This is a genomic window from Rhodococcus sp. ACS1 (assembly GCF_002300155.1).
Classification (GTDB): Bacteria; Actinomycetota; Actinomycetes; order Mycobacteriales; family Mycobacteriaceae; genus Rhodococcus_F; species Rhodococcus_F koreensis.
In genome coordinates, this window is record NZ_NSDZ01000003.1 from 115,343 (window position 1) to 230,685 (window position 115,343).

The following is a 115,343-nucleotide window of genomic DNA, read 5'->3' on the forward strand; positions in this document are numbered from 1 at the left end:
TTCGCGGTGGCATTCGTGCTTGTGAAATTCCTCGGCGCCAACGCCGTCGAAACTCAGGAAGCCCAGCGAAAGGGCCCGAAGCCGTGACCCATCGCGCCCCGGAGCTCGAACTCCCGAGCAAACCCCCCGTCCGCAACCGTCCGAAGCGGCTCGCGTTCAAGAACTCCCGCATCTACATCGGCGTCGCGATCATCCTGGTCTGGGGACTCGCGCCGTTCTACTGGATGATGGTGACGGCGTTCCGCGACCCGGACTACACGTTCGACACCACACCGTGGCCCACGCACGTCACGCTCGAGAACTTCCAGAACGCACTGTCGACGAGCAGCGGCAACAACTTCACCCGCGCCGTCGTCAACAGCATGATCATCGGCGGAATCACCACCGTCATCGCGCTCGCCGTCGGCATCTTCACCGCCTACGCGCTGGCCCGCATCGAGTTCCGGTTCAAGTACGTGGTGGTCGGCATCGTGCTCGGCGCGTCGATGTTCCCGGTCGTCGCCCTGGTCACCCCGCTGTTCCAGCTGTTCACGAACATCGGCTGGATCGGCACGTACCAGGCGATGATCATCCCGAACATCTCGTTCGTCCTGCCGCTCACCATCTACACGCTGACGTCGTTCTTCAAGGAACTTCCCTGGGAACTCGAGGAGGCGGCCCGCATCGACGGCGCCAGCCGCGGTCAGGCGTTCCGGCTGGTGATGCTGCCGCTCGCGGCGCCGGCCCTGTTCACCACGGCCATCCTCGCGTTCATCGCGACCGTCAACGAGTACCTGTTGGCCAGCCAGCTCTCCAGCGACGCCACCGAACCGGTCACGGTCGCGATCGCCCGGTTCTCCGGCAACGACCCACACGTCGTGCCGTACGCGGCGATCATGGCGGCGGGCACGATCGTCACCATTCCGCTGGTGATCATGGTGCTGCTGTTCCAGCGTCGCATCGTGTCGGGCCTGACGGCCGGCGGCGTGAAGAGTTAGGCGGGGTCGGTCGTGCATCCGGTGGCGAAGCGGCAGCGGCTCGAGGTCCTGATCGGTATCCTCGGGTTCTTCACGGTGATGGCGTTCGTCGCCGCGGTCGTCGAGGTGTTCCGCGGCGACCCCGGCGTCACCCCTGCGCTGGTATTGCTCGGGTGCCTGGTGCTGTCGGGGCTGGCGATCACCGCCCGGAAGCGTGTGCGCTGAAACCGTCCGGCCGGTACGGATAGTTGCTGAGCGATAGCGCGCCGCACGCCACGCCTCCAGTCGTTCACATAACATACGTACGGGTGGGTGCGACGATCATCCGTGACCGGATAACTGACCGGGAGTGTGTAAGTGAGTTCAGGCAACGACGCGACGGACAATCGTGCCTCCGATCCCGGAGACACACCGCCCGCAGACGACGGTTCGGCCGAGACGACCACCCCACCACCGGACGGGACGAAGAAGCGCACCCGGTGGCGCACGGTCCGCCGGGTGAGCCTGGTCGTGATCGCGTTGCTGCTGGTCATCCCGCTCGTCGTCTTCCTGGTCAGTTACATCCGCGCCGAGGTCCCGCGGCCGTCGGACATGAAGACCAACCAGGTGGCGACCGTTTTCGCCGCCGACGGCACCACCGAGCTGACCAAGGTGATCCCGCCGGAGGGTAACCGCACCGAGATCGCGCTCGACGCCATTCCCCAGCACGTCCGCGACGCCGTCCTGTCGGCGGAGGACCGCAACTTCTACTCCAACCCGGGGTTCTCCGTCACCGGGTTCATGCGTGCCGCCCGCGACAACGTCCTCGGCAAGGAAAGCGCGGGCGGCGGGTCGACGATCACGCAGCAGTACGTCAAGAACGTGCTGGTCGGCGCGGACCGCAACGTGTACCGGAAGATGCGGGAACTCGTGATCTCCACCAAGATGGCCCGCGAGTGGTCGAAGGACGAGATCCTCGCCGCCTACCTGAACACCATCTACTTCGGTCGCGGCGCATACGGCATCGAGGCGGCGTCGCGCGCGTACTTCGACAAGCCGGTCGGCGACCTCACCGTCGCCGAGGGCGCGGTGCTCGCCTCGGTGATCCAGAGCCCGTCCTACCTCGACCCGGAAGCGAATCTCGACCAGTTGCAGGCGCGGTGGAACTACGTGCTCGACGGCATGGTCTCGATGGGTGTGTTGAGCCAGCAGGACCGCAGTGCCGCGGAGTTCCCGGTCACGGCGCCGTCCAACCGGCCCACCGACGCCAACTCCGCGCCCGGCCCCGACGGCCTGATCCGCAACCAGGTGCTGCGCGAGTTGTCGGATGCGGGGATCTCCGAGCAGACCCTCAACACGGAGGGCCTGCAGATCACCACCACGATCGACCCGCGGGCGCAGCAGTCCGCGATCGACGCCGTCCACGACAACCTCGAAGGTGAGGATCCGGTGCTGCGGACCGCGGTCGTGTCCATCGACCCGCGCACCGGCGGTGTGCGCGCATATTACGGCGGCGAGGACGGCGCCGGCTTCGACTACGCGCAGGCGCCGCTGCAGACGGGGTCGTCGTTCAAGGTCTTCGGCCTGGCCGCCGCACTGGATCAGGGCATCCCGCTCTCGGCCCGGTTCAGCAGTGCTCCCCTTACTGTCGGCAGTGTGCAGATCGGCAACGTCGAGGGCGAGTCCTGCGGCACGTGCACCATCGCGGAGGCGACGAAGCGGTCGCTGAACACGAGCTTCTACCGGTTGATGATGTCGATGGACAACGGCCCGCAGGCCATCGCCGACGCCGCGCACAAGGCGGGCATCCCGGACTTCATTCCCGGCGTGCAGGGCAAGACGCTCAGTGAGAACGGCGGCGAACCGGAGGGCGGCATCGTCCTCGGCCAGTACCTGTCGCGGCCGATCGACATGGCGTCCGCGTACGCGACGCTCGCGGCGTCCGGGGTGTATCACCAGCCGTACTTCGTGCAGCGTGTCGTGACCGCCGACGGTATCGTGCTCCTCGACCGGGCGCCCAGCCCCGGCGAGCAGCGACTCGACGCGGCCGTCGCCGACAACATCAGCCAGGCCCTGATGCCGATCGCCTCGTACTCGCGGGGCCACGCGCTGGCGGGGGGACGCCCGTCCGCGGCGAAGACCGGCACGGCGCAACTCGGCGACACCGGTGAGAACAAGGACGCCTGGATGGTCGGCTACACGCCGTCGCTGTCGACGGCGGTGTGGATCGGTAAGGCCGACGCCACCGCCATCAACAACACCTGGGGCGGGCTGATCTACGGTTCGGGTCTGCCGTCGGACATCTGGAAGGACACGATGGACGGCGCGCTCGACGACACCGACTGGGAAGACTTCCCGTGGCCCGACCCGATCGGCGGCCAGGCCGGCGTGCCGACGTGGAGCGGTCAGACCGGCGGCGACGGAACGGCTCCCGGCACCAGCGGGGCCGTCCCACCACCCGGCGCGCCCACGCCCGCACCGGTCGAGGTTCCACCGCCGGCCACCGTCCCGGTGCCGCCCGTCCCACCGGTGCCCGCACCCGTCCCGGCGCCGACCCAGATCGAAATCCTGCCGGGCGTCATCATCCCGCTGCCGGGTTAGCCGAGGTTCTGGAACCCGCCGCGCGGCGGAGTTCGGTGCGGCAGCACCACAACTCGCAGCGCGGCGCGGAGGCTTTCCTTCGTCTTGGCCCAGGCCCGCGCCTCGTCCTCGCACATGTCGGCCTCTTTGGCGTCCTCTTCGCGGGCGAGTTCGCCGTTGTGCCGCCACTCGATCTCCTGCTCGGAGCAGAGGCGGAGGAATTCCAGGATGGTGTCGCGGTCGCGTCCGCAGATTTCCGCGACGTCGTCGGGGTCGAGACCGCTCTCGGAGTCGAGGTGGATCAGGGTCACGAGGGCGGCGGGGAACTCGTCCGCACATTCGTGCTCGGCGGACGAGGCGGTGGCCTCGGGTGTGGAATTGATCTTGCCGCCAAGCTTTTCGGCGAACGCGTCGTCGACGGTGTCCACGAAATGCTCGAACATCCGGAACACCGACACCAGATGATCGGCGACGAACGGTGACCCGTCGACACGCATGACGGCGACCACGTTGTCGACGATGAGCAGGAACTTGATGTCGGGCCACTGGCGGTTGAGGTCGGCCAGCGCCTCCGCCGTGCGCGTGCGGTCGCTGATCGTGTGGACCACGCGGGCGAACACCTCGACGCGGGCGTCCTCCTCGAACACCCGCACATATGTGGGGAGGTCGCCGACCCACACGAGGATGTCGCCGTCCGCGTCCTTGCCCGGTTCCTGCTCGAGCATGGCCTCGACCGCGGCGTCGACACGGTCGCGCAACCCGGTGCCGTCGCGGAGCTGGGCGGGGACGTCGGCGGTACCGAACTCGGCGGTCTCGTCCCGGCCGCCGGTGATCGCCTTCAGGAACGAGGGGTGCAGAAGGTCCCAGATCTCGCGGAACACGGTGACCGTCATCGACGCCAGCAGGTGGGCGTCGTCCCGGTCGGCGTCGAGGTAGTACGACGCGGAGCCGTTGCCCTCGTCGACGTGCTCGCACAGGTCGGGGCGGTTCCAGCCGAGTTCGATCAGCCGTTCGTGCTCCTCCGCGGTGAGCGCCCGCGCCGGGTGCAGGAAGCGGTTGGACGGCACCTCGCACCGCACCCTGTCGCCGGCCCACGCGAAGAACCGCACACACGCGGCGGTCTCGACGAGGCCCTCGTCGACGCTGTCGTACTGCGACTGCAGCACCAGTTCGTCGTCGTCCTCCATCGCGTGCACATAGCCGGTCAGACGGTCCTGGAGCTCGGTCCAGGCGTCGTCGATCTCGCGATCGAAAGTGTTGTCGGACATCACGCCTCCCTCGATGAATCCTGGGTGTCACCGTAGAGGGAGGGTCTGACAAGAAGTCGAACACAAAGGCGAATGCACCTTTCGTCGCCGTGAAGACGACGAAAGGTGCATTCGCCCGTAAAGCTGTGTGGATTACTCCGCGTCGATGATGAACGCCTCGAGCTCGATGCGAGCCTTGTCGTCCGCCATCTGGACCGGCGGGGACTTCATCAGGTACGCGGACGCCGGGTAGACGGGTCCGCCGATGCCGCGGTCCTTGGCGATCTTGGCTGCGCGGACGGCGTCGATGATGATGCCCGCCGAGTTCGGGGAGTCCCAGACCTCGAGCTTGTACTCCAGGTTCAGCGGAACGTCACCGAACGCGCGGCCCTCGAGGCGGACGTACGCCCACTTGCGGTCGTCGAGCCAGCCGACGTGATCGGACGGGCCGATGTGCACGTTGCCCGGACCGAGGTCGCGGGTCAGGTTCGACGTCACGGCCTGCGTCTTGGAGATCTTCTTCGACTCCAGGCGGTCGCGTTCGAGCATGTTCTTGAAGTCCATGTTGCCGCCGACGTTCAGCTGCATCGTGCGGTCGAGCTGCACGCCGCGGTCTTCGAAGAGCTTCGCCATCACGCGGTGGGTGATGGTGGCGCCGACCTGCGACTTGATGTCGTCGCCGACGATCGGGACGCCGGCGTCCTTGAACTTCGCGGCCCACTCGGGGTCGGACGCGATGAAGACGGGCAGGGCGTTGACGAACGCGACACCCGCGTCGATGGCGCACTGGGCGTAGAACTTGTCGGCGTCCTCGGAACCCACGGGCAGGTACGAGACCAGCACGTCGACCTTGGCGTCCTTCAGAGCCTTGACGACGTCGACCGGCTCGGCCTCGGAGATCTCGATGGTCTCGGCGTAGTACTTACCGATGCCGTCGAGGGTGGGGCCGCGGAGCACCGGAACGTCGGCCGGCGGGACGTCGGCGATCTTGATGGTGTTGTTCTCGCTGGCGAAGATGGCCTCGGACAGGTCGAATCCGACCTTCTTGGCGTCGACGTCGAACGCGGCGACGAACTGCACGTCGCGCACGTGGTACTTGCCGAACTTGACGTGCATGAGGCCGGGAACGGTCGCCGTCTCGTCGGCGTCCTTGTAGTACTGCACGCCCTGAACCAAGGACGAGGCACAGTTCCCCACGCCCACAATGGCTACGCGCACCGCGGTGCTGTTCTCACCCATGGTCGGGTTCTCCTTTTTTCTTAGGTGTTGCTGTCGATTGCTCGGCGGCGATCAGCTCGTTGAGCCAGCGCACTTCACGCTCGCTGGACTCGAGACCGAGCTGGTGGAGCTGCTTGGTGTAGCGATCCAGCGTGCCGCTCGCTTTTCCGATCGCGTCGCGGAGTGCCTCCCGGCGCTCCTCGACCTGGCGTCGTCTGCCTTCGAGAATCCGCATCCGCGCCTCTGCGGGTGTGCGGCTGAAGAAGGCGAGATGAACGCCGAATCCATCGTCGGTGTAGTTCTGCGGACCCGTGTCGGCGACCAGTTCCTTGAACCGCTCCTTGCCGATCGGCGTGAGCTGGTAGACGCGGCGGGCGCGACGCTTGACGGTCCCCGGAGGACCTGCGTCCTCGGCGATCAATCCGTCCGCCTGCATGCGTCGGAGCGTCGGGTAGAGGGAACCGTACGAAAAGGCGCGGAATGCACCCAGGAGTCCCGTCAACCGCTTGCGTAGCTCGTATCCGTGCATGGGTGACTCGTGGAGCAGCCCGAGAATTGCCAATTCGAGCATGTCCACCCCCTGAGTCGCCCGACCTAACCGTGTGATGCGATTCAAAACTATATCGCACCGATATATACGACGATACGCCCGCTCGATACATGAGACAAGCCGTCACAGGTTGTCAACCCTGGTCCGGGCGCACGCAAGCGCCGACGATGTTTCAGGGGGGCGGGACAGCCGCCCGGACGCTCAGCCCTCGTACGGGTAGATGTCGAACGGCTCGCCGTCGAATCCGACGACCATGTGCCCGCTGTCGCCGTCGGCGTTCTTCACGTGGATGGAGATGGTCGGCGGTCCGTCGTCGGAGCCGGGTTCGTAGCCGAAGGACACGATCTCCACCGCACCGTCGGGGACGCGCAGGGTTTCGGGTGCCCCGGCGAGCAGTCCGGCGATCGCGACCTGGTCGACGGTGCCGAGGTCGAAGGACCTCTCGTCGGCGGCGCGGCTCGAGGAACTGCCCCAGTCGTCGAACTCGCCGTCGTAGAGGTAGGAATCGGACTGCCTCGCGGTGCCGGCGGCCGGCCGGTCGACGACGGCGTGTTCCGGGTAGAGGCCGACGTCGTCGGCGACGGTGTCGCCGTACTCGGCGCGGTACTCGTCGAGGAAGAAGTGCAGGCCTGCGCCGGTGGTCAGGTTCGGCACCGATTTCGACGGGCCGAGGTCGCTGTTCGCGACGACTCCGGCGATGCCGCCGACGGCGGCCGCGGCGAAAACGAGGATCGCTGCGTACACCCATCGCCGGGGCGATCGGCGGCGGCGCGGCGACACGACGGGGCTGGCCGCGAGCCGGCTGGGGATCTGCAGGTCCCCGATCAGGCGTCCGAGTTCGTCGAACGTCTTCGCCCGCATCGCCGTGGACGTGCGGGAGGCGTGTTCCGAGGCGGACAGTTGACCGTCGGCGAGGGCGGCGTCGAGCAGCCCGCACGCGTCGGCGCGGTCGGAGTCGCGGGCGCGGATACCGGCGAGTGTGGTCCTGGGCATCTGCGTCCTATCGGCCGAAGGGGCGGACGCTCAGTGGTTCACCGGACGGGGTGAGTTCCATGTATCCGCTCTCGCTGAACTCGTTGTTCACGTAGACCGACACGGTGGGGCCGGCGCTGTCGGTCTGGAACGAGATGTGACTGACTTTTCCGTCGGGGACATTCAGGCTCACCGGGGCGCCCGCGACCGTTCCGCCGATCCTGTCCAGGTTCAGCGTCGTCAGGTCGAACACGGGGGTGTCGACCTTCCGGGTGGTCGGGGTGCCGGACGGCGTGAACCCGCCGCGGTAGTCGTAGCTCACCATCCGGTTCGGTTCGAGTGGGAGCGCGCGTTCGAGGCTGGCGTGGCCGCCCTCGTAGAGGGTGAGGTCGTCGACGATCAGGTCGCCGAACTTGGCGCGGTACCGGTCGAGGAACACCTTCATGCCCTCGGGGGACACAGGGTTCGGGGTCGCGACGACCAGCGGTTCGACGGCATCGAAATCGATCTGCTGCGCGACGGGCGTCACGGTGGCCTCTGCGTCGTCGCCGTCGGCGAGGGTGAAGGCGCCGACCGCCGCCGCGACCGCGACCGCGGCGACGGCGAGCGGGAACCAGGGCCTGGCGGTGTCGCGCGGGGGCCGGGCGTCCGGCGGTGCGTCGGCGGGCCGCTGCAGGTCGCCGACCAGAACGTCGAGGTCGGCCAGGGTGCGGGCCTCCGAGGCGAGTTCGGACATCGCGCGGTGCTCGGCCTTGTTGATCTGGCCGTCGCCGAATGCGGCATCGAGCAGTGCGGACGTGTTGGCTCGATCGATGTCACGTGCCCGCGTGTTCGGCGGGTATCGGCTGGCCACCCGAGGATCTTAGAGCGCAAACCCCTAGTTCGCGGGGTTCACCTGCCAGACGTCGCCGCCGAGGGTCGCTCGCAGGTAGCCGCCGCCGGTCTGGGCCTTGTCGTAGACGTACACGTTGATGGTGGGTCCCTTGCCGCCGTCGGCGAGGAGGACGTGCCCGATGCTGCCGTCCGGGACGCCGACCAGCCGCGGTGCGTCGGCGACGAGCGCGACGAGTGCGGGGACGTCGACCTGGGCGAGGTCGACCTCGCCGGTTCCGGGAAGGCGCTGCGTGCGGGTGCCCGAGCTCTTGAAACCGCCGCGGAAGTCGTACCGGTCGACCTTCTCGGGGGCGTCCGGGGCGGTCCGCGACAGGATCGCGTACTGGTCGTACAACCCCAGTTCGTGGACGGTGAGGTCGCCGAACTTCTGCCGGTACTGCTCGAAGAGGGCGTAGATCCCGTCCTGGGTGAGGGGCTGCGCCGCTCCCACGATGATCGGCTCGACGGCGGGCACCGCGACCTCCGGCTGGGCCAGGGGCTTCTCGACCTGCGCCGGGACCGGCGTGACGACGGGGTCCGGGCCGTCCTGCTCGGTGAGGGCGAGACCGATCGCGCCGACCGCGATCACCGCCCCGCACGCGACCGCGATCCGCAGCGCCCGCCGGGGTGATCCCGGGGTCCGGACGGGTGCCTGTTCCGTGACCGCCGAGGGCAGCTGCAGGTCGCTGATCAGCAGGTTCAGCTCGGCCAGGGTCTTCGCGGACATGGCCTGGGCGGACCGGTCGTGGTACTCGCCGGCACCGAGCTGGCCGTCGGCGTACGCGGCGTCGAGTTGGCTGCATGCGTTGACCCGGTCGAGGTCACGTGCGCGAGTCTGCGAGGACGGTCCTGAGGCCACATCGGCATCGTAGTGCGGTAACCGTGTTTGACCAGCGTCACTCGACCGACCCCTTCTCTCCGAACGCGACGCACGTACTCTGGTCTCCGTGCGGATACAGCGGCAGGTGGTGGACTATGCGCTTCAGCGCCGGTCTCTCCTGGCCGAGGTCTACTCGGGCAGGACGGGTGTCAAGGAGGTCTGCGACGCCAGCCCCTACCTGCTTCGTGCCGCAAAGTTCCACGGCAAGGGCAGTGACGTGGTGTGCCCGATCTGCCGTAAGGAGCAGTTGACTCTGGTTTCCTGGGTCTTCGGCGACAAGTTGGGCCCGGTGTCGGGTTCGGCTCGTACGGCCGAGGAGTTGGTGCGTCTTGCGTCCACTCAGGAGGAGTTCTCGGTTCACGTGGTCGAGGTGTGCCGGACATGCAGCTGGAACCATTTGGTTCAGTCCTATGTTCTCGGTACCGTGCCCGCACCGAAACGGCCCAGGCGGTCGTCGCCACGGCCTCGGCCTCCGAGCCGTCGCACCGCGAGCGAGTAGACACGCCCGAACACGGACGCGGGCCGAAGAATGCCCACAGACGTAACGCAGGACTGAAGCCGGTCCACAACCACTGGAGATTTGTACGTGAGTTCCCCCCGCAGCAACGCCCCGGGTGATCGACCGAACGGACCGAGACGACCGAGTGGCCCCCCGCCACAGGGGCGCCCCGGAGGTCCACCACCCCGCGGCGGACAGCCTGCGGGTGGTCCCCCGCCGCGCCGGATGCCGCCTCCGCCCCCGCAGGGTGGTGGCCGTCCCCCCGGCCCGCCGCCGCGTCGTCCCGGTCCGCCGCCGCAGGGTGGTGGCCGTCCCCCCGGTCCGCCGCCGCGTCGTCCCGGTCCCCCGCCCGGACGTCCCGCGGGTGCGCCCCCGGTGGCGCGTAACCAGTCGGGCCCCGGTGGGCGCCCGCCGGGACCGCCGCCGTCGAACGGCCGCAAGACCGGTGGCGGCCGCGGTGGTGAACCGCCGAAGGGTGGAAAGAAGACGGCTGTGAAGAAGTCGCGGTGGAAGATCGTGCGCCGGACGGCGTTCGCGTGTGTCGCGCTGGGTCTGATCATCCCGATCCTGCTGTTCATGGCGGCCTACGTCGTCCAGGACGTTCCGCGTCCCGGCGACCTCAAGACCAACCAGGTCGCCACGATCTACGCGTCCGACGGCACGTCGGTGCTGAGCAAGGTGGTGCCGCCGGAGGGCAACCGCACCGAGGTGACGCTCGACCAGATCCCGAAGCACACCCGTGACGCGGTGCTCGCTGCCGAGGACCGGGACTTCTACTCGAACCCCGGCTTCTCGATCGGTGGTTTCGCGCGTGCCGCCCGCGACAACGTCCTGGGCAAGGACAGCGCCGGTGGTGGCTCGACCATCACGCAGCAGTACGTGAAGAAGACGATGGTCGGTTCCGAGCGTTCGCTGACGCGAAAGATGAAGGAACTCGTCATCTCGTCGAAGATGGCCCGTGAGTGGTCCAAGGACGACATCCTCGCCGCGTACCTGAACACCATCTACTTCGGGCGTGGTGCGTACGGCATCGCGGCCGCGTCGAAGGCGTACTTCAACAAGCCCGTCGACCAGTTGACGGTCGAGGAGAGCGCGGTGCTGGCGTCGTCGATCCAGCTGCCGTCGCTGCTCGACCCGGAGACCAACCCGGAGGGCGCGCAGGCGCGCTGGAACTACGTGCTCGACGGCATGGTGTCGGCGGGGACGCTGCAGCAGTCGGCCCGGTCGGTGATGCAGTATCCGCCGTACGTGCCGATCGCTCAGGTCGACAACGGCAACCAGGATTCCGGACCGGAGGGTCTGATCAAGAACCAGGTTCTGCGGGAGCTGGGTGAGGCGGGGATCAGCGAGCAGCTGCTCAACACCGAGGGCCTCGAGATCACCACCACCATCGACCCGGTCGCCCAGGCGGCGGCCGTGGATTCGGTCCGCTCGAACATGGAGGGTGAGCCGGAGAACCTGCGCACCGGTGTGGTGTCGGTCGACCCGAAGACGGGCGCGGTGCGGGCGTACTACGGCGGCGAGGACGGCGGCGGCTACGACTTCGCGAACGCCGGCCTGCAGACCGGTTCGTCGTTCAAGGTGTTCGGTCTCGCCGCGGCCCTCGACCAGGGCATCCCGCTGTCGCAGATGTACGACAGCTCGGAGCTGACGGTCAACGGCATCACCATCAGCAACGTCGAGGGCGAGGGTTGCGGCACCTGCACCATCGCCGAGGCGTTGAAGCGGTCGCTGAACACCAGCTTCTACCGTCAGGAACTCGAACTCGACGGCGGACCGCAGGCGATCGCCGACATGGCCCACAAGGCGGGCATCCCGCAGGAGATCCCCGGCGTCGGGCCTTCGCTGACCGAGCCGGACGGCAGTGGTCCGAACAACGGCATCGTGCTAGGCCAGTACCAGTCGCGGGTCCTCGACATGGCGTCGTCCTACGCCACACTGGCCGCGTCGGGCACGTACCGTGCCCCGCACTTCGTGCAGAAGGTCGTGAGCGCGGACGGGACGGTGCTGCTCGACCGCGGCGGCGACACCGGTGAGGACCGCATCGACAAGGACGTCGCCGACAACGTGACGTCGGCGATGGAGCCGATCGCCGGGTACTCGCGTGGCCACAACCTGGCAGGCGGACGCCCGTCGGCCGCGAAGACCGGTACCGCGCAGCTCGGCGACACCGGGAAGAACAAGGACGCCTGGATGGTCGGGTACACCCCGTCGCTGTCCACGGCGGTGTGGGTCGGCACCACCGACGGTCAGGCGCTGGAGAACAGCGGCGGCGCCATGATCTACGGTTCCGGTCTGCCTTCCGACATCTGGAAGGACACGATGGACGGCGCCCTCGAGGGCACCGACGTCGAGAAGTTCCCGAAGCCGGGTGCGATCGGTGGTCAGTCGGGTGTCCCGGCCTATTCGGCGCCCGCACCGACCAAGACGTCGGCGCCGCCGTCGAGCACGTTCCAGTTGCCGACGGAACTCGTGCCGCCGGTGGTCGTGACGCCTTCGCCGGTGGAGATCCTGCCCGGCATCACCATCCCGATCCCGGGACTGGCACCGCGGCAGACCACCCCGGCCCCGGCCGTTCCGGCGGAACCGGAGACGACGACACCGCCGAACGCCGGTAACGGCAACGGCCAGCAGCAGGTTCCGACCCGTTAACGGCGACCGGTAGCCTCGCGGAGTGGCCGACAACCGTGACGCGCACGCCGTCCGAGACGCGGGCGAGACGGATTTCGTCTCGCCCGCGCCGCTGGCGAAAGACCGGCGTTCCGCGGATTGGCGGGACCTTCCGGGCCGCACCGACCCTCTGACCGCCGATCTGTCCGGCGTGATCGGCGGTCCGGTCGGACGGCACGCGGTCGTCGGGCGCAGCCGGTTCTTCACGCCGATGCGCGCCATTCTGTTGCTGGCGATCGTGTTTCTCGCGCTCGGCTGGTTCGCGAAGGCGCCGTGCATCCAGCAGGCTCCCGTCGGTGAGAACGGTGCGCTCGGGCTCGACTGGAGCGGCAGCAGGCAGTACGTCGCGATGTGTTACTCGGACACGGTGCCCCTGTACGGGGCGGAACGGTTGAACGAGGGCGCGTTCCCCTACAAGAAGTGGTGGGAAGAAAGCGCAGGCAACGGCCAGATCCAGCGTCGCTACATGGAATACCCGGTGATCTCCGGGCTCTACCAGTACGGCGCGATGACGATCGCGAAGTCGTGGGATGCGGTGCACTGGTTGCCCGGTGCCCTGCAGGTCGCGATCTATTTCAACGTCGTCGCACTCGGTCTGGCACTGGTCTGGCTGGTCACCGTCTGGGCGAGCGCGCTGCTGGCCGGACGCCGGATCTGGGACGCCGCGCTGATCGCCGCGTCCCCGCTCGTGATCGTGCACGCGTTCACGAATTTCGATCCCCTCGCAACGGCTTTCGCCGCGGGCGGGCTGCTGGCGTGGTCGCGGAAACGGCCGGTGCTCGCCGGGATCCTGCTCGGGCTCGGCGGCGCCGCCAAGCTGTATCCGCTGCTCCTCCTCGGACCCCTGCTGGTGCTGTGTCTGCGCACGGGCCGGGTGCGGGACTGGTCGGTTACCGCACTGACCGGGGTCGGCGCGTGGATCGCGGTGAATCTGCCGATCGCCGTGCTGTTCCCGCGCGGCTGGGCCGAGTTCTTCCGGCTCAATTCCGAACGCGGCGCCGACCCCGACTCCGTCTACAACGTCATCTCCTCGTTCACGGGCTGGACCGGATTCGACGGCATCCTGGCGGCCGGTCAGGCGCCCACCGTGCTCAACGCGGTGTCGTTCCTGCTGTTCGCGCTCGTGTGCGTCGGGATCGGGTATGTCGCGCTGACGGCGCCGAGACGGCCGCGGCTCACCCAACTGTGCTTCCTGCTGGTCGCGGGTTTCCTCCTCACCAACAAGGTGTGGAGCCCGCAGTATTCGCTGTGGCTCGTGCCGCTGGCCGTGCTCGCGTTCCCGCACCGGCGGATCCTGCTGGCCTGGATGACGATCGACGCACTCGTGTGGGTGCCGCGCATGTTCTACTACCTCGGCGTCTCCAACAAGGGGCTCCCCGAGCAGTGGTTCACCGCCGCGGTGGTGGTCCGCGACGTCGCGGTCGTGGTCATCTGTGCGCTGATACTCCGCCAGATCTACCGGCCCGACGAGGACCTCGTGCGGTACGGCTTCATCGACGATCCGGTAGGCGGGGTGCTCGACCAGGCGCCCGATGCGCAGCCGCGGTGGCTGCCTGCCTGGCTACGCCCGCGGCCACCCGTAGAAGCGTCTCCCGCTCACGGTGTTTCGCCAGGCTAGGGCTTCGACAGCACCAGCACAGCCCCGACCGCGAACACGGCGATCGAGACACCGAGGGCGATCGCGCGGATCGACCACTGGCGGGCGTCGGCGGCGGCGCGCACCGACAGGTCGTACTCGCCGCGCTCCCACAACCGGTGGACGGTGCGCGCACGCAGCAGCGCGACGATACCGAACGGCACGAACGCGACAATCGCAAGTACGGCGAGCGGCAGACTGCTGGCCGGCGGCGGTGCCAGCGGCCCGCGGTAGTCCGCCCCGGTGTCCTGCTGCTGCGACGTCATGCGTTGCCTCCCCGTGGTGGTGCCCACGACCGTGGGCGACGACGTGGAGTATAGACCGTCGAGATCTCCGACTGTGCAGTGCCTTTCGCGTGGCCGGCGGCTACGGCCCGGCTACCGGCCGGTCTCCACGGCGGGCGGATGCGCCCGGGCCGCGACCCACGCCGCCACCTGGGTGCGGGAGCTGACGGCCAGCTTGTCGAAGATGTGCTCGACGTGCCCGTCGACGGTGCGCCGCGAGATCACCAGCCTTTCGGCTATCTGCCGATTACTGAGACCCTGCGCGAGCAGTTCGGCGATCTCCTGTTCCCGTTTCGTCAGAGGCGACGCCTCGGCGACGGGCGCCGCCGCGTCCTCGGTCCGGGTGCCGAGCGCGAGATCGACCGCCTGCTCGATGGTGAGCCGGATCGCGGGCGTTGCGAGTTGGGCGAATTCGCCGGGCCCCACCATGCGGGCGGCGTCCCGCTCGGACGACTGCGAGTCGTCGGTGATCTGGGGGCCGAACGCCGCGACCGACGTGCCGAGCCGATGCCACACCCCCTTCGCGGCGCCGCACAGGGTCGCCGCCGCGTTCGCGTCGCCGCTCGACGTCGCCACCCACGACAGCACCTCGATCGACAGGGCCGTGCAGATCTTGTCCTTGAAGTCGCGTTGGATCCGCAGCGCCTGCTGGGCGGCGTCGACGGCGTCGTCGGCCCGGCCCAGGTGGAAGTACGCGACGCTCGAAACCCAGAGGGCGTAGGCCTTGTTCCACTTCTCGCCGTGCCTGTCCGCCACCGCGATCACGTCGCGGCACGTCTCCAGTGCGTCGTCGAGGCGGCCGTCGTAGGTCTGCGCCATGCCCAGTTCGAACGACGCCGTCAGAGCCGAGGCCGTGTCGCCGACGGCGCGGTGGACGGCGATCGCGTCACGGAACAGCAGGATCGCGTCGGCGGGGCGGCCGGAGAACACCGCGTGGATCCCCGCCCAGTGATCGGCGTGCGCGCGCAGTCGCTCGTCGCCGAGTGCCGTCGCGATCGCGGTGCATTCGTCGAGGTGTTCCCGCGCGGCGTCGCGGTCGCCCTGGATCAGCGCGGTCCACGCGGTCACCCACAGCACGTCGCCCCGCTCCCGGGTCGGTTCGGTGAGCCGCTGCAGGATCCGCTCGAGCCGGATCCGCCCGTCGGACAGGTTGCCGCCGGCGATCCAGTGATACCGCAGGGCGACGGCCAGTTCGGCGGCCGCGGCCCGCTGCGAGTCGTCGTGCAGGGCCCAGTCCAGGGCGGCGACGAGGTTGGGGTGGTCGATCCGCAGTCCCGCGAGGGTCTCGGATTGTCCTGGCCCGCACCAGTCGAGCGACGACCGGCGGGCGCGCTCCGAATAGTGCTCGAGGTGTCGCCGGTACATCTCGTCGCGCTCCCCGCTCAGCTCGAGGAGCTCGTGCCCGTACTCCCGAACCGTCATCAGTTGCGAGTAGCGGAGTCGCTCGGTCGAACGGTCGACGGTGACAAGGCATTTCCCGACGAGCCGATCGAGGACGTCGATGACCGGTGAGTCCGACAGCGCACCGAACCCGCTGATCGCCTCCGCGGCGTCGAGATCGAAGCTTCCGGGGAACACGGCGAGCCGGGACCACAGCAACCGCTCGGTGTCCGAGCACAGTTCGTAACTCCAGTCGATGAGGGCGCGCAGCGTCTGCTGACGGGGCAGTGCCGCCCGGTCGCCGCCGGTGAGGAGCGCGAAACGCTGGTCGAGGCGTTCGACGAGTTGCGACGCGGACAGCGACCGCATCCGGGCCGCGGCGAGTTCGATGGCGAGCGGGATCCCGTCGAGCTGGTTGCACAACTGCGCGATGGCGGGGGCGTTCGCGTCGGTGAGGCGGAAGTCGGCGACGACGCCCTGCGCGCGCTCGACGAGCAACGACACCGATTCGAACGGGGCGATGTCCGCTGCGCGGCAGCCCTCGATATCACCCGGAGTGCTCAGCGGCGGAAGGAGGTACGTGAATTCGCCGGCGATTCCGAGCGGTTCGCGACTCGTGGTGAGGATCCGGACCTCCGGTGCCGAGGCGAGGACGGTGCCGACGAATTCGCTTGCGGCGGACAATAGGTGCTCACAGTTGTCGAGGACGATCAGCAGGTGCCGGGACTGCAGTTGGTCGATCACCTTGTCCATCACCGCACGGCTCGACTGGTCGGTGACGCCGAGGGCGGCCGCGGCGGCGGAAGGCAGTGCGTCGGGATCGCGGACGGGCGCGAGGTCGATCCACCGGACCGAGTCGCGGAAGGCGCGCGCCGAGCGGACCGCGAGTTCCTCGGCCAACCGCGTCTTGCCCACGCCGCCCGCGCCGAGCAGCGACACCAGCCGGGACTGTTGGAGTCGGGCGCGGGCTTCCTCGATCTCGCGCCGCCGGCCGATGAAGCTGGTCATCGACCTGGTGAGTTCTCTCGAGCGAGTCAGTGGATGTCTCCCGTGTCCGGTCGGCCAGGTGTGGCACGAACCTACTCCCACCTGCTGTGACGGACAACACAGGTAATCAAGGGGGTGTTTTACCCCGTGTGGGGGTGCTGTGACGTGGGTCATTGTCGTTGGCATACCCCGGTTGCCCGCTCGACTCCAGCCGGAACCCATCGCCCCGAGGAGCCCAACACATGTCAAAGACCAATTCTTCCGCCGACGTCGATGTCGTCGTCGTGGGTGCCGGGTTCGCCGGCCTCTACGCGCTCCGCAAATTGCGCGACACGATGAAGCTGTCGACGCGGGTGTTCGAGGCCGGTTCGGACGTGGGCGGCACCTGGTTCTGGAATCGGTACCCGGGAGCGCGCTGCGACATCGAGAGCGTCCACTACTCGTACTCGTTCGACGAGGATCTGCAGCAGGACTGGCAGTGGAGTGAGAGGTTCGCCGGCCAACCGGAGATCCTCCGCTACCTCGAACACGTCGCCGACCGCTTCGACCTGCGGAAGGACATCACGTTCGACACCCGGGTGGTCGGCGTGCACTGGGACGACGAGGACTCGGTGTGGACGGTCCGCACCGACGACGGCGGCGTCGTCCGCAGCCGGTACTTCATCTCCGGGGCGGGCAATCTGTCGGTGCCGAAGACGCCGGAGTTCGGTGGCATCGACAACTTCCGCGGGGAGGTGCTGCTCACCGGCAACTGGCCGCGTGAGGGCGCCGACTTCACCGGCAAGCGGGTTGCCGTGATCGGGACCGGGGCCAGCGGCATCCAGGCCATCCCGTTCATCGCCGACGACGCGGCCGAACTGGTCGTCTTCCAGCGCACCCCCAACTTCGCGACCCCCCTCGGCAACGGCCCGATCGACCCGGACGAAGTCGCGGACATCAAGAGCAACTACGCGGACGTGCGGACCGCGGCGCGCAACCACTTCCTCGGCGTCCCGTTCACTCAGGTGCAGCCGTCCGCGCTCGCCGTCGACGCCGAGGAGCGCCGCCGCACGTTCGACGAGCGCTGGAACGCCGGAGGGTTCCGACTGTTCATCGACTCCTACCAGGACATCCTGTTCGACAAGGAAGCCAACGACACGATCGCCGACTACATCCGCGACCGGATCCACGAGCGGGTCCAGGACCCGGCGAAGGCGGCGACACTGGCCCCGACCGGCTACGCGTACGGCACCAAGCGTCCCCCGCTCGAGACCAACTATTACGAGGCGTTCAACCGCGACTCGGTGAGCGTCGTCGACGTGAAGACCACGCCGATCGACGAGATCACGCCGACCGGAGTCCGGGTCGGTGACCGCGTCTACGAGGTCGACACCATCGTGCTCGCAACCGGATTCGACGCCATGACCGGCCCGCTGATGGCGATGGACATCCGCGGTCGGGGTGGTCTGCCGTTGGCCGAGAAGTGGGAGCACGGACCCAGGACGTACCTCGGCATCATGGTCAACGAGTTCCCGAACCTGTTCGTCATCACCGGGCCGCAGTCGCCGTCGGTGCTCTACAACATGCCACTCGCCATCGAGGACCACGTCGACTTCGCCACCGATGCGATCGACTACCTGGACCGGCGTGGCCTCGACGTCATCGAGCCCACTGCACAGTCCGAAAGCGAGTGGGGTGCTTTGACCAACGACATCGCGAACCAGACCCTGCTGCCGGAGACGAACTCGTGGTACATGGGCGCGAACATTCCCGGCAAGCCTCGTGCCTGCATGGTCTACCTCGGCGGCGCCCCCACCTACCGGGCGACGTGCGACGAGGTGGTGGCGGGCGGCTACTCCGGCTTCGCACTCACCCGGGCGGGGGCGCGCGTCGCCTCCGCCGCCGGGCAGCGTGTCCGCCGGGCTTCCACAGTGTCCTGACCCCGAACCCCGACAGAGGAGACCGACATGGCACTCGATTCACACGCAGCCGACCTGATCGCCGGACTACAGGCGCAGGGGCTGAAGGCGTTCGAGCACAGCACCGTGGAGGAGGTGCGGGCGGTGGTGGCGACGTTCACCGGACTGCAGGCGCCGCCCGAACCCGTCGCCCGCGTGGTGGACGCGCACTACGAGAGCGGCGGAGCGCAGATCGCGCTGCGGGTCTACATCCCCGAGGGGCAGGCGCCGCACCCGGTGGTCCTGTACTTCCACGGCGGCGGATTCGTCGCCGGCGACCTCGACGTCGTCGACGAACCCGCACGCGCGGTCGCGAACGGCGCAGGCGCGATCGTCGTCGCCGCGACGTACCGGCGCGCCCCGGAACACCGGTTCCCGGCCGCCGCCGACGACGCGGCGGCCGCCCTGCAGTGGGTGGCGGCCAACGTCGGGACGTACGGCGGTGACCCCGGCAACGTCGTCGTCATGGGTGACAGCGCCGGCGGCAACCTGGCGGCGGTCACCGCGCTGCGCGCACGCGACGAGGACGGGCCGCGGCTGCGAGGGCAGGTGCTGATCTATCCGGTGATCGACCCGAACGCGGAGTTCCCCTCCCGGCGGGAGTTCGCCGAGGGATACGTGATCGGTGCGGGAGACCTCGACTGGTTCTGGGGCAACTACCTGTCGTCGCCCGAGGACGCGACTCATCCGTACGCCGTCCCGAGCCGCGCCGCGAGCCTCGAGGGACTTCCGCCCGCGCTCGTGCTCACCACCGAGAACGAGGTGGCCCGCGACGAGGCCGAGGCGTACGCCGGGGCGCTGCGGCAGGCGGGTGTCGACACGGAGGCGATCCGCTTCGACGGACTCCTCCACGGCGCGTTCTGGATGTCCGGGGCGGTTCCGCGCAGCAGCGAAATGCGCTCGGCCGTCGTCGAGTTCGTGAAGCGGGTGACGGCCACCGCGCCCGTCCTGTGACGTGACCCGCCCGCGTCAGCCCTCGACTCGCGCCTCGAGTCGGGGGCAGAGGCGCGGCCATTCCTCGTCGACCATCGAGAACAGGGCGGTGTTGCGCCACGATCCGTCGCGGCGGCGCCGGTGTTTGCGCAGGATGCCCTCGAACTCGGCACCCAGCTTGGCGATGGCGCCGCGGGAGTGGGCGTTGCGCTCGTCGGTGTGCCATTCGACGCGGACGGCGCCGAGGTCCTCGAACGCCCGCCGCAGCAACAGCAGTTTCGATTCCGGATTGATCAGCGTTCCCTGCGCGGAACGCGACAACCAGGTGTGCCCGATCGCGAGACTGCGGTTCTTCGGGTCGATCAGATACAGCGACGTCGAACCGACGATCCGCCCGGCGGCAACGTCGATCTGCGCGTACGCCAACCGGGTCGGATCCTCGTCGGCGCCGCGGACGAACGCCGCGGCGTCGTCACGGTCGGCGATGGCGACGGACGTCCAGTGGAAGATGCGCGGGTCGTCGACCGCGTCCAGCAGGCCGTCGACGTGGTTCTCGCCCAGTGGTTCGAGGCGTACGTGCCGTCCGGTGAGAGTGGGATGCGCGAACCAGGATTCGCTCATCGCGCCGGCTCGGGAGATTTCAGCATCGGCCGCCTGCCGGACCCCGGACCGGTGCGCCCGCGGACGGGCGGATGCCGCAGAGTCGCGCGCAGAAACACGAAGAACAGCACCACCAGCAGTCCCGCCCGACCCCACACCCCGAACTTCACCAGCACCTCGAACGTCGACGCGTCCGTCTGGGCGGCGAGGGCGCCGAAGTACTTGAAGACGCCGATCCCCATCGACAGGTCGGCCACGAGATACGCGGCGACGAGCCCCCACGGGACGCGCAGCAGCACGAAGAACGGGATCAGCCACAGCGTGTACTGCGGCGAATGCACCTTGTGTAGCAGCAGGAATCCGCACAGCATGGCGGCGCTGACGGCGATCCACGGGTACACGCCGTCGCGGTGGAATCGCAACCAGCCGAGCCGCAGGGCGATCGCGAACGCGGCGCACACGAGGAGCGGCGACAGCAGGCTCACCGTCTGGTCGTACGCGGGCAGCGGAACGTCGTCGGCGACCGGTCCGAACAGCGGACGCAGCCCCCAGTACCAGATGGAGTTGGTGGTGAGATCGGCCTGACGGTTCTCCTGGAACGTGAACGACGCCCGCCACCCGCTGTAGGAGATGAGGGCGAACGGCAGGTTCACCGCCACCACCGTGGTGATCGCGGCGACCGCGACCAGCACTGCGCCGCGCACGTCGTAGCGTCGCTCCGCGGTGCCGTTCCGGGTGAGGACGTACGCGATCAGCGGCAGCACGAACGCACCCGGATACAGCTTCAGGCAGAACCCGACGGCGAGGAGCACCGCCGCGAGGACAGCGCGGGTGCGGAGCGGGATCCGTTCGAGTGTCATGACGAAGATCGCGGCCACCGACGTCGCGACCACCGGCAGTTCCCAGTTGTGGAAGGCGTACAGCACCAGCGGCGGCGTCGCCGACCACAGCAGCGCCCACCAGCCGGCCAGCCGTCCCAGCATCCACGCCGTGAGCAGGCCGAACGGCGCGAGGATCAGCGCCGAGTGCAGCAGGAAGTCGGCGTCGGTGTGCGAACCGATGCCGCCGAGCCACATCAGCACGCCACTCAGCACCGGGTACTCGACGGTGCCGCCGGTGAGGACGCCGTCGGCGTTGATCCCCCCGGTGATGTACGGGAAAACGTGCAGGTTGACGTCGCGGCCGAGCCACAGGAACTGGATGTCGGAATAGCAGACCTGCGTGTCCTTGATGCGGTCGAAGATCAGGCTGCGCCCGACGCCGTCGAACGGCGCCCCCGCGCACCGCGCCTTCTGCAGGTAGCCGGCGAGCATGGCGAGGCCCGCCAACCCGACGACGACCGCCGTGATCGGCGACCGCTGCCGAGCTCCGATATGCATGAATCCACACTAGGGCGCTCCGCGCCCTGTGCGCCTTTCTGGTAGCCACAACTACCAAAAAGGCGCACAGGGCATTGCCCAATTTCGCTGGTCAGGGGCTCGTCGTGTACCCTGCAAAGGTTGCTGACGCAACGACCCTCCTGCCACGGACAGTCCGTGGCCGTTTTCACTAGTCCATAGGAGGTGATGAGGTCTTATGCGTCATTACGAATTGATGGTCATCCTTGACCCCAGCCTGGACGAGCGCACTGTTGCTCCTTCGCTGGATACGTTCCTCAATGTTGTTCGCCAGGACGGCGGCAAGATCGACAAGGTCGATGTCTGGGGTAAGCGTCGTCTCGCCTACGAGATCCTGAAGCACAGCGAAGGCATCTACGCGGTGATCGACATCAGCGCTACGCCCGCCACCGTCGCGGAGCTCGATCGTCAGCTCGGTCTGAACGAGTCGGTGCTGCGTACGAAGGTTCTGCGCCACAACAAGTGATTTCTGTCGGTCACCAGCCCTAGGCTCGTGCCCAACCGAACTCCACATTCTGCAGGAGGAACCATATGGCAGGCGACACCGTCATCACCGTCATCGGAAACTTGACGGCTGATCCGGAGCTTCGATTCACCCCCGCGGGTGCCGCGGTCGCGAACTTCACTGTCGCGTCCACGCCCCGCACCTTCGACCGTCAGACCAATGAATGGAAAGACGGCGAAGCACTGTTTCTGCGTTGCAACATCTGGCGCGAGGCAGCCGAGAACGTCGCGGAGAGTTTGACCCGTGGCTCGCGAGTGATCGTGAGCGGCCGGCTCAAGCAGCGCTCCTACGAAACTCGTGAAGGTGAAAAGCGCACTGTCGTCGAGCTCGAGGTCGACGAGATCGGCCCCTCGCTGAGGTACGCCACGGCCAAGGTCAACAAGGCCAACCGTGGTGGCGGCGGCGGTGGAGGCTTCGGTTCCTCCGGCGGATCGGGCGGCGGACGTCCGCAATCCAATACCGGCGGAGATGATCCGTGGGGCAGCGCGCCGCAGGCGTCCGGCTCCTTCGGAGGCTCTGGTGGTGGGAGCGACGAACCCCCGTTCTGATCCGTACCTGATCGGAACATCCAGAAAAGAGCAAACAAATGCCGAAGCCGCCCTTGCGCGACAAGGTAATGAAGAAGAAGATCTGCATCTTCTGCAAAGAGAAGAACACGCAGATCAACTACAAGGACACGACGCTGCTGCGTAAGTACGTCAGCGACCGCGGCAAGATCCGTGCGCGCCGTGTCACCGGCAACTGCGTCCAGCACCAGCGCGACGTTGCCATTGCCGTCAAGAACTCACGTGAGGTGGCGTTGCTGCCTTACGCCACCGTGGCTCGCTAAGGAAAGGGAGGAAAGACATGAAGCTCATCCTCACCGCTGACGTGGACAACCTCGGTGCGCCTGGCGACACCGTCGAGGTCAAGGACGGCTACGGCCGCAACTACCTGCTGCCCCGCGGCCTGGCCATCGTCGCCACCCGTGGCGCCGAGAAGCAGGTCGAAGGCATCCGTCGTGCGCAGGAAGCCCGCGCCGTGCGCGGTCTCGACCACGCCAAGGAGCTCAAGGCCGCCATCGAGGGCATCGAGAACATCTCGCTGACGGTCAAGACCGCCGGTGACTCGGGCAAGCTCTTCGGTTCGGTTACCGCCGCCGACGTCGCCGCTGCCATCAAGGCTGCCGGTGGACCCGTCGTCGACAAGCGCAGCCTGGAGCTGCCGAAGGCTCACATCAAGGCGACCGGCAAGCACGCCGTCGTCGTGAACCTGCACCCCGACGTGGTTGCGAAGTTCCACCTGAACGTCGTCGGCGCCTAGTCGACCCGTTCACACACAGGCCCCCCGGACGCCTTGGCGTGCGGGGGGCCTGCGCTTGTCGATTCCGGCTCTCAGCCGCCCTCTCCGGCCCGTTTTCGCGGGTGTGAAGCATGCAGAGGAGCGGCTTCCAGGTGTGTCTGGAAGTTAGCCGCCCGCGCCGGAGATCTGTGAGGTGAATCATATTGCCACCCGGGGGCGACCAACTCAACACGCCCGAGTCGTCAACGCGAAAGACACGCCGAACGGGTTTTCATCCACAGTTGTGAGAATCCAAAAAACGGCTCTGAGCTGGGTACTTGGGATTGTGATATGCACTTATCCTCAGGTTGTCCCCATGGGGTTAACAAACGTACCCAGCGGTTTACACAATTTGTCCCCAGCTGTGTACACAGGCTGGTTTGAACACCGGGTAGCTAATCCCTAACGTCGTCCCGGCGTGTCTCGCGATCACGACGCCGGCTGCCAGGAAGAGCCTGCGAAGGTTGTCGGTGGGGGCGAGTACAAAGAGTTCGTAGCACCAACACCGGGAAGCTTTTCCCGGGGCGGCGCAACAGTGATGGGGAAGGTCGGTCGAGTGGCTGTAGTAGACGATCGGGGCCATTCCGAATACCCGGGTCCGCCCGACGCGGAGCCCGGTGAAGAGTTCGGTCGGCAGCCCCCGCAGGACATGGCGGCGGAGCAGTCGGTGCTCGGCGGCATGCTCCTCAGCAAGGACGCCATCGCAGACGTGCTCGAGGTGCTCCGTCCCGGCGACTTCTACCGTCCCGCGCATCAGTCGGTGTACGACGTGATCCTGGACCTCTACAGTCGCGGTGAGCCCGCCGACCCGGTGACGGTGTCCGCGGAACTGGATCGCCGCGGTGAGCTCCGTCGCATCGGCGGCGCGCCCTACCTGGTGACGCTCACCCAGACGGTGCCCACCGCCGCCAACGCCGGCTACTACGCCGAGATCGTGGCGGAGAAGGCCATCCTGCGTCGCCTCGTCGACGCAGGCACCCGCATCGTCCAGTACGGCTACACCGGAGCCGACGGACAGGACGTCGCCGAGGTCGTCGACCGTGCGCAGGCCGAGATCTTCGAGGTCACCGAACGCCGCACCACCGAGGACTTCGTCCCCCTCGAGGAGCTCCTGCAGCCCACGATGGACGAGATCGACTCCATCGCCAGCCGCGGCGGCATCTCCCTCGGCGTGCCCACCGGCTTCGTCGAACTCGACGAGATCACCAACGGCCTCCACCCCGGGCAGATGATCATCGTCGCGGCGCGGCCCGGTGTAGGTAAGGCGCTCGCCCTCGACACTCCCCTGGCCACGCCCACCGGCTGGACCACCATGGGTGACGTCCAGGTCGGCGACCACCTCATCGACGCCGACGGCAAGCCCACCCGCGTCGTTGCCGCCACCGACGTCATGGTCGGCCGGCCCTGCTACGAGGTGGAGTTCTCCGACGGCACCGTCCTCGTCGCCGACGAGCAGCATCAGTGGTTGACGGGCGTCGACGGGCGGGGCGCCGTGCGCACCACCGCTCAGATCGCCGGATCGATCGACCTCGGGCACAAGGTCGCGCACACACGCGCGTTGCAGCTGCCGACGTCGACCGTGCACGTCGACCCCTACGCCCTGGGCGCCTCGCTCACTGTCGGGGGCAAGCGAATCCCGGCGGAACTGTTGCGTGGGTCGGAATCGGAGCGTCGCGAGTTGCTGGCCGGCCTGCTCGATGCCGCAGGGTCGGTCGCCGACGACGGCGCGGTGCGGTTCCAGACCGGGAATCCCCCGTTGTCGCAGGATCTCGCCGAACTCGTCGTCAGCCTGGGATACGACTGCCGTCCGATCGACGGCGGGGTCACGTTCTACGCCGACGACGAGGTGTTCCAGCTTCATCGGAAGGCCATCCAGCACAAGGAACTTCGCGGCGAGGTGAGTGGTTTCCGCCGCATCGTCGCGGTACGTCCGATCGACAGTGTCGCAGTGCGGTGCGTCGAGGTCGACAATGCCGACCATCTGTATCTGGCGGGTCGTTCGATGGTGCCCACCCACAACTCCACGCTCGGCATGGACTTCCTGCGTTCCTGCTCGGTGAAGCACGGCATGGCCAGCGTCATGTTCTCCCTCGAGATGAGCAAGACCGAGATCGTCATGCGTCTGCTGTCGGCGGAGGCGAAGATCAAACTCGGCGACATGCGCTCCGGCAAGATGACCGACGACGACTGGACGAAACTCGCTCGCCGTATGAGTGAGATCAGTGAGGCGCCGCTGTTCATCGACGACTCCCCCAACCTGACCATGATGGAGATCCGTGCAAAAGCGCGGCGGCTCAAGCAGAAACACGACATCAAACTGATCGTCATCGACTACCTGCAGCTGATGAGCTCGGGTAAGAAGGTTGAGTCGCGTCAGCAGGAAGTCTCCGAATTCTCCCGAAGCCTCAAGCTCTTGGCGAAGGAACTCGAAGTTCCCGTGGTCGCGATCTGCCAGCTGAACCGTGGTCCCGAGCAGCGGCAAGATAAGCGCCCGCAGGTTGCTGACCTGCGTGAATCGGGATCGCTCGAGCAGGATGCCGACATGGTGATCCTCCTTTACCGCCCCGACGCGACCGAACGCGACGACCCCCGCGGCGGCGAGGCCGACCTCATCCTCGGCAAGCACCGAAACGGCCCGACCGCGACGATCACTGTGGCGCACCAGCTTCACCTGTCCAAGTTCGTGGACATGGCGAGAGGTTAGGCAGCAGCCATCTGAGGCGCCGCCCTCCGCTGCAGACGCCGCCCTCCGCTGCACAGAGGATGAGGGCGGTCCACTGCGCTGAACCGGTAATCCGCGACATCGCCCCCGTGGTCCAGCCCTCTGCATTTTCGACATGGTCGATGACGAGCGATTCGGCTCGACGGCGGGCGGGGGTGCGCGCGGAGTCGTGCTCACGGGCGGGGGGTCGATCTGTCCGACTTCGGTGCAGCGACTGCCTGTGGCCCTGTGAGAAGTCGGCCACATCTGTTCCGGGTAGTCGAAAACGAGGTCGTGCGGTACCCCCGGAACCGCCACCCAGGGGTGATCTTCCACCCCCTGCCGGGTCGCCGATCACCCCCTCGGGGGTGTTATCGAACGGCGGCTTCCGGCGAAAACTAGTGGTCGTCCGAGAACCACCCCCGAACTTCAGGAGCCACAGAATGTCCTCGATCACAACACGCACCGCAGCCTCAGCAGCGATCGGCGTCGCCCTCGGCTTCGGTGCCGTGCTGGCCCAGGGCGCCACCGCCGCCGCCGCACCCGCGGATGGCGCCGCCCCGCAGGTCCCGTACGCCGTCCAGGTGCGCGACCGCATCGGATGCGCCAACGCGTGGCCCATGGTCGCCTGCGATGCCCCCGACGAGGACGTTCCCGAGCAGGTCGAACTCTACGAACCGGGCACCACACTCACCGAGCCGGGCGGCGTCGACCTCTTCGGGTCCTCCAGCGCCCCGTACCACGCCGCGAACTACCCCCTCGAACCCGACGACGGCGTGATCTCCCATTCCCTCGACCCCGACATGCCCTGGATGTGACCCCGCCGGCTCCGGCGCCGAGTTCCCCCCGCCGCCGGAGCCCATCTGTGACGCGACGCCGAGAGTGTCCGCCGGTACGTCAACCCGGGGTGACCGGGGTCGCCATCCTCAGGGTTCGCCGCTCCGTTACCGGGAATTCTTCTCGGCGACCGCGGTCGCCGGGTGCACGGCGATCAGGCCGAGACCTTCGCGTCGCTTGCACAGCCGCGCCAACTCCCGATACGCGGCCTCACCGAGCAACTCGGTGAGCTCCGGCGCATACGACTCCCACACCGCCTTGGCGCCGACATGCGCATCCGGCGAGCCGGAGCAGTACCAGTCCAGATCCGCGCCGCCCTCACCCCAACCGCGGCGGTCGTACTCGGTGATCGTCGTCTTCAGGACCTGCTCACCGTCGGGTCGCTCCACCCATTCGTGGGTCCGCCGGATCGGCAGCTGCCAGCACACGTCCGGCTTCACCTCGAGCGGCTCGATCCCACGCCGCAGCGCCATCGAATGCAACGCGCACCCGATCCCACCCTCGAAGCCGGGACGGTTGAGGAAGATGCACGCGCCCTTGTAGCGGCGGGTACGCAGCGCCGGCTCGTCCTCGAGCTCATCCTCCTCGATGTACCCCGTCTCCCCGAGACCCTCCTTCCTGAACTGCCAATCCTCAGGTCTGAGCAGCTTCACCGACTCGTGCAACCTCTCGACATCCTCCTCGTCGGTCAAGAACGCGCCGTGCGAGCAGCAGCCGTCGTCGGGTCGGCCCGCGATGATGCCCTGGCAGGCCGGGGTGCCGAACACACAGGTCCAGCGTGAGAGCAGCCACGTCATGTCCGCGGCGATGAGATGCTCGGCGTCGTCGGGATCGAGGAACTCGACCCATTCCCGAGCGAAGTCGAGCGCAACCTCGGGGCTGGGCGCCATCTTGTGCGCACGCCGCGCACTACCTGCTGTCACAAACCCCCACGCTAGCCAACCCACATAACAGCCAAGGACTGATCCGATCCCCGTCCGGGATCAAACAATGCCGCCACGAATCGCGCCGATACGCCAGGGAGACCACCGCTGCGATAGACGACCGATCAACCCCAGCACCATTGCCGCACAACGGACAACCGTTGACGGGCACAGCCCACAACGTCTGGCGCCCGCGCCCCGTGGAGCGTCGGCCGTTGCCTCAACAGATGAACCCACCTCTGAAGCCGCCATTAGCGGTCACCGTCGGCAACGCACGCGCGACAATAGGTCAATGACCGAGCTGCAGATCCGCGAGGCGACGCCGGACGATGCCCAGATGTGTGGGCGAATCATGTTCGACGCCTTCGAGGCGCTCGCCACGCGCCATCACTTTCCGATCGAAGCGGGCACACCCGAACTCGCCGACTTCCAGATCAAGGCGATGCTGGACACCGACGGCATCTACGGCCTGGTTGCCGAGCGTGACGGCCACATCGTCGGCAGTGCCCTACAGGACGAGCGCGGAAAGATCGTCGGCATCGGACCCGTCAGTGTCGACCCGGTGGCATCGGACGCGGGGGCGGGCCGTGCGCTGATGAATGCTCTGCTCGAGCGATCGCGAGAGCGTGAGGTCGCGGGCGTGCGGCTGGTACAGACGACGTACAACTATCGGTCCTTCTCCCTGTACGCCAAGCTCGGCTTTGCCGTCCGTGAGCTGTTGTCCGTCTTCCAGGGAACAGCACATGGGTCCGCGATACCCGGCGCAGTCGTACGTGCAGCGACACCGGACGACATCGCCGCCTGCGACGAGATCTGTCGGCAGGTGCACGGCCACGACCGCCACGGCGAGCTGCAGCAGTGGGTCGGTGCCGGAACCGCCCGCGTGGTCGAGCGTGGCGGCCGGATCACCGGCTATGCGACGGGTTTCGGCTACATCTGGCATGCGGTTGGCCAGGCCGACGACGACGTCATCGCACTGCTGGCCGGCGCCGACGAGTTCACCGGACTCGGGTTCCTCGTGCCCTCACGCAATACCCGCCTCATGGCCTGGTGCTTCGATGCCGGGCTGCAGCTCGTCCAGCAGTCGACGCTGATGACGACCGGGCTCTACAACGAGCCGCAAGGCGCGTGGCTGCCGTCGATCGGCTACTAGATGGTTGATTCCTTGAAGCGTGTCGCGGAGGAGGAGTAGGCGGAGGGTTTCCAAGATCAAAGCGTGACCAAAGAACTGGAAACCCTCCTGACCGAACTGTATGTGCTCATCGACGATCATGTCGTCGAACCTCGCTCCGGTCGGGGTCGGCGGCCCGTGCTCAGCGATGCCGAACTGCTCACCCTGGCCGTGGCACAGATGCTGCTCGGGTTCGATTGTGAACGCCGGTGGATCCGGCACGCCCACCACAGCGTCGAGTTGCGTGCCCTGTTTCCCTACATTCCCGGACAGTCGGACTACAACAAACGTGTCAGGGCGGCACGAGGGTTGCTGTGCAAGGCAATTCAGACGCTGGCGCGGATCTCACCATCCTGGTTCGACGATTTGTGGATCACCGACGCCACCCCGGTGCCCTGCGGGATGTCTCGTGAAACGGTGAAACGGTCGGACCTGGCCGGACACGCCGGCTACGGCTATTGCGCTTCCCATTCGCGCTTCTACTGGGGGCTGAAGCTGTATCTGGTCTGTGCGGGCGACGGGATGCCGATCATGTGGTGCCTGGCGAATCCGAAGCTCGGTGAGCGTGAGGTGGTGACCGCGCTGCTCGAACGCGATCATCACCTGATTCGGTCGGGGCAGATCTTGCTCGCCGACAAAGGCTTTTCCGGCGCACAGTTCGCCGCCACCACCGCCGCGATGGGCCTGCAGCTGCTACGCCCGGACCGTAAGGACGAAACGTACAAGAACGGCAATCTCGGCGGGGTACGGCAGTGGATCGAATCGGTCAACCACACGTTGAAAGGGCAGCTTGGCCTGGAGGAACACGGTGGCCGTACCACGCACGGGGTGTTCGCCCGCGTCGCCCAGCGTGTGCTGGCGATGGCCGCCGGCATCTGGCACAACTGGAACATCGGCGCCACTGCCAAGCGATCATTGATCGCCTACGACCACTGATCCGTTCAAGGAATCAATCATCTAGTGGCCCAGGAGTCGACCGGGGCGGCCGTTCCAGTCGTATCGAAATGCGCGAATCCCCGCGGGCCGCGCGACAGCTCAAAAGATATGATGGGAATGGACTCGCAATCGGGCTGCCTTGGAGCGCCACACTGAGCGGGCATCCGGGGCAACCGAGGCGGTCACGTACAACAGCAGCGCGACACGGCACGATGCTGGCTCACGATCAACGCGCGAACGGCGTCACTCGCGGGGTGCCGTATCCGACGGCTTCAATTCATGCCGATGGAGCACCGACAATGAACACAACCACGAAGGCACGCACGAAAAGCCTTCTGATCAGGCTAGCGGTGGCCGGATCGATCGTCACGTTACCGGCGGGACTCGCCGCCGCACCCGCGGTGGCCTCGGTCGCCGCACCCGCGGTGGCGTCCGCCGCCGCATCGACCGCCCCGCCGGGGCAGGACCCGTGCGATCCCAACAACAACTGGCTGCTGCCGCCGGACCAAATTCAGCAGCAGATGAACATGTGCGGCAACAATGGCGGCCAAATGCAACGGGATCGGAACCGCGAGCAAAATAACCCGCCGGCACCCTTCAGGATGTCTCCGCCGCCGATGTTCGGCTCCTCCTGACGCGGACACCCACCCCGCGGTTCCGGCGCGACCCGGCCCACGAACGCCTGCGGCTCGCGGGCAGCGGACTCTCGCGCGCGAAACGCGGGGTCTCACGCCAAGGCACAGGAGGGCGTCCCGGCGGGCTGACAGTTGATCCCCCGCCTGCGGACAGCTGATCTCCCTGTCCGCGATCAGGTGATCTCCATCGAGGCGCGTCCGACGCGCGCCAGCCCATCCTCGAGATCTGAGGCGATGCACCAAGCCCGCGGACCGACTAGAGGCGAGCGGCGGCGAACTGTGCAGCCGCAATGGTCATCCCGTTCACGGGATACAACGCGTGCACGGCATTGGGGCGCCCCAGAGGGGCACCATCGCAGATGTTGTCGCCGGGAGCGCACAAATCGATTGCCTTAGGACCGTACAGCGGCCCGACAACGATCGGCGGACTGCCTGCATCACGCATAAACCGCTCCGACGGTTTTCCGAAGAAGACGACCGCGGCAACGTGGCTCGCCACATCCGGCGATAACGGCCCGGGTAGGCCTAACTCCGTGGGTAATCCGGCTGGATTTCCGTCTGCGGTGACAAACCCTGCCACAGCCGCACCTTGAGAGTAACCGCCCACTACCATCCTCGTGCCGGGGCAATTTGTCGCCATGAACTGAATCCGAGAATGCATGTCCCGCATCCCGTCGACGAAGGTGCGGACGAACGCTTGCCGATCATCAAAATTGCTACCGGCAGGGTAGTTGACGGCGTACACCCCGATCGACCGCGCGCCCGCGAACAAGCGCAGCGATTCGACGAATGAAAGTCCTGTGATGCCCACGCCGTCCGGTTGATCCGTACCACGGGCGAACGCCACCTCGACGTCGGGACATGGCTGGGCGGACGCGAGCGGGGGTTCGACGGGTACGACAAGCAGCGCCGCAAACGCCAGCATCGCCGTACACAGGAATCGAGCGAGCGTGCGTGTCGCCATGAGGTAAACACTACATTCAGTCCCGACCCGATCAAGCTTCCTTTGCCGACTCGGGAACCGTTCGCCACCGACCGGTCGATTACCACACGTCCAGTGCACACCCGGTCCCCCGAGCCCGGCCCCACCCTCGGCGACAATCCCGCAGTGCCACCCGGTCAGGCGGTGAAGAATTCGCTCAGGCCCATGCTGTGGAGTGCGCGGCGGTAGGCGCCGGAGCTGCGGTCGGCGGGGATAGTGACCTCCAGTCTCGGGTCGAGGGAAAGTCTTCGGGTTCTCTCTCCGATGACCCGCCGACCAACCGACGGGCGGGTGGTGTGCGTCGACGAATTCGGGCCGCTGAACCTGCAACCCCGCAAGGGCGGGTGTTGGCGGCCGGCGACGCATCCGCTCCGCTTGCGGGCGACGTATCACCGTTACGACGGAGTGATGCACATGCTCGCTGCCCTCGATTTGGGCAGCGGCAGAATGTATTACCGGATCAGGCCGCGTAAGCAATCGGGCGAGTTCCTCGAGTTTCCGAAGTCTCTTCGCGCCCGTTGGACCCTCGATAACTTCTCCCCGCACCGACATCCGGCCGTGCGTCGGTGGCCGGCAACGATGTCGAACTCGTGTTCTTACCGACCTACGGGTCGTGGTTGAACTGGATCGAGTCTTCGGTTCACGGCGTTGCGGTACTTCGCGGTGAACGGCACCGATCACCGCAGTCATGCAGGGCCGAACGCAGCGATCGGGGCGTACATGCGGGGCGCAATGCTCGTGCCGAACCGAAAACTCGGTTTGCTCCTGATCCGGTCGTGAGTCACCGATCCGGTCGTGGACCGAGTACCGACTTTGTCGGGCCCCGATTGCTTGACGAACCACCAGATCGGGAACCTACAGCAGCAAGCAGTCGGCAGCTTGCCTGCTTGCTGCCGCCGCACTCCCCTCCTCCTACACTCGGCCTGTTGCCTGCCGGCGTCTCGTCCCACCGGACGTTTCGGCGACCGGCTTGTCGGCCCGACGAAACGCTTCCATATGATGTGTGCGTCGGGCGCGCCGGTGTCCGCGAGCCGCGAAACCGGGTCCGGTGATCCAGGTCACCGCTGGTGGAGCGGTTGCGCTCGCCGGCATCCGACGCAAGGACACGCCACATGAGCCGGGAAGGCAGACAAGCGCAGTGAGCACAGTGGAACTGGCCCAGTGGAACTCCGAGGAAGCTCTCGCGGAGGCAATGATCCCGATCATCGGCGGTCTACACCGTAGACACTCGGTGACCATTCTGCTTCACAGTCGCTCCCTGGTGAACAAATCGGTCATCAGTATCCTGCGAACCCATCGTTTCGCCCGGCAGATCAGCGGCGATGAACTGTCGGTCGAGGAGACGTTCCCCTTCCTCGAAGCGCTCACTCACCTCGATCTTCGGCCCTCGAAGATCGACCTCGGACTGCTGGTGATGGCCTATCGCGCCCACGGTGACGGAGCATCGGTCCCAGAGTTCGTTGCACGGAGCCTCGCCGACCTGGTCGGCGGCGCCCAGACGAGCCCCGCGCAGCCGCAGGACGTGGTCCTGTACGGATTCGGGCGTATCGGTCGCCTCGTCGCTCGACTGCTCATCGAGAAGGCCGGCTCGGGCAATGGGCTGAACCTGCGTGCCGTGGTGGTCCGCAAGGGTGGCAGCGACGATCTGACCAAGCGCGCATCGCTGCTGCGCCGTGACTCGGTCCACGGGCAGTTCAACGGCACGATCAAGGTCGACACCGACAACAACACGCTGATCGCCAACGGCAACGTCATCAAGTTCATTTACAGCAACGACCCGGAGAGCCTCGACTACACCGAGCACGGCATCGACAACGCCATCCTGATCGACAACACCGGAATCTGGCGCGACCGCGACGGACTGTCGAAGCACCTCCGCCCCGGTGTCGCGAAGGTGGTGCTCACCGCGCCCGGCAAGGGCGACGTCCCGAACATCGTGCACGGCGTCAATCACCGCGACCTCGACCCGAACGAGCAGATCGTGTCGTGCGCGTCCTGCACCACCAATGCCATCGTCCCGCCGCTGAAGACCATGGACGACGAGTTCGGTGTGTCGCGAGGCCACGTCGAGACCGTGCACTCGTTCACCAACGACCAGAACCTCTTGGACAACTACCACAAGGCCGACCGTCGTGGTCGTTCGGCGCCGTTCAACCTCGTGCTCACCGAGACCGGCGCCGCGTCGGCGGTCGCCAAGGCGCTCCCCGAGCTGAAGGCCAAGATCACTGGTAACTCGATCCGCGTTCCCACTCCGGACGTGTCCGTCGCCATCCTCCACCTTCAGCTGAGTCGGGAGACCACCAAGGAGGAGGTGCTCGAGCATCTCAGCCAGGAGTCGCTCACCGGAGCGCTGAGCCGGAACCTCGACTACACCGCTGCAACCGATGCCGTGTCCAGTGACTTCATCGGTTCGCGCGCCGCGTGCATCGTCGACGCGAACGCGACGATCGTCGACGGCGACACCGCCATCCTCTACGTCTGGTATGACAACGAGTTCGGATACTCGTGCCAGGTGGTGCGCACTGTCCAGTACCTGTCCGGTGTGGAGTACCCCATCTACCCCGCGGTCGACGCTGCTGACGCGATGTCCGTGGGCTGACCGGCGACACCGTAGGTTCGCGACGCCCGGGAGAGCAGTGGCTGCTCTCCCGGGCGTCGTCGCGTATTCGGTGGGCCTCGCCGCTGAAGGCTCATCGTTCGTATGGTTCTCGACGTTGAAATTTCCGGCACCGAGGCCCGTCGATCCCGAAACCCGCAGCAGCAAGTCAAGCACCAGTAGCCGAAGCCGTAGTTCGAGCGGCGGCGCCATTGCTCTTGGGGTGGCGCCGCCGCTGTGATTGCGAGCGCTTCAGCACGTGGCGAACTCGCGTGGGAATTCGGAGTGCGTCGTCGGTTCTGTACTCGGAGTTTCCTTTTTCGCAGCGTTGTAAATCGTCTCGCCACCGTGTGGCCGCTGAATCGCGAAACATGTTGTAGCAACAAGCAATTAATCGACTCAGGATGCTTGTCATGGACGACCATCGCGGCGTCGACGAGCCGTCGCCTGGTCGACGATGTCGCGATGCTACTGCTGCGGCTCGGTGTTCACGGCCGGATCAAACGGGTCCGTAAGAAGGGCTATCGTGATTGCTGGCACCTGACCATTGCCGGCTCCCAGAACCAGACGCAGTTTCTCTCCGTGGCGGGTGTTCATGGCGCGAGGGGCGAAGCTGCGCGAAGGGTGCGGCCAGCCCGCCATCTGCAATCTGCGGGAGGGGTTCGGTAATCCTGCGCCGCGAGACCGCTTCCTATCGGGATAGTTGCGTCGAGTCGGTTCTGCGGGGTTCGTCCTGCCTGATGGTCGAGATCCATGGTCGGGACGAGCATCGCGGCGGGTCAGCCGACGAGACCGGGCTATGGCTGCCGGGAACCTCACCCGAGCGCGCTTCTCACGCCAACCGTTTCGACGCCGTGGACCGATGGGTGGGCTGGGCGACGCTCTGATACCCACTGATAACCGGGTCGTGCACCGCGGCCGACGGGTGTTGCCATGCCGGCGTCGGCATAGGGGAACTGCCCGATTTGGGCGGAACCGGACAGTTCTGTCGACAGGCGCTCGGGCTACTGCGCAACCGGGGAATGTGGCACCGCACGGCGATTGTCATCATGTCGGGCCCTCGGCTGGAGCGAATTTTCCCAGTTCAAGGGATCTTTTCAAGATGATCTTGCAGCAAAACGTTGACGTGGCCGCCATCACAGTGAAAGATGCTCATATGAAACTTTAATTCGAATCTTTTATTGGCGGATGAGGAACGCATCCGTTCCTCATGGCTCCCCTCGGTAGAACTCCCCGTGGATCGCGCTTCGGAATCCACGACAATCACCCACTGCGGAAGGCAAGTTTCATGACCCAGACTGTCGCGTCGACCCCCACCCAGGTCCGTCGCGGTGACGGCACCTCACTCGTGTCGGCCGAAGACTTTGCACCTCGCAGGCACTTCATCGCAGGCGAGTTTGTCACCGGCGCTAGCGGTGCATCCATCGACGTCGTCAACCCGGCTGACGGCTCGGTGCTCACCACGGTTCTCGAAGGCACCGCCGACGACGTCGACAAGGCGGTCGACGCAGCCCTTGCCGCGAAAGCCGGCTGGGCGCGGCTGGTCCCGAAGGAACGCGCCGAGATCCTGCACAAGATCGCCGATCGCCTCGCCGGCAACGCAGACCTCCTCGCCCGGCTCGAATCGGCGAACACCGGTAAGCCGCTGATGGTTTCGCAGGACGATGTCTCCGGATCGATCGATACGTTCCGGTTCATGGCGGGGGCGTCCCGGGCCATCACCTCCCAGGCTGCCGCGGACTATGCCGAAGGGCACCTGTCGGTCATCCTCCGTGAACCCCTGGGTGTCGTCGGTGTCGTCACGCCCTGGAACTACCCGCTGCTGATGGCGGCGTGGAAGATCGCCCCCATCCTCGCCGCCGGCAACACTATGGTCATCAAGCCGTCCGAGCAGACGCCGCTGACCACCCTCAAGTTCGCCGAACTGGTCGCGGACCTGCTTCCCGCCGGTGTGTTCAACGTCGTCACCGGCTACGGTCCCGTCGTCGGAAACCGGCTGTCCGGGCATCCCCAGATCGACATGATCGCCCTGACCGGATCCGTCGGCAGTGGAAAGGCGGTGGCGCAGAAGGCAGCCGAATCCCTCAAACGCGTGCACCTCGAACTCGGCGGCAAGGCGCCGGTCATAGTCTTCGACGACGCCAACCTCGAGGAGGCCGCGACATCCCTGCGCGCGGCCGGCTACTGGAACTCCGGCCAGGAATGTGGCGCGGGATGCCGGGTGCTGGTGCACGAATCGGTTGCCGAAGAATTCACCGAGCACCTGGTCCGCGAGGTCGGATCACTGGTCGTCGGCGAGCCCGGCGCCGGTGACGACATCGAGATCGGCCCCCTGGTTTCGAAGGCGCACTTCGATCGGGTTTCCGGATTCCTCACGCGGGCAAGCGAACAGGGTATCCGTGCCGCACTCGGCGGCGCCCCGATCGACGGCCCCGGCTACTTCGTGCCGCCCACCGTCCTGGTCGACGTTCCCGACGGAGCCGAATGCTCCCGGGAAGAGATCTTCGGCCCCGTCGTCACCGTCGAAACCTTCACCGACGAGAACAACGCCATCGACCGCGCCAACGACGTGCCCTACGGTCTCGCCGCCTCGGTGTGGACCGAAAACGCCCGCCGCAGTCACGACCTGCCCGCCAGACTCGACTTCGGGACGGTCTGGGTCAACTCCCACCTCGTCCTGGCCAACGAAGTGCCGTGGGGCGGTTTCAAGGGGTCCGGCTACGGCCGCGACCTGTCGATCTACGCACTCGACGACTACTCCCGCACCAAGCACGTGATGCACAACCACAACCGCTGACCATCCCCGATAGTCCACCCACACCTCTCGAGTAAAGGTTCACACAGACATGCCTACCAAGCTCTACGCCACCCCGCCGATCCCGTACGTCACCGAGAAGCCGTGGACGAACTGGGGCGGCAACCAGGCCTGTACGCCCGCATTCACGGTCCGCCCGAAGAACGAGCAGGAGGTCCTCGACGTCGTCCGCTTCGCAATCCGTGAGGGTTTGCCCGTCCGCGCCGTCGGCGCCGGCCACTCCTTTACCCCGATCGTGCAGACCGGCGGTGTGCTCATCGACACCGAACTGCTTACCGGCGTGACCGGAACCGACACCACCAAGAACCGTGCCCGCGTCCTCGGCGGCACCCGTATCAGCGACATGGGCGCACCCCTGTGGGACGCCGGGCTGTCCCTGTCGAACCAGGGCGATATCGACAAGCAGTCGATCTCCGGTGCCATCGCGACCGCCACCCACGGCTCCGGCATCAACCTGGGCAGTTTCTCCTCCCGTCTCCGCTGGGCCCGAATCATCAACGGCCACGGCGAGGTTGTCGAAGTAGACGAGAACGATCTGAACACCCTGCGCGCCGCCCAGGTCGCGATCGGCACTCTCGGCATCATGACCGAGGTCGAACTCGAGGTGTCGCCGCGCTACCACATCAAGGAAGAGATCACCTTCCCGACGTGGGACGAGACCAAAGCCGGGTGGGACCAGAACATCGCCGACTACCGGCACTACTCGTTCATCTGGTGCCAGGCCGACGACTCGGCCGCTCTGTACGAACTGCCCACCCCGGCCGGTGAATCGATGGTCAACCGCACCTACACCAAGAAGTACGTCGCCGCGAACCTCGACGAGGCCGGCGAGATCGTCACCACCGAGAACCGTCGCGCCGACCGGGCATACAAGATCTACGCCGGCGGGTACATGATCCCCTTCCACGAACTCGAGTACTACGTACCCGCCGAAAAGGGCTTGGCCGCAGTCGAAGCCGTGCAGAACCTGTTGACGACCAAGCACACCGCCGAGCGCTACCCGATCGAGGTCCGCTGGGTCCAGGGCGACGACGCCTACTTGTCCCCGTTCTACAAGCGCGACACGACCGTGCTGTCGGTCTCCGGCGCCCCCGGCACGGACTACTGGCCCTACCTACGCGACCTCGACGCGCTTCTCGAGGACTTCGATGCCCGCCCGCACTGGGGCAAGATCCACTTCCTCACCCGCGACCGCATCGAGAAGATGTACCCCGAATACGACAAGTTCGTCGCCGTGCGCCGAGAGTTCGACCCCGACGGCGTCTTCCTCAACGACAATCTGCGTTCCCTCGTAGGCTAACCGGACGGATGACTACGTCATGACCACTACGCAACCGTCACACCATGGTTCCGACGAGGGCGGCGTCGACGAGTACGGCTACAACCAGAAGCTCGACCGAAGCATCGGCAAGTTCGCCAGCTTTGCCGCCGGCGTCAGCTACATCTCGATCCTGACCGGTGTCTTCGGGCTCTTCTACGTCGGCTTCGGCACCGGCGGCCCGGCCTACGCCTGGTCGTGGCCGATGGTCTTCGTCGGCCAGCTCATGGTCGCGCTCTGTTTCGCCGAGCTCGCCAGCCGCTACCCGGTCGCCGGGTCGGTCTACAACTGGGCGAAAAAGCTTGCCTCACCGACCACATCGTGGATGGCGGGCTGGCTGCTACTGACCTCCTCGATCGTGACCGTCGGCGCGGTCGCGCTGGCGTACCAGATCACGCTCCCGCAGATCTGGTCCGGTTTCCAGATCGTCGGCGACGGCACCGGCGAACACGACTTCTCCCTCAACGGTGTGCTGCTGGCCGGGGCGCTGATCGTGTTCACCACCCTGGTGAACGCGTTCGGAGTCAAGTTGACCGCGCTGATCAACAGCGTGGGTGTGTTCGTCGAGCTGATCGCGGCGGTGCTGCTGGTGATCATCCTCGGTGTGCACGTCGTCCGGGGACCCGGTGTACTCCTCGAGACACACGGACTGGGAGAAGGCCACTCGCTCGGCTACTTCGGGGTATTCCTGGTCGCGTCCCTCGCCTCGGCGTGGGTCATGTACGGATTCGACACGGCGAGCTCGCTCGGCGAAGAGACCAAAGACCCGAAGAAGACCGCGCCCCGCGCGATCATCCGGGCCATCACCGCCTCGTTCCTGCTCGGTGGCGCCATCTTGTTCTTCGGCATCCTCGCCGCACCCGATCTGAGCGATCCGCAGCTGGGATCGCCGTCCGGTGGTCTGCAGTACGTGATCCTCTCGCTGCTCGGTGGGACCCTGGGCAAGCTGTTCCTGATCTGCATTGCGGTGGCAATCACAGTGTGCACGTTGGCTATTCAAGCTGCCGCGGTGCGCATGGTGTTCGCCATGGCGCGGGACAACAATCTGCCGTGCGGTCGCTGGCTCGCTCACGTGCACCCCGAGCGTAAGACGCCGGCGAATGCGTCGATCACCGTCGGTGTGCTGGCAATTGCGATCTTGGTGCTGATGATCACCCAGCCGCAGATCTACGTCGTGCTCTCGGCGATCGGCATCGTCCTGATCTACGCGGCGTACCTGCTGGTCACCGGTCCGATGCTGCGGAACCGGTTGCGGGGCCGGTGGCCGCTGCCGGGCGCACCCGCACAGGACGAGTTCTCGCTCGGACGGCCCCTCGGCCTGGTGGTCAACGCCATCGCTGTGGTCTGGGGTGCCGCCATGATCGTGAATCTGGTCTGGCCTCGCGCCGAGGTCTACAACCCCGCCGCGCCGTTCCACTGGTACCTGCAGTGGTCGGGAGTTCTGATTCCGGCGCTGCTCACCGTGGGTGGCCTGGTGCTCTACCGGGTACGGATCCGGCACCGGACCGGGATTCTGGCAGAGCACGCCGCGGTCGTCACGCCCGCCTCGAGCGGGCCGGCCTCGCAGGCACCGTTAGAAACGGACCTGTCCGAGCCCAGCGACGTCGACCCGGTCGAACCCGTGCAGCGGGTCTGAGTCACGGCGCCGTGCGGGAGCGGAACGTGGGGGTCGCGGTGCCATCGGTCGGTGGCACCGCCGCCTCCGCGATCGAAGCAAGTCGACATGGGTGTGCAGGTACATTCCCCGTGTACAGGATCGGCGATGATGGTGGCGGGAGCGCAGACGTGAACGACGAGGAGCTGAACGCACTGCTCGAAACGACCGCTGCCGCGATCGGCAAGAGGATCGACGGCCTCTTCCAGTTCGTCGCCGAAGTACGTGCCCGGGTCGACGACGTCGCCGCCCGCGCGGCCGAGCACCGCAAGCCACTCGACCGCACTGCACTCGCCACCATCCGCCCGCTGGTGCAGAACATCCTCCAGCGCGACGAACCGCTCCTCGAAGGGATTGGGGTGGCCGTCGGGCGAGAAGCCCTCGTCGACACCCCGCGATGGCTCGAATGGTGGCGACGAGACACTGCGGACAGCAGTCACTTCGTCCGGCACATTCTCAACCCCGACGCGGTCGGATTCTACGACTACCAGTCACGAGAATGGTTCGTCCACCCGATCGAACAGCAACGCCCCCTGGCTATCGGACCGTACGTCGATGCCGGCGGCATCGAGGTCTGCACGGTTACCTTGACGATGCCTCTGCCGCTCGCCACGGGTGACGTGAGCGTGGTGGGCGGAGACCTGTCCATACCGGCGATGGAACATCTCCTGCTCGAGAGCCTGGGAACCCTGCGCCCGCCGATCGCCTTGGTCGCGGCGAACGACCGTGTCATCGTTTCCAACAGTGCGCGATACGTCACCGGATCCCGCCTGCGGCCCAACACGACAGTGGTGCGCACCGTCCCCGTTCCCTCCCCGGACCCCGAGCGGCTGCGCTGGCGACTACTGGTGCTGGACAACTCATGACTGACCAGGTGTGACTCAGATGCTTCCGGGTTTGTCCTATTCTGAATCAGTGACCGGTCTCGAGCATCTCGACACTCGAGCCCCCTTTGCTCTGGTAGCGCTTCTGCGGACCAGTGAATTCGACGGTGCGAGCAGACCGGATCAGGTCATGCATCAGCTCGAGACCGCAATCGCCGTCGGACTCATCGGGGTCGGCGAACGACTGCCCCCCGAGCGGGAACTTGCTGCGCAGCTCGGCGTGACCATGCTGCAGATCCGCCACGCCCTGGCCACGTTGCGCGACCGCGGTCTGATCGAAACGCGACGCGGACGCGGCGGCGGCAGCATCGTCTGCGATACCTCCGCTGTCAGCCGTGAGGAAGTAGAACGCCGACTGCGTGAACGTAGCACCGAGGAACTGCGCGACCTCGGGGATCTGTCCGGATCGCTGGCCGGAGCGGCGGCCCGGTTCGCTGCCGCCCGGGCCGACGGCCCCGAGATCGACCGTCTCGAGCTGCTCGCCTCTCAGTTCCGCGAAGCCGAGAGCGTACAGGATCTGCGCCGAGCCGACAGCCGTTTCCATATCGGACTGGCGATCGCCGCCCAGTCGCGGCGCCTGGCCACCGCGACGGTGCAGATCCAAGGCGAGCTCGCACCGCTACTGTGGGCGCCTTCGGACGTGGGGGTCGACACCACCGATGCCGCCACCGCCCACGCCGCCATTCTCGAAGCCATCACCGACGGCGACGAATTCCGCGCCCAGGAAACGGCCATAGCTCACGGCGCACACGAGACCGAATTGCTCATCGAGGCTCGCCTCGAACTGATGATGAATCGGGCACTCGACGGTCGCTGAAGTCTGCCGGTCGCTCATCGCGGGCCCGGATGAACAGGTACTTTATGGCGGCGCTACTGGAATCCCTTTGAGGGGAGCGGGCGTTTGAACGTTTCGGGTATGCGATTGTCCTTCGGCTCCGGTCATCCGACGCGGGTGATCAAGCTGTCGTGGTTCGCGTCGATTATCGCAGTGTCGCGATGGTGGTTCGGACCCTGGCGCGCCGTTGCAGTTCTCGCGGCACGATCAGCCAGTACTTGCGCAGTACGGTGACCTCCTCGGGCAGTATCCGCACCAGCGTCGGGTCCGGGTCGCCGACGTAGAGGGGGAGGGCGGAGACGCCGAGGCCGGCGGCGGTGGCGGTCCACTGGCCGGTGATGTTGTTGGTCTGGATGCGTGTGCGGTGCCCGGGCAGGACTTCGTCGAGGATGCGCAGCGCCGGAACGTCGAGCAGGGAGTCGACGTACCCGATCAGCGGATGGTCGTGCAGGTCGAGGACGTGAGCTGAAGGGTGAGTTCTCCGAGAATGTCGGCCGAGCCGTCGACGGGGTCACCTTCTGCCAACCGCTCGGCGTCGTCGCCGGGATCTCCCCGTTCAACTTCCCCGCCATGGTCCCGATGTGGATGTTCCCCGTCGCCCTCGCCTGCGGGAACACGTTCGTGATGAAGCCGTCCGAGAAGGACCCCACCCTCAGTGTCGAACTTGCCCGGCTGCTCACCGAGGCCGGCCTGCCGGACGGGGTGTTCAACGTCGTGCACGGCGACAAGATCGCCGTCGACGTGCTCGCCCACCAGCAGGTGGAGGCGGTCAGCTTCGTTGGCTCCACCCCGATCGACGAGTCCATCCACAGCACCGCCGCCGCGCAGGGCAAACGCGTTCAGGCCCTCGGCGGGGCGAAGAACCACATGGTGATCATGCCCGACGCCGACCTCGACCAGGCCGTGTCCGCGCTGATGGGGGCCGCCTACGGTTCCGCCGGGGAACGGTGCATGGCGATCTCCGTCGCCGTGCCGGTCGGGGAGGGCACCGCGAACGCGCTGCGCGCGGTTGATCGCCGCCCTGGCCGATCTGAAGGTCGGGCCCGGCACCGACCCCGAGGTGGAGATGGGTCCGCTGGTGACGGGGGTGCGCCGCGACAAGGTTGCCTCCTACATCGACATCGGGGTCGAGGAGGGCGCCGAGCTGGTCGTCGATGGGCGGAAGAGTATTCCGGCGGCCGGTGGGGAGGGGTTCTTCCTCGGCGGCACCCTGTTCGACCACGTCACCCCGACCATGCGGATCTACCTCGAGGAGATCTTCGGGCCGGTGTTGTCCGTCGTGCGCGCCCAATCCTTCGAGGAGGCAATGCAGTTGGTCAACGACCACGAATTCGGCAACGGCCGCCATTTTCACCGCCGACGGTAACACCGCCCGCACCTACCTCGCGCAGTTCAAGGCCGGCATGGTCGGTATCAACGTCCCGATCCCGGTGCCGATGGCGTTCCACTCCTTCGGCGGCTGGAAGCGGTCGCTGTTCGGTGACCACCACATCCACGGCCCCGAGGGCGTCCGGTTCTACACCCGCAACAAGACCGCCACCACCCGCTGGCCCAACGACTCCCAGGTCCGCGCCGACTTTTCCATGCCCACCCATGAGTGACGGAGCGACCGTGACCACCGCCGCTCTCGCCGACACCGTCCGCGCCGAACGGCGCGGCGACATCGGCGTCATCACCCTCGACCGGGTCACGGCCCTCAACGCCCTGAACACCGAGATGGTGGACACCCTCGACATGGTGCTGGCCGAGTGGGAGAACGCCGGCCTTCGGGCCGTGGTGCTCGACAGCGCCAGCCCGAAGGCGTTCTGCGCGGGCGGTGACATCCGCGCCGTTCGGCAGAACAGCCTGGCCGGCGACCCGGAGGCGAGCGAGCGGTTCTTCGCCACCGAGTACCGCCTCAACGCCCGCATCGCCGACTACCCGGTCCCGTTCATTTCGCTCATCGACGGCATCTGCATGGGCGGCGGGATGGGCCTGTCGATTCACGGGACCTTCCGATCGACGAGACCCCCCAATATCGACATCTCGGCGATCCTCAACGGCGCCACCACACCCGAGCAGGAGCGAGCCGTTGCTTTCGCCAGAGACGTGCGATGCGGACTGGCCGACGGTGAATTGCGAACAGGCGAGTAGCACCGCTTCCATCGGGCGTCTCGACTCCCACCGCAACATCGGCCGAATATCGACATTCCAGGATCTTCCGAGGCCGAATATAATCAAGGCTTATGGACAGGCGGCACCTCGTGCATTTCCTCGCCGTCGTGGACGAGGGGTCCATCTCGGCTGCCGCTCGCAGATTGGGTTTGAGTCAGCCCTCGGTGTCGCAGACGATCCACGAACTCGAGCGGGAGCTGGAGTGCACGCTGTTCACCCGCGGCCGCGGGATGAGCGCGACGTCGAATGGGCGCGCGCTGATCGGACCGGCGCGGTCGGCGCTACGTGCTCTGGACACGGCGCGTTGGGCGATCGAGGACGTCTCGGAGTTGAAGTCCGGCGAACTCGACATCGGCAGTGTCGTCAATCTCGCGGTCGACCCGCTCGTCGATCTGGTGAAGCGATACCGGGCCCGCCATCCGGGAGTGACGATCCACATTCGCCGGGTGCACGTCGGTGCGCGTGGGTTCGACGATCTGGCCCGCGGTCACGTCGAACTGCTCCTGACGGAGTATCCACCGGCGGCGACCGGCTATCAGGAGGTTCCATTCGGGGAGCGCCCGCTCGTCGCCGTGTTCCCGCCGGGCACGCCACTCGCCGATCGTCCGATGAGGATCGAGGAACTGGCCGATCGGGACGTCATCTCCGCACCCTTTCCCGGTGCCATCGGACGCGCGCACATGAACCGGCTGCTGGCTGCCCGCGGATTGGGCAACTTGGTCCCTGTGCTGGAGACCGCGCATCGGCACGCGGTGATACCGCTCATCCTGGCTGGGGTGGGCGGCACGATTCTGCACGGGACCGAGGCGGATCTCGCGGCGCGGCTCGGCGCCGTCGTTCGGCCGCTGGATGTGAGTCTCCCGACCGGTCATGCGCTGTACTACCGCTCCGACGAACTGTCGCCGGCTGCGCGTGCGTTCGTCGCGCTGGTGCGGGAGTCGACGGTGGCGTGACTCAGCCGGGGCAAGGCATAAGTGGTACCTATGTTTTGTATCGGGTGATTGCGTCTATACCTCTGTGTGGATCGATCGTAGGGTCGAAGGTGCATGGAGGGATGGCCGCGTACCGCGGATGGTCCCCAATGTGCTGCGGGATCGGTGTTCTCACACCGCCGTGCATGCATCTGACCTGAACCCTGCTCGCGATCGGACCCGCTGATGATTCACCGCCCACTCGAAGGAATCCGCGTTGTCGACTTCGGCCAATTCGTCGCTGCGCCCGGCGCATCACAATCTCTCGTCGATCTCGGCGCCGAGGTAATCAAGGTCGAACCGCCGGAGGGTGACTGGGTTCGCTCGGGCACATCGTTCGGTGAATCCATCCTGCGCGCGTACAACCGAGGAAAACGATCGATTGCACTCGATCTCAAAGACTCTCGTGGCCTGGAGGTGGCCGAGCGCCTGGTTTCCGACGCCGACGTCGTCATCCAGAATATGCGTCCAGGTGCGATGGAGGCGCTGGGGCTCGGCCCGGACCGGGTCCGGGAGTTGAACCCGCATGCCATCTACGCGACGGTCAGCGGCTTCGGTCTCCACGGACCTTCGCGCCACCGGCCCGGACTCGATATCGCGGCGCAGGCCGAAAGCGGGTTGATGGCCATCACCGGTGAGCTCGGCGGGCGGCCGTTGCGGGTGGGAACGACCATCGTGGATGCGGCCACGGCGCACGTACTGACCGAAGCCGTCCTCGCGGCGCTGCTCGAGCGTGAGCGTTTCGGGCGGGTTGCAGCTGTCGAGGTCTCCCTGCTCGAGGTTGCTCTGCACCTACAGTCGGCGGACTGGACCGGCTACTCGATCACCGGGTCGACGCCGTGTCGCCGTGGCAACGGTCAGCCAGGAGTCGCGCCGGCGGCCGATCTGATCGAAACGTCCGATGGGTACATCGTGCTGTCCGGTTACTCGGCGCAGCATTGGCCGCGACTGTGTGAGGTTCTCGGGCGTGCAGATCTCGCCACCGATCCACGCTTCGCCGACAACGAAGCGCGCGTGGCCAATCGCGAAAAACTCCTGAGCGAGCTGGCGGTCGCTCTCGGTGGCCGCACCAGCGAGGAATGCGTTCAACTGCTGGCGAGCAATGGCCTCGTCGTCGGGGCTGTCCGTAGCTACGATCAGGTGCGCGAATCCGACGATGTCATCGCCGGTGAGATGTTCACCCGTGGAGAGCACTTCGACGGATCAGCATTCGACGTCGTCCGAGTTCCGTTTCGCCTGGGTGGTGAATGCGAGCGAACGATGCGACGCGTGCCTTCCCTCGGCGAGCACTCCGCTGAAATTATCACCGGAATCGGTTACAGCGCAGAAGAGTTGGACGCACTGTTGCAGGCGGGCGTTCTCTCGTGCAAGGAGTCGAGTGCGGTCGGGACACCGGCATGACAGTGAGACCCAGGACGAACTCGTTGGCCGGTCTTCGCCAGGGCGTCGACCCCGACCCGCGATTCACGTTGGCGAACGAGCGAACCTATCTCGCCTGGATCCGGACTGCGCTGGCACTCATTGCGGCCGCATTGGCGCTCGAAGCGTTCGGGGGAACCGTCGTGCCGACGACGATTCGTCTACCCGCAGCAATCACGATACTGATCGGTGCTGTCCTGGTTGTCGGGTTGGCATTGTGGCGTTGGCTCCGCATCGAGATTGCCCTTCGCCGTCGGCAGAGCTTGCCGCTACCGGGATCGATTGTCGTGGTGGCCCTTCTGGTTGCCGGTGCCGGCGCCGCCGCGATTGTGGTGCTGATCGGGTGACGACCGGACGCGCGACGGACGGCGTGGGTGTGTGATCACCCACGACGACCCGGGACTGCAACCTGAGCGGACCGCGCTCTCGTGGATCCGGACAACCGCGGCGCTGGCCGTACCCACACTGCTGCTGTTGCGGTTGGGTCCCCCCGTCGTCACGGTGCCGGCCGCCGCGACGGTGATCATCTTCTGCTCGGCCACACTTATCCGTTCTCGCGCGGCGTATTCCTGCCGGATCCGGCAACTTCAGCTCGGCGCAGGAACTCCGAGTGTGACGGAGTGCGTGGTTCTCGGGGGATGTGCGATTCTCGTGGCGGTGGCCGGCATCGCGTCGATCGCGGTGTAGTGCGTGTCCTGCGGGCCCGTGTGATCTGTCCAAACCCATAAGCCGATCCGATCGCAGAATGCGCATTCGCGTCTTTGTGTGACGTGCATGGCGCTGATTGATTTGAGTGTGAGTTGAACAAGGGCGCAAAGGAGCCACACATGCGGGACGCAGTCATCGTCGATGCGGTACGGACACCGATCGGAAAACGCAACGGATCGCTGGCGGAGATTCATCCAGCGGATCTGTCCGCACACGTGTTGAACGCTCTCGTCGAGCGAACGAATATCGATCCGGGTGTCGTCGACGACGTCGTGTGGGGATGCGTGGGTCAGGTCGGGGATCAGGCGAACAACATCGGCAGGAGCGGCGTACTCGCTGCAGGTTGGCCGACATCGGTTCCGGCGACCACAGTGGACCGCCAGTGCGGGTCCAGCCAACAGGCGCTGCACTTCGCCGCGGCGGGCGTGATTGCCGGTCAGTACGACGTTGCGGTCGCCGGTGGAGTGGAGTCGATGTCGCGGGTTCCCATGGGGACCAGTCGCCACACGGGACAGCCGTTTGGACAGACCGTGCTGGACCGATTCGGAGTCGAGGCGTTCAACCAGGGCATCGGCGCCGAGATGATTGCCGAAAAATGGGCGCTCTCGCGCCGGCGACTCGACGAGTTCGCCGCAGACTCGCACGAGAAAGCCGCCGCTGCGACCGATTCGGGCGCGTTCACCGGCCAGGTCGCCGCTCTGCCCGGCGTGTTGGACTCGGACGAGGGCATACGGCGCGGTACCACCGCCGACACACTTGCCGGACTGAAGACGTCCTTCAAAGCGGACGGAGCGATCCACGCCGGCAACGCCTCGCAGATCTCGGACGGTGCCGGAGCCCTGCTGGTGACCACGACCGAGAAGGCACGTCAGCTCGGTCTGACACCGATCGCCCGAATCCACACCGCCGTGACAGTGGGTGACGATCCGGTGATCATGCTGACCGGACCGATCCCGGCGACCGCGAAGGTCCTCGAGCGCTCCGGATTGTCGATCGCCGACATCGGCGCATTCGAGGTCAACGAAGCATTCGCCTCGGTGCCTCTGGCCTGGCTCGCGGAGACGGGAGCCGACCCGGCCCTGGTGAACCCGCTGGGCGGCGCGATCGCCGTCGGCCATCCTCTCGGCGGCTCCGGTGCCGTTCTGATGACGAGGCTGGTGCATCACATGCGAGACAACAACATTCGATATGGCTTGCAAACGATGTGTGAGGGCGGCGGCATGGCCAACGCCACGATCGTCGAATTGCTCTGACCACCCGACAGAAGGTGTCTGATTGATATGAAGAGAACCGTATTCAACGAGGACCACGAGACATTCCGCAAAGTGGTCCAGGACTTCCTGGCTCGCGACGTCCAACCGCACTATGAGGCGTGGACCGAGGCGGGCAGGGTCGACAAGACTGTCTTTCACAAAGCCGGCGAGATCGGCATTCCCGGCCTCCAGATACCCGAAGAGTACGGCGGCGCGGGTATCGAGAGCTTCAAATTCAACGCCGTCGTCGCCGAGGAGCTGGCTCGATCCGGCGTCACTCTGGGTGGTCTCGCACTGCAGACCAATGTGCTGCTCCCCTACTTCCTCGAGTACGCAACCGAGGAGCAGCGGCGGCGCTGGCTGCCCGGCATGGCCAGCGGCCAGATCGTCGGCGCGATCGCGATGACGGAGCCCGGCACGGGCTCGGACCTGGCGGGCATGGCCACGACCGCACGGCGGGTCGGCGACAATTATGTTCTCAACGGCGCCAAGACCTTCATCACGGGTGGTATCAACTGCGACCTTGTCGTCGTGGTGGCCCGGACCGACAAGGGGGCCGACCGTCGAGACGGGCTGTCCCTGCTGATCGTCGAGGACGGCATGCCCGGGTACGAGCGGGGCCGGAACCTGACGAAGCTGGGCCTGAAGGCGCAGGACACCGCGGAGTTGTCGTTCACCGACGTGCGGGTTCCGGTGGAGAATCTGCTCGGTGAGGAGGGCAAGGCCTTCGGGTACCTCGGGTTCAACCTCCCGCAGGAGCGGCTGTCCACTGCGATCAATGCTCAGGCCAGTGCGGAAACGGCTTTGGATCTGACCGTCGAGTACGTCAAGGAGCGCAAGGCCTTCGGGACAACCATCGGCAGCTTCCAGAACACCAAGTTCGAACTGGCGTCGTGCGCGATCGAAATCGAGGCGGGTCGCGCGATGGTGGACAGGGCGCTCGACGAACTCGACGAGGGCACGCTCACCGCGGCGGACGCGGCGAAGGCCAAGGTCTATTGCACCGAGCTGCAGTCCCGGGTGATCGACCGCTGCCTGCAGTTGCACGGCGGCTACGGGTTCATGATGGAGTACCCGATCGCCCGGATGTATGCGGATGCCCGGGTGACGCGAATCTTCGCCGGTACCACCGAAGTGTGTAAGTCGATTGTCAGCAAGTCGCTGGGTCTGTAGGGGTAGGGAATTCATGCTGAGTACACGATTTACGGAGCTGTTCGGGATCACCCACCCGGTGGTGCAGGGTGGCATGCAGTGGGTCGGGCGCGCCGAACTCGTCGCGGCGGTGGCGAACTCGGGAGCGCTCGGGTTCATCACCGCGTTGACCCAACCCACTCCGGACGCGCTGGCCGCGGAGATCGCCCGCTGTCGCGAGATGACGGACATGCCTTTCGGTGTGAATCTGACGATGCTTCCCTCGATCACTCCGCCGCCGTACGCGGAGTATCGCGACGTGATCATCGACTCCGGTGTGAAGATCGTCGAGACCGCGGGGAACAGTCCGGCAGAGCACATGCCGGCGTTCCTGGCCGCTGGAGTGAAGGTGCTGCACAAGTGCACCAGCGTGCGACATGCAGTGAAGGCCGAGGCGCTGGGCGTCCATGCGCTGAGCATCGACGGGTTCGAATGCGCCGGACATCCCGGTGAGGACGACGTTCCGGGTCTCATCCTGATTCCCGCCGCAGCGCGGGCATTGCGGGTTCCTGTCATCGCGTCGGGCGGCTTCGCGGACGGGCGGGGGCTGGCGGCCGCGTTGGCGCTCGGCGCCGAGGGTGTCAACATGGGCACCCGGTTCATGTGCACGGCGGAGTCGCCGATCCATCGGACGATCAAACAGCAGATTGTCGACGCCACGGAACTCGACACCGAGTTGATCTTCCGGTCGCTGCGGAACACGGCCCGCGTCGCGAGCAACACCGTCAGCCGGGAAGTGGTCAGTGCGCTCGCTGGCGGGGGTGCGTTCGACGATATCCGGCACCTCGTGTCCGGTGCGCGCGGCAGAACGGTGTACGAACTCGGCGACCCCGAGGCAGGCATTTGGTCGGCAGGTCTGTCGCAGGGCCTGATTCACGACATCCCCACGGTTGACGAGCTTGTCACGCGGATCGTCGCAGAGGCGGCAGACCTGATCCAGGGTCGGCTCGCCGGTCTCTGTGATCGCAATGCGGCCGTCCTCGTCGACTCCTGATGGTGAGAGCCGGCCCGAACGGCAAACCTGTCGCTCGCGATTCTGGAAGGAATGCCGTGAATACATCTTCTCTACTGGGCTGCAACGCAAATCGGGTCATCGGGAGTGCGTTGTGAGTCACCCGGAGACCGATTCGGTGCTCCTCCGGTACCATCCGAGCGGGCGGTTGGACATCGAAATGAACCGCCCCGAGCGGAAGAACGCCTTGACTGTCCCGATGGTGATCCAACTAGCGGACGCCCTCGCGGACGCCCGAGGCGACGACACCGTGACGGCAGTGTTGCTGCACGGGGCAGGCGGCTGCTTCAGCTCCGGATTGGACCTCGCCGAGGTGCGCCCGGGGGACCCGGAGATTTCCTCCGCAATCGCCGAACTGCACACATGCCTCGCCGCCCTCGGCAAGCCGTTGATAGGTGCCCTGCAGCGGGCCGCTGTCAACGGCGCTGCGGCGATCGCGCTGGCCTGCGACCTGCTCGTGGTGGGGCAGACGTCGTTCCTGATGGTCGGCGAGGCGGAGATGGGAGTGGCGGCCCCGAACAACCTACGTTGGTTGCTCGCGAAGTACGACGTGAACCAGGCACTGCAACTCACATTGGGATGTGAACGCCACTACGGGCCGGCGCTGCTGCGCCGAAACTTCGCCTACGACATGGTGCCGGACGACCGGGTTCTGGCCCGGGCAACCGAACTCGCCGAGAAAGTGGCCGCCTACCCCCATGGCGGGGGAATCGCGATGAAACAAGCGATCATCGCGCTCGAGGGAATCGCGAAGGAGACAATCGAATGGGAATAGCGACAACCGCGGAACACCGCGCACTTCGCGAGGCGGTTCGGGACTTTCTCGCCGACACCAGCGGGCCGACCGAAATCCTGCTTGTTCAGGACTCGGAACTCGGCTACCGCCCCGAGATGTGGGCGACGATGGCGGAACAACTCGAACTGCAGGGAATGCTCGTCGACGAAAAGCACGGCGGTTCCGGCGCGGGGATCCGTGACCTCGTCGTCGTCGCCGAGGAATTCGGGCGCTCCGCGGCGTGCAGTCCGTTCTTCTCGAGTTCCGTGCTGACCACGCTCGCGATCGCGGACTGCGCCCAGGAAGCGTGGAGCACCGAGTTGCTGCCGGGTCTCGCTGCGGGCACACGTCTCGGGTGCCTCGCGTTTGCCGATGCCGACGGGTGGTGGCAGCCGGGGGCGGAGGCGGTGCGTGCACACCCGGACGGCGACAGCTGGCGGCTCGACGGTCGGGCCCACCACGTGCTCTTCGGTCACTGCGCCGACACCGTCGTCGTCGCCGCCCGCACCGAAGAGGGGACCGGACTCTTTCTGGTGGATCCTTCGGATCCGAATGTTCGGCGGGTCCGGCGCCCGGCGTTGGACCTTACTCGACCACTGACGACCTTCACCTTCGTCGGCGCAGTGGCGCAACGGATCAGTGGTGGGGTCGACATCTCCGAGGAGCTGTCGAGGGCGCTCGACAAGTCGCTCGTCGTGCAGGCTGCGGAGAGGGTAGGCGGATCTCGCCGGTGCCTGTATCTGACAACCGAATACGCGAAGACCCGAAACCAGTTCGGGGGCCCGGTCGGTGCCAACCAGGCCGTCAAGCACGGACTCGCCGATCTGATCCGCGTGCTGGAACCGGTCGCCGCTGCGGTCGACGTTGCCGCTCACGCCGCGGATGCCGGTTCCCCGGAACTGCCGACGCTGGTGAGCCTGTTGTGCGTCGCGGGGCCGGAACGGTACCTGCAAGTCGCCGGAGAAGCCATTCAACTGCACGGCGCGATCGGCTTCACCTGGGAGCACTGGGCTCACATCCATCTCAAGAGGGCGAAGACTGATCAACTGTTGTTCGGATCGTCGACGTGGCACCGGGAGCGCCTACTCGCCGGAGCCCTCTCCGCCGCCACGGTCGAGGGCCATGTGCGGACCGACGAACCCGCGCCGCTGGCGGAACTGCGCTCCGAGGTCCGCGGGTGGCTGGTCGAGCATGGCGCGGAGGGGATGCCACTCGAGTACGCGCAGGAGCCGTTCGGGCACGAAGACACCGACACCGAGAAGCGCTGGATCGACCTGCTGCGTCAGGGGCGATGGTTGTGCCTGTCGTGGCCGGAGGAACACGGTGGGCGGGGCCTGGGTCCGGTCGAAACGCTTGTGGTGGAGGAGGAGTTCGCCCGCGCGGGACTGCGTCGCCCGCAACTCGGCATGGGCGAGATCCTCCTGGCGCCCGCCCTGTTGGCACATGGAAGCGAGGATCAGAAGCAGCGATTCCTGCCGCGCATCCTGTCGGGCGAAGACACCTGGTGCCAAGGATTTTCCGAACCCGAGACCGGATCCGACCTCGCCTCCCTGCGAACCACCGGAACCGTGGACGGCGACGAGTTGCGGATCACCGGCGACAAGATCTGGACCAGCCACGGCGATCAGGCCGACATGATGTTCCTGTTGTGCCGCACCGACCGCGACGCGCCGAAACACCGCGGCATCTCGTTCGTGCTCGTTCCCATGACGGACAACGGCGTTTCCGTCGATCCGATCCGGATGGCGTCGGGCGCCGGCGGGTTTGCGCAGGAACACATTACCGACGCCCGAACGCCTCTGAGCAATGTGGTGGGTGGGCTCGGCAACGGTTGGGCGGTCGCGATGACCACGCTCGGCGCCGAGAGGGCCGGCAAGGCTGCCACGCAGTACGTCGGCTATCGCCACGAGTGGGACGTCCTGGTAGCGCGGCTGGACAAGAACGGGCGACTCGACGACGCGATCGTGCGCCGGCAGTTGGCGGAACTCGTGATCGAGGTCGAACTGATGCGCGCCGTCGGGTCTGTGATCAGCGCCCGGATCGCCGAGGGGCAGTCCGTGGACGAGTTGCTCGCGATCGACAAGATCAACTGGTCGGAGTATCACTGCCACTTCGGTTCGACCAGCCTCGAACTTCTCGGTGCTTCGGCTCTGAACCGGCCCGAGGGGGGCGGCTATCGACTCGACCCCCTGCAGCGGGTGTTCCTGGAAAGCCGGGGACGCCGGATCGCACGTGGCTCGAATCAGATTCAGCGCACGATCATCGGTGAGCGGATCCTGGGCCTGCCGAAGTAGGGGACCGATCGGTCGCTCCAATTTTGAATTGACTTCACTGAATACAATCACAACTGTTGAGGCGGAGGCCCACCTATGACTGTCGCGAACGGCCCACATCGTGCTGACAATTCCGCGGGGACGATGCCCGAGGCCATGACGCCTGTGGGCGCGCGGACCGCACGCACCGCCTGGAGCATCACCTTTCTCGTGATGATTCTGCAAACGGTGAACTTCGCCGACAAAGCCGTGTTGGGGATTGTCGCCCGACCCTTGTCGGAGGATCTCGGCCTGTCCAACGCCGACATCGGTCTGTTGGGCAGCGTCTTCTACGTTTTGTTCGTCGTGACCGGGCTCCTGGGTGGATTCATCGCCGACCGCGTGAAGATCGTCTGGATGCTGTTGGTGATGGCACTGCTCTGGTCGCTGGTGCAGATCCCGATCCTGTTGGTCGGAACATTCGGGGCATTACTCGTCAGCAGGGTTCTCCTCGGCGCCGCCGAGGGCCCGGCTGCATCGCTCGTGAACGTCGCGGTGTTCGGCTGGTTCCCCAAGAGTAAACGTGGGCTGCCCTCCGCCGTGGTCTCGTCCGGCTCCTCTCTGGCCAAGATTCTGATGGCGCCCGCGCTGACCCTCATCGTGGCCGCATACGGGTGGAGGGCGGCGTTCATCACCATGATGATCATCGGCGCTGTCTGGGCCGCGGTCTGGCTGGTCGTCGGCAAGGACGGCCCCTACTCTGTGAACAGCGCCCGCGAGCGCGCCAAGACCGGCGACACGGACGCGGTGACGCGGGTAAGCATCCTCCGGATCGCGGCGCTACCCACGTTCTGGGGCGGAGTGCTCGGCATGTTCGCGGTCTACGGCATGGTCGCGGTCGTCCTGACCTGGCTGCCGTCATACTTCGAGGAGGGCCTCGGCTACACCCGGATCAACTCCGGATTGTTGTTCGCGCTGCCCAGCGTCACCGGAATGACCGCGATGTTGCTCGGTTCGTTTGTCACCGACCGCCTGGCAGGACGAGGAACGACGGTGCGGGTGTCGCGCGGGCTCGTGACGGTGGTCGCTCTGGTCTTCTGCGGTGTGTGCCTCGCCGTGATCCCGTTCGTCACCGAATCGTGGATCGCCGTGGCGCTGGTGGTCACCGGCTACGGCGTCGGTGTCGCCACCCTCCCGCTGATGTTCGTCGCCGTGAGTTACATCAGCCCGGATCGTCAGGTCGCGTCGACATTGGGAGTGTTCGTCGCGTTGTTCCAGGCCTCCGGGATCCTGGCCCCGTGGCTCACCGGGTACCTGGTGGACGCGGCACCGACCCCAGCGGACGGGTACACCTCGGCGTTCCAGATACTCGGTGTGGTGGCGATCGTGGGTGCGGTGGTGATGTTCTTGACCATCGACCCGGAGCGGGACCGGGCGCGGATCGCGGCGATCGATCCGCTGACCAACGCCGACGGCTCGGCCGAAGACGAGGAGCTGTATGCCGCCACCCACGGCGAGGAATCCGGGCGAACCAGAGAAGGATCGTGACGCTGTGTCCACGCAGTACAGCGTCGCCGGCAGTGTCGCGATCATTCACCTCGACAATCCGCCTTTGAATGGGCTCTCGCTCTCCACCCGGCAGGGGATTCTGCGGGACTTCACCCGCGCTCTGGACGCACCCGGGATCGACTCGATCGTGTTGACCGGCAATGCCGCCGACTTCTCGGCCGGTGCGGACATCTCCGAAGTCGCCGCACCCCGGTCCGCTGCCGGGCCGTCGCTGCGTGAGTTGATCGAGGCCTTCGAGGACTCGAGCAAACCAGTTGTCGCAGCAATCGAGGGCACCTGTTTCGGCGGCGGCCTCGAGCTCGCTCTGGGCGCGCACTATCGTGTCGCGGCAACGACGGCGAAAGTCGCTCTGCCGGAGGTGAAGCTGGGGCTCGTACCCGGCGCCGGTGGCACCCAGCGACTGCCGCGGGCGCTCGACATGCGGACAGCCGCCGACATGATCACCGGCGGATCGACCCGCACCGCCGGTTCGCTCGCTGCCATCCCCGGGCAGAAGCTGTTCGATCTCGTCGTGGACGCCGATACCGTGACTGCCGCAACTCGTTTCGCAACCCGGATGGCCGCGAGCGGCCGGCGTCCGCGGATACGTGACCTCGTTGCCGCCGAAGGCGACGACCTGGGGACCCTGCACACGCAACTGACCAAACGGAGTCGAGGGTTCGCAGCTCCCCTGATCGCCCTCGACCTCGTGGAGAGGGCACGCGGCCCCTTCACCGAGGGGCTCGACGCCGAGCAGGCGGCCTTCCTCGAATTGGTGGGCAGTGATCAATCGGCGGCGCTGCGGCACGCGTTCTTCGCTGAACGGACTGCACGGAGGATCCCGGGAATGGCGGCCGGCACGGTGGCACGGCCGGTACAGAAAGTCGCGGTCGTCGGCGCAGGCACGATGGGCGGCGGCATCGCCATGAACTTCCTCGACGCCGACATCCCGGTCGCCATGCTCGAGACGTCGCAGGAACCGCTCGACCGCGGTCTGGCCACGATTCGCCGCAATTATCAGTCGCAGGTGAACAGGGGAAAGCTGACGCCCGAGGCCCTGGAGAGGCGGATGGGACTGCTCGATCCGACCGTCGACTACGCAGACCTCGCGGACTGCGACCTGGTGATCGAGGCCGTGTTCGAGGACATGGACGTCAAGCGCGTGGTATTCACGAAACTCGACGAGGTGATGAAGCGCGGTGCAATCCTGGCGTCGAACACCTCGACGCTCGATGTCGACGTCATCGCCGAGTTCACCGGTCGGCCTGCCGATGTGGTGGGGATGCATTTCTTCAGCCCCGCGAACGTGATGACACTGCTGGAGATCGTTCGAGCGGACAAGACCGCCGACGACGTTCTGGCGACGGCGTCGGCTCTCGGGAGACGCGTCGGCAAGGTGACGGTGGTGGCCGGCGTGTGCGACGGGTTCATCGGCAACCGCATGCTGGCCCGATATCGACGGGCATCGGATCGTCTCCTCGAGGTGGGGGCGTCGCCGGAGCAGATCGACTCCGCCATGGAGGGTTTCGGATATGCGATGGGCCCGTATCGGGCCGGCGACCTGGCCGGCGGCGACATCGGCTGGGCGATTCGCAAGCGGCGCTATGCTGAGAATCCCGCCGCGCCACGTAACGAACTGGCCGACCGGCTGTGCGAGATGGGCCGATTCGGGCAGAAGACGGGAGCGGGCTGGTACGACTACGAGCCCGGGCGGCGTGACGCGATCCCGAGTCCGGTCGTGGCGGCGCTGCTCGAGTCGCACTACCGGGACACCGGCATTCGGCGGCAGAATTTCTCGGCGGAGGAGATCGTGCAGCGACTGGTCTTCGCGCTCGTGGACGAGGGCGCACGGATTCTCGACGAGGGGATAGCGTTGCGTGCCTCCGACATCGACGTGGTGTATCTCGCGGGCTACGGCTTTCCGCGCCATCGCGGTGGACCGATGTTCCACGCCGACGGTGTCGGGCTCGACCGAGTGGAAGAAGCGCTGCGGAGGTTCGACGAAAGCACCGAACCCGCGCCGTTGTTGACGAGATTGGCGAAGGAAGGAAGAACCTTCAACTGACCCGTTACCGGGTCGTTCCATCGTCCCGGTCCCGTCGGCGGAGGGCCGCGTCGAGGAGCGCGCGCGCAGCGGGGGAGAGCACACCCGGCCGATGCATGACCGCGACCGTGAGAATCACCGGCGGCTCCATTGCCCGTGCCACCACGCCCGGCTCACCGGCATTGTCGACGACTGCCCTCGTGACCCAGGCCATTCCGGCACCGGCAGCAACCAGTGGCACGGTGGCCTGGCGATGCGCCGTGACCACACCGAGCGTGGTCCGTCGCGATGCACGGCGTAACGCGGACTCCACCGAGACCCGCCCCTGCGCGCCGCCGGTCACCGCGATCACCGGCAGATCGGGGATCTGCTCGAACGGCAGGGGATCGGGGAGACCGTCCGCGATCACCCGCGGAAGGGCGATACACAATTCGTCGGTGCCCAAGCTGTGGGTGTCGAGGTCGCGGCGGTCGGTGACTTCTGTGGAGTCGGCCGGTTCGAGAAACCCGAATCCCAACTCCACGGTGCCGTCGCGCACCGCCCCGGCGACGTCGTTCTCGGACCGAAACTCCCTGATGCGGACGGTAACCGTGCCGTACGCCCGCCTCAGGTCACCGATCAGGTCGGGGAGCGGGGACTCGTAGAGGCCCGCGGTAGTGCCGATATCGACGTGTCCACCATGGAGGCCGGAGAGTTCGGCAACGGAGGCCTGCGCGGTGGCCATGTCCCGGAGTAGTTGCCGGGCAGGAGCAACCAGCGCCGCACCCACCGTCGTCGGAACGAGCCCACGGCCGACGCGATGAAAAAGGGGGGTGCCCAGATCACGTTCGAGGACGCGGATCGACTGCGACAGAGAGGGCTGCGCGAGGTGGAGCGCGGCGGCCGCGCGGACCACACCGCCGTGTTCGACCACGGCAAGGAAATGCTCGGCCTGCCGGAACTCCATGTCCACCTCCATGCCACCGTGGCCCGCGCGTGAGGGACGTGACCGCCGTCCAGAGCGCGAAACGCGAAGACCACTGCTTCGCCAGTGTCACCTTATCGCCCACGTCACGTTGGGTAGGGTCGGGAAGTGGACTCACGTCAACTGCGCTACTTCCTCGCTGTCGTCGAGAACGGCAGCGTGACCCGGGCAGCTGAGGTTCTGTACGTGGCCCAGCCAGCGCTGTCGCAGTCGCTGCGGGCGCTGGAAGGTGAACTGGGGGTCGAACTCTTTCGGCGGGTGCCACGAGGAATGGAGTTGACCGATGCGGGTGCGGCATTGCTGGGGCCCGCGCGCCAGGTGCTGCAGTCGTCCCGCCGTGCGGACGAGATCGTGCGGGGGATCGCCACGCTCGAGAACGGCTGGCTCGATGTGGCCAGCCCGCCGGACCTCGCGGTGGAACCGCTCGCCTCGTTGGTGGCACAATTTCGGGCACAGTACCCGGGCGTGTGGGTCAATCTGATGGATCCGGGGCCCAACGCCGGCGTGGAGACTCTCCTGAGAACCGCTCGATGCGAAGTCGGCATCGACTACCTCCCGGCCGACGACGACAAGCTGTCGACCCGTGTGCTCGGCCGTCGCCGACTGCTGCTGGGGCTACCGGCAGAGGCACTCCACACGCAGACGGCGACCTTCCCGATCGATCGACTGTCCGAGCTACCGTTGATCGCCGGACCGAGGGGTACAGCTGTTCGCGACGAGGTCGAACGTGCTTGCACTCAACACGGTTTCAGCCCGAACGTGGCGGTGGAGGTCGAACATGAACACAACGTGTATCTACTCGTCGAGGCCGGAGCGGGCGCGGCCTTCCTGACCGACTCCGAGGCCCGTCGAGCCGAGCGTCGCGGAGTACGGGTGATGCGAACCGAGCCCGAGTTGGGACACGACTACGGTGTGGTGTTCCGGTCGGGACCGTTGTCACCGGCGGCCGCAGCGTTCGCCGCTCTCGCCACCGGCTCGGCCCCCGGGGAGAGACATGCGTGAAGCCGATTGCTCTGGAAGGCAACGGATCTTTGACCCGAGCCGCCGAATCGAGGACGGTGAAGCCGACGTACTCGACAAGTCCGAAGAGACAGGTTCCCGATGAAGTTCAATACCATTCGCCTCGAGGTCGACGACGGCATCGCCACGATCACGCTGGACCGTCCCGATCAGCTCAACGCATGCACGACGGAAATGAAATCGGAGATCATCGAAGCCTTCGATCACACCGACGCCAGCGATGCGGTCCGCGTGGTGATCATGACCGGCTCCGGTAGAGCGTTCTGCGCCGGCGCCGACCTCTCTGGAGGGGGTTCGCGATTCGACGCGCCGGAGGAGACCGACGGTGGAGTGCCCCGCGACGGCGGCGGTGAGATGACCCTGCGGATCTACGATTCGACGAAGCCCGTGATCGCGGCGATCAATGGTCCGGCAGTGGGAGTCGGCGCGACCATCACCCTCCCTATGGACATCCGATTGGCCTCGGAGGGGGCGAAGTTCGCGTTTCCCTTCACCCGCCGCGGCATCATTCCCGAGAGTTGCTCGAGTTGGTTTCTTCCGCGTCTGGTGGGGGTCGAGCGGGCGGTGGAATGGCTGTACACGGGACGGCTGTTCACCGCAGCGGAGGCGCACGAAGGCGGCCTGATCAGTGCCGTCCATCCGCCGGAAACGTTGCTCGCTGCCGCTCGGTCTCTCGCGGCGGAGATCATCGACAACACGGCACCCGTGTCGGTGACGCTGACCCGGCAATTGGTGTGGCGGATGCTCGGCGCCGCACATCCGATGGACGCGCACATCGCGGAGTCCCGGGGTATGCGCGCACAGGGCGCCAGCAGCGACGCCTACGAGGGCGTGACGGCCTTCCTGGAAAAGCGCCCACCCCGGTTCACCCGCAAAGTCACCTCTGATCTTCCGGACATCTTCCCGGGCTGGGTCCGCCCCGGGTACCGGTAGGCCCTCGTCAGGGCGCCGATCGAATCCTGGTCGAGTCGCCGAGCCGTCATTCGTCGAGACGTTGGTGGTAGTGCCGGCGCACGTCGTCGAGTGCGTTCCCCACGTAGAAACGCAGTGGCGCGTCGGGTCGCCCGGCGATCGACACGATGGTCTGCGCCGCGCCTTCGAGGTTTCCAGGCGTCCGGTCGTAGAGCCTGGGTAGTTGGTCGGCAGCCGGCGCGTATGCGTCGATGGTGCGCGGCGGCTGCACCGCGGATTCGCCGAGCCGGGTCTTGAAGACCCCCGGCTCGACGATGGTCACCTGAAGACCGAGGTGAGAGACATCCCGCAGACTGTCCGCACCTATCAGGTGCTCTCGGGAGGGGTACCACCAGCCCTTGGCTCAGGGGTGGTCCCGGCCGGTCAGGCGCCAGGAGTCCAATCGATGACCCCGCGCACAGTGACCGGGAGTTCATCGCCCACGTGTGGGTTCGGATGACGCAGCGAACGCGGCTGTTGAACCGGGCAAGCAATTCCGCACCGGATCAGCGACCGAGCTGCTGTTACTTCATCCCCTTCGTCGCCCGAAGAGGAAGTAGGCCAGGGGGACGACGCCAACCGAGTTGACGAGCACCACCGCTGTCGCCCAACCCGGCTTCGATCCCCTGATCTGGTCTGCCGGCCGGTGTTTGATATCAACCAGTGCCGCGATGTCGAGGACACCCTCGAAGACAGCGCCGGCGATGATCAGCCGCGGCCACTCGACCCGAAACCATGCGGTGCGTAGACCGGGTCCCCGGCAACACGGCTCAGATCGGCGGCTCGTCCGCGTGTCGCGCCGAAGTTAAGTATCTTGAGATACCTCAGTATGTTTAACCGAAGGGACACCATGACCCGCACCATCGCAGTGGTCAACCATAAGGGCGGCTCGACCAAAACCACGAGCACGGTCAACCTCGCCCAGGCCCTCGTCGAAGCCGGCTACACCGTCCGCGTCGTCGACCTCGACCCGCAATGCAACGCCACTACCTGGCTCGGCGCCACGCCCGAAGCGGTCGACAACGATGTCCTGTCGGTACTCATGCTGGTGGCGAGCATCGAGGAAGCGACCACCATCACCGCGTCCGGGATCCACCTCGTTCCTGCCACCAAGGAACTCGATTCCGTCGGGCCCTACTTCCTCAAGAAGCCCGGTGCCCACGGCATCCTGCGCAAGGCCCTCGCCGGCGCCCCCGATGTCGACTTCAACCTCCTCGACTGCCCCGGAGACTTCGACCACCTGACGATCAGCGCACTCGTCGCCTGCACCGAAGTGCTCGCCGCTGTCATGACGGGCGCCATGGAACTCGAAGCGCTCATGCGGATCGAGAACTACATCACCCAGCAGGTCGAGTTGCTCAACCCCACCGCGCGGCTCAATCACATTCTGTGCGGCCGCGTCGAACTCGGCCAGGTCATCGACCAGCAGGTCCTCGCCGCGCTCCGCGAGACCTACCCCGACCAGACGATGCGCACCATCATCCCGAAGTCCGTCCGTGTCAGCGAAAGCTACAGCGCCGAAGAACCCGTCGTCAGGTGGGCACCGTCCTCCTCCGCATCACGCGCCTACCGCGACGCCGCCCGAGAACTCGTCGAAAGGATGCCCTGATGACCGCGACACGTAAGCCCGGACTCGCGAGCAACCCCCTCGAACGCCGCGAACAGGCCCGCGCAGGCGCCCACCCGGACGGGACGTACTCGCGGACACGTCGAAAGGAGCTCCTGGTGGGCGTGACACGTGAGCCCGGACTCGTGAGCAACCCCCTCGAACGCCGTAAGCGGCGGCTGCCGAACCTCGTCGAACAGTGCGTGGACGTCGCGCAAGTAGGAGCTCTCGGCGAGGAAAAGATGACCGCGAAACGGGCCCCCGCAGGCAAGAAGCAGGTTTCCGTCTCCATCGAGACCGCCAGGGTCGAGCACGGCAAGGACGCCGTCGCCGCCATCGGCCACATCGCCGGCGCCCCCCAGAGTTGGTCCGACCTCGTCGACGAAGCCCTCACCCACTACCTCGCCGTTCTCGAACGCAGGTACAACAATTGCGAACCCTTCCCCCCGCGCAACGCCGAAACTGTCCGGAGACCACGCCGCTGAGCCATCCTGCCGGTAGCGGCGCGCGCGCACCTGGGAAAGCGGCGCTGCAAGGCCTGCACGCGGCAGCCGATACCGCCGCGCTGCCGCACGAAATACGCATCTGAACCGGCGCGCTTTTGTCGAGCGCAGATCGCCTGGTCGCCGATGAAGCATGCGCCCGAAGCACCGGTGTCGGAAAAGTTCCTCGAAAAAATCCGGGACGCGGTGTCCGATCGGGGCGGTGGCGTTCGTGGACGGGGTGAGGCCGCCCACGAGGGGCGGCGCCGAGGCAAAGGAACCGCGACCATGAAGCTCACCACCATGACCCAGGTCACCCTCGACGGAGTGATGCAGGGCAACGGCGGCGCGTCGGACGAGGACCGCAGAAACGGATTCGAGCGCGGCGGATGGGCCCGGGGCAAGGGCGACAACGAGACCCACGCGTTCATCAACGAGACCTACCAGCGCGCCGACGCGTTCCTGCTCGGCCGCCGGACCTACGAGCTGTTCGCCGGCTCCTGGGGGTCTTTGACGGAGCAGGACGTCCCCGGCTGGGAGCCCGTCATGCGGGCATTGAACACACAGCCCAAGTACGTGGCATCGACCACGCTCGCCGATCCCGAATGGCCGGACACCACCGTCCTGTCCGACGACCTCGCCACCGCCATCGCGGACCTGAAGGCCACGCCGGGCGGTGAGCTGCAGGTGCACGGCAGCGGCGAACTGACCCGGTGGTTGCTGCAGAACGATCTGGTCGACGAGATGACCCTGATCGTCGTTCCCGTGGTCCTCGGCTAGGGCGCGCGGTTGTTCCCGCAGGCCGGACCGGACCTTGCACTCGAACTGGTGGAGTCGCGAGTCGACTCGAAGGGCGTGACGATCCAGGTCTTCCGGCCGGCCGGGCGCCCCCGGTACGCGACGGCGTGACGTCCCCCAACCGGTACACCACCACAGGAGAGGATCTTCCGATGCAATATCTGGTTTCCGTGATCGACGACAAGAGCAATCCCGGCAGCATGGACCGGCAGCCTGGCATCAGCGCGTTCAACGAACGACTGATTGCCGAGGGCTACTGGGTCTTCGCCGGCGGACTCGCAGACACCACCACGGCCACGGTCATCGACAACCGGGGCGAGCAACCGGTGTTCAGCGACGGGCCGTTCGTGGAGTCGAAGGAGTACCTTGCCGGCGTCTGGGTTTGGGAGGCCCCCGATCTGGATGTGGCGCTCGCACTCGCCACCGAGGCGTCGAAGATCTGCGATCGCAAGATCGAGGTGCGGCCATTCCACTGAGCGACGCCCGTGAGGCGGTCACCCGGGCCCACCACGAGGAGTGGGCCCGGGTAGTCGCCGCACTGACCAGGCGTTTCGGCGACCTCGACATCGCCGAGGACGCGGCCGCCGAGGCGTTCGCGACCGCCGTCGAGCGATGGCCGGCTGACGGCGTGCCCCCCAACCCCGGAGCCTGGCTCACCACCACCGCCAACCACAAGGCGATCGACCGGATCCGGCGCGAGAACAAGCGCGACGACAAGAACAAGGAGGCTCAGGTGGTGCATGACGATGACCCGCCCGAGCCGCTCGGCGCCATCGACGACGACCGGCTCCGGCTGATCTTCACCTGCTGCCACCCGGCGCTGGCGATGGAAACCCGCGCGGCGCTGACGTTACGCATGGTCGGCGGTCTGACCGTGCCCGAAATCTCCCGCGCGTTCCTGGTGACCGAGAGTGCGATGGGGCGGCGGATCACCCGCGCGAAGGACAAGATCAAGGCGGCACGTATCCCCTATCGAGTGCCGTCCGCCGACGATCTCCCCGCACGGGTGTCCGGTGTCCTCGCTGTGCTGTTCCTCGTGTTCAACGAGGGCTACCTGAGCACCGGCGCCGACGCCGATCCGGTACGTGACGACCTGACCGCCGAGGCGATCCGGCTCACCCGCCTGATCCGGGACCTGCTCCCCGACGATGGGGAGGTGGCCGGGTTGCTGGCGCTGATGCTGCTCACCGAGGCCCGCCGCACCGCCCGGGTGTCGGCGAGCGGCGAACTGGTCGCTCTCGACGAGCAGGACCGCGGGGCCTGGGACGCGGCACTGATCGCCGAGGGGCACCGGCTGGTGCGCGAGCGCCTGGCCGCTGCCGCCGCCGGGGTGGCTCCGGGTCGCTACCAGATCCTCGCCGCGATCAACGCCGTCCACACCTCCGCCCGCGACATGCGCGACACCGACTGGTCGCAGATCCTCGCCCTCTACGACCAACTGGCCCGCATCGACCCCTCGCCGATCATCGCACTCAACCGGGCCGTCGCCGTCGCCGAATTCGACGGCCCGGAGGTGGCACTGGCAACCGTCGACCGTCTCGAGGACAAGTTGGCCGGCTATCACGCCTACCACGCCACCCGCGCCGACCTGCTACGCCGATTGGGTCGTAGTGAGCAGTCGCGCGCCGCCTACGACAAAGCCATCGATCTGGCCGGCAACACCGCCGAGACTGCCTACCTGACACGACGCCGCGACCAACTGCGGTAGCGCCCACCGATCCCGGCCCGCCACATACGGCCGACGCGGTGCCCGTGAAGATTCCGAACACTTGCTCCTACCCGACATCAACCGGGCATGCAGAAGCCACGAGCGCGGTTCACAGTTGCGCCAGCATGGGGAAGAGGGCAATCGCGGAGACGGTGATGCCCGCTGCCCCGGCGACGACGCCCAACAGGGCCCGCAACGACGCTGCCTCGTCGTCGACATCCGCGGACCGCGACGTTGCGACGGCGCCGCAGACGACCGCGGCTATTCCCAAGATGAAGCCGAGACCGACCACCCAGAACGACGCAACGGACACAGCCCCCAAGGCGATCGAGACGGCAGGCAACCGCGAACCGTGCTGTTTCCCTGTCTCGTCGGTGTCGACGGAGGAAGACATGCAGTTGTCGGCACGGGGGCTGTGGGGGACGGCGGCGGTCATGATCCTCCTTCGTACGGATGGCGCATCGGGTCGGCGGGCTCGGTTTGTGACGTAGACCCCACCAAGAAATTAGCACTCATGCCGCGTGAGTGCTAGCTCTTTTTGCTAAGTAACTTGCCTCGGTACTTTGTCGGTCTCACATGTGGTGTGCGAGATCCGGTCCGTCGACGAAGATGTCGACCGTCAGTGGTTGCTCACCGCCGTATTTCGCGAAGTCGGATACCCCGGCCTCTGCGAGGACCTCGACGTCGAGGAGGGTTCTACCGTTGTCGGTGCCGGCGGGGCGGCTGAGGAGTTCGATTGCCGCGTCGGCCATGATCTCGGGTGACCGAGAGTGGTGCAGGCCGTCCCGGCCGCCGAGCAGGTTGCCGACTGCCGCGGTGGCGATCGTGGTCTGCGGCCACAGACAGTTGCAGGATAGGTTCGTGTTCCGGTACTCGGCTGCAATACCCAACGCTGCCAACGTCATTCCGTACTTGGCGAGCATGTAGCCCGGGTGCGCGCCCAGCCACTGCTGTGACAGATTCAGGGGAGGCGACAATGTCATCACGTGCGGGTTGGCGGACTTCTGAAGGTAGGGCAGGCAGGCTCGAGTCAAGGCGAAAGTGCCGCGAACGTTGACTTGCTGCATCAGATCGAATCGTTTGAGTGTGAGGTCTTCGGTCGGTGACAGGTCGAGCACGCTCGCATTGTTGATCACGATGTCGATGCCGCCGAAGCGGTCGACGGCGAGATCGACGGCCGCCGCGATGTCGTCGTCATTGCGGACGTCTCCCACCACGGGAAGGGCGTGTCCGCCGAGTTCGATCAACTCGCTGACCGCGGTATGGATGGTTCCCGGTAGCCGGGGGTCGGGAGTGCCGGACTTGGCCAGCAGGACGACGTTCCCGCCCCGGCGTGCGATTGCGCGCGCAATCGCAAGACCGATGCCGCGGCTCCCTCCGGACATGACTGTGGTTCTTCCTCGGAAATTGCTGGGGTCGTTCAAGGTTGATTCCTTCGTCTGTGGCGGCCCGTGCGGAGTGGCGGCTGACCGAACGACTCCACGATAGGGAGCATTCGAGACCGTGGCGACGTCCTGGAGAAATCAAGAATGCTCGCCTATTTGTCCGGTAAGGACAAATAGCGCGACAGTCGGGTGTCGAGGAAATTGGGTTCGCTGATTCGCAAATATCCAGGTAGGGAACGCCTGAGGTGATGGTTGGGGGATTCGTCGTCCATTGGCACCGAAGACCGATATTGTCTTCGCATGGCATCGAACGAGGAACGAGCCGCATTGCTTGTTGCCAGAATCGCGCGTTCGCTCAACGAGCGGCTGGTGTCGCTGACGGCGGACATCACCAGCGTGCTCTACGCGGAGATCCCGGATCTGCGGGCGGACCGCCAATTGTTCGATCTGCTGGGGGCGAGCGTGGAGGGCAACCTCGACACGATCTTCCATACCTTGCAGCACAACATCGCTCCCGAGGATCTGGACGCACCGGCCGCCGCCTTGGAGTATGCGAGAAGGCTCGCCCAGCATGGCGTTCCCGTCAACGCACTGGTTCGCGCATATCGGTTGGGGCAAACCAATCTGCTCGGGCTGGTTTTCGACGAGTTGCGTGCAGCTTCGGTGCAGCCGGAACTCAGCATGCCGGTGCTCGAACGCATCATCACGGTCATGTCTGTCTACATCGACAGGGTGTCACAGCAGGTGGTGACCGTGTACGAGCGCGAAAGGGAACGGTGGCTCGCTCATCGGAGCAGTGTCCGCGCCGTGCGTGTTCAGGAGATTCTGGCGGGCAACGCACTTCCTGATGCAGGGGCCGCCCTGGGTTATGTTCTGCAGCAGAGTCACTTGGCCGCGATCGTCTGGAGCTCCGACTCCGATGCGTCCGACATGCTGTCCCGAATCGAATCTGCGGCACACGATTTCGCGAGCCATGTGGGCGCGGTAGCCGACCCGCTGTTCGTGGCCGCAGACCGGGTGACCGGCTGGGTGTGGGTTCCGCTCGGCTCACGGGCACGTCCCGAGCGGGCGCAGGAAGATATGTGCGACTTCCTCGAGCGGAGGCATCCCGGACTGGTCGTGGCGCTCGGTGCCGCGGCCGCGGGAATCGACGGTTTCCGGCAGTCCCACGGTCAAGCGCAACGTGCGCGAGCCGTGGCCATTGCGGCGGGGCGGAGCGCACCGGTCGTGACCGCATACGACGAACCCGGAGTATCGACGGTTGCCCTGTTGATCGAGGACTTGGTGGCCACCCGCGCCTGGGTGCGCGGCGTTCTGCGCGGACTCGCTGCCGACAACGAGAATTCGGCCAGGTTGCGCGAGACCGTGCGGGTCTATCTCGCCCACAACCTGAGCAACGTCGCTGCCGGAAAAGAGCTTGATCTCCACCACAACTCGGTGAAGTACCGAGTGAAACGGGCAGCCGAAGTGCGGGGTAAGGACTTCACCGGAGATCGGCTGGACGTCGAACTCGCACTGCTCGTGTGCCAATGGCTGGGACCCGCGGTCCTGATCCCGGACTAGGTCACCGCCACCGCGGTGGGTGACGCAAGTCTTGACACAGCGTCAGCCGCGACGTTTGACTGGTCATAAGTTATCTCGCCGGATGGTGCTCTGGGAGGTTGACGTATGCGCGGCACAGGTTTGGCGGGACATCGACGCGGAGCAACCCCCCACCGCAGGATGTTCTCGGTACTGGCACTGGTGGGCGTGTGCCTTCTCTCCCTGGCAACTGCCGGGACGGCCGGCGGTGAACCGGCTGTCGGCACCGGGTTCGCGATCCCCTTCTCCGGGGACCCCGGCTACGAGGGTCTGGCGCCGACGCAGGTGACGAGCCCGGGTCAGCTCAACGCGCCGCTCGGTCAGCAGGTGGCGGACGAGATCGCCAGGCAGATCGGGCTCGACCGGTCCGACGCGCTGTCCGAGCAGCAGTATCGCGACCTCATCACCGGCGGCGGAGTCGGCGGCAGCAGCGACGCCGCCGAGGTGATCGATGCGTGCGCCCGGATCCTCACCAACACGAACGGCCGTCCCCTCTATTCCGACGTCGACGGCCGCAACACGCCGTCGGTTCTGGCCAGCTACGGGCTCTACGTGAACCCGAGCGGACTGCTGGAAAGTCCGGCCAACGCCGACGCGCCGACGAGGCAGGTGAACTCGTTGATCGCTCCCGGCGGTTTCGTGGGCACCTGGTTGAGGAACAACGGTGCGACCCACACCCTGATAGCGCTGTACGAGTCGGCGTACACGGTGCAAGCGGCCTTTGGCTTTGCAGCGCAACAGATGTCGGGCGAAGCTCAACTGGTGACGAACACCAAGGGCGGTGTGAGCGCGGAGGTCGGCATGTCGATGGCGCCGCCGCTGTGGATTGTGAACTTCGCACTGCTCTACGTGCTGCAGCCGTCCCTGGCGGCCGCGATGCCCGCCTACTGGGCTCCCATTCCTGCGGCGGTTGCCGACGCCGTACGGTCGAGCCCCACCGGCCAGGTTCCTTTCAGTGACTATGCGTCCTACTTTCAGTGATCCGATTTCGGGTTCGACCCACTGCCGCCTCGATCGCGTCGCTGCGAATCCGGATTCTGCGGAGGTACCTTGGTCGGAGGCGCGCGTGAGATGAAAGTGACGGCTCCATGGCTCCCGGTGACAGGACGAATGCGGGAAATCTTCCCCATGAGCTGACGAGTTTCGTCGGCCGTCGCCGTGAGGTCGTCGAGGTTCGCAGTCTGCTGTCGGTGTCGAGGCTCGTGACGTTGACCGGTATCGGGGGTGTCGGGAAGACCAGGCTCGCGTTGCGGGTCGCCGCCGATTCTGCTCGCGCGTTCGAGGACGGCGTGTGGTTGGTCGAGTTGGGGGAGGTGTACGAGCCGGGTGCGGTCGTCGACGCGGCGCTGTCGGCGTTGGGGCTGCGCGAGGGCGCGGGCGTCGCACCCGAGGCATTGCTCGTCGAGTATCTCGAGCCCCGGAAGCTGCTGCTCGTGCTGGACAACTGTGAGCATCTCGTCGAACCGGCCGCCGACCTGGCCCGTCCTCTTCTGCGCGCCTGCCCGGAGCTTCGGGTTCTCGCGACCAGCCGGGAACCTCTCGGCATCGGGGGAGAAGCGGTGTTCCGGGTGCCGCCCCTGACCATGCCGGACCCCAACCGCCAGACCCAGGCCGCCGGGGAGTTCGACCACTACGAGTCGATGAGTCTGTTCGCCGAGCGCGCGGCGATGGCGGTCCCGGGCTTCGCCATCACCGAGAACAATCAGGACGTGGTGGCGCGGATCTGCCGTCGACTGGACGGCCTGCCGCTCGCGATCGAGCTGGCGGCGGTCCGGCTGCGGGCGATGTCGGAGGATCAGATCCTGCGACGGTTGACGGACCGCTTCGGCCTGCTGACCACGGGCAGCCGTGGCGCGCCGGTCCGGCAGCAGACCCTGGCCTGGTGTATCGACTGGAGCCACGAGTTGTGCTCGCCCGCCGAGCGGGAGTTGTGGGGCCGGCTGGCGGTCTTCTTCGGCAGCTTCGCGCTCGACGCGGTCGAAGGCATCTGCGCCCACACCTCGGCGGCGGACCAGGTGGTGGATGTGGTCGGGTCGTTGATCGACAAGTCGATTCTGATCCGGGAAGAGGCCGGGGGAACGGTGCGGTACCGGCTGCTCGAGACGCTGCGTGATTACGGTACGGAACGGTTGCAGGAGACCGGGGAGTTCGCATCGCTGTTGCGACGGCACCGGGACTGGTACGAACACCTGGTGCTGCGGGCGGAGTCGGAATGGATCAGCTCGCGGCAGGTGGGCTGGCTGGTGCGTCTGGACGCCGAATTACCCAATATTCGTGCGGCGCTGCAGTTCTGCCTGACCGGTCCGACCGAGGCGGGGGCGGGGCTGCGCATGGCGGCGGCGTTGTACCCGTACTGGCGGGTGCGCGGCCGGTTGCGGGAGGGCATGCGGTGGCTCGCGCAGCTTCTGGCCGTTCAGGGCGGCACGGCCGACGTGGAGCGGATCAAGGCGTTGTACGTGCTCAGTGTGCTGTCCGGGCTCAACGGCGACCCGGATGCGTCGGCGCTGTATGCCGAGCGTGGAGCCGCGATGGCGGCGCAGCTCGGTGATCGTCTCGGCGGGGCGCTGATGGCCGATGCCGCCGGTTGGCATGCGCTGTTCACCGGCGAGTCCGCGGCAGCGTGCGAGTATTTCGAATCCTCGCTCCCCGTGTTCCGGGAGCACGGCAACCCGCTGTATCTGATGTGGTCGCTGCTCGGGCTCGCGCTCGCTTGTGACGCGGCCGGAGACCGTGCAAGGAGTGAGGAGTGTCAGCGGGAGATTCTGGCGGTCACCGAGTCGCGGGGCGAATCGGTGTACCGGGGCTGGTCGTTGTGGGGTGCGGCGATGGGGGCGTGGCGGCGGGGCGAGGGTTCCCGTGCGAAGGATCTGGTGACGCGGGGGTTGCAGCTCGCGCGGTTGGTGGACGACCGCATCAGTGCGATGGGGTGTCTGGAGCTCCTGTCGTGGATTGCGGTGGACGACGGGGCGCCGCGGCGCGCGGCCAGGTTGATGGGTGCCACCGAGGCCCTTGCCCGCACGGTGGGGAGGCAGAGCACGATTTTCCCGAACGCACACGTCGAGCACGCCCGGTTCGAGCAGGAGGCCCGGCAGGCGATCGGTGACCGCGGATTCGAGACGGAGTTCCGGCAGGGCCTCGGAACGCGGTTCGACGACGCCGCGGCGTTTGCCCTCGAGGAGACGGGACCTTCCGACAGCTCGGCCGAGCCGGGGGCGACGAGTCTCACGCGACGCGAACAACAGGTCGCCGAACTCGTCGCCGAGGGCCTGACGAACAAGGCGATCGCGGCCAGGCTGGTCATCTCGCAACGCACCGCGCAGGGGCATGTGGAACACATCCTGTCCAAACTGGGCTTCAACTCCCGTGCGCAGATCGCGGCGTGGAGCATCGAGCAGAAGCGCGGCGAGTAACGCTGATCGCACGCCGGCCCCGGGTGACTGAGCGCGACAGCGCTCCTGGTCGCCCGCCCACACCCTGCCGAAGGGGTTGTCGTCACCCCCTACGATTCCTCGGGTGACCGATTACGACGATCTCGACATGTTCGGTGGCCTCGACGCCTCCACCCTGCCACCGCGCCAGCAGCGGATTCTGGCCACGATCCGGGACTGGGTGGCGGCACACGGATGCTCGCCGAGCACCCGGCAGATCGGGGACGCCGTGGGCCTGCGGTCGACGTCGTCGGTGTCCAAGCACCTGAAGAGTCTCGAGGAAAAGGGCTTTCTCCAGCGAGGCTCGGCGATGGCCCGGCAATTGGACGTGCGCCCGTTCCTGTCCGAGGCGAAGCAGGGACGCTCGTCCGACAACAACGTGACGGTGCCGGTGGTCGGCGACATCGCGGCCGGCGCGCCGATCCTCGCGGAGGAGCATGCCGACGAGATGCTGACGCTCCCGCGCGAACTCGTCGGCTCCGGCACCGTGTTCGGGCTGCGGGTGCGCGGCGAGTCGATGATCGACGCCGCGATCTGTGACGGCGACGTCGTCGTGGTGCGCCGCCAGGACGAGGCCCATTCCGGTGAGATCGTCGCCGCGATGATCGACGGCGAGGCCACGGTGAAGGTGCTCCGGCGCCGCGACGGCCACGTCTTCCTCGAGCCCCGTAACCCTGCCTACACCGTCATCGACGGCGACGACGCGGTCGTCCTGGGCAAGGTGGTCTCCGTGATGCGGCGGATCTGAGGAAGCCCTCTCAGCGGCGACGATCCGTCGGCCAGGGCCCACCCCGGAGCGGCCGGTCGGCGAGCGCTCGCGTCTCGTTGTCACGGAACCGTGGTTCGTAGTGGTGGAAGAACACCGTGCCGACCAGGTCTCGTCGGCTGTGCACGCCGGTCTTCTCGAAGATGCTCTTGAGGTGTTGCTGGACGGTGTGCGCGGACACGGAAAGTTCGGCGGAGATCTGCGACGTCGACGCCCCCTGCAGCACCAGAGTGGTGACTTCCTTCTCCCGCTCGGTCAGCCCGTACGCCGACATCAACAGGGGATGGAGCCGACTCGGATGCGCGGGCTCGACGATCACGGCGATCCGCCGTCGCCCGGTAGAGGAGAGGCACGCACCGTGAAGCACCACCCAGGATCCTGAGCGTGAGAGCACCCGGGAGAGCGCGACCTCGCCGAGGTGATCGCGGTCTTCTGCCGAGCGCAGCGCACGGGCGGCGAGGGTGATCACCGCGGGCGGCAGCTCGCCTCGGTCCCAGTTTCCGCCGGGGAGGTCCGCCATCCACCGGTCGACACCCGGGGTGGCCGATTCGACGTCCCACTGGTCGTCGAGCACGATCAGTCCCGGCGAATCGGAGTACTCCGGCTCCGCGGCCTGCCCGCACAGCAGCGCGCGGCGGGCGCCGCCTGCGAGGGTCGGCGAAACCTCTGCGAGAAAAGACTTCTCGGATTCGGTGAACATCGGCATGCCTTCGGCACGGTAGAGGGACAGCGCTCCCCAGGTCTCGCCCGAGCGGGTGCGGAGGCGGGCGATCAACTCCTGATCTCCGCCGAGCGTGCGGTTCCGGCGCCAGCGCGGGCTGCGCGACGGATCACCCCCGGCGGCATCGTGCAGCGTGGAAAGCCCAGTAGCCGAACGCATCACGCCGGGTACCGACTGGACGTCGTCCTCGTAGTACTCGGCGGCCAGCCATTCGCCGGGGAACTCGTCCATGCCGAGGTGGTAATGGCTGGTCATCAGCAACGACACCGGGTCGAGAGTGAACCAGCAGGGTGTCCAGAAGTAGGGGACAACCCCGGCAACGACTTCCGACGCGTCCTGCCACAACGCGATCAGGCCGCGCGGTGCGGCGCACAACTGTGTGATCTTGTCCGCCGCGCACTGCATGGAATCCACGCTCACCCGTCAATGGTACGAGTCCGGATCGGCCGCCGGGAATACCACATTTATGGAATGGCACCCCTGCCGCGCCGCGCATAGCGTCGGTGACATGTCCAAGTCCGATACCGCGACCGTACGTCTGAGTCCGCCGCCGCCCGCACTGATGCGGCTCGTGAATCCGGTGGTGCGGCGTGTGCTCACGACCTGGTGGTCGGGCCGGCGAATTCGACGCCAGGGATTGATCGAGTTCACCGGGCGCCGCACCGGCCGCACCCTGCGTGTACCGGTGTGCCTTCACGACATCGACGGTGAGACGCTGATCTTCACCGAACGGCCGTGGCGGTTCAACTTCGCCGGTGGTGCAACCGTGACGGTGACCCGACACGGCCGCGTCCGACGGGGCCGTGCCCTGCTGCTCGACGTCACGCCCGCCGAAGCCGGCGCAGCGTTCCGGGCGGCTCTCGACGACGGGGCCTCGCCGTTCGAACTGGGTCTGAAGGTTTCCCGTGGATACGTCCCTTCCGCAGCCGACCTGGCCGGGATCGCCAGGTCGTTGATCCGCGTCGACTACGATCAGTGAGGAGAAATCTCATGCGTATCAACAGAATACGACACGACATCGCGGTTCTCGGTGATGCGTTGGAAGTGCCCGGAATCGGACATCTGCCGGTGAACGCCTACGTCCTGCTGGCCTCTGAGCCCGTCGTCATCGACACCGGACTGAGTCTGCCCGGCCGGGACTTCATGGACGCGCTCGGAACCGTGCTCGACCCCGCCGACGTCGAATGGGTGTGGTTGACCCACCCGGACCGCGATCACACCGGCGCACTGTTCGACTTGCTCGATCAGGCGCCGCACGCGCGCCTGATCACCACCTTCGCCGCGATGGGCATCATGTCGTGCGAGCGGCCCGTCCCGTTGGACCGGGTGTACCTGCTCAACCCGGGACAATCCCTCGACGTCGGCGATCGCCGGCTGACCGCGCTGCGGCCGCCGCTGTTCGACAATCCGAGCACGGTCGGCTGCTACGACGACCGCAGCGGAACCTACTTCTCGTCCGACTGCTTCGGGGCCCCGATGGAGACCGCCGAACTCGCCACCGCCGACGACGTCGGCTACTGCGTTCCCAGCGTGGTTCGCGCCGCCCAGCACCTGTGGGCCACCGTGGACAGTCCCTGGGTGCACACGGTGGACGAAGCCAAATTCTCGGCCACCGTGTCGACGTTGCGGGATCTCGACCCCCGGCGAATACTCAGCACTCACCTGCCGCCGGCGGAGGGGCGCACCGCCGAGTACCTCGACATGCTCGCCGCGGCCCCGCAGGCCGATCCCTTCGTCGGGCCCGACCAGTTCGCGCTCGAACAGATGCTGGCGGGCTTCGAACCCGCCCACTGACAATGTTGCCGAATCCCGACCACGCCTGGTTGACATCTCGGGCGCGACGACAAGCCTGGTGGCCAGGGCGCCCCGGATCTCCGTTGTTCCCACCTGACAGAGTCTGGCGCAGACTGGGTCGGCACGGTCCCACGGCTACACCCTCGAGGTCTGCCGGGTTCGTCGGCTGTGGGTTAGCCAATAGCACACGCGAGTCCTTAGGCGGTCGGCGCGGACCATCAGGGTCTCGATCGGGGTGTGTACGCCGAGGTTGCTACCTACCGAGGTGCCAGAGTGTTCGAGCCGGCGACGGTGCTGCGCGGAGTTTGAGGGTGCACAACTCGGCGAGCCGGCGTCGGACGCTGTCGTTCACGCCGGGGTAGTAGGCGAGGAATGCTTGCAGTCGCCGGTAGAACTCGGTGGGGAGGACGCCGAACTCGGGAAGTATGTGGTCGTCTCCGCCTCCGAAAGGTGCCCATTTGACAGCGAAGTCGAGCATGGTCAGTTCGTCTTCGGTCACGTCGTCTCCGTTCTTTCCAGCATGACAAAACGGGAGTGCAGGCGTGGCCGCGCGATTCCTCGCCCCGCCACGCCTGCGTGCTGGCCGAACCAACTCGCCCAACCTCGCTACAGGTCGAGGACCAGCCGTTCGCCTTTGGCGCGGGACACGCAGATCATCATCGACGTGCCCGCCTCCCGCTCGTCGTCGCCGAGGAGTAGGTCGCGGTGGTCGGGCACCCCGTCGAGGACCTTGGTCTCGCAGGTGCCGCACAGGCCCTCTCCGCAGGAGGTCGGGACGATGATTCCGGCGTCGGCCAGTGCTTCCACGATCGACTGGCCCGGCACCACCGAGCAGGCCACACCACTGCGTTCGGCGACCACGGTGAATGCATCGTTCGGACCGTCGGTGACTGTGCCCGAGAACCGTTCCAGATGAAGCGATCCGGCGGGCCACCGCTTGCACAGCGCCTGCACGGCGTCGAGCAGGCCGGTGGGACCGCAGCAGTAGACCTCGGTGTCCGGCAGCGGTGTGCCGAGCAGCCCGGGCAGGTTCACCAGCCCGAACTCGTCCTCGGGCACCAGCTGCACGCCGTCTCCGTAGCGCTCGAGTTCGTCGGCGAACGCCATCGTGTCACGGGATCGCCCGCCGTAGACGAGTGTCCAATCGATGCCTTCGCGCTCAGCTCGTCTGATCATTGCGAGAATCGGGGTGATCCCGATTCCGCCGGCGATGAACAGGGCCCGGCGCCGGGCAGCGAAGGCGAAGTTGTTCCGCGGCCCCCGCACGGGGATGACGTCGCCGACGCGCAAGCGGGTGTGCACGTATTCGGAGCCGCCGCGGCTCTGCGGCGCGCGCAGCACCGCGATCTCGTAGACCGACGGGTCCTGCGGGTCGCCGCACAGCGAGTACTGGCGCACAACTCCGTTCGGCAGCATCACGTCGATGTGTGCGCCGGGCTCCCACTCGGGCAGCACGGTTCGGTCGTGACGCTCCAAGCGCACCTGTCGCACACCCGATGCCGGTGATGCGACGGCGGTGACCTGGAGCGAAAACTCGGCGTCACTGGTCATCACGGCCGCCGAAGGTGATGGTTTGCGCGATGTCCCAGCGCCCGGTGAGGTATGCGGAAGCAAGCTGGGCCTGGAAGGCGCGGACGCCGTCCTCACGCGCGTCGAATGGCCCGGGCCGGTAGCCGTTGCCCAACAGCCCCTGGTACACGGACTCGCAGGCTGCGAAATCCTGCCGATTGGTGATGTCCCAGAACCCTGCGGCGTACGAGGGGTCGAAGCCGGGGCGTTCGGCCACCTCCCGTGGGAAGAGCCAGGAGCACTCCACGAACGTCTCACCGGGAGACAGCGGCACCAGGCGGTGGGTCATTACGTAGTCCGGCTGCAGGGTCAGTAGCAGGTTGGGTGCAAGCATGAAGTAGATCGTCCGACGGGCCTGCTCGTCGCTGATCCCGGCGATGCGTTCCCCGCCGCTGCGGCCGTCGAGGCTCATGGTTTCCGCGTCATCGCGCAGTTCCAATGGTCCACCCAGCCACATGCCGGTGTGCCGCAGACCCATTGCGGTCTCCGGCGGGCTGACCCGGCAGAGCTCAGGGTGGATCGAGGGGCAGTGGTAGCACTCGAGGTAATTCTCGATCACCAATTTCCAGTTGGTCTGGAGCGTATAGCTGTGAGACTCGCCGACGACCATGTCCGTGGGATCCCAGGGGGCGACGACATCGGTCAGATTGCCTACCCACTCACCGAAGTCGGGGGCATCGTCGGAGGCGTTGACGAAGATCCAGCCGAACCACTCGACTGCGCGCAACCCGATGAGGGGCCACTCGTCCGTTGCGAAGTTGTCCGTGCCGGTGAACCGCGTCGCGGAGCGGAGTTCGCCGTCCAGTTCGTAGACCCACGAGTGGTAGGGGCACTGCACCAGACGCTTGTTGGTGCACGAGTCCACCGCCAACAGTTCGTGTCCCCGGTGTCGGCACGCGTTGTAGAAGGCGTGAAGGGTGCCGGAACCGTCGCGGGTCAGGAGGATGCCCTGGGTCCCGACCCGCACGGCGCGCTGGTCGCCGGGCTTGCCGACGTCGTTGCTGCGCCCCACGCAGACCCACGCAGCTTCCAAGAGGTGCTTGCGCTCCCAGTCGAGGACCTCGGGTGAAAGGTAGGCCTCCGCCGGAAGCGTTCGTGCGTCGGAGAGGTGTTCCTGGAGTACACAATCCAGCGCATCAGCGGTGAGGGGTGCGGGCGGGAGGGCGGTGGTCATGTCATCGTCTCCATCATTGGGGGGAGCTGGAATGGATGACAATGAACTTAATCACTATTTCGGGCCGTCAACATATTCTCGTGCACAGTTCGCGCCGCACGTTCTGTGCACGGTCACAGTTATCTCCGGATGGTGGCGTATGTCCTCAGGAGTTCGTCGGAGACCGGGGTCTGCAGCCCGAAGGCAACCCCGAACGGGTCGACGAGCACGGCGAACGGGCCCATCGCAGAGTCGGTGGCCGGCACCCGGACTCGTGCACCGAGGTCGCTCAGGCGTGCGACCTCCGCTTCCAGATCGAGGACCCGTAGGAACGGGATCCAGTGTGGCGGAACGGCAGAAGGCAGGACGTCCAACATGTCCACAACACCGGCCACGGGTCGATCCGCAGACACCAGTAGGCGGTAGTTGCCCGGGCTGGGCGCCGGCTCGTCGATCAAATGACAGGACAGCGTCTGGGCGTAGTAGGTTGCTGCCTCTTCGGCCAGCGGCGTGTACAAGTCGACGAAGGCAACGTCTCCCAGCCGCTGACTGTGCGGTCGGGAACCGGGAACGTCGGTCAGCCCGAACAGCGCCCCGTCGGGCGCGGAGTACACGGGTTGGTCCCGGCCGTCGACGGGAACGGTGCCGGCCGGACGTGCCCCGAGGTCGAGTGCTCGGCGACCGGCGGCCACGTGGTCGTCGGTACCGAAGCAGGGTACCCAACATCCCTGCGGTGGCACGGGTACATCACCAGCCGATACGAACGAGATACGCTGCCCAGGGCCGTCACTGCCACGCCCGTGGTCCATGGCCAGGGCGTAGAACGCCCGGCCGCCGGATGTGTCGCCGCCCACGAAAAGTACGGTGTCCGAGGTGATCCCGACACTGCCTGTCATTGTGGTCCCCGCCCGTCGAGAAGTGACGACAGATCTGCGGTGGAGCCTAGCTCCCAGCAGGTCGTGGCCAGCCAGAAATGGGTGCGGCTGCTCGGCGAATCGATGTCACGGCCGGTGAGCTCCTCGATCAGTCGGAGCCGGTTGCGTAAGGTGTTGCGGTGCACGAACAGTGCCGTGGCGGTTGCCGCCGGTGCTCCGTCCTCGGCCAGGTAACGGCGGAGTGTGTCCACCAGTGCGGTGCCGTGCTTCTGGTCGTACTCGAGGAGCGGGGCCAGCGCCTCGGCCGCCAGATCGCGCAGTGGCAGACCGGCTTCGATGCCGGCGATCAGCAGCGCTGTAGCCAGGTCCTGGATCCGGTGCACGTGCACACCGTAGCCCTCGGCGAGGGCGTTACGCGCCTCGAAGTAGCCCAACCGCAGTCCACGTACTCCGACGCGCGCTTTGCTGACCCCCACACGGGCATCCGACCCCAGGCTGGAAAGGTGGTCGTGGCACAGCCGCGCCACGAACAGTCCGGCTCCCTCCGGGACGACCAGGACGACGCGGTCGTCCACGATTGCTCGCAGGTGCGGGTCGTGTTGCTGGCTCAGTAGAGTGTGCAGGTTCCACGGGTAGGAGCGGAGCCGCCGAGGCGGACAGGCCACCGAACCGATGACGACCTCGTGCGCTTTGCCGGCGTCCAGGCCGTGCTCGCCGAGCCGCCGTGCGGTCTCCTGTTCGCTGGACTGACCGGCGATGACGTCCTCGAGGATCTGGCCGAGTAGCTCCCGTCGTCCGCTCAAGACGGCGTGGCGGCGCGACAGTTCGATACCGGCCAGCGTCGCGGCGAACGAGAACAGCGCCGGGGGCACGTCCTGTCCTCGCGCGCACAGCACGGCGACCGGCTCGCCTTCCAGCTCCACCGGCCGGAGCACGCAGTCGGCGACCACGTCCCCGGTCGGAGGTGAGGCAGCGACCAGTTCTTCGGCCGGCCACTCGGTCCGCGCAGGCACACTGACCAATACGCCACCGCGTAGGTCGATCACGGCCACCGGCGCGGCCGAGATCCCGTGTAGCGCGTTCACCAGTGCATGCAGTGGCCGTTCGGCGGTCAGTGTGTCGGCCAGGATCCGGTGGTCGGCGAGTTCAGGGTCGGCCGACGTCATACCGTGCATCCTACGCACTGGGCCACGTGGGTCACCTGAGTCGATGTCGCCGCGGATCCGGAAGTAAATGCGCTCCACGAGCTGCCGATGTTCGCCCAACCGGCGAGCCTGTTGCCGGGATCAGGGGCGGTGGAGCGTGCAATCCCATGCACAAGTGGCTCAGCGCCGCGCATGACGGAGTCTACTTCTCGTTCGCTCGACGTGGCTGTTCTTCCGGGGACGGGGCGAGACCGGAGTCGACGACGGCATCGCGAAGGAATTGCAGGACCTTCCGGGTGATTTCCCAACGGAGCTGAGCGGCCGGCAGGACTGTCCAGTAGTGCCCGGTAAATGTGACGTCCTCGGGGAGAACTCGGACCAGGGACGGGCGTCTACGTGCGATGTAGGTGGGCATGACGGCAATCCCCACACCGGCCAGTGCGGCTTCCTCGTGTACCAGGAGATTGTTGGACTGTAACCGAATGATGTTGGGCAGCATCGGTCTGAGAGCCGCGAAGTCGGGCACGGCTGCGAGAGGGTCCTCCGCGTACCAGCACAGGACGTGCTGTTGCAGATCCTCGATCTGTCCGATCGTGGGGTGTGTGTGCAGGTAGTCCTCGGTGGCGTAGAGCCCGATCTCGTAGGCAACGAGTTCTTGGACTTTGACCCGGGTAGATGTGGGTTTGGTGCGGACCACCGCCGCGTCGAAGGACACCCCGTCCCGGCTCGCCAGGGAATCTGCCGTCACGATACGCAGGATGACTCCGCTCTCGGCGATCAAGCGTCCGCAGCGCGGTGCCAGGACGGCCGCGGCGAACCCGTCCGGAGCGAGGATGGTCCATTCCTCCGGACCCGACACGATCGGGTCGCCGTCCGCGAACACATCGACACCGAGGGAAACCATGCGCGCTGCCGGCAGGAGACCTTCGCCCGTGGGTGTCAGCTTCCAGCCAGTTCCACTCCGGCTGAACAGCCGGGTTCCGAGCGCTTTTTCCAGCCGACCGATTCGGCGGCTGACGGTTGTGTAGTCAACCCCCAGCTCCTGGCTGGCGCGGACCAGGGTCTTGGCTTCGGCTACGACGTGGAAGTACTTCACGTCTTCCGCATCCACTCTCATCCGGTCCCTCAATGTCGATTTCACTTCGATGCGTGCCCTCGCCACCGGGGCCTACCCCGATGGCGAGGGCACGAGCTACTGGTGACCTCACGCCCGATGCCGAGGCTGGAATCGTGGCCAGCGCGGTATCGGCCCGGAACCTGCCGGTCGGTCATCGTCCGCGCAGGATCCTCACAGACGTCCCTTCTCGAGTTCGGTTGGCGTCATTGGGTCACGGTTCGTCGAGCGGGTAGGAGAGGAACGCATCTGCTTCATCTCGTGCTCGAGGGCGAGCGCGTCGGCACCCTGGGGCATCGCCGGAGCGGGGAGCCGCCAGAGCATTGGAAGTTTGTCTTGAACAACACGTCGATACGCATAGAGCACGACCGAGAACAGCAGGACGGCCACCGCGACGAGGGACTCCCGGGCGCCGCCGTAGCCCAGAAGCTCGGGATTGAGGACGCCGATCACGGTGATGAATACGTTGAACACCACCAGGACGGCCACGACCGGAATCCACGCGTTACTCCGCCGAATCGGCCGCGGCCAGTTCGGGCGATCTTTGCGTAGCAGGATGAAGGCCGCCAAACCCAGGATGATCGCCAGCAGGTAGCCGAGATTGCTCGCCAGCAGGATGCTCACCGGATGCCCCACCAGGACCATGACGGTCGCGTTGAGGAGCACGTCCAGGGTCAGGGATCGGCCGGGCACACCCCACCGGTTGACCCAGTCGAGTTGCTTGATGGTCATCCCTTCCTGGGCAAGGCCGAACAGCGCGCGGCCCCCGTCGGCGGTAGTGGAGATGATGGAGATCAGCAGGGCCGAAGCGATCACGATCGTTCCGATCCAGGCCGCGCCACCGAATGCGTGGTCGAACGCCACCGCGACATAGTTCACCGGGTTGTCCCGGACCACGCCCTCGCCAAGACCACCCGCGAGAGCGGTCGGGACGACGACGAACAACACGATCATGAACAACGAAATTCGCGACATGGCCTTGGAAGTGTCGCGGGCGGTGTCCTTGTACTCGGGTGCGAAAGACGCAACGATCTCGCCCGCGTAGATCGTCCACGCGGTCACGTAGAACACGACGGCGACAGTTCGCCAGTCGCCGGCCACCGACCACGACAAGTTGGCCGTCGACCAATGGATCGACGGGCTGACCAGGCACGCCACCGTTATTACGGCTAGACCTGCGACGACCAGCAATCCGAGCACCTTGTTGACCGTGGCACCGAATTTCAAGCCGAAGTAGTTGAAGGCCCAGGCGAACAGCATGGCACCGAGGGCGAAGAGGTGTTCGAGCCCGAGTTGGTTGCCGAAGATGCTGAAGGCGACAGTGTTGTCCTGAAACCAGGTCGCCTCGATCAATTCGCCGAAGACCACGGAGGCCATGGAGATGGACAGTGACCAACCGAGCCAGTAGCCGAATGCGGCGATAGCTCCCAGTGGGGCAAAGTATTTCTTCCAGCCCTCGATTGCGTAGCGTGCGACCCCTCCGGAGTCGCGGGGGAACATTGCCGCCATCTCCGCAAAGACTTGGCATTGCAGGAAGCTGATCACCGCTCCGATGAACCAGATCGTAATTGCGGTCCACGCACCGACTACGCCGAGTAGGTAGCCGAAGGTCACGAACAACCCAACTGGCAGGGTCAGCGCCATGGCCATGCCATCGCGCCAGGTGAGCTTCTTGGCGAGTCTTCGATCGCCCATGCTGTTTTCGGTCATGTCTCGTCCTTCGTTTTTATTGTCCCCCCGAGCTAGGTCGACGCGATCGTCGGGATCGGCACCTTCTGGTGATCTGTGTGGACGGCAGGCCGGGACGCCAGGCCGCGGCGAGCGTCCCGGCCCTGCATGTCTAGGTCTTCACCCCGGAATTCGCGTGCATCCGAGTTGCGCGAAGGGGGTGCAACCTGTGACCGGGCTCAGCTGGGATTCCCGGAGATCCGTGCATGAATCTCTCGATCAGCCCGGATTCCGGATTCGATCGCGCCATCGATGAACCCGTTCCATCCATTCGCGAGATCCGAACCAGCGAAGAAGACCCTGCCCTCGGGCTTCTGCAGCTCCGCGAGCAACCTCGTTGTCTGGCCCGGTCGGAACATGCACCAGGTGCCGCGCGAAAACTCGTCGCTTGCCCAGTCATGTCCCGTGGTGGCGACGACTTCCAGATCCCCGAATAGCTTCTGGAGTTCTGCACTGACCTGGTCAACGTCACTGGCGTTCAGATCAGCCCCTTCGGGGCCGAATGCGATCAGCAACTGGCCGTCATCGAGAACCTTGTCCGTGACGACATAGTTGATCAAATGGTTCTCCGGAGCAACAGCGAAGAACGGCTTGGGCAAGTCCCCTCGAACGTGCACCCACGCTTTCGAACCACGGCCGGGCTGGCCCTCAGAAATCCCCGCTTGTTTTGCGGCGGATAGTGCGGGACTGAAATCAATGGCACCGAAGGTATTCAATGGTGACGCGACGACCACGTACTGAGCCCGCAAGGTATCCCCTTGCCGGGTGGTCACGACCACACCGTCATCCGATTGTTCCACCGCGGCAACGGGGGTGCTCAGCCGAATTTCGGCTGAGGAATCGTCGGCTATGGCCTGGATCAGAGAGCGTGTTCCGTTCTTGAGTTTGTAGCGCCCAACCGTATCGAATACTGCATTGATATCGAATCCGCTCAGCGCATACCAACGCAGCGCAGCAACCAGACCGACGTCTCCACAGGGAGCGGAGCCCATGGCTGTCCACAAGCCATTGGCCAGGTCCTTCTCTTCTGGAGTCAGGTCAAGTCCGTCGATCCGATCTTGGATCGACAACTTGTCGACGACCTCCAGCGCATCCTGATGGTAAAAGGGCTCGAACGGTCGCTCGAGAACCTCCCGAGCGTCCTGAACGACCATCTCCATGAGGGACTCGATAGCCGCCGAGGCCTCCTCGTAGGGAACGCTCTTCCGCCGGCCTCCGGTCACCGTGGCCGCGATCTCAGGCGCGGACACTCCGATGGTTTCGACAAGCTCGAGGTTGTAGCGCGAGATTTCCGCGAACGCATGTGGCTGGAACCAATGAACCCACGTACCTCCCAACTCCAACGAGTGCCCCGGCAGAGCGTCGTCCTTGTACCAGGTTCTGCCGCCAATGCGATCCCTGCCTTCGAGCACGACCACGTCGTACCCCCGGCGACTGAGTTCCCGAGAAGCGGTGATGCCGGCGAAGCCGGCTCCAATGATCACAACATCACATGACTGATTGTTTCCCATGTCCTCATCCACTGATAGTCAAGAATTATTTGTCGGTGACAATTTGATTCGGTCACCTTCGGAACGAAGTAAAGTCCCCGGAATTGGGGCTACTGTCCTCCGGTTGTCTCCACGGTCGCTCGGCTCGAATAAGCGCTCCTCTTTCCGATCCCTCTTTTGCGAAGCTTCAGTCGCTCTTCTTGACGATGTGAAGGACGCTGGTGTCGGTGAATTCCAGGAGCCCTTCCATGCCGAACTCAACGCCGAGACCCGATTGCTTGCGTCCGCCGAAGGGAACGTCAGGCAGGACGGCACAATGCGTATTCACCCAGACCGTGCCACTCTCGAGGCGCTGCGCGACCCTGGTGGCGCGCTCCACGTCGGTGCCCCACACCGAATTGCCCAGGCCATATTCGGTCCCATTGACCTGCTCGATCACCTCGTCGAGGTCGTCGTACTTCACGATGGCGCGGACAGGCGCGAAGGTTTCCTCGGCGACGAGTGGACTGGCGTGATCGATGTCGCGGACGACGGTGAGCTGCACGAAATAGCCGGGACCGTCGAACACGTCGCCGCCGGCGATGATCTTTCCATCACGCGCTGCGATCTCGAGTGCCTTCTTGGCAGCCTCCAACTGCTTCGGGTTCTGCACCGGACCGTATTCGGTGTCCGGGTCGAGTCCGTGACCGACCTTGGCGTCGGTGGCCAACCTGGCGAACTCATCGCAGAACTCGTCGTATTGCGAAGCGTGCACGAAGATCCGCTTGATGTTGATGCAAACCTGACCGGAGTTCCAGAATGCCCACTCGAAGATGCCTTTGGCGACCTTCGATACGTCTGCGTCGTCGAGCACGACCGCTCCGTCATTCCCGCCCAACTCCAAGACAACTCGTTTGAGAGTCTCGGCGCTGCTGGCCATCACCTTGCGGCCTGCGACGGTGGAACCGGTGAAGGAGATCTTGTCGACCTTCTTGTGGGCGGTCAGGTAGGGGCCCAGGTCGCCTCCGTCGCCCACCACGTTGACCACTCCGGCCGGAACCAGATCCTGGAGCATCTCACCGATCAGCATCGCGTTGAGCGGTGTGGTTGGTGCGGGTTTGATCACGATCGTGTTGCCTGCGAGCAATGCCGGCGCCACCTTGTAGATGGTCTGGAAAAAGGGGAAGTTCCACGGGATGATCCCGAGCACGACGCCGATGGGCTTGCGGTGGATCTCGATCCTCGAGTCCTCGTCGTCACGCACCACTTCGGGATCGAGGCGCAGGTCGGCGATGTGGCGCATCCAGATGAGGGCCGAGTCGACATCACCGTCGGCCGAGGCAGCCGGTTTGCCTGTTTCCAATGTGATGATCCGCGAGATCTCCTCCCGCCGCGCCTCGATGCGCTGCGCGAGCTGGTGCAGGATTCGTGACCGCTCCTCCACCGTGGTGTTCTGCCACTCTCCGAATGCGCGGGCCGCACCCAGGTATGCATCATCGGCCTGCTTCTCATCAGCGACCGGCGCCGTCGCGATGACCTCACCAGTTGCCGGGTCGCGGACCGGCTGACTAGTTGCCCCTTCGACTAATTGCCCATCGATCAGCTGCTTGAACGTCTGATCCGACAGATCGACTCGGGCAACCGAAGTGTCCAGCTGATGGGGTGCGGGAAAGGGGGCGGTGGTCATGTCGTTGTCTCCATCGTGGGGGAATTTCGGGGGCATCGTCGGTCACACCTCGCTCGTCGGATGCGGAGTGAGCGCTGGCCGACCGTTCCGATGGGTAAGGTGATCCGTCCGGCTGGATCGAGTGGCAATGAACTTAATCACTAATTTCAGGTGGCAACATATGCGTGTGCACAGTCAAGGATGAACTGTCTGTGCATGCCCACACTCGGTGGCGCTTGATACGTCTTCTCCGAGGAATTTGGAGAAGCCGCGACTGCCGATGGATCGCTGCCCACGAAAAGGGCGTTGCCGAGGTCGTTTTGGGCGCTTTCTCCCGCGCGACGAATGACGCCGAGTTCGAGATATCGCGAATAACTCAGCGGCACTGTATAAATCGACCGTTTCGGGGCGCAGAAGGCTCTCGCGCAGATCTGGAGGTCGAGGAGCAGGCCCTACTTGTCTCTGACCGCAAACGCGGAGGCGCGGACCAGGAATTCATCTGACCTGCAATTTCTGCACAAATGCATATCGGCGTGCAGGACTGTCCCTTGTTCGTCCACACGCTCGTTCCTACCTTTCTTCTAACCGCATCAGAAAGGGGACATCATGGTCCAGAGCGACTCGGTCTCGTCAGTTCGGGGTCTCATTCCAGCCCACCTCACTCCAATGTCGAGGGGAGGAGCGATTCACTGGGACGCACTCACCACCCATCTCCGGTGGCTTGCGGCAATACCAGGAGTTGAATGGATCACCACCACCGCCCACGCCTCGGAGGTCGCGACCCTGACCACCGACGAACGCCAACGCATGATCGAGCACGCCGTCTCCGTCGTTCCGGAATCCGTCGGCGTGGTCGCCGGCGTCTACGACGACGGCAGTGCCCGAGCCGCGGCCGAGGCACGACGTTCGGTCGACTCTGGAGCGAAGGCGCTCTTGGTCTTCCCCTCGGGAGTCTTCGCCGGCGGGTCGCAGCAGCGCTCGGAATCGCAGCGTTCCCACTACGAAGCGGTCGCTGAAGCTGTGGACGTGCCCCTGATCATCTTCAAGTATCCGGTCGGCAACCCTCTCACGCTGCCGCTCGAGACCACCCTGGAAATCTGTCAGACCATCCCGACCGTGGCGGCCATCAAGGAATGGTCCTACGACATCGTCGAGTACGAGGACACCTGGCGGGCGATCAAGGCCGACGCGCCCCACGTCTCGGTCTTGAGCAGCTTCAGCCGCGCCCTCTTTGCATCCCTTCTGGTGGGCAGCGACGGGGTGCTGAGCGGTCACGGCAGTATCGTCGCGGATCTGCAGAGTGAACTCCTCGCCGCAATGCAGGCCGGCGACCTGACCGGGGCGCGAAAGGCCTGGGATCGCATCTACCCCCTTGCCGTTGCCTGCTACGCCGATCCCTTCTTCGACCAGCACAATCGGATGAAGGCGGCCCTGGGCATCTTGGGGCGAATCCCGAGCGACGCCACGTATGTGCGGCGCCCCTTGGTGGAGGTCGACGACACTGAGCTCGCCACTCTCGAGGCCGCCTGCGTCGCCGCTGGGCTCGTGTAACGCTCATGTCCTACGCCCACCTCTTCAGTCCGAGCGCGATCGGCGGCGTCGAGATGCGCAACCGGGTCGTGTTGCCCAGCATGACCACTCGCCTGGCCACCCCCTCCGGAGAGGTCACGCCGGAGCTCGTGAGTTACTACCAGGAACGGGCCAGGGGTGGCTGTGGTCTTGTGATCGTGGAGATGGCCTCGCCGCAGCGTCGTGGTCGGCACCGAGGGCGCGAGCTGGGCATCGACTCGGACGAGTACATACCCGGGTTGCGCTCCCTCGTCGCGGCCATCCACGAGCAGGGGGCTCGGGCCGGCATCCAACTGGGCCACGGCGGAGCGAGGGCGCTGCCGACGGAACTCGGCGGGCGCCCCCTGGCCTCGACTGCGGGGCCGGTTCCGGTATTCGAGACGGCACGCTTCGTGAACTTTCCCGAGCTCTTCGACGAGGATTCTCTGGAGCAGCTCGTGGTGGATCACGTCGCCGCGGCCAGACGGGCTGAGGAGGCGGGGTTCGACATGATCGAGCTCCACGGCGCCCACGGATACCTTCTGGCGCAGTTGATCAGCGCCGACGAGAACCAGGTGCTGCCGAACGCCGCGGCCCGGTACGACTTCCTCGCGTCGTTGGTGCGCCGCATCGTCGAAGCTGTCGGAATTCCCCTGAGCTATCGCCTCAGCGGTCAGGACTACTACTCCGCCGGACAAACCGTGGACGACTCGCTCGCGTTCCTTCCCTACCTCGAGAACGCCGGCGTCTCCGCCGTCTCGGTGACCGGCGGGCACTACAAGTCCGTCGATCCCGAGATCATGATTCCGCCGATGCCGTACGAGGACGGCGTATTCCTCGACGCGGCCAGGGCGGTCAAGGCGCGCACGCGCCTGCCCGTCATCGCGGTTGGGCGGGTGAATGCCCCGGCTGTGGCCGAGGACGCTCTCGCACAGGGGTGGGCGGATTTCGTCGCGGTGGGGCGCGGCCAGATCGCCGATCCGCACTGGGCGCGCAAGACGCAGCAACACCTGCAAGTGCGAGAGTGCCTGGCGTGCAATCACTGTGTGCGGACCATGCGATCGGGTCAACAGCTCGCCTGCGCGGTGAACCCCACCGTGACGACCACCGACCGGCCCGCCACTCGAACCGTTGCGCAGCGCCGACTCGTGTTCGGTGCCGGGCCGGCCGGCCTGACCTACGCAGTGGAATCGGCTCGAGCGGGACACGAGGTGTACGTCATCGCGCGGGACCGCACCTGGAAGGCGGCGGCAGCACCCACCTTCAACGGCTACCGACCGGATCGACAGCGGATGCGCCGCTACTTCGACGGACTGTGGAGGGAGGCCGTCGAGGCCGGGGTTCACATCGCCCCGGAAGGGGAGCGGGAACCACCGCCCGAATGGCGTACGAACGTCGACGTCGTCGCTGACGCCAGAGGCGCCACGTACGTGGGCAACCTCGGTCCCCTCGTCCGCATCCTCATCCGAGTCCTGTCCCGCGTACCCCTGCCGAAGCGGCTGATGAAAAGCGACCGGCTCCACCACATATTGCTCTACGACCTGCGCAACCCCCGGAGGAAGGAGCCGACCCGCATTCCGGGGGCTCGCACCATCAAGATCGGCGACGCGGCACAGCCGGGTGAGTTGGCCGCTGCCGTGCGCGATGCATACACCCAAGCGTGGAAGGAAAACAGTGATGACTAATCACCCGATGCGATGCATCGTCACCGGCGGCAGCCAAGGCATCGGCGAGGCCATCGTCGAGAAACTCCTGTCAGATGGAGCTGCTGTCGCCGTAATCGACCGGCAGGCGCCCTCGGCGCGACTGAAGGACCGAGTCGCTTTCGCCGAGTGCGACGTGAGCAACGCCGCGGCTATGGAGCAGGCCGCCGTGGCGTTGACAGCTGCATTGGGCGGGCCGCCCACCACGGTGGTCGCCAATGCAGGAAGGTGCGTATCCGGCCGGTTGGCGAGCGACCCGGTCGATAACCTCGTCAACCACTTTCAGATCAACACCTTGGGGGTGCTCAACACCTTCCGCCCCCACATCTCCCAGATGCGCGCCGAAGGGGGTGGATCACTGATCGCGATCACCTCGAACTGTGCGCACAAGCCCCGCCTCGACCTCGGCGCCTACTGCGCCACCAAGGCCGCCACCAAAATGATGGTCGAATGCCTCGCACTCGAACTCGCAGCTGACGGAATCCGCGTCAACGCTGTCGCTCCCGGTTCCTGTGACACCGAGATGCAGCGCCGTCAATGGGAGGAGCTCGGTGTCCCGAAGGACCGACAGGTCGTCGGCGACCTGACGTCCTATCGATCCGGCATCCCGGCAGGCAGGCTGGCGACGCCAAACGACATCGCACAGGCGGTCGGCTTCCTGGCCTCACCGGCGGCCGAGTTCATGCGAGGCGTGACGTTGGTCGTCGACGGCGCCCAGTCGATCTGAATCATTCGGGTGCGCAGTCGCTTTGAATCTCACAAAGCGATTGGCGCCACCGACCGTCCTCGCAGCGACCCAAAACGGGTCCTCCCGACATCCCCGGAGAATTCGTCATGACCGGCACCCAGGACCCCACGGCGACCGCCGAGTCGGCGACGCAACGCGGAAACGCATCCCCACCGTCCACCCGCAGGGCGATGCTGGGCCTCGGCCTCGGCAACACCCTCGAGTGGTACGACTGGATGATCTTCGGCCTCCTCGCCGCGTTCATCGGGCCGCAGTTCTTCCCGTCGCAAGACCCTGTGTCGTCCACCCTCGACGCGCTGGCCGTATTCGCGGTCGGGTTCTGCGTCCGGCCGCTGGGCGGAGTCCTGCTCGGCAATGTCGCCGACCGTATCGGCCGTCGCCGGGTGATGCTCTGGTCGGTCGGCATCATGGCGGCCACCACCCTTGGCATCGCGCTGCTGCCGTCCTACGACTCGATCGGCGTCTGGGCCGGGATCCTACTGCTGGCATGCCGGCTGCTCCAGGGCCTGTCCACCGGCATCGAGGCACCGCTGTCCACGGCGTACGCCGTGGAATTGATGCCGGCCGGACACGAGGGTAGGGCGGCCGGTTACATCAGCTTCTTCCAGAACTTCGGCATCCTGCTCGCCTCCGTGGTCAGCTTCGCGACCAGCTACACCATCGGCGGCGACGCCATGCCGACGTGGGGCTGGCGGGTCCCGATGCTGGTCGGTGCTGCGATGAGCTTCTTCGTGCTCTACCTGCGGCGTGCTCTGCCCGAGACACTGTCGGAGGAGGAGAAGGCCGAACGCACGTCGGGCACCTGGGAGGGCGTCCGACGGCACTGGCTCGGCCTAGCCGCGATCATCTTTGTCGTCGGCGCCGCGCAGGCCTACAACTACGCGTGGAACGTCGGTCTGCCCAGCCTGGCCCGCGGCACCTACGGCGAGAATCCGACCACGATCTTCGCCGTAACCAGCATCCTCGGCGTGATCATGCTGGTCGGATCGATCATCACCGGCCGGATCGCCGACCGGGTGCGCCTGTCCCGGGCGTTCGTTGTCACTCGCCTCGCGGTCGTCCCCGGCATCTTCCTGATGTTGCTGTACGCCGGCGACGGTCTGAGCACCTTCACCGTGGTCCTGCTGCTGGGTGGCGTACTGCTGGCAGCGAACATGACGCTCTACAACGTCGTGTCCACGTCGCTGATGCCCAAGTACTGCCGGGCAACCGGCACCGGGCTCGGCTACGGCATCGCCGTCGCCGCCTTCGGTGGCACCGCGTCCTACCTGATCGTCTGGTTGCAGAGCCGCAACTTGTTGTGGGCCTTCCCCGTCTACACCGCCGTTCTGTCGGTCATCAGCGTGGTCCTCTACATTGCAGCCCGCCGCCGCAGCGGCACCTTCGCCGGAGAGTGAACACCACGTCGCCAGCATGTACTGACCAACTACGAGGAGCACCACGATGAGCGACAGCGTTGACCAACATAGACTCGCCAAGACACTGACCTGGCGCGACGGAATGGCCCTTGCGCTTGCCCTACCTACTGGGTTGTTCGTGACATTCGGCTATCTTCTGGGGGTCGTCGGCGCCTGGGTTGCAATCACGGTCTGGTTCGTTGGTGCAGTTGTCAGCTATCTCCAGTGTCGGGTGTTCGCGGAGATGGCATCGATGTTTCCGCGCGACTCCGGGGGCGTAGCGCGCTACGCAATCGAGGGCTGGAAGAAGTACTTCGCCCCGATCGGTGCCATCGCCGCGTTCGGGTACTGGATCGGTTGGTCTCTGACAATCTCCATGGCTTCGGTCGTGTTCGGCGAACTGATCGAGGCGACGTGGTTTGAAGGAAACACACTCGACATCGACGTCCTTGGCAATCGCCTCGGGCTCGAGCACGTCTTCGCCCTCGGTGCCATGCTGTTCGCCTGGGCATTCAACTACTTCGGCTTGAAATTCGGTGCCACGGTCAACAAGGTGCTCGGCCTGCTCGTGATCGCAGGTCTAGCCGTGGTGTCGGTGGCGTGCCTGGTCAGCCCGTCGATCCATTGGTCGACGGCCAACTTGTCGTGGTCGGTTGACGGAGACTGGAAAACCGTGGTCGTCGTGCTCTACGTGACCGCGTGGGCGGTGTACACAGGCGAGATCGTTGCGTCTTTCGCACCCGAATACAAGGACACATCCCGCGACACTTCCAAAGCCATGACGCGAATTTCGCTGTTCATGATCGTGCTGTTCGTCGTAGTGCCGCTGGCCCTGGCCGGCGGCCTTGGTGAGGGAACGATTCGCGACAACCCGGTGACCTATGTCGCGGTGGCGTTCGACCACGCGTTCGGCGGAGCGTCGTGGATCGGAACCCTCGTGATCGCCTTCTCGCTGCTGGTGGGGATGATCTCCACTACCGCCGACGGGGGCCGCGCGCTGTTCGGCCTTGCCCAGGAAGGGATGACCATCAAGCAACTCGACCGGGTCAACCGGTGGGGTGTGCCCGGCCGATCCCTGACGCTGGACGTGCTCCTCAACGCGACCGTCATGGTCCTGGTGGGGCATCCGGTGAGCATCCTGCTGGCGAGCAATCTCGGCTACCTGCTGGCGATCATCCTGAGTTTGGCGGCCTTCATCCTGCTACGCAAAGATCGCCCGAACTGGCCGCGGCCGATTCGGCGGAGCAACGCGTGGATTCCGGTCGTGGCCGTCCTGGTGGTGTTCAACGTGTTCATCACCGTGATCGGCGTCCTCAATCCCGAGCTTCTGGGCTACGGCGGCGCAAGGGAATCTCTGCTGGCAGTGGGTATCTTGCTGTTCTCGGTCGTGCTCTATGTCTATCGACGCGTCGTCCAGGACAAGCTTCCATTGGTCTGGCGACTCCCGGCTCCTGCCATGCCCGAGGGCGCGGACGCTCTCGCCCTCGAGCTCGAGATGCGCGTGACCAGGGGTGCTGGGACCGTCCACGAGGAGGTAGCCAATAACGCTGGGTTGTCCACTATTCGGCAGAGCCAGGAACCGAGCGTGCGGCCGGTAAAGGCATTCACCGACCACGACGACTGATCCGGTGTACGAAAAGGGGTCCACACGCGAGAAGCACGGCGCGGGCAGCTACCAACGCGGCCTGTGCCGGCGGTCGGCCAACTTCATCTGAGCGAGGAAAGGGAAGTGACTGTGAACAACTCGGAAGCCGGTGTGGACCGCCGCGTCATTATCACCGGAGGTACCAAGGGTATCGGGTACGCCTGCGCAAAGCTATTTGCACGACGGGGTTATCGTGTGCTGATCTGCTCACGCAATACAGCCCAGGTCAATGCGGTGGCCGCGGAGCTGAGCCAGCACAGCGGTCAAGTTGCCGGAATGGCTGCGGATCTGGCGGATCCGGATGTGGGTAACAGCATTGTCGATCGGTGCCTCGATCTGTTCGGGGGGGTCGATTATCTCGTCAATAATGCCGGCATCTATGAGTCGATCGCGATGGTCGACATGACGGCCCAGGGATGGGACGCCACTTTGCACAACAACTTGCGTGGTGCGGCACTCACTTCTGCTGCGGCGGCCCGTGCCATGCGGTCCACCGGCGGCGGATCGATCGTCAACATCGCCTCGGTCAACGGGCTGGCGGCGGAGGCCAACTTTGCGCCCTACAACGCCTCGAAAGCCGGACTGATATCCCTGACTCAGACCAGCGCCATTGAGTGGGCCGATGAAAACATCAGGGTCAACTGCGTTGCGCCCGGCTGCATACGAACACCGATGGTTGATCCGCTGGTCGCCGATCTATCCGATGAGGTCATCGCGCGGTACGTACCGATGCGCCGACTGGGTACACCGTCGGAGATCGCGTCAGTGGTGGCCTTCCTCGTCTCCGACGATGCTAGTTACATCACGGGGCAGACCATCACGGTCGATGGCGGCACCCTGACCCGCCAGCCAATGCTCTGAGAAGACAGGACGCGAAGACGTTGGCGATCAGGACGCCGAGTAATGCGCCATCCCGTAACTGGCGAGCTTGTCGGTGACCAGCACCCGAGGAGCCAGGCACTGCCTGGTCGAGAGCTTTGCGGAAGAGTCGTTCGTCGGCCTTGCAATCGCGCCTGCGCTGAACGCGGTGCCTTCAGGGCAGTAGTCGGTCGATCTCGAATGCCAGGCAGAGTTCGGCGACATCTCTTGGCCGCGACAGCGATTTACCGGTCCACTCCTCGATGCGGTGGAGTCGATGCCGGACGGTATTCGGATGGCAGTAGATCTTCGCAGCGGTCTCGTTCGCCGAACCACCGGTATCGAGCCACGCCGCGAAGGTGTCCACCAGAATCTTGCGCTCCTCGGGTGGCAGGTCATCGATCGGTCCGAGCACGGACTTCCCGATCCGTTTCATGGCCTCGGGTGCACTGACGGCGGCGAACGCGAGCGCAGACCCGTCGAAGACCGTGACCAAGGAGTCGCCGGACGGTCTCTCGCCGGTGGCTATCCGGGCGAGTCGAAGTGCTTCGCTGGTCTCGTTGAGGTCGTCGAATTGTGGGCTGATGCCGACGCGCGAGGTGGCAACGGTGTCGAGGACATCGATCAGCTCGTGGAGGATGTCGGGGCGGCGGAGGAAGACGATGCCGACCTGGAGGTCGGGTAGCAGTCGCCATGCTGAGCGGATGTCACGGACGTCGAGCTTGCTTGCGATTTCCGGGAGACCGAGTTTGCCGATGGCGGGAACCTGCGCTGCCACAACGACATACGGGCCAGCTGTCGGCAACCGCAAGAGGTCGGCTGTCTCCCACAGACTCTGTATGTCGGTGATGCGGCGGAACAACAACGCTTCCACGAGCGCCGAACGTTCCTCCTCGTGGTTGAGGACCTGAATCGTTTGTTGGTGCCGGTACGCGTCGGTCATCGCCTGGGTGAACATGTCCTGGGCGATGAGGATCTGCGAGGTGGCGTTCAGGATCGCGTCGAGCGGCACCCCGCTACTTCTCGCCTCCGTGACCGTCTTCTCCCACATGAAGCGGAAGCCGACCCGGTACGCCGCCATCACCGCCGGCAACGGGACGCCGGCCAGCGCCCGGGAGGTCCCGGTCGCTTCCGCTGCGGAGACGTCCATATCGGTGTCTCCGGCCAGCGCACGAAAGACGAAGGTCATGTTCGCGCTGCAGCTGCGCTGGATCTCGTCGGTGCTCACGAGGGTGTTCGACCGGTAGTAGTCGATGTCGCGACGGATGACCGCGGCCAGCGCGGCACCGAACTCGTCGGCACGGGCCAGCATCGCGTCGGCGAGTTCGACGATGGGTGGATCTGGTCGTCCGTCCATACCGACACGATAGGCCGAATCGACGCCGGTTGTGAGCGCACACACCGGCGGCCGATGGACGTTGTTCCCGCGGCCATCGACTGAGGCGGCGCCAGGAGTCACCCTTGAATCAACGGCAAAACGCCAACAGTCACCGGAGGTCCTCTTGTCCAATCTGAGTTTGAATCTTGTTGCCTCAGCGCGAAAATACCCGGACAAGATCGCGCTTCGCTGCGGCGATCAGGAATTTACCTTCACCGAGTTCGACGCGGCGGCCGCGCGAGTCGCCACCTTCCTCGACCGCGAAGAAATCACGGCCGGCGATCGGGTCGGGCTGATGCTGCCCAATACGCCGGCGTTCGCGCTGGCTTTCTACGGCATCCTGCGCAGCGGTGCCATCGCGGTGCCCATGAACCCGTTGCTCAAGTCCCGCGAGATCGAGTTCTACCTTTCCAACACGGGTGCGACAGCTCTTTTCGCGACACCGGCCTTCGCCGCGGAGGCCACCGCGGCCGCCGCGGCGGCCGGAGCGAAATGCTGGCTGGTCGACGATGCCGATCTGGTGAGGCTGACGGCGGATCTGCCCGAACAAGTGAGTCCGGTCGACCGTGCCGATACAGACACCGCCGTCGTCCTGCACACGTCGGGGACGACCGGCAAGCCGAAGGGGGCCGAACTCACCCACGGCGGCCTCGACCGCAACCAGGACGTCGCCGCGCGCACCCTGATCGAACTGGGGCCCGACGACGTAGTGATGGGGTGTCTGCCGCTCTTTCACGTCTTCGGACTGACCTGCGGGCTGAACACCTCGGTGTCGGCGGGGGCGACGCTCACACTGATCCCCAGATTCGACCCGCACACGGCCCTCGACGTGATCGAACGCGACGCAGTCACGGTGTTCGAGGGCGTGCCGACGATGTACTCGGCGCTGCTCGGTGAGGCGAGGGGGTTTCCTTCTTCGGCGACGGCGTCCCTCCGCGTCTGCGTATCCGGCGGCGCCTCCCTGCCGGTTCAGGTACTCACCGACTTCGAGAAGATGTTCGGTGCCACGATTCTCGAGGGCTACGGGCTGTCCGAGACCTCCCCGGTAGCGTCCTTCAATCACCTGCACCGCGAGCGCAAGCCCGGATCGATCGGTACCCCGGTCGAGGGTGTCGAGATGCGGATCGTCGACCTGGTGGGCCACGAGGTCCCGCAGGGCGAGCTCGGCGAGATCCAGATCCGGGGCCACAACGTGATGAAGGGGTACTGGAACCTGCCGGACGCGACGGCGTCGGCACTCTCGGTCGATGGCTGGTTCTCGACCGGTGACGTCGGCAAGGTCGACGAAGACGGCTATTTCTACATCGTCGACCGCAAGAAGGACCTGATCATCCGCGGTGGTTTCAATGTCTACCCCCGGGAGGTCGAGGAGGTGCTCTACGAGCATCCGGTGGTGGTCGAGGCCGCGGTCATCGGTCTTCCGCACGACTCACTCGGCGAGGAGATCGGCGCTGCGGTCGTCCTCGAGGACGGCGCGCGGGTCGATCCCACCGAACTGCGCGACTTCGTGAAGCAGCGAGTCGCCGCCTACAAGTACCCGCGCCGCGTGTGGATCGTCGACAGTCTCCCGAAGGGAGCGACCGGCAAGATCCTCCGCCGCGAGGTAACCGTTCCTACAACCGAAAGCACCAAGTAGTCATGACGAACCCGACCAAGAGCCCGACCACGAGCCCCGACGAGCTCGCCGCGCCGTTGGACCTGCTGCTGACCAGCTCCACCCGAGGATTTTTCGGCCGAATGCTCCCGAATGGGGCCTGGGCCCGGTCGGCGGTCAATCTCACCAAACGGCAGCGCACACTCGCTCGTCGCGGCACTACCCTGGCCCGCGAACTGGGCACGATTGCCGTCGGGACCTGCGAACGTGCCCCCGCGAGGGGTGACAAACGCTTCGTCGATCCGGCATGGCAGGGCAATCCCCTGCTCAAGCGAACCATGCAGGCGTACCTGGCAGCAGCGGAGACGGCCGACAAGCTGTTCGACGATGCCCAGTTGGATTGGCGCGACGCGGAGAAGATGCGGTTCGTTCTCGACAACATCGTCGAGGGGTTGGCGCCGACCAACAACCCCCTGATCAGCCCGGTCGGTTGGAAAGCAATGATCGACACCGGCGGGCTGAGCGCCGTGCGCGGATTGAAGGCCTTCGCCCGTGACATGCTGTCCCAGCCCAGAATTCCGGCGATGGTGGATCCCGACGCGTTCGCCGTCGGCGAGACCGTCGCCACCACCAAGGGGGCTGTGGTGTTGCAGACCCGGGCGTTCGAACTGATCCATTACGCACCGCAGACACCGAAGGTGCGCTCGATCCCGCTGCTGTTGATCCCGCCCGTGATCAACAAGTACTACATCATGGACATCGCTCCCGGTCGCAGCATGATCGAGTACTTCCTGCAGCAGGGCCAGCAGGTCTTCACGATCTCGTGGCGCAATCCCCAAGCCCGGCATCGCGACTGGGACGTCGATACGTACGGTGCGGCGATCGTCGAGGCGCTCGATGCGGTGCAGAAGATCGCCGGGACCGCCAGCGCGCACCTACTGGCGACCTGCTCGGGTGGCATCCTCGCCGCCATGACCGCGGCCCATCTCGCTGAGATCGGTGAGGGTGATCGGATCGCCGGACTCACGCTCGCCGTCACGGTGCTCGACCAGAACAGGGCCGGCTTCGCGTCGGCCGCAATGAGCGAGCGCGCAGCGCAGGCCGCCATCCGGGCGTCGAGGTCCAAGGGGTACCTCGACGGACGGGCGATGGCCGAGGTGTTCGCGTGGCTGCGACCGACGGATCTGGTGTGGCGGTACTGGGTGAACAACTACGTGCAGGGCCGCTCGCCCGCGGCCTTCGACGTGCTGTTCTGGAATGCGGACACCACCCGGATGGCGGCCGCGCTGCACCGCGACCTGGTGCTGATGGGATTACGCAACGCGCTGACCATTCCCGGGGCGGTGAGCATGCTGGGAACTCCGGTCGACCTGTCGAAGATCACCGCGGACTCGTACGTCATCGGCGGTGTCGCCGATCACATCTCCCCGTGGCAGGCCTGCTACCGCAGTGCCCGGCTGCTCGGCAGCAAGGACAATCGGTTCGTCCTGTCATCGAGCGGCCACATCGCGGCACTGGTCAACCCGCCGGGCAACCCCAGGGCGTCGTTCCGGATCGGCCAAGTCGATCAGGACACGGCCGAAGACTGGGTGCACACGGCCGAGCAGGCCACCGACTCGTGGTGGCCGGACTACATCAGCTGGCTGGCCGACCGCAGCGGCCCCGAAGTCGACGCACCGCAGACCCTGGGCGGCCCGGGCTATGCACCCCTCGCCCCAGCGCCCGGCACCTACGTGCACCAGAACTGACACCACCTGAGAGACGACGATGACCACACATATCGCCAACCCGGCGGACTTGCTCGACCTGACCGGACAGACCCTCGGAACCACCGCGTGGTACGAACTCGGCCAGGACCAGGTGAACCTCTTCGCCGACGCGACCGGCGACCATCAATGGATCCACACCGACCCCGAACGCGCCGCCCGGGGGCCGTTCACGGGGACGATCGCGCACGGCTACCTGACGCTCTCGCTGGCCCCGCGAGTGCTCGCCGACGTTCTGACCATCGACAACGTGCAGGCCGCGCTGAACTACGGGCTGAACAGGGTGCGGTTCCCGGCGCCGGTGCCGGTCGGTGCCAAACTCCGGGCAACGGTGACCGTCACGTCGGCCCAGCACAAGCCCGCCGGCGTCGAGGTCGTCTTCGGACTGATCTACGAGGTCGACGGCACCGAACGCCCGGCCTGCATCGCCGATGTCGTGGTGCTGTACCGATGAACGCGGACATCGAGGCCGAGAGATTCGTCGCGACCGCCGGTCAGCGGATCCGCGTCAGCATCCGGCCCGGATCCGCCGGCACCCGACGTGTTCCGCTGGTCTTGTGCAACGGAATCGGGGCCAGCTACGAGGTGCTCGATCCGTTGGTGGCGCAGCTGGATCCGGAGATCACCGTGATTCGGTTCGACGTTCCCGGCACCGGCGGATCCCCCGCGTCCGTTGCCCCCTACGGGTTTGCCTACCTGGCCTGGATGCTGGGGCGGGTGCTGACCAAACTCGACTTCGGCGTCGTCGACGTGCTCGGGTTGTCCTGGGGTGGGGCGCTGGCACAGCAGTTCGCCGTCCAGAATCCGCGCCGGTGCCGGCGACTGGTCTTGGCCGCGACCGGCACCGGCGCAGTGATGGTTCCCGGCAACCCTCGGGTACTGGCCAAGATGCTGACACCGCGCAGGTTCCGCGACCCGGCCTACGCGGCCTCGATCGCCGGCGACCTGTACGGCGGCACCGCGCGCCGGCAGGGCGACGACGTTGCCGGGCTCTTCCTCCAGCAGCTGCACGCCGGATCGAAGATCGGCTACTTCCATCAACTGCTCGCCGGAGCGGTGTGGACGAGCCTGCCCCTGCTGCCCGCGATCAGGCAGCAGACCCTCCTCGTCGCGGGCACCGACGACCCGATCGTGCCCGTGGTCAACGCCCGCATCATGAATCAGCTGTTGCCACATTCAACCATCCATCTGCACTCCGGCGGACACATCGACCTGGTCACCAATGCCACCGAACTCGCGCCGGTGATCACCACCTTCCTTCACGACCCAGGAGTAAGCCCATGAGCCCCAGTCCGAACATCGACACATCGGATTTCTATGCATTCGAACAGATGCTCTCCGACTCCGAGCGCGCAATGCTGCACTCCGTGCGCGATTTCATGACCACCGAGGTCGACCCGATCATCAACGCACATTGGAATGCCGGGACCTTCCCGTTCGAGATCGTGCCCGGACTCCGGAAACTCGGCATCGCCGGCGTGCCCTACCAGGGCCATGGCTGTGCCGGACGGAGCTACCTGCTCGACGGGATGATTGCGATGGAGCTGGCCCGCACGGATTCCTCGATAGCCACCTTCAACGGCGTGCACGGCGGCCTCGCCATGGGATCGATCTACCTGTGCGGTTCGGACGAACAACGCGAACGCTTCCTCCCCTCGATGGCACGGTACGAGAAGATCGGATCCTTCGGGCTGACCGAACCCGACGTCGGCTCCGGTGCGTCGGGCGGGCTCACCACGACCGCCGAACGCGACGGTGACACCTGGACCCTGAACGGGCAGAAGAAATGGATCGGCAACGCGACGTTCGGCGATCTCACGGTCATCTGGGCCAAGGATGTCGCCGACGGCCAGGTGAAGGGATTTGTCGTCGAGAACTCCTCGCCCGGATTCACGGCGGACAAGCAGGAGCACAAGATCGCCCTCCGGATCGTGCAGAACGCGCTCATCACGCTCGACAACGTGCGGGTTCCGGAGCACAACCGCCTACAAGGCGCGAACACATTCAAGGACACCGCCGAGGTGCTCCGACTGACACGCGCGGGCGTGGCCTGGATGGCGGTCGGATGCGCGCGCGGCGCATACGAGAACGCGCTGAGATATGCCTGCGCTCGTGAACAGTTCGGCCGGCCGATCGGCGGCTTCCAGCTCGTGCAGGACCTGCTGGTGCGGATGCTCGGAAACATCACCTCGTCCTTGGCCCTGTGTGCACGGCTGTCCCAGTTGCAGGATCAGGGGCACGCCGAAGACCGGCACTCATCGCTCGCCAAGGCATTCTGTACAGTCCGCATGCGTGAAACCGTCGGATGGGCGCGGGAGTTGATGGGCGGCAACGGAATACTACTGGAACACAACGTAGGCCGATTCGTCGCCGACGCGGAAGCGATCTACTCCTACGAGGGCACCAGGGAGATGAACACCCTGATCGTCGGACGGTCGTTGACCGGACACAGCGCCTTCGTATGACGCCCGCGTGCGCCCGCGACACCGTCCCCGCAAATCTGCGCCGAGCGAGAACCCGGCCCACGTAGTCGCTCCCTCCGACACAGTAGAAGTGGCGCCGGTGGGTCTCAGATGACGGCCCGTTCCACCAGCGGCTCGTTCTTGGCGATGCGCTCGTAGGCGAGCGGGGACAGGTCGAGAGTCCGGAATTCACCGTAAGTGATCAGCTCGGCGACACCGCGACCACAGGCGGGTGCTTGCTGGCTACCGTGACCTGAGAACCCAGCGCACATCAGCAGGTTCGTGACCTCGGTATGGGGACCAAGGATCGCATTGTGATCGAAGGTGTTGAATTCGTAGTGGCCGACCCAGGAATCGATCACCGTGACCTCGCCGATTGTCGGCAAGCGGTTCGTGATGACCGGGAGGATCTTCGTCTCCCAGATGCCTTCCTCATAGGCGAAATCATCGAAACCCACTGCAGGATCGCCATCCCTCGGCGGGCACCCTGCGAGGTAGTTGTCGTCCCCGAACGACCTCATGTGGACGCCGGTGGGATCGATGGTCAGCGGCAGGTCCTGATCCAGCGGAGTCTCTGCGGAGAAGATGTAGGTGTAGCGGCGTCGAGCTTCGATCGGCAGATCCGCGCCCGCCAATTGCGCGACGAGTCCCGCGCGGGTGCCTGCAGCATTGACAACCGTTCCCGCGCTGATCACCTCACCGGTCTCGAGCGTGACGCTGTCGATGCGTTCACCCGAGCGGGTCATGGAGACGACTTCGTTCTCGATGTAGTCGGCACCATTTTCCCGGGCCTTGCCGCGGAGCCACTCGACCATGGCCAGGGCGTCGAAGGCGCCTTCGTCGACTGTGTTGAGGCTTCCCGCAACGATGTCGTCGAGGTTGTAGAAGGGATACTTCTCGGCGATCTGGTCACGCGCGAGAATCGCGGTGCCGGCCCCGCATGATGCCTGAAGCTGTTGATCCTCACGCAGTGTCTCGGCGAACTCCTCGTTGTCGGCGAGGTACAGGTACCCGAAGTTCCGGATCGGAATGTGCGGGATGGCGAGGTCTCCACCCAGGTTCTCCCGGAACTTCTTCACGAATTCAGCCGCGTACTGGGCGATCTCGACGTTGATCTGGGTGGCGAACTGTTGACGCATACAGTTGTTGCTTGCCATGGTGGCGGAGTGCGTCAGCCCGGCGTCGCGCTCGACAACCAGGATCGAGCCCGTGAAGTCGGGGTTGGTGCTCAGGTACCAGGCGATCGCAGAGCCGCTGGTGGCGCCGCCGATGATGACGACGTCGTACGCGTCCTGCGTGGGTTGCTGCGGGATGGGGGAAGTGGTGCTCATAGGGCGGGATCGCTTCCTGACAGGGAATAGTGAGATTTCGCTGAACGACTGGGTTTCTCAGCACGGAGACTTAGTCAAGTTTGTAGATTTGACCGGTCTGTGCGCCTTCTATGGAGCGGATGTAGGCCTGCGCGACGTCGGCGAGATCGACGGAGGAGAAGCCTGGGAAATAGTCCCCGTACGCATCCAGTGCCTCGGTGAACACGGTGGGGCTGACGGCGTTGATGCGCTGCGGGGCGATTTCGATCGCGGCGGCCCGAACGAAGGCTTCGACCGCCCCGTTCGCGAGGGACGCGGCGGTCCCGGTGGGAATGGGGGTACGCGCGAGGATGCCCGTGATGAGGGTGAACGATCCCGTAAGCGAGACCCGGTCGATCCCTTGGCGGACCAACTCCACCTGGCTGCGGACCTTACCCGCGTACGCGGCGGAGTAGTCATCGTCGGTCATCTGCTGAATGGGCTTGTACGGTACGACGCCTGCAGCGCTCACGACGGCGTCGAGTACACCCACCTTCTCGTAGAGTGCGGCCACGGCTCCAGGGTCTGTGATGTCGGCACGGAAGTCGCCTCCAGTGCGGTTGGCGGTGACAATTTTGTGGCCACGATCTGCGAGTGCGGTGTAGACCGCAGATCCGAGTCGGCCGGTGGATCCGATAAGCAGGATGTTCATGCGGCCAAGTTATCGACACCGATAGTAGGAAGAGAAATACTTCTTGACGACCGGTTATGCTTGAAAGTTATGAATATCGAGTTGCGGCATCTGCGTGCGCTTGCGGCGATCGGGGACGAGGGAAGTATCACGGCTGCTGCTGCCGCCTTACACACGGCGCAACCAGCGTTGTCGCGCACACTCAATCAACTCGAGGATCGGGTCGGAACACGGTTGGTCGAACGAACCACACGAAGCTTGGAACTCACCGCGGCAGGCAGGCGGTTATGGGAAAGGGCACACCGCATACTTCAGAGCGTCGACGACGCCATCGCCGAGGCCACGGCCGGACCAGCTCCCCTGCGGGTCGGATACGCATGGTCGGCGCTGGGGCGGCATACGGTGACATTGCTACGAACCTGGAAGGACGAAAATCCCGATGCGGCGCTCGTTGTCAGGCAGGTCGACAACCCCGAACTTGCCCTGAGGAAGGGCGAGGTCGACATTGCGTTCTTCCGGTCGTCGTTCCCCAGTCCGGACACGTTCGAACACGTGCTCCTAGGGTATGAAGATCGCATGGTTGCGGTTGCCGAGGACGATTCGCTCAATCAGACAGGTCCGTTGTCACTCAGCGATTTGTCGAGGCGACGCATTGCACTGTGCTCCACCGCGGGAACGGCTGACTTGGATTTGTGGCCGGCGAACGAGCGTCCTGAAAGTACGGTGGTCGTTGCAAATGTTGACGAGTGGTTGACCGCGATCGCTACAGGTGAAGCGATCGGGTTAACCAGTGTCGCCACGGAATACAGCCATCCGCATCCAGGCGTCAGCTACACCGCGCTACCCGATGTCGCCCCGGTGGAGGTGTACCTCACGTGGCCCCGGAACGATCGCCATCCGATGACCGGGCAGTTCGTCGAGCACGCGAGTTACCTGCTGAGTAAGGAGACCACCGCCGCCCATCGAGCGCCAACCGGGCGCTAGGGGATCACGGCTGTCGGTGATGATCGACGTCGCCAATGCATCCAGGTTGGCGGAATGGACTCGAGCAGGTCCGCCGGGGTCACCCGCCCAGGGTGGGCACCAAATGATGCGGTGATGATGCCGATGGCGGGCAGGTCCTGAAGACGACGATCACCGCGTATCACCGTCGTGGCTGGGGTGAGGGCAATGCGGACGTTCATTGGATTGGGGCAAGCCCCCTGGGGTCGCCTGCGGAGGGCTTTGGGCGAATAGTGACTCGCCGACGTCTGGGGTGTGTGTTTGGTAATCAACTGGTGAGGGTAGGAACGTAATTTGCATCGGTTATGGTGTGCTTACAGTTTCAGACCTCACGACTCGGTGCAGGTGTGACTCGGCACACGCTCTGCTGAAACCTCACATCGCCAAATGCGTCACAGCTTACGCATTTGATGCTGCAGCGGGCGAAGCATTTTCGGGGGTGGTGGGGAAGCGGCTTTCGGGGGGCGAGTCGCGCTGTGGAGCCCAGAGTATCGTGTTGGCCTGCCCAGATAGGTAATTGCTGGAGACGTCGAAAAGTTAGCTCAGGTGAGCTTTTTGACTACCGAGAGAAGTTTGCCGTTACTGTGTGCGTTCGACGATTGCCCGCGAAGAAGGAGAACAAGATGGCCCAGTCACCGAATGGTTCGAAAGGTTCGGCGAAGACGACCAGAGAGATTCGCGAGTGGGCGATCGGTGCGGGTCTTGATGTGTCGCCCCGCGGTCGGATTCCGGCAGAGATCGTAGAAGCCTTCGAGGACGCTCAGGCCAAGAAGGTTCAGGCGACGACGGCTTCGGCGAAGAAGGTTCAGGCGAAGAAGGTTCAGGCGAAGAAGGTTCAGGCGAAGAATTCGGCCACCATGAAGGCGGCCGTGACGAAGGCAGCCGTGAATAAGGTGGCCGCGAAGAAGGCTCCGGCGGCGAAGACGACCAGGGATATTCGCGAGTGGGCGATCGGTGCCGGTCTTGATGTGTCTGCCCGTGGTCGGATTCCGGCTGAGATCGTAGAAGCCTTCGAGGACGCTCAGGCCAAGAAGGTTCAGGCGAAGAAGGTTCAGGCGAAGAAGGTTCAGGCGAAGAAGGTTCAGGCGAAGAAGGTTCAGGCGAAGAATTCGGCCACCGTGAAGGCGGCCGTGACGAAGGCAGCCGTGAATAAGGTGGCCGCGAAGAAGGCTCCGGCGGCGAAGACGACCAGGGATATTCGCGAGTGGGCGATCGGTGCGGGTCTTGATGTGTCTGCCCGTGGTCGGATTCCGGCTGAGATCGTAGAAGCCTTCGAGGGCGCTCAGGCCAAGAAGGGTCAGCCAAAGAAGGTTCAGGCAACAAGGGGTCCGGCGAAGAAGGTCGCTGCGGGCAAGCCGGCTGCTGAGAAGATAGCCGCGCAGAAGTCGGTTGTGAAGACGTCGGCCGTGAAGAAGGTAGATACGGAGAAGCCTGTCGTGAGGAAGGCTCCGGCGGCGAAGACGACCAGCGATATTCGCGAGTGGGCAATCGGTGCCGGTCTTGATGTGTCTTCCCGTGGCCGAATCTCGGCCGAGGTCGAGCGGGCCTTCCATGACGCTCAGGTACAGAAGGTTCAGGCAGAGACGGTTCGGGCGAAGAAGGTCGTCGCGGGGAAGCCGGCCGTGAAGAAGGTCGCCGCGAAGAAGGTAGCCGCGAAGAAGACGGCCGCGAAGAAGACAGCCGCGAGGACGGCTCCATTGAACAGCGCGGCGGCGAGCAAGGCTCCGGTGAAGAGGACGACCAGGGATATTCGCGAGTGGGCGATCGGCGAGGGCCTCGATATATCGGCCCGTGGCCGGATCTCGGCGGAGATCGTAGACGCCTTTCATCTCGCTCAGGCCAAGGCGCCGGCCGCATAGGCAGCAACACGGCCGTGATGAATCTCGTGGCAATCGTGCTGCGAAACACCCAAGGTGCCGTCGGGATACCTCCGACGGTGAGGTGACACGGCTAGCGCAGGGCAACCGCCCACGACATGCGCCGGAGATGGTGAATCCAACGAGTTCGCTCGGTGCCAGGTGACCGCCGAACTCGTTGCGATCACCGGAGCACGTCGATCCGGATATCGCCCACCCGCTCGGGGATGCACTCTGATCCGGCTGCTGTTGCCGCCGATCTCGAGGCCTGGTGCCGCCCCGGCGGGCTCTTGGGCAAAGCTCCTGACCGGATTCCTCCGGCCCCTCCCGTTTCCGTGAGGTTGATGCATCAGGAAGCATTGGTGCACAGTAGGTTTGGGGTTCGCCGTGGGTTGCGCATCAAATCGAATGTTCAGTGCGGAGCGAGTCAGCTGGTCGGGATTGGCTGCGGGAGCGGCGCCGAGGAAGGCTCCTGCGGCGGCAGCTGGGTGGGTGGTTCTGTGGTCGGGTTTTCCGGCGGTATTTGCGGGAGCGGCGCCGACGAAGGCTCCTGCGGCGGCAGCTGGGTGGGTGGTTGTGTGGTCGGGTTGTCCGGCGGCACAGGCGGGGGTGGTTGTGTGGTCGGGGTGTCGGAAGGGACAGGCAGGGGCGGCTGCGGAGGCGGGACCACCGTGATGGGGGGTTCCGGGCTGGTGGATGGCAACGTCTCGGGCGGAAGCGGAAGCTGCTGCGGCGGCAAGGTGGGTAGCGGCGGCAGTGAAGTGGGCGGCAGTCCCGGAATCTGTAGATCCGTGGGCAGGGTTCCCGGCAACTGCCCGACTCCCGGCACCGTCGTGGAACCGGGTGTCCCCTGCACTGTGGCAGGCAGTTGGGTGGTCTGCGTCGGCGCGCCGGTGGTGGTGGTTCCCGGCGTTGTCGTCGCCGGGGGTGGGGTGGGAGCGATCTTCTCGAGTTCCGCGGCCAGCTTCGCCCGCCACGCGTCGAGTTCGTTGCGCGTGTCAGCGTCGCGTACCTCGCCGGCACGGTCGGCGGCGCCGTCGAGCAGGTTCTTCGCCGACTCCGCGTCGCCCGCGGCGATCAGCCGTTCGGCCTCCTGCAGCTGGGACGTGGTGTCGATCTGCGCGACGGTCGAATCGGCCTGCTGGCTGAACACGACCGACTTGACGCTCCACAGCGGATCGCCGGGTTCGGCGTTGTACGAGAAGATGGTGGCGCCGCCCATGACGACCGCGATCGCGGCGACAGCGCCTGCGATGGGTCGCAACAGCCGGAGCTTGCCGCGGGCGGCGCTGCGTGCGGAACGGGCGTCGGAGGCGTCGATCGCCGCGATCACGTCGTCGAGCAGCGGCCCGGTCGGCATCGGCGTCGACACGATGTCGGCACGCCAATTGGTCAGCAGAAGTGCGAGCTGGTCCTGTTCCGGCGAATCCGTTGCGACGGGACCGCCACCGGCGATCGCGTCGATCAGCGCGTCGTCGCGGCGCACAGCCGCGACGTCCACCGGTGCGTCGTCTCCTGGGAGATCGGCATCGGGATTGCCGTTGCGCTGGATGCCCCTAACCAAACCTCTCACCTGCCCTCGTCGCATGCGATGGCTTCGTGTTGAGCCGCACGGACCGCTCCTGCGGTACTACCCACGATTGGGGCCGTCTACTCGGCTGACGTACCGACCACGAGCTGGAGGATCAAGATCTCCCGGTGCTTCGTCGGCAGCGTGCTCAGCGGTTCGTTCATCAGCCTGCTCGCTTCCGAGTCCAGCGCCCGCTGTTCGGGTCCGTCATCGTAGGCTTCGTCATCTGGTTTGTCGGTGACGGGCTCCGATTCGTTACCGCATGTCAGAGGACTGTTGCGGTTGCCGCACGACCGCGCCCGTCCGTTTGGGCCGACCCCGGCGCACTCGGGCGGTCCTGAGGCCCTGGGCCGGGGTCGACGTTTTTGTAGGGGCATCGCTTCATTTGGGTGGACGATCCTCCTAGTTGGATTATCCCACCGGTGGCCGGTACTCGGCGAGGCTCCGCGCCGCCTCCATTGCTGGTGGGTCGCGCTGATCTTGTCGCCGACTTCGGCGACGCTAATGCCGTCCGCAAGGCGGACCGACCGCGCACGGTGAAGGGTTTCGCAGGCATCCGCCGGACACAGCCTGCCCGGCGTCGCGCATTGAACCAGTCGTGTGTGTCCTGCGTTAGAACCATTGAGAGAGCCGCAGTGATCGATCCCGCGTGACCCCAGCCCAGACAGGGAGATACCGCCATGCAGTCCGACGAACTCAACCAGGAGCAGAGCCTGCGGATCAACCAGATGGCGTTTCCGCGTCGTACGGTTATCGCCGGTATGGGTGTTGCAGCCGCCTTGGCCGCCGGTAGCGCTCTGTTCAGCAGAACTCGCGCGTCGTCTGCGTCCGGCGGCGGCGGTAGCCCAGCTGTGAAGGCTGCGAGTGCAACCGTGCCGACCGGCAATGTTCCCGTCGGTGGCGGCGTGGTGCTCGGCGATGTTGTCGTCACACAGCCCAGCGGCGGTGACTTCCGCGGGTTCTCGTCGACATGCACGCACGCGGGGTGCACCGTATCCGACGTCTCCGGTGGCACCATCAATTGCCCGTGCCATGGCAGCAAGTTCAATCTCGACGGGTCCGTGCACAACGGTCCGGCGTCCGTTCCGCTCGCCCCACGGAGCGTCTCCGTTCAGGGTGACTCGGTCGTGGTCGGCTGAGGTGTGTGACGACTCAGGGGTGTCAACGAATTGGTACGCGGCAGATTGACCTCAGCCCGCGTGCCCGCGCCGTGCTGGTCTGCCCCTGGCGAATGAAACAAACCGATTGGCCTGTTTTCTGGTAGCGTCGGGGCCGTCATGGTGGTCACATGACAACGCGCACGTCTCAGGCATATGAGGCGATTCACGCGAGGGGTGGAGTGCAGGTGCTGCCCGAGCTGCTGATTGGGCGGCGCCTGCACTCACCGTCACCGGAGGTGGGCACTCCTGGCGAGTCGAATCGCGGTCTACTGACCCGCCGTTTCCCGCGTGCGCAGGTCTTTGCGGAGGATTTTGCCTGCGGCGGACTTGGGGACGAGGTCGATGAACTCGACCCTGCGGACCTTCTTGTGCGGGGAGACCCGTTCGGCGACGAACGCGATCACCGCGGCCTCGTCCAGACCCTCGGCACCGGGCTGGGCGACGACGAACGCCTTCGGCACCTCCTCACCCTCGTCGTCGAGGACACCGATGACGGCGGCGTCGGCGATCTGCGGGTGTGTGAGCAGCAGCGCCTCGAGTTCGGCGGGCGGCACCTGATACCCCTTGTACTTGATCAACTCCTTCATCCGGTCCACGATCGTCACCACCCCCTCGGCGTCGACGGTCGCGATGTCCCCGGTGTGCAGGAACCCGTCCGCGTCCAGGGTTTCCGCGGTGGCCGCCTCGTTGCCCAGGTACCCGGCCATGATGTTCGGGCCCGCACACCACAACTCCCCCGGTGCGCTGACCCCCTCGGCCGGGTAGGCGACCTCCTGCCCGGTGGCGGGGTCGACGAGCTTGCATTCCATGTTCGCGATCGTCGGGCCGACCGAGTCGAGGGCGATGTCGTCGCGGTCGAACGGGATCGCGTGCGAGACCGGGCTCATCTCCGACATCCCGTAGCCCTGCCGGACCCGGCAGCCGAGCCGGGTGGCGACGGCCCTGCCCAGTTCCTGATCCAGCGGGGCGGCACCGGAGAAGATCGAATGCACCGAGGACAGGTCGTAGTCGTCGACCAACGGGTGCTTGGCCAACGCGACCGCGACCGGCGGCGCGATGAACACATACGTGCACTTCTGCCCGGAGACGATGCTGAGGAACTCGACGAGGTCGAACTTCGGCATCGTCACCAGCGCGGCCCGGTTGTAGAGGGCGGCGTTGAGCAGCACCGTCATCCCGTAGATGTGGAAGAACGGCAGCACCGCCAGCAGTTTGTCGTCGGCGCCGATGCCCATCCGCGGGTTGATCTGACACACGTTCGCGACCAGGTTGCGGTGGGTGAGCATCACCCCCTTCGGGCGGCCGGTGGTCCCCGACGAATACGGCAGCACCGCCAGGTGGGTGGCCGGGTCGAACGACACCTCCGGGGCCGGGTGGCCCTCGGTGAGCAGATCGGTCAGCGACGGGTGCCCGTCGGCGCCGTCGAGGACGATCACGTTCTCGGCCGGGATTCCGACCGTGACGGCGGCGGCCCGGGCCTGCGGCAGCAGCGGGGAGACGGTGAACAGGAACTTCGCGTGCGAGTCGGTGAGCTGTTTGGCGATGTCCTCGGCGGTGTAGAGGGCGTTGATGGTGGTGGCGACGCCGCCGGCGCGCAGGATGCCGTGGAACACCGCGGCGAACGCGGGCACGTTCGGTGAGTGCAGGGCCACCACCTCACCGACCGCGAGGCCGCGGGCGGCCAGCGCCCCGGCGACCCCGCCGATCTGCGCGACCAGGGTTTGGTAGGTGGTGACCGCACCGGAGGCGCCGTCGATCAGGGCGGGCCGTTCCGCATCCGCCGGGTCGACCCGACCGAACAGGAAATCGTAGACACTGAGGTTCGGGATCTCGACGTCCGGAAACGGGCTCTTGAAGCTCACGTGGGTCACTCCCTCGAAGATTGCGGCGGGCTCCCACGCGCGAATGGCGGCGAGCCTCGTGGGTCGTCCGGGCAACCATAGGCCGTGACAGCCGTCACTTCATCGTGGTGCGACACCGAAGATGTTTGTGGTCGGCCCACAGTCCCCTGGTGGGAATGTTCCGAAGGTCTGAATTCGGGCTGTAGCCTGGCCACAGCGGGTGGACAGTATCGGAGGTCGTGGGGGATGACCACAGCACACGGCGCGATGCGGCCGTTCGACGACGCGGCGATCGATCTCGCGAAATGGGTGCACGACCGCCATCCGGAGATCGCGCGAGCCGCCACCGACGCGATCTGGGCGGAACTGCCGTCCTACCGCGCCACCGGACTGTACGACGATGTGGTCGCCCACGTCACCGCCGTATTCGGGGTGTTCACGACCAGCGTCATCGAACAACGGAATCCGCGCCTCGACGATTTCGCGTTCACGTCCGGGCACGCCTCGGAGCGCGTCGCGCACGGCATCTCCCTGATCGACTTCCTTCACGCGTTTCGCATCGGGCAGATCGTCCTCTGGTCGTATGTTCTCGAATTCGTCCGATCGACGGAGGGGCAGCAGGAAACGGCACTGAGCCTGGTCGAGCACCTCATGCGCACGATCGAGGCGGGCTGCTCCGCCGCCGCGACCACCTACCTGCAGGCGCAGCAATATCTCGTGGCCGACCAGGAGCGCATCGCACTCGACTGTCTCGAGGATCTGCTCGCGGGGAACGTGCCCGCCGTACCGGTCCGCCTGGAGGCGATGCGCCGGGCCGGGCTCGCGGACGGCGCCGGGTTCGTCGTCATCGTCTGCCGGGCAAGCTCGGAGGCGGACGACGCGGATCCGATCCTCGACGCACGCAGGGTGCTCTCCCGGCATCTGTCGGGGATGTTGGTGCCGTGGCGGCAGGAACTCGTCGGACTCGTCCCGCTCGAACGACTCAGCCCCGGCGCCCTGTCGCAGAAGGTCGCTCGCGCAGCCACCGACTTCGGGACGACCCGGACCACGGCGTCGATCGGTATCAGCTCGGCGCACCGCGGGTTCGACCAGACGGCCGAAGCGTTGCTGGAGGCTCAGGTCGCCTGCGACCACCTGGGAGGCCGGCGCGAGGTCCAGATCTTCGACGATCTCTCGCCGCTGGACTACCTGGTGCGGCGCGCGGACCCGACCGCGCGCCGACTCGTCGAGCCCCAGTTGCGCGCGTTCATCGCCGAAGACCTGTCGGCGGGCGCGATCTACATCGAGACGCTGACGGCGTACGTCGCCCACGACATGAACGCGAAGGAGGCCGCCTCCGCGCTACAGATCCACGTGAACACGATGTACTACCGGTTGGGTCGGATCGCCGAGCGCACCGGCAAGGACCTTCGGCGGGTGGAGGACGTCGTCAATCTCCTCCTCGCGGTCCGGATCGCGTCGACGGAGCCGCGCTGAGCGGTGCGGCCGCGATGCGAGATCAGGGGACGCGCAGGATCAGGGCGTCGCCCTGTCCGCCACCGCCGCAGAGGGCGACGGCGCCGGTGCCGCCTCCGCGGCGCTGCAACTCGAGCGCGAGGTGCAGGGTGATCCGGGCGCCGGACATTCCGATGGGGTGCCCGAGGGCGATGGCGCCGCCGTTGACGTTGACGCGTTCGGGGTCGACGCCGAGTTCGCGGGTGGACGCGATCCCGACCGCGGCGAACGCCTCGTTGATCTCGATCAGATCCAACGTGGTCGGTGAGATACCGGCTGCATCACAGGCTTTCGCGATCGCTCCGGACGGCTGGAACTGCAGTCCCGAATCCGGCCCGGCGACCATCCCGTGCTCGCCGATCTCAGCCAGCCACGTCAGGCCTTCCGCCTCGGCGCGCTCCTTGCTCATCACCACCACGGCGCAGGCGCCGTCGTTGATGGTCGACGCGTTGCCCGCGGTGACCGTGCCGCCGGCTCGGAATGCGCCCCGCAGCCGCGCCAGGGTTTCGGCGGTGGTGTCCGGCCGGATGCCTTCGTCGCGGCGCAGCCAGGTGCTCTCACCCTTGCGTGCGGGGATCTCGACGGGGACGACCTCGTCGTCGAAGACTCCGCTGTCCCACGCCTTCGCGGCGAGCTGGTGCGAGCGGGCGGCGAACGCGTCCTGGTCCTCGCGGGCGATGACGTCCCTGTCGTTGCCCGCCTCGGTGAGCAGTCCCATCGGCTGGTCGGTGAATGCGTCGTGCAATCCGTCGAGGGCCATGTGGTCGACGAGGGTGACGTCGCCGTACTTGAAACCGCCGCGCGAACCGGGCAGCAGGTGCGGTGCCTGGCTCATCGACTCCATGCCGCCGGCGACGATTACGTCGAACGCGCCGGACCGGATGAACTGGTCGGCGAGGATGATCGATTCGACCCCCGACAGGCACACCTTGTTGATGTTGAGCGACGGCGTGTTCATCGGGATGCCGGCCTTCGCGGCCGCCTGACGGGCGGGCATCTGCCCGGCGCCGGCGGTGAGGACCTGTCCCATGATGACGTACTGGACCCGGTCCGGGGCGACACCGGCCTTGCCGAGCGCCCCCTCGATGGCGATGGCGCCGAGGTCGGCGCCGGAGAATCCGGCGAGTGAGCCCTGCAGCCGGCCGATCGGGGTGCGGGCGCCGGCGACGATCACGGAGGTGGTCATGTGCGGAAGGCCTTTCGGGGGTGGGTTCGTCAGTTCGCGGCGAGGGTGCGGCTGATGACCAGTCGCTGAATCTGGTTGGTGCCCTCGAAGATCTGGGTGATCTTCGCTTCGCGCATGTACCGCTCGACGCGGAAGTCGCGGGTGTAGCCGTAACCGCCGAGGACCTGCACGGCGTCGGTGGTGACCTTCATGGCGGCGTCGGTGGCGACGAGCTTGGCGACGGACGCGTTGCGGGAGTACGGCAGGCCGGCGTCGCGGCGGCGGGCGGCGTCGATGTATGTGGCGCGCGCCGAGTCGACGGCGGCGGCCATGTCGGCGAGCAGGAACCCGAGGCCCTGGTGGTCGATGATCTTCTTGCCGAACGCGGTCCGTTCCTGGGCGTAGGCCACGGCCTCGTCGAGGGCCGCCTGCGCGAGTCCGACGGCGACGGCGGCGATGCCCAGCCGGCCGGAATCCAGTGCGCTGAACGCGATCTGCAGCCCCTGACCCTCCGCGCCGATGCGCCGCTCCACGGGCACGAAGGCGTCGTCGTAGTGCGCGGACGTGGTCGGCACGGCGTGCAGGCCCATCTTCTCCTCGGGCTTGCCGAACGTCAGTCCCTCGGTGTCCTTCGGGACCAGGAAGCAGGAGATCCCCTTCGAGCCCTCACCGGTGCGGGCGAAGAGGTTGTAGAAATCGGCGATGCCGCCGTGCGTGATCCAGGCCTTCGCGCCGTTGACGACGTACCCGCCGTCGGTCGCGGCGGCCTTGCAGGTCAGTGCGGCGGCGTCGGATCCGGCCTGCGGCTCGGACAGGCTGTAGGCGCCGACGGTGTTGCCGCCGAGCATGTCCGGGAGCCACTGCTGCTTCTGCTCGTCCGTGCCGAACGCCATCAGCGGGTGGCAGGCGAGGCTGTGGACGCTGACCGCCACCGCGACGGCGGCCCAGCGGGCGGCGATCTCCTCGAGCACCTGCAGGTACACCTCGTACGGCTGCGCGCCGCCGCCCCACTCCTCGGGGTACGGCAGGCTCAGCAGTCCGGCCTCGCCGAGGGTGGCGAACACGCCTTCGGGGTAGGTCTCCGACTTCTCGTGCTCGTCGACGATCGGCGTCAGGACCTTGTCGGCGACGTCGCGCGTGAGCTGGATCAGATCACGGGCTTCGTCAGTAGGCAGCAAACGATCGACGGCCACGGTGTCTCCTCGGGAAGGCTACGGAAAGCAGTACTGGATTACGGCCCAGAGTACTGATTGCGAAATAGTACTGCAAGGCACCTCCCAGTACTATTTCTGTCATGGAGCAGCCCACCCGACCCGGTTTCGCCACCCGACGGCGCACCCAGCTCTTCGACGCCCTCGTCGACCTCTTTCTGGTCGAGGGGTTCGCACACCTGACGCTCGACGAGATCGCGAACCGGCTGCGCTGCTCGAAGTCGACGCTGTACACCCTCGCCGGCAGCAAGGAGCAGCTGGTCCGGGCCGCCACGGTGCACTTCTTCCGCCGCGCGACCGAGGACGTCGAGTCGCGCATCGAGCCGATCGGCGGGGCCCGCGAGCGGATCACCGCGTACCTGTCGGCCGTCGGCAACGCACTCGCGGCCGCGTCCGACCAGTTCATGGCCGACCTCGACGCCTTCCCCCCGGCACGGGAGGTCTACGAACGGAACACGCAGTTCGCGGCCGGTCGGGTCCAGGAGTTGATCACCGAGGGCGTCGCCGCCGGCGACTTCCGCGACGTGCACGCCGCGTTCGCCGCCGACCTCGCCGCCACCATGATGGTCCGCATCCAGCAACGCGGGGTCCGCGACAGCACCGGGCTCGACGACGCGCACGCGTACGCCGAACTCGCCGCCATCCTCACGGGCGGCATCAGCGCCTGAGCCGGGTCACCGAGTTCGCGCGCCGAGTAGGTCCGCCGTTCTCCGCAACCGCATCAGCACCTGCAGGTCGAGTGCCTTGTCGGGGTCGCGCCAGTCCGGGCCGAGGAGGCGATCGATCGCGTCGAGGCGTTGATACAGGGTGTTGACGTGGACGCCGAGGCTCGACGCGGTCGCCGCGTGGTGACGGCCGTGCGCCAGATACTCCGACAGCGTTTCCAGCAGCGGCACCCCGCGTTTGGACTGCTCCGCCATCAACGGCCCCAGCTGGGCCTCCGTCAGTTCGTCGAGGTGCTCACGCGCCAGGTGGCTCAGCAGGATCCGGTAGATGCCCAGACCGCGCGCGGAGGAGACCTCCCCCGAGCGTCCGAGGGTGTCGAGCACGTCGACGGTCTGCTGCGCTTCGACGTACGCGTGGGCGAGCGCCTTCGCACCGCGCGCAGGTTCCGCGATACCGATCGTCGCGTCGAGCCGCCCGGAGGTGAACACCGCCTGGACGGACGCGGAGTTCTTGGCGGGGACGACGGCCAGTGCGCGGGAGCCGTGTTCCGCCGCAACGGTTCCAGGTGGGAGCGGCAAGTTTTCGAGGGCGGTGCGGATGGACGTGTCCGGCCCGGCGGCGGTCGCCACCGCGATGCAGTACGTCGTGTCGGGGTTCAGACCGGCCAACCGCAGTTGCCTGCGTTCGTCCTGCTCGGTGGCGGCCGGATGCGTCAGCAGGTCGACGAGAAACGCGTCCCGTGCGCGACGCATCGCCTCACCGGCCGCGCGTTCCTCGGCGAGCGACAGTGCGATCGCCGGTGCGGCCCGTTCGAGCAGCAGACGCGTGGTCGGCTGCTCCGCGCCCAGGGACAGCAGCGCGCCGAGCATCTCCCCGGCCGCCGCGACGCGTTGCGCCAGCACCCCGCGTCGTGCGATGTGGTCCTTCCCGCCTGCGCGCAACTCGCGGACCGCCGCCGTCACATCGTCCGCGTGCTGCATCAGTTCCACCGGCAGGGCAGATTCGTCCAGCACGAAATATGCCGGTTGCCGGGAGAGTTGAGCGACCTCTTGCACCAGGCGCTGCACTCCCGCGCCGAGTAGCACCACCTGGGTCAGCGTCCGGTCCCACTGCAGAATCTGCTCGAGTTCGTTCGTGCGCTGCGACAATTCGGCGTTCACCGCTTCGAGCCGTGCGAAAGTGTCTCGGTCGCGTTCCAGCGAGCGCACGTTCTCGATCGCGATCGCCGCATGCGCCGCCAGCGCCGACAACAGCGCGATCTCGGATTCGGTGAACGCCCGCTCCTGACGCTTGCACGCGAACAACGCACCGATGACGCGGTCGGCGACGCGGAGGGGGACCCCGAGCAGGCCGCGCATG

General features: G+C 66.1%; 101 protein-coding genes and 2 pseudogenes (2 of these 103 running past the window's edge). 67 read left to right on the plus strand and 36 right to left on the minus strand.

Features of this window, described 5'->3' with window-relative positions; genetic code table 11:
- From CJ179_RS11040 to CJ179_RS11055, 4 genes are all read left to right on the plus strand, one after another.
- Positions 1 to 87, plus strand: partial view of a carbohydrate ABC transporter permease gene (locus CJ179_RS11040; protein ID WP_072945195.1) — the 3' portion only. 963 nt of this gene lie to the left of the window's left edge; the window shows 87 of its 1,050 coding nt (coding positions 964–1,050); its start codon lies beyond the left edge, outside the window; its stop codon occupies positions 85 to 87.
- Positions 84 to 977 (plus strand): carbohydrate ABC transporter permease, encoded by an 894-nt coding sequence (locus CJ179_RS11045; protein WP_095861517.1) that lies wholly within the window; start codon positions 84 to 86, stop codon positions 975 to 977. Before CJ179_RS11040 ends, CJ179_RS11045 begins: the two co-directional genes overlap by 4 nt.
- 12 nt (positions 978 to 989) lie before the next feature.
- Positions 990 to 1,181, plus strand: a complete 192-nt coding sequence (locus tag CJ179_RS11050; RefSeq protein WP_095861518.1) for a hypothetical protein — start codon at positions 990 to 992, stop codon at positions 1,179 to 1,181.
- A gap of 132 nt (positions 1,182 to 1,313) precedes the next feature.
- Positions 1,314 to 3,536, plus strand: a complete 2,223-nt coding sequence (locus CJ179_RS11055; protein ID WP_095861519.1) for a transglycosylase domain-containing protein — start codon at positions 1,314 to 1,316, stop codon at positions 3,534 to 3,536.
- On the opposite strand, the gene CJ179_RS11060 is transcribed toward CJ179_RS11055, so the two are convergent.
- From CJ179_RS11060 to CJ179_RS11085, 6 genes are all read right to left on the minus strand, one after another.
- On the minus strand, positions 3,533 to 4,783 hold the full coding sequence (locus CJ179_RS11060; protein ID WP_095861520.1) for a hypothetical protein: 1,251 nt from the start codon (positions 4,781 to 4,783) through the stop codon (positions 3,533 to 3,535). The genes CJ179_RS11055 and CJ179_RS11060 overlap by 4 nt on opposite strands.
- 132 nt (positions 4,784 to 4,915) lie before the next feature.
- Positions 4,916 to 6,001 (minus strand): inositol-3-phosphate synthase, encoded by a 1,086-nt coding sequence (locus tag CJ179_RS11065; protein WP_072947297.1) that lies wholly within the window; start codon positions 5,999 to 6,001, stop codon positions 4,916 to 4,918.
- A complete protein-coding gene (locus CJ179_RS11070) occupies positions 5,994 to 6,551 on the minus strand; it encodes a PadR family transcriptional regulator (protein WP_005264441.1) in 558 nt (185 codons plus the stop codon). Before CJ179_RS11070 ends, CJ179_RS11065 begins: the two co-directional genes overlap by 8 nt.
- Positions 6,552 to 6,731: 180 nt before the next feature.
- Complete coding sequence (locus CJ179_RS11075) at positions 6,732 to 7,523, minus strand: DUF1707 domain-containing protein (RefSeq protein WP_095861521.1); 792 nt, start codon at positions 7,521 to 7,523, stop codon at positions 6,732 to 6,734.
- Positions 7,524 to 7,530: 7 nt separating this feature from the next.
- Complete coding sequence (locus CJ179_RS11080; protein WP_095861522.1) at positions 7,531 to 8,355, minus strand: DUF1707 domain-containing protein; 825 nt, start codon at positions 8,353 to 8,355, stop codon at positions 7,531 to 7,533.
- 24 nt (positions 8,356 to 8,379) lie between these two features.
- Positions 8,380 to 9,234, minus strand: coding sequence for a DUF1707 domain-containing protein (locus CJ179_RS11085; RefSeq protein WP_095861523.1), 855 nt, complete (start codon positions 9,232 to 9,234; stop codon positions 8,380 to 8,382).
- Between the two features lie 88 nt (positions 9,235 to 9,322).
- Between CJ179_RS11085 and CJ179_RS11090 the strand changes: the two genes are divergently transcribed.
- The 3 genes from CJ179_RS11090 to CJ179_RS11100 all read left to right on the plus strand — a co-directional run bounded on the left by CJ179_RS11090 (position 9,323) and on the right by CJ179_RS11100 (position 14,042).
- Positions 9,323 to 9,754 (plus strand): DUF5318 domain-containing protein, encoded by a 432-nt coding sequence (locus tag CJ179_RS11090; RefSeq protein WP_072947293.1) that lies wholly within the window; start codon positions 9,323 to 9,325, stop codon positions 9,752 to 9,754.
- A gap of 375 nt (positions 9,755 to 10,129) precedes the next feature.
- Entirely contained in the window at positions 10,130 to 12,406 is a 2,277-nt protein-coding gene (locus CJ179_RS11095) for a transglycosylase domain-containing protein (RefSeq protein WP_241031397.1), read from the plus strand.
- 22 nt (positions 12,407 to 12,428) lie between these two features.
- Complete coding sequence (locus CJ179_RS11100) at positions 12,429 to 14,042, plus strand: glycosyltransferase family 87 protein (RefSeq protein ID WP_095861525.1); 1,614 nt, start codon at positions 12,429 to 12,431, stop codon at positions 14,040 to 14,042.
- Here the strand turns inward: CJ179_RS11100 and CJ179_RS11105 are convergent.
- Both CJ179_RS11105 and CJ179_RS11110 read right to left on the minus strand, forming a co-directional pair.
- Positions 14,039 to 14,326: a CD225/dispanin family protein gene (locus CJ179_RS11105; protein ID WP_072947291.1), complete on the minus strand. Its 288-nt coding sequence runs from the start codon at positions 14,324 to 14,326 to the stop codon at positions 14,039 to 14,041. The two genes, CJ179_RS11100 and CJ179_RS11105, sit on opposite strands and share 4 nt — an antisense overlap.
- Before the next feature lie 111 nt (positions 14,327 to 14,437).
- Positions 14,438 to 16,732, minus strand: a complete 2,295-nt coding sequence (locus CJ179_RS11110; RefSeq protein ID WP_095861526.1) for a LuxR C-terminal-related transcriptional regulator — start codon at positions 16,730 to 16,732, stop codon at positions 14,438 to 14,440.
- Positions 16,733 to 16,953: 221 nt separating this feature from the next.
- Between CJ179_RS11110 and CJ179_RS11115 the strand changes: the two genes are divergently transcribed.
- Together CJ179_RS11115 and CJ179_RS11120 are read left to right on the plus strand one after the other, a co-directional pair.
- Positions 16,954 to 18,630 carry an NAD(P)/FAD-dependent oxidoreductase gene (locus CJ179_RS11115; RefSeq protein WP_095861527.1) on the plus strand — a complete coding sequence of 559 codons (1,677 nt, stop codon included), beginning with the start codon at positions 16,954 to 16,956 and terminating at the stop codon, positions 18,628 to 18,630.
- Between the two features lie 27 nt (positions 18,631 to 18,657).
- Positions 18,658 to 19,602, plus strand: a complete 945-nt coding sequence (locus tag CJ179_RS11120) for an alpha/beta hydrolase (protein WP_095861528.1) — start codon at positions 18,658 to 18,660, stop codon at positions 19,600 to 19,602.
- A gap of 15 nt (positions 19,603 to 19,617) precedes the next feature.
- Here CJ179_RS11120 and CJ179_RS11125 read toward each other — a convergent pair whose 3' ends face one another.
- Complete coding sequence (locus CJ179_RS11125) at positions 19,618 to 20,202, minus strand: GNAT family N-acetyltransferase (protein ID WP_095861529.1); 585 nt, start codon at positions 20,200 to 20,202, stop codon at positions 19,618 to 19,620.
- A complete protein-coding gene (locus tag CJ179_RS11130) occupies positions 20,199 to 21,560 on the minus strand; it encodes a glycosyltransferase family 87 protein (RefSeq protein WP_095861530.1) in 1,362 nt (453 codons plus the stop codon). The genes CJ179_RS11125 and CJ179_RS11130 overlap by 4 nt, the downstream gene beginning before the upstream one ends.
- A 196-nt stretch (positions 21,561 to 21,756) precedes the next feature.
- Here CJ179_RS11130 and rpsF point away from each other — a divergent pair, with 196 nt between their 5' ends.
- From rpsF to CJ179_RS11160, 6 genes are all read left to right on the plus strand, one after another.
- Positions 21,757 to 22,044 (plus strand): 30S ribosomal protein S6, encoded by a 288-nt coding sequence (gene rpsF, locus CJ179_RS11135; protein ID WP_005249677.1) that lies wholly within the window; start codon positions 21,757 to 21,759, stop codon positions 22,042 to 22,044.
- A 65-nt stretch (positions 22,045 to 22,109) separates the two neighbouring features.
- Positions 22,110 to 22,631: a single-stranded DNA-binding protein gene (locus tag CJ179_RS11140; RefSeq protein WP_012690423.1), complete on the plus strand. Its 522-nt coding sequence runs from the start codon at positions 22,110 to 22,112 to the stop codon at positions 22,629 to 22,631.
- A 38-nt stretch (positions 22,632 to 22,669) separates the two neighbouring features.
- Complete coding sequence (gene rpsR / locus CJ179_RS11145) at positions 22,670 to 22,912, plus strand: 30S ribosomal protein S18 (RefSeq protein ID WP_005249686.1); 243 nt, start codon at positions 22,670 to 22,672, stop codon at positions 22,910 to 22,912.
- A 17-nt stretch (positions 22,913 to 22,929) separates the two neighbouring features.
- Positions 22,930 to 23,385 (plus strand): 50S ribosomal protein L9, encoded by a 456-nt coding sequence (gene rplI, locus CJ179_RS11150; protein WP_072947285.1) that lies wholly within the window; start codon positions 22,930 to 22,932, stop codon positions 23,383 to 23,385.
- Positions 23,386 to 23,959: 574 nt separating this feature from the next.
- Positions 23,960 to 26,107, plus strand: coding sequence for a replicative DNA helicase (gene dnaB, locus CJ179_RS11155; protein WP_072947314.1), 2,148 nt, complete (start codon positions 23,960 to 23,962; stop codon positions 26,105 to 26,107).
- A gap of 440 nt (positions 26,108 to 26,547) precedes the next feature.
- Positions 26,548 to 26,922, plus strand: coding sequence for a hypothetical protein (locus CJ179_RS11160; RefSeq protein WP_072947284.1), 375 nt, complete (start codon positions 26,548 to 26,550; stop codon positions 26,920 to 26,922).
- Positions 26,923 to 27,048: 126 nt separating this feature from the next.
- Here the strand turns inward: CJ179_RS11160 and CJ179_RS11165 are convergent, their stop codons facing one another.
- Positions 27,049 to 27,831, minus strand: coding sequence for a hypothetical protein (locus CJ179_RS11165; RefSeq protein ID WP_072947283.1), 783 nt, complete (start codon positions 27,829 to 27,831; stop codon positions 27,049 to 27,051).
- Positions 27,832 to 28,156: 325 nt separating this feature from the next.
- Between CJ179_RS11165 and CJ179_RS11170 the strand changes: the two genes are divergently transcribed.
- From CJ179_RS11170 to CJ179_RS11180, 3 genes are all read left to right on the plus strand, one after another.
- A complete protein-coding gene (locus CJ179_RS11170) occupies positions 28,157 to 29,017 on the plus strand; it encodes a GNAT family N-acetyltransferase (protein WP_095861531.1) in 861 nt (286 codons plus the stop codon).
- A gap of 63 nt (positions 29,018 to 29,080) precedes the next feature.
- The gene (locus CJ179_RS11175; protein WP_095861532.1) at positions 29,081 to 29,971 is read left to right on the plus strand and encodes an IS982 family transposase; all 891 of its coding nucleotides are present in this window, start codon (positions 29,081 to 29,083) and stop codon (positions 29,969 to 29,971) included.
- A gap of 299 nt (positions 29,972 to 30,270) precedes the next feature.
- Positions 30,271 to 30,606 carry a hypothetical protein gene (locus CJ179_RS11180; protein ID WP_072947281.1) on the plus strand — a complete coding sequence of 112 codons (336 nt, stop codon included), beginning with the start codon at positions 30,271 to 30,273 and terminating at the stop codon, positions 30,604 to 30,606.
- A gap of 256 nt (positions 30,607 to 30,862) precedes the next feature.
- On the opposite strand, the gene CJ179_RS11185 is transcribed toward CJ179_RS11180, so the two are convergent.
- Entirely contained in the window at positions 30,863 to 31,570 is a 708-nt protein-coding gene (locus CJ179_RS11185; RefSeq protein ID WP_095861533.1) for a cutinase family protein, read from the minus strand.
- 1,156 nt (positions 31,571 to 32,726) lie between these two features.
- Here CJ179_RS11185 and CJ179_RS11200 point away from each other — a divergent pair.
- From CJ179_RS11200 to CJ179_RS11230, 7 genes are all read left to right on the plus strand, one after another.
- Entirely contained in the window at positions 32,727 to 34,187 is a 1,461-nt protein-coding gene (locus CJ179_RS11200; RefSeq protein ID WP_095861534.1) for a glyceraldehyde-3-phosphate dehydrogenase, read from the plus strand.
- Positions 34,188 to 34,532: 345 nt separating this feature from the next.
- Positions 34,533 to 34,853 (plus strand): LAGLIDADG family homing endonuclease, encoded by a 321-nt coding sequence (locus CJ179_RS53980; RefSeq protein ID WP_373560136.1) that lies wholly within the window; start codon positions 34,533 to 34,535, stop codon positions 34,851 to 34,853.
- 619 nt (positions 34,854 to 35,472) lie between these two features.
- Positions 35,473 to 36,981: an aminobutyraldehyde dehydrogenase gene (locus CJ179_RS11210; protein ID WP_083395701.1), complete on the plus strand. Its 1,509-nt coding sequence runs from the start codon at positions 35,473 to 35,475 to the stop codon at positions 36,979 to 36,981.
- Positions 36,982 to 37,030: 49 nt separating this feature from the next.
- Positions 37,031 to 38,299, plus strand: a complete 1,269-nt coding sequence (locus tag CJ179_RS11215; RefSeq protein ID WP_072947278.1) for a D-arabinono-1,4-lactone oxidase — start codon at positions 37,031 to 37,033, stop codon at positions 38,297 to 38,299.
- A 19-nt stretch (positions 38,300 to 38,318) separates the two neighbouring features.
- Positions 38,319 to 39,953, plus strand: coding sequence for an APC family permease (locus CJ179_RS11220; RefSeq protein ID WP_072947277.1), 1,635 nt, complete (start codon positions 38,319 to 38,321; stop codon positions 39,951 to 39,953).
- A gap of 149 nt (positions 39,954 to 40,102) precedes the next feature.
- Positions 40,103 to 40,837, plus strand: coding sequence for a cache domain-containing protein (locus CJ179_RS11225; RefSeq protein WP_143051431.1), 735 nt, complete (start codon positions 40,103 to 40,105; stop codon positions 40,835 to 40,837).
- Between the two features lie 49 nt (positions 40,838 to 40,886).
- On the plus strand, positions 40,887 to 41,672 hold the full coding sequence (locus CJ179_RS11230; protein WP_218834806.1) for a FadR/GntR family transcriptional regulator: 786 nt from the start codon (positions 40,887 to 40,889) through the stop codon (positions 41,670 to 41,672).
- Between the two features lie 163 nt (positions 41,673 to 41,835).
- On the opposite strand, the gene CJ179_RS11235 is transcribed toward CJ179_RS11230, so the two are convergent.
- Positions 41,836 to 42,141 (minus strand): LysR substrate-binding domain-containing protein, encoded by a 306-nt coding sequence (locus CJ179_RS11235; protein WP_095861535.1) that lies wholly within the window; start codon positions 42,139 to 42,141, stop codon positions 41,836 to 41,838.
- 14 nt (positions 42,142 to 42,155) lie between these two features.
- Here CJ179_RS11235 and mmsA point away from each other — a divergent pair.
- From mmsA to CJ179_RS11300, 13 genes and pseudogenes are all read left to right on the plus strand, one after another.
- Positions 42,156 to 43,291 (plus strand): annotated as a pseudogene (gene mmsA / locus CJ179_RS11240) (CoA-acylating methylmalonate-semialdehyde dehydrogenase); the annotation flags it as partial.
- Positions 43,284 to 43,823: an enoyl-CoA hydratase/isomerase family protein gene (locus CJ179_RS11245; protein ID WP_095861536.1), complete on the plus strand. Its 540-nt coding sequence runs from the start codon at positions 43,284 to 43,286 to the stop codon at positions 43,821 to 43,823. The pseudogene mmsA and the gene CJ179_RS11245, both read left to right, overlap by 8 nt.
- 92 nt (positions 43,824 to 43,915) lie before the next feature.
- Positions 43,916 to 44,797 (plus strand): LysR family transcriptional regulator, encoded by an 882-nt coding sequence (locus CJ179_RS11250; RefSeq protein WP_095861537.1) that lies wholly within the window; start codon positions 43,916 to 43,918, stop codon positions 44,795 to 44,797.
- 204 nt (positions 44,798 to 45,001) lie between these two features.
- A complete protein-coding gene (locus tag CJ179_RS11255; protein ID WP_095861538.1) occupies positions 45,002 to 46,216 on the plus strand; it encodes a CaiB/BaiF CoA-transferase family protein in 1,215 nt (404 codons plus the stop codon).
- Positions 46,213 to 46,581 (plus strand): YidH family protein, encoded by a 369-nt coding sequence (locus tag CJ179_RS11260; RefSeq protein ID WP_095861539.1) that lies wholly within the window; start codon positions 46,213 to 46,215, stop codon positions 46,579 to 46,581. The genes CJ179_RS11255 and CJ179_RS11260 overlap by 4 nt, the downstream gene beginning before the upstream one ends.
- 31 nt (positions 46,582 to 46,612) lie before the next feature.
- On the plus strand, positions 46,613 to 46,921 hold the full coding sequence (locus CJ179_RS50565; protein ID WP_143548889.1) for a DUF202 domain-containing protein: 309 nt from the start codon (positions 46,613 to 46,615) through the stop codon (positions 46,919 to 46,921).
- 140 nt (positions 46,922 to 47,061) lie between these two features.
- A complete protein-coding gene (locus CJ179_RS11270) occupies positions 47,062 to 48,195 on the plus strand; it encodes a thiolase family protein (protein WP_095861540.1) in 1,134 nt (377 codons plus the stop codon).
- Between the two features lie 27 nt (positions 48,196 to 48,222).
- The gene (locus CJ179_RS11275; protein ID WP_095861541.1) at positions 48,223 to 49,368 is read left to right on the plus strand and encodes an acyl-CoA dehydrogenase family protein; all 1,146 of its coding nucleotides are present in this window, start codon (positions 48,223 to 48,225) and stop codon (positions 49,366 to 49,368) included.
- A 13-nt stretch (positions 49,369 to 49,381) separates the two neighbouring features.
- Positions 49,382 to 50,380: a nitronate monooxygenase family protein gene (locus tag CJ179_RS11280; protein WP_095861542.1), complete on the plus strand. Its 999-nt coding sequence runs from the start codon at positions 49,382 to 49,384 to the stop codon at positions 50,378 to 50,380.
- A 136-nt stretch (positions 50,381 to 50,516) separates the two neighbouring features.
- Positions 50,517 to 51,173, plus strand: coding sequence for an enoyl-CoA hydratase/isomerase family protein (locus CJ179_RS11285; protein ID WP_257015457.1), 657 nt, complete (start codon positions 50,517 to 50,519; stop codon positions 51,171 to 51,173).
- Positions 51,164 to 53,467 carry an acyl-CoA dehydrogenase gene (locus CJ179_RS11290; RefSeq protein WP_095861544.1) on the plus strand — a complete coding sequence of 768 codons (2,304 nt, stop codon included), beginning with the start codon at positions 51,164 to 51,166 and terminating at the stop codon, positions 53,465 to 53,467. The genes CJ179_RS11285 and CJ179_RS11290 overlap by 10 nt, the downstream gene beginning before the upstream one ends.
- Positions 53,468 to 53,602: 135 nt before the next feature.
- On the plus strand, positions 53,603 to 54,973 hold the full coding sequence (locus CJ179_RS11295) for an MFS transporter (RefSeq protein WP_257015441.1): 1,371 nt from the start codon (positions 53,603 to 53,605) through the stop codon (positions 54,971 to 54,973).
- A gap of 4 nt (positions 54,974 to 54,977) precedes the next feature.
- Positions 54,978 to 57,038: a 3-hydroxyacyl-CoA dehydrogenase NAD-binding domain-containing protein gene (locus CJ179_RS11300; RefSeq protein ID WP_095861546.1), complete on the plus strand. Its 2,061-nt coding sequence runs from the start codon at positions 54,978 to 54,980 to the stop codon at positions 57,036 to 57,038.
- 4 nt (positions 57,039 to 57,042) lie between these two features.
- On the opposite strand, the gene CJ179_RS11305 is transcribed toward CJ179_RS11300, so the two are convergent.
- Positions 57,043 to 57,963: a LysR family transcriptional regulator gene (locus CJ179_RS11305; RefSeq protein ID WP_072947263.1), complete on the minus strand. Its 921-nt coding sequence runs from the start codon at positions 57,961 to 57,963 to the stop codon at positions 57,043 to 57,045.
- Between the two features lie 126 nt (positions 57,964 to 58,089).
- Between CJ179_RS11305 and CJ179_RS11310 the strand changes: the two genes are divergently transcribed.
- Together CJ179_RS11310 and CJ179_RS11315 are read left to right on the plus strand one after the other, a co-directional pair.
- Positions 58,090 to 58,983 carry a LysR family transcriptional regulator gene (locus CJ179_RS11310; RefSeq protein ID WP_095861547.1) on the plus strand — a complete coding sequence of 298 codons (894 nt, stop codon included), beginning with the start codon at positions 58,090 to 58,092 and terminating at the stop codon, positions 58,981 to 58,983.
- A 99-nt stretch (positions 58,984 to 59,082) separates the two neighbouring features.
- Entirely contained in the window at positions 59,083 to 59,934 is an 852-nt protein-coding gene (locus CJ179_RS11315; protein WP_072947261.1) for a crotonase/enoyl-CoA hydratase family protein, read from the plus strand.
- 46 nt (positions 59,935 to 59,980) lie between these two features.
- Here the strand turns inward: CJ179_RS11315 and CJ179_RS11320 are convergent, their stop codons facing one another.
- Entirely contained in the window at positions 59,981 to 60,235 is a 255-nt protein-coding gene (locus CJ179_RS11320) for a hypothetical protein (RefSeq protein ID WP_095861548.1), read from the minus strand.
- Positions 60,236 to 60,802: 567 nt separating this feature from the next.
- Here CJ179_RS11320 and CJ179_RS11330 point away from each other — a divergent pair.
- From CJ179_RS11330 to CJ179_RS11350, 5 genes are all read left to right on the plus strand, one after another.
- Positions 60,803 to 61,561 carry a ParA family protein gene (locus CJ179_RS11330; protein ID WP_072947251.1) on the plus strand — a complete coding sequence of 253 codons (759 nt, stop codon included), beginning with the start codon at positions 60,803 to 60,805 and terminating at the stop codon, positions 61,559 to 61,561.
- Complete coding sequence (locus CJ179_RS11335) at positions 61,561 to 62,043, plus strand: hypothetical protein (RefSeq protein ID WP_095861549.1); 483 nt, start codon at positions 61,561 to 61,563, stop codon at positions 62,041 to 62,043. Before CJ179_RS11330 ends, CJ179_RS11335 begins: the two co-directional genes overlap by 1 nt.
- 285 nt (positions 62,044 to 62,328) lie before the next feature.
- Complete coding sequence (locus CJ179_RS11340; RefSeq protein ID WP_257015443.1) at positions 62,329 to 62,820, plus strand: dihydrofolate reductase family protein; 492 nt, start codon at positions 62,329 to 62,331, stop codon at positions 62,818 to 62,820.
- Positions 62,821 to 62,990: 170 nt separating this feature from the next.
- A complete protein-coding gene (locus tag CJ179_RS11345; RefSeq protein WP_095861550.1) occupies positions 62,991 to 63,314 on the plus strand; it encodes a YciI family protein in 324 nt (107 codons plus the stop codon).
- On the plus strand, positions 63,311 to 64,546 hold the full coding sequence (locus CJ179_RS11350; protein ID WP_095861694.1) for an RNA polymerase sigma factor: 1,236 nt from the start codon (positions 63,311 to 63,313) through the stop codon (positions 64,544 to 64,546). Before CJ179_RS11345 ends, CJ179_RS11350 begins: the two co-directional genes overlap by 4 nt.
- A gap of 109 nt (positions 64,547 to 64,655) precedes the next feature.
- Here the strand turns inward: CJ179_RS11350 and CJ179_RS11355 are convergent, their stop codons facing one another.
- The gene (locus CJ179_RS11355; RefSeq protein ID WP_241031391.1) at positions 64,656 to 64,982 is read right to left on the minus strand and encodes a hypothetical protein; all 327 of its coding nucleotides are present in this window, start codon (positions 64,980 to 64,982) and stop codon (positions 64,656 to 64,658) included.
- A gap of 136 nt (positions 64,983 to 65,118) precedes the next feature.
- Positions 65,119 to 65,970: an NAD(P)-dependent oxidoreductase gene (locus CJ179_RS11360; RefSeq protein WP_095861551.1), complete on the minus strand. Its 852-nt coding sequence runs from the start codon at positions 65,968 to 65,970 to the stop codon at positions 65,119 to 65,121.
- A gap of 261 nt (positions 65,971 to 66,231) precedes the next feature.
- Between CJ179_RS11360 and CJ179_RS11365 the strand changes: the two genes are divergently transcribed.
- From CJ179_RS11365 to lexA, 4 genes are all read left to right on the plus strand, one after another.
- A complete protein-coding gene (locus CJ179_RS11365; protein WP_072947248.1) occupies positions 66,232 to 67,494 on the plus strand; it encodes a CdaR family transcriptional regulator in 1,263 nt (420 codons plus the stop codon).
- Between the two features lie 105 nt (positions 67,495 to 67,599).
- Positions 67,600 to 68,493 (plus strand): hypothetical protein, encoded by an 894-nt coding sequence (locus tag CJ179_RS11370; protein WP_095861552.1) that lies wholly within the window; start codon positions 67,600 to 67,602, stop codon positions 68,491 to 68,493.
- A gap of 107 nt (positions 68,494 to 68,600) precedes the next feature.
- A complete protein-coding gene (locus CJ179_RS11375; protein ID WP_072947246.1) occupies positions 68,601 to 70,922 on the plus strand; it encodes a LuxR C-terminal-related transcriptional regulator in 2,322 nt (773 codons plus the stop codon).
- A 103-nt stretch (positions 70,923 to 71,025) separates the two neighbouring features.
- Entirely contained in the window at positions 71,026 to 71,688 is a 663-nt protein-coding gene (gene lexA, locus CJ179_RS11380; RefSeq protein WP_072947245.1) for a transcriptional repressor LexA, read from the plus strand.
- Positions 71,689 to 71,698: 10 nt separating this feature from the next.
- On the opposite strand, the gene CJ179_RS11385 is transcribed toward lexA, so the two are convergent.
- On the minus strand, positions 71,699 to 72,832 hold the full coding sequence (locus CJ179_RS11385; RefSeq protein ID WP_095861553.1) for a helix-turn-helix transcriptional regulator: 1,134 nt from the start codon (positions 72,830 to 72,832) through the stop codon (positions 71,699 to 71,701).
- Positions 72,833 to 72,935: 103 nt separating this feature from the next.
- Here CJ179_RS11385 and CJ179_RS11390 point away from each other — a divergent pair, with 103 nt between their 5' ends.
- Together CJ179_RS11390 and CJ179_RS11395 are read left to right on the plus strand one after the other, a co-directional pair.
- Positions 72,936 to 73,406: a grhN gene (locus CJ179_RS11390; protein ID WP_257015445.1), complete on the plus strand. Its 471-nt coding sequence runs from the start codon at positions 72,936 to 72,938 to the stop codon at positions 73,404 to 73,406.
- An 11-nt stretch (positions 73,407 to 73,417) separates the two neighbouring features.
- Positions 73,418 to 74,221: an MBL fold metallo-hydrolase gene (locus CJ179_RS11395; protein ID WP_095861554.1), complete on the plus strand. Its 804-nt coding sequence runs from the start codon at positions 73,418 to 73,420 to the stop codon at positions 74,219 to 74,221.
- A gap of 253 nt (positions 74,222 to 74,474) precedes the next feature.
- Here the strand turns inward: CJ179_RS11395 and CJ179_RS11400 are convergent, their stop codons facing one another.
- From CJ179_RS11400 to CJ179_RS11440, 9 genes are all read right to left on the minus strand, one after another.
- Positions 74,475 to 74,720, minus strand: a complete 246-nt coding sequence (locus CJ179_RS11400; protein WP_072947242.1) for a hypothetical protein — start codon at positions 74,718 to 74,720, stop codon at positions 74,475 to 74,477.
- 107 nt (positions 74,721 to 74,827) lie between these two features.
- On the minus strand, positions 74,828 to 75,772 hold the full coding sequence (locus tag CJ179_RS11405; RefSeq protein WP_095861555.1) for a PDR/VanB family oxidoreductase: 945 nt from the start codon (positions 75,770 to 75,772) through the stop codon (positions 74,828 to 74,830).
- Complete coding sequence (locus CJ179_RS11410) at positions 75,762 to 76,964, minus strand: aromatic ring-hydroxylating dioxygenase subunit alpha (protein ID WP_072947240.1); 1,203 nt, start codon at positions 76,962 to 76,964, stop codon at positions 75,762 to 75,764. Before CJ179_RS11410 ends, CJ179_RS11405 begins: the two co-directional genes overlap by 11 nt.
- Before the next feature lie 119 nt (positions 76,965 to 77,083).
- Entirely contained in the window at positions 77,084 to 77,839 is a 756-nt protein-coding gene (locus CJ179_RS11415) for a VOC family protein (RefSeq protein WP_074933829.1), read from the minus strand.
- Positions 77,836 to 78,984 carry a CdaR family transcriptional regulator gene (locus tag CJ179_RS11420; protein ID WP_072947238.1) on the minus strand — a complete coding sequence of 383 codons (1,149 nt, stop codon included), beginning with the start codon at positions 78,982 to 78,984 and terminating at the stop codon, positions 77,836 to 77,838. Before CJ179_RS11420 ends, CJ179_RS11415 begins: the two co-directional genes overlap by 4 nt.
- Before the next feature lie 181 nt (positions 78,985 to 79,165).
- A complete protein-coding gene (locus CJ179_RS11425; protein WP_083395706.1) occupies positions 79,166 to 80,080 on the minus strand; it encodes a LysR family transcriptional regulator in 915 nt (304 codons plus the stop codon).
- Between the two features lie 171 nt (positions 80,081 to 80,251).
- Complete coding sequence (locus CJ179_RS11430; protein WP_072947236.1) at positions 80,252 to 81,787, minus strand: APC family permease; 1,536 nt, start codon at positions 81,785 to 81,787, stop codon at positions 80,252 to 80,254.
- A gap of 197 nt (positions 81,788 to 81,984) precedes the next feature.
- Entirely contained in the window at positions 81,985 to 83,316 is a 1,332-nt protein-coding gene (locus CJ179_RS11435) for an NAD(P)/FAD-dependent oxidoreductase (protein ID WP_143548890.1), read from the minus strand.
- A 166-nt stretch (positions 83,317 to 83,482) separates the two neighbouring features.
- Positions 83,483 to 84,961 (minus strand): aldehyde dehydrogenase family protein, encoded by a 1,479-nt coding sequence (locus CJ179_RS11440; protein ID WP_095861557.1) that lies wholly within the window; start codon positions 84,959 to 84,961, stop codon positions 83,483 to 83,485.
- 585 nt (positions 84,962 to 85,546) lie between these two features.
- On the opposite strand from CJ179_RS11440, the gene CJ179_RS11445 reads away from it, so the two are divergent.
- The 6 genes from CJ179_RS11445 to CJ179_RS11470 all read left to right on the plus strand — a co-directional run bounded on the left by CJ179_RS11445 (position 85,547) and on the right by CJ179_RS11470 (position 92,842).
- Positions 85,547 to 86,491, plus strand: coding sequence for a dihydrodipicolinate synthase family protein (locus tag CJ179_RS11445; RefSeq protein WP_072947233.1), 945 nt, complete (start codon positions 85,547 to 85,549; stop codon positions 86,489 to 86,491).
- Between the two features lie 5 nt (positions 86,492 to 86,496).
- Positions 86,497 to 88,173 (plus strand): NADH:flavin oxidoreductase, encoded by a 1,677-nt coding sequence (locus tag CJ179_RS11450; protein ID WP_095861558.1) that lies wholly within the window; start codon positions 86,497 to 86,499, stop codon positions 88,171 to 88,173.
- Complete coding sequence (locus tag CJ179_RS11455; RefSeq protein ID WP_072947231.1) at positions 88,166 to 88,918, plus strand: SDR family oxidoreductase; 753 nt, start codon at positions 88,166 to 88,168, stop codon at positions 88,916 to 88,918. The genes CJ179_RS11450 and CJ179_RS11455 overlap by 8 nt, the downstream gene beginning before the upstream one ends.
- A 107-nt stretch (positions 88,919 to 89,025) precedes the next feature.
- The gene (locus CJ179_RS11460; RefSeq protein WP_095861560.1) at positions 89,026 to 90,336 is read left to right on the plus strand and encodes an MFS transporter; all 1,311 of its coding nucleotides are present in this window, start codon (positions 89,026 to 89,028) and stop codon (positions 90,334 to 90,336) included.
- A 46-nt stretch (positions 90,337 to 90,382) separates the two neighbouring features.
- Positions 90,383 to 91,960 (plus strand): APC family permease, encoded by a 1,578-nt coding sequence (locus CJ179_RS11465; RefSeq protein WP_095861561.1) that lies wholly within the window; start codon positions 90,383 to 90,385, stop codon positions 91,958 to 91,960.
- A 105-nt stretch (positions 91,961 to 92,065) separates the two neighbouring features.
- The gene (locus tag CJ179_RS11470; protein ID WP_179377563.1) at positions 92,066 to 92,842 is read left to right on the plus strand and encodes an SDR family NAD(P)-dependent oxidoreductase; all 777 of its coding nucleotides are present in this window, start codon (positions 92,066 to 92,068) and stop codon (positions 92,840 to 92,842) included.
- A 172-nt stretch (positions 92,843 to 93,014) separates the two neighbouring features.
- On the opposite strand, the gene CJ179_RS11475 is transcribed toward CJ179_RS11470, so the two are convergent.
- Positions 93,015 to 94,196, minus strand: a complete 1,182-nt coding sequence (locus CJ179_RS11475) for a CdaR family transcriptional regulator (RefSeq protein ID WP_095861696.1) — start codon at positions 94,194 to 94,196, stop codon at positions 93,015 to 93,017.
- 145 nt (positions 94,197 to 94,341) lie between these two features.
- On the opposite strand from CJ179_RS11475, the gene CJ179_RS11480 reads away from it, so the two are divergent.
- From CJ179_RS11480 to CJ179_RS11500, 5 genes are read left to right on the plus strand one after another with little or no spacing between them, the layout of a single operon-like run.
- Positions 94,342 to 95,853 (plus strand): long-chain fatty acid--CoA ligase, encoded by a 1,512-nt coding sequence (locus CJ179_RS11480; protein ID WP_095861563.1) that lies wholly within the window; start codon positions 94,342 to 94,344, stop codon positions 95,851 to 95,853.
- Between the two features lie 2 nt (positions 95,854 to 95,855).
- The gene (locus tag CJ179_RS11485) at positions 95,856 to 97,559 is read left to right on the plus strand and encodes an alpha/beta hydrolase (RefSeq protein ID WP_072947227.1); all 1,704 of its coding nucleotides are present in this window, start codon (positions 95,856 to 95,858) and stop codon (positions 97,557 to 97,559) included.
- Between the two features lie 19 nt (positions 97,560 to 97,578).
- Positions 97,579 to 98,031 (plus strand): MaoC family dehydratase, encoded by a 453-nt coding sequence (locus CJ179_RS11490; protein ID WP_072947226.1) that lies wholly within the window; start codon positions 97,579 to 97,581, stop codon positions 98,029 to 98,031.
- Positions 98,028 to 98,861, plus strand: coding sequence for a poly(3-hydroxyalkanoate) depolymerase (gene phaZ, locus CJ179_RS11495; protein ID WP_095861564.1), 834 nt, complete (start codon positions 98,028 to 98,030; stop codon positions 98,859 to 98,861). The genes CJ179_RS11490 and phaZ overlap by 4 nt, the downstream gene beginning before the upstream one ends.
- Entirely contained in the window at positions 98,858 to 100,042 is a 1,185-nt protein-coding gene (locus tag CJ179_RS11500; RefSeq protein WP_095861565.1) for an acyl-CoA dehydrogenase family protein, read from the plus strand. Before phaZ ends, CJ179_RS11500 begins: the two co-directional genes overlap by 4 nt.
- A 104-nt stretch (positions 100,043 to 100,146) precedes the next feature.
- On the opposite strand, the gene CJ179_RS11505 is transcribed toward CJ179_RS11500, so the two are convergent.
- On the minus strand, positions 100,147 to 101,370 hold the full coding sequence (locus tag CJ179_RS11505) for an FAD-binding oxidoreductase (protein WP_095861566.1): 1,224 nt from the start codon (positions 101,368 to 101,370) through the stop codon (positions 100,147 to 100,149).
- A gap of 70 nt (positions 101,371 to 101,440) precedes the next feature.
- Positions 101,441 to 102,040 carry a short chain dehydrogenase gene (locus tag CJ179_RS11510; RefSeq protein ID WP_095861567.1) on the minus strand — a complete coding sequence of 200 codons (600 nt, stop codon included), beginning with the start codon at positions 102,038 to 102,040 and terminating at the stop codon, positions 101,441 to 101,443.
- 69 nt (positions 102,041 to 102,109) lie between these two features.
- On the opposite strand from CJ179_RS11510, the gene CJ179_RS11515 reads away from it, so the two are divergent.
- Both CJ179_RS11515 and CJ179_RS11520 read left to right on the plus strand, forming a co-directional pair.
- The gene (locus CJ179_RS11515) at positions 102,110 to 103,003 is read left to right on the plus strand and encodes a LysR family transcriptional regulator (protein ID WP_072947222.1); all 894 of its coding nucleotides are present in this window, start codon (positions 102,110 to 102,112) and stop codon (positions 103,001 to 103,003) included.
- 641 nt (positions 103,004 to 103,644) lie between these two features.
- Positions 103,645 to 104,880 (plus strand): histone-like nucleoid-structuring protein Lsr2, encoded by a 1,236-nt coding sequence (locus CJ179_RS11520; protein WP_373560137.1) that lies wholly within the window; start codon positions 103,645 to 103,647, stop codon positions 104,878 to 104,880.
- A gap of 424 nt (positions 104,881 to 105,304) precedes the next feature.
- Here CJ179_RS11520 and CJ179_RS11525 read toward each other — a convergent pair whose 3' ends face one another.
- Entirely contained in the window at positions 105,305 to 106,450 is a 1,146-nt protein-coding gene (locus CJ179_RS11525; protein WP_095861569.1) for an anti-sigma-D factor RsdA, read from the minus strand.
- Positions 106,447 to 106,701 (minus strand): annotated as a pseudogene (locus tag CJ179_RS52665) (RNA polymerase subunit sigma); the annotation flags it as partial. The gene CJ179_RS11525 and the pseudogene CJ179_RS52665, both read right to left, overlap by 4 nt.
- Before the next feature lie 426 nt (positions 106,702 to 107,127).
- On the opposite strand from CJ179_RS52665, the gene CJ179_RS11535 reads away from it, so the two are divergent.
- Positions 107,128 to 107,586 carry a ubiquinol-cytochrome c reductase iron-sulfur subunit gene (locus CJ179_RS11535; protein ID WP_095861570.1) on the plus strand — a complete coding sequence of 153 codons (459 nt, stop codon included), beginning with the start codon at positions 107,128 to 107,130 and terminating at the stop codon, positions 107,584 to 107,586.
- A gap of 287 nt (positions 107,587 to 107,873) precedes the next feature.
- Here CJ179_RS11535 and CJ179_RS11540 read toward each other — a convergent pair whose 3' ends face one another.
- A complete protein-coding gene (locus CJ179_RS11540; protein WP_095861697.1) occupies positions 107,874 to 109,469 on the minus strand; it encodes an AMP-binding protein in 1,596 nt (531 codons plus the stop codon).
- 225 nt (positions 109,470 to 109,694) lie between these two features.
- Between CJ179_RS11540 and CJ179_RS11545 the strand changes: the two genes are divergently transcribed.
- Entirely contained in the window at positions 109,695 to 110,924 is a 1,230-nt protein-coding gene (locus CJ179_RS11545; protein WP_083395712.1) for a CdaR family transcriptional regulator, read from the plus strand.
- A gap of 22 nt (positions 110,925 to 110,946) precedes the next feature.
- On the opposite strand, the gene CJ179_RS11550 is transcribed toward CJ179_RS11545, so the two are convergent.
- On the minus strand, positions 110,947 to 112,128 hold the full coding sequence (locus CJ179_RS11550) for an acetyl-CoA C-acetyltransferase (protein ID WP_095861571.1): 1,182 nt from the start codon (positions 112,126 to 112,128) through the stop codon (positions 110,947 to 110,949).
- Positions 112,129 to 112,157: 29 nt separating this feature from the next.
- Entirely contained in the window at positions 112,158 to 113,300 is a 1,143-nt protein-coding gene (locus CJ179_RS11555; protein ID WP_095861572.1) for an acyl-CoA dehydrogenase family protein, read from the minus strand.
- A gap of 101 nt (positions 113,301 to 113,401) precedes the next feature.
- Here CJ179_RS11555 and CJ179_RS11560 point away from each other — a divergent pair, with 101 nt between their 5' ends.
- On the plus strand, positions 113,402 to 113,986 hold the full coding sequence (locus tag CJ179_RS11560) for a TetR/AcrR family transcriptional regulator (protein WP_095861573.1): 585 nt from the start codon (positions 113,402 to 113,404) through the stop codon (positions 113,984 to 113,986).
- 6 nt (positions 113,987 to 113,992) lie between these two features.
- Here the strand turns inward: CJ179_RS11560 and CJ179_RS11565 are convergent, their stop codons facing one another.
- On the minus strand, positions 113,993 to 115,343 hold the 3' portion of the coding sequence (locus CJ179_RS11565; RefSeq protein WP_179377564.1) for a GAF domain-containing protein. The gene runs 521 nt beyond the window's last position; 1,351 of the gene's 1,872 nt are visible here — the last part of the coding sequence; its start codon lies off the right edge, out of view — the gene reads right to left on this strand; it ends in the stop codon at positions 113,993 to 113,995.

Bases quoted from the DNA above. Each gene is read 5' to 3' on its own strand.
- CJ179_RS11060 (WP_095861520.1), bottom strand. From the start codon at position 4,783: ATGTCCGACAACACTTTCGATCGCGAGATCGACGACGCCTGGACCGAG.
- CJ179_RS11065 (WP_072947297.1), bottom strand. From the start codon at position 6,001: ATGGGTGAGAACAGCACCGCGGTGCGCGTAGCCATTGTGGGCGTGGGG.
- CJ179_RS11070 (WP_005264441.1), bottom strand. From the start codon at position 6,551: ATGCTCGAATTGGCAATTCTCGGGCTGCTCCACGAGTCACCCATGCAC.
- CJ179_RS11075 (WP_095861521.1), bottom strand. From the start codon at position 7,523: ATGCCCAGGACCACACTCGCCGGTATCCGCGCCCGCGACTCCGACCGC.
- CJ179_RS11105 (WP_072947291.1), bottom strand. From the start codon at position 14,326: ATGACGTCGCAGCAGCAGGACACCGGGGCGGACTACCGCGGGCCGCTG.
- CJ179_RS11110 (WP_095861526.1), bottom strand. From the start codon at position 16,732: ATGACCAGCTTCATCGGCCGGCGGCGCGAGATCGAGGAAGCCCGCGCC.
- CJ179_RS11115 (WP_095861527.1), top strand. From the start codon at position 16,954: ATGTCAAAGACCAATTCTTCCGCCGACGTCGATGTCGTCGTCGTGGGT.
- CJ179_RS11120 (WP_095861528.1), top strand. From the start codon at position 18,658: ATGGCACTCGATTCACACGCAGCCGACCTGATCGCCGGACTACAGGCG.
- CJ179_RS11125 (WP_095861529.1), bottom strand. From the start codon at position 20,202: ATGAGCGAATCCTGGTTCGCGCATCCCACTCTCACCGGACGGCACGTA.
- CJ179_RS11130 (WP_095861530.1), bottom strand. From the start codon at position 21,560: ATGCATATCGGAGCTCGGCAGCGGTCGCCGATCACGGCGGTCGTCGTC.
- rpsF (WP_005249677.1), top strand. From the start codon at position 21,757: ATGCGTCATTACGAATTGATGGTCATCCTTGACCCCAGCCTGGACGAG.
- CJ179_RS11140 (WP_012690423.1), top strand. From the start codon at position 22,110: ATGGCAGGCGACACCGTCATCACCGTCATCGGAAACTTGACGGCTGAT.
- rpsR (WP_005249686.1), top strand. From the start codon at position 22,670: ATGCCGAAGCCGCCCTTGCGCGACAAGGTAATGAAGAAGAAGATCTGC.
- rplI (WP_072947285.1), top strand. From the start codon at position 22,930: ATGAAGCTCATCCTCACCGCTGACGTGGACAACCTCGGTGCGCCTGGC.
- CJ179_RS11160 (WP_072947284.1), top strand. From the start codon at position 26,548: ATGTCCTCGATCACAACACGCACCGCAGCCTCAGCAGCGATCGGCGTC.
- CJ179_RS11165 (WP_072947283.1), bottom strand. From the start codon at position 27,831: ATGGCGCCCAGCCCCGAGGTTGCGCTCGACTTCGCTCGGGAATGGGTC.
- CJ179_RS11170 (WP_095861531.1), top strand. From the start codon at position 28,157: ATGACCGAGCTGCAGATCCGCGAGGCGACGCCGGACGATGCCCAGATG.
- CJ179_RS11180 (WP_072947281.1), top strand. From the start codon at position 30,271: ATGAACACAACCACGAAGGCACGCACGAAAAGCCTTCTGATCAGGCTA.
- CJ179_RS11185 (WP_095861533.1), bottom strand. From the start codon at position 31,570: ATGGCGACACGCACGCTCGCTCGATTCCTGTGTACGGCGATGCTGGCG.
- CJ179_RS11210 (WP_083395701.1), top strand. From the start codon at position 35,473: ATGACCCAGACTGTCGCGTCGACCCCCACCCAGGTCCGTCGCGGTGAC.
- CJ179_RS11215 (WP_072947278.1), top strand. From the start codon at position 37,031: ATGCCTACCAAGCTCTACGCCACCCCGCCGATCCCGTACGTCACCGAG.
- CJ179_RS11220 (WP_072947277.1), top strand. From the start codon at position 38,319: ATGACCACTACGCAACCGTCACACCATGGTTCCGACGAGGGCGGCGTC.
- CJ179_RS11245 (WP_095861536.1), top strand. From the start codon at position 43,284: ATGAGTGACGGAGCGACCGTGACCACCGCCGCTCTCGCCGACACCGTC.
- CJ179_RS11250 (WP_095861537.1), top strand. From the start codon at position 43,916: ATGGACAGGCGGCACCTCGTGCATTTCCTCGCCGTCGTGGACGAGGGG.
- CJ179_RS11255 (WP_095861538.1), top strand. From the start codon at position 45,002: ATGATTCACCGCCCACTCGAAGGAATCCGCGTTGTCGACTTCGGCCAA.
- CJ179_RS11260 (WP_095861539.1), top strand. From the start codon at position 46,213: ATGACAGTGAGACCCAGGACGAACTCGTTGGCCGGTCTTCGCCAGGGC.
- CJ179_RS11270 (WP_095861540.1), top strand. From the start codon at position 47,062: ATGCGGGACGCAGTCATCGTCGATGCGGTACGGACACCGATCGGAAAA.
- CJ179_RS11275 (WP_095861541.1), top strand. From the start codon at position 48,223: ATGAAGAGAACCGTATTCAACGAGGACCACGAGACATTCCGCAAAGTG.
- CJ179_RS11280 (WP_095861542.1), top strand. From the start codon at position 49,382: ATGCTGAGTACACGATTTACGGAGCTGTTCGGGATCACCCACCCGGTG.
- CJ179_RS11290 (WP_095861544.1), top strand. From the start codon at position 51,164: ATGGGAATAGCGACAACCGCGGAACACCGCGCACTTCGCGAGGCGGTT.
- CJ179_RS11295 (WP_257015441.1), top strand. From the start codon at position 53,603: ATGACGCCTGTGGGCGCGCGGACCGCACGCACCGCCTGGAGCATCACC.
- CJ179_RS11305 (WP_072947263.1), bottom strand. From the start codon at position 57,963: ATGGAGTTCCGGCAGGCCGAGCATTTCCTTGCCGTGGTCGAACACGGC.
- CJ179_RS11315 (WP_072947261.1), top strand. From the start codon at position 59,083: ATGAAGTTCAATACCATTCGCCTCGAGGTCGACGACGGCATCGCCACG.
- CJ179_RS11330 (WP_072947251.1), top strand. From the start codon at position 60,803: ATGACCCGCACCATCGCAGTGGTCAACCATAAGGGCGGCTCGACCAAA.
- CJ179_RS11335 (WP_095861549.1), top strand. From the start codon at position 61,561: ATGACCGCGACACGTAAGCCCGGACTCGCGAGCAACCCCCTCGAACGC.
- CJ179_RS11340 (WP_257015443.1), top strand. From the start codon at position 62,329: ATGAAGCTCACCACCATGACCCAGGTCACCCTCGACGGAGTGATGCAG.
- CJ179_RS11345 (WP_095861550.1), top strand. From the start codon at position 62,991: ATGCAATATCTGGTTTCCGTGATCGACGACAAGAGCAATCCCGGCAGC.
- CJ179_RS11355 (WP_241031391.1), bottom strand. From the start codon at position 64,982: ATGACCGCCGCCGTCCCCCACAGCCCCCGTGCCGACAACTGCATGTCT.
- CJ179_RS11365 (WP_072947248.1), top strand. From the start codon at position 66,232: ATGGCATCGAACGAGGAACGAGCCGCATTGCTTGTTGCCAGAATCGCG.
- CJ179_RS11370 (WP_095861552.1), top strand. From the start codon at position 67,600: ATGCGCGGCACAGGTTTGGCGGGACATCGACGCGGAGCAACCCCCCAC.
- CJ179_RS11375 (WP_072947246.1), top strand. From the start codon at position 68,601: ATGGCTCCCGGTGACAGGACGAATGCGGGAAATCTTCCCCATGAGCTG.
- CJ179_RS11385 (WP_095861553.1), bottom strand. From the start codon at position 72,832: ATGCAGTGCGCGGCGGACAAGATCACACAGTTGTGCGCCGCACCGCGC.
- CJ179_RS11390 (WP_257015445.1), top strand. From the start codon at position 72,936: ATGTCCAAGTCCGATACCGCGACCGTACGTCTGAGTCCGCCGCCGCCC.
- CJ179_RS11395 (WP_095861554.1), top strand. From the start codon at position 73,418: ATGCGTATCAACAGAATACGACACGACATCGCGGTTCTCGGTGATGCG.
- CJ179_RS11405 (WP_095861555.1), bottom strand. From the start codon at position 75,772: ATGACCAGTGACGCCGAGTTTTCGCTCCAGGTCACCGCCGTCGCATCA.
- CJ179_RS11410 (WP_072947240.1), bottom strand. From the start codon at position 76,964: ATGACCACCGCCCTCCCGCCCGCACCCCTCACCGCTGATGCGCTGGAT.
- CJ179_RS11415 (WP_074933829.1), bottom strand. From the start codon at position 77,839: ATGACAGGCAGTGTCGGGATCACCTCGGACACCGTACTTTTCGTGGGC.
- CJ179_RS11420 (WP_072947238.1), bottom strand. From the start codon at position 78,984: ATGACGTCGGCCGACCCTGAACTCGCCGACCACCGGATCCTGGCCGAC.
- CJ179_RS11425 (WP_083395706.1), bottom strand. From the start codon at position 80,080: ATGAGAGTGGATGCGGAAGACGTGAAGTACTTCCACGTCGTAGCCGAA.
- CJ179_RS11430 (WP_072947236.1), bottom strand. From the start codon at position 81,787: ATGACCGAAAACAGCATGGGCGATCGAAGACTCGCCAAGAAGCTCACC.
- CJ179_RS11435 (WP_143548890.1), bottom strand. From the start codon at position 83,316: ATGGGAAACAATCAGTCATGTGATGTTGTGATCATTGGAGCCGGCTTC.
- CJ179_RS11440 (WP_095861557.1), bottom strand. From the start codon at position 84,961: ATGACCACCGCCCCCTTTCCCGCACCCCATCAGCTGGACACTTCGGTT.
- CJ179_RS11445 (WP_072947233.1), top strand. From the start codon at position 85,547: ATGGTCCAGAGCGACTCGGTCTCGTCAGTTCGGGGTCTCATTCCAGCC.
- CJ179_RS11450 (WP_095861558.1), top strand. From the start codon at position 86,497: ATGTCCTACGCCCACCTCTTCAGTCCGAGCGCGATCGGCGGCGTCGAG.
- CJ179_RS11455 (WP_072947231.1), top strand. From the start codon at position 88,166: ATGACTAATCACCCGATGCGATGCATCGTCACCGGCGGCAGCCAAGGC.
- CJ179_RS11460 (WP_095861560.1), top strand. From the start codon at position 89,026: ATGACCGGCACCCAGGACCCCACGGCGACCGCCGAGTCGGCGACGCAA.
- CJ179_RS11465 (WP_095861561.1), top strand. From the start codon at position 90,383: ATGAGCGACAGCGTTGACCAACATAGACTCGCCAAGACACTGACCTGG.
- CJ179_RS11475 (WP_095861696.1), bottom strand. From the start codon at position 94,196: ATGGACGGACGACCAGATCCACCCATCGTCGAACTCGCCGACGCGATG.
- CJ179_RS11485 (WP_072947227.1), top strand. From the start codon at position 95,856: ATGACGAACCCGACCAAGAGCCCGACCACGAGCCCCGACGAGCTCGCC.
- CJ179_RS11490 (WP_072947226.1), top strand. From the start codon at position 97,579: ATGACCACACATATCGCCAACCCGGCGGACTTGCTCGACCTGACCGGA.
- phaZ (WP_095861564.1), top strand. From the start codon at position 98,028: ATGAACGCGGACATCGAGGCCGAGAGATTCGTCGCGACCGCCGGTCAG.
- CJ179_RS11500 (WP_095861565.1), top strand. From the start codon at position 98,858: ATGAGCCCCAGTCCGAACATCGACACATCGGATTTCTATGCATTCGAA.
- CJ179_RS11505 (WP_095861566.1), bottom strand. From the start codon at position 101,370: ATGAGCACCACTTCCCCCATCCCGCAGCAACCCACGCAGGACGCGTAC.
- CJ179_RS11510 (WP_095861567.1), bottom strand. From the start codon at position 102,040: ATGAACATCCTGCTTATCGGATCCACCGGCCGACTCGGATCTGCGGTC.
- CJ179_RS11515 (WP_072947222.1), top strand. From the start codon at position 102,110: ATGAATATCGAGTTGCGGCATCTGCGTGCGCTTGCGGCGATCGGGGAC.
- CJ179_RS11520 (WP_373560137.1), top strand. From the start codon at position 103,645: ATGGCCCAGTCACCGAATGGTTCGAAAGGTTCGGCGAAGACGACCAGA.
- CJ179_RS11535 (WP_095861570.1), top strand. From the start codon at position 107,128: ATGCAGTCCGACGAACTCAACCAGGAGCAGAGCCTGCGGATCAACCAG.
- CJ179_RS11545 (WP_083395712.1), top strand. From the start codon at position 109,695: ATGACCACAGCACACGGCGCGATGCGGCCGTTCGACGACGCGGCGATC.
- CJ179_RS11550 (WP_095861571.1), bottom strand. From the start codon at position 112,128: ATGACCACCTCCGTGATCGTCGCCGGCGCCCGCACCCCGATCGGCCGG.
- CJ179_RS11560 (WP_095861573.1), top strand. From the start codon at position 113,402: ATGGAGCAGCCCACCCGACCCGGTTTCGCCACCCGACGGCGCACCCAG.